We start from the raw sequence: 115,343 nt of genomic DNA, 5'->3' as shown, positions 1-115,343 counted from the left end.
TTAGCAAATATCCAATTATAGCAGAGGCAGCTAGCCGGACAGCACTGGCTGATGGCATTTCTATAATTTGCCCTTTGGCTTGGTAATGCTCAACTAATTTGGCAAAGCGGCCGAAGGTTTTTTTTGCGATATGTTCCAAAAACTGTTCTCTCAGCTCTGGCTGAAACGGTATTTCCTGGACCAGTATTTTAAAGATGGCAAAATTATTTTTTAAAAACTTTTTTCGGTTTTCAATCATTGCCCGCAAAAAATCTTCGAATTTTTCAAAGTCGCGGTCCAGAACCTTATTCAAATCTTTAATAATAAAGGGGGCAAGAAGCTTAGCCATAACCGGAGTCACGATGGATATGAGCAGCTCTTTTTTTGTTTTATAATGGCGGAAAATCGTTCCTTCAGCTACTCCTGCTTTCTTGGCAATTTCACTAGTTGATGTAGCAGCAAAGCCTTTTTCTGAAAAGGATTCAATTGCGGCTATAATAATTTTCTTTTGCTTTTCCGTTAATTCCTCTTCCTCATTAAGAACCTGCTGGAGGATTAAATCTTCTTCAGTCATTTTTGCTCCTCTTTAACTCATTATATATTACGGTACTTTTTCAAAGCCGCTACGTTTAATACCATAAATAACACGGACAGGGCCAGTAAGACAAGCAAATCGATATATATATGGCTCCAGCCATATCCTCTGACCATTACCTCCCTCAATGCATTCGCACCGTAGTACAAGGGGGTAAGCGGACCAATCCAGCTCAGCCAATCCGATATCGTGTCGAGATCAAACAGCCCGGAAAAGAAAATTTGCGGCACGATAACGAGCGGAATAAACTGGATCATCTGCATTTCATTATTAGCAAAAGCCGACAGCAAAATTCCAAGTGTCAAAGCTGAGAGGGATAATAAAAGGTTAATCAGCAGGACAAGCAGAAAGGACCCTTTCATCATCATATCGAGAACGTAGATAGAGTACCAAGTGATAATTGCAGCCTGTATCATGGTAAAAACACCAAATCCAAGAACATAACCGGCAACAATTTCCCATCTTCTCAGAGGACTTGAAAGCAGCCTTTCCAGAGTGCCGCTTGTTCTTTCACGTAAAAAGGATACCCCTGCAATAAGAAAGACAAAGAAAAACGCAAAATAACCAAGTAAAACGGGTCCGAAATAATCGAACTGAGTCATGCTGTCAGAACCGTGCAGATAATGGACCTTAAAGTCACCTTGATTCCCTTTTTGCATGAGTGGTTTAAACGCTTTTTGTACAGCAGTCATCACTGCCTTGTTTTTGGAAGGGTCACTGCCTTCTAGGGTTATACCTGGAACCTGTTTATCGAATAAAAGGTAGCCATCAAGCTTTCTGTCCTTTAAATCCTCGTTTGCTAGTTTACTATTTTCATATTTTGTAATTTTTGCATCTTTAAAGTCTAATTGATTTATTATAAGTTCTGGAACTTTTACTAGGCCGATTTTAGGATGATAATCTTTTCCGTTAAAAACCAGATTCAGCATAGTGAGAATAAGGATGGGAGCCACAATCATCATAGCCATTGTTCTTTTATCGCGGAAAAACTGGCGAAGGATCCTGATGGTTAAAGCACGTACACGCATAATCAGGCACCTCCGTATACAAGGAACGCATCTTCAATTGTCCCTGAGTTTGTATTTTCCTTTAATTCTTCCGGTGAGCCAACGGCAATTAATTTTCCGTTACGGACCATTCCCAGACGGTCACACTTTTCAGCTTCGTCCATGACATGGGTAGTGACAATAATTGTCGTTCCTTTCTTCTTTAAATCATAAAAGCCATCCCAAATACTTTTTCTCAAAACTGGGTCAATTCCTACGGTAGGTTCATCCAGAATAAGAAGCTCCGGTTCATGGAGAAGTGCAGCTGCGAGTGAAAGTCGCCTTTTCATCCCCCCGGAGTAGTTGGAAACAAGCTTGTTCAGGTCATCTGAAAGCTGTACCATCTCCATAACCATTTCCATTCTCTTTTTACGATTGGGTCCTTTCAAACCATATAGGGCTGCAAAAAATTCAAGGTTCTCCTTTGCAGAAAGTTCCCCGTACAAAGCATCTGCCTGGGACATATATCCGACTCGTTCCATCAAGCCAAGTGAAGGCATTTTCCCTCCCAGGACAAAATTTTCGCCCTTTGTAGGGGTATCCAGGCCAACAAGCTCTTTAACCAGAGTAGTCTTCCCCGCACCTGAAGGCCCAAGAAAACCAAAGATTTCACCACTGTGAATCTCAAGACTAATATTTTCTAATACCTGATTCTTTCCGAAAGACTTTGAAACATTTTTAATGGTGATAACCGGATTGTTCAACCTTTTCACCTCTTTTTGATAATAAAGTGAGTAATCACTCACTAATTAAATATATTATATGGTGGGGAATATATGACTGTAAAGTGAGTAATCACTCATTTTTTAAAAATAATATCTTTGTCTGTTGGTGTTTCGCGGAAAAAGTGGTGAAATTCGCGGATAAATTTTTATTTTAGCGGATAACTGTAACAAATCAGCGGAGAAATAGTAAAGCTTGGCGGAAAAGGAGCGGGAGTCGGCGGAAAATAGCAAAAACAGCCTGCTGGAGATCAGACTGTTTTTGCTATAAAATTTCAATATGAAGGGAATTTACCTGGGAGACAAGGAGATCTTCGTATTTTTGCTGGGCCAGGTATTCAATTTCCTGAGCACAGGCCTGCGGGTTTTCTTTTTTAACCTTTTCAGTAAGGTCTTTTTGCACTTTTTTAGCAAGGACCACCCATTTGAAGTTAGTGGAATTGAGAAACGCCTCTTTTTTTAATGAGAAGCAACTTCTTTTTTCCTTTTTCGTATTCCGCTATAATGAGGAAAAGAGATGCAAGGCAAGAGGAGTTTAAAATATGGCTGATTTTTACGGAAGTATCATAATTGAAAAACCGCTGGAGGAAGTTTTTGAGTATGCCAGCAGCATGGAGCACGCACCTAAATATATGCCTGCCGTGAACAGGATGGAAAGGCTGACCTGGGATGAGATTGGTGTTGGTTCGAAATTCAGGGAAACAAGATGGATCCGGGGAAAAGAAGTAGAGGCTGAGGTAGAAATAATTAAATTTGAGCCCAATCAATCCTTCAGTACAAAAACTAACAGTAACGGGCTTGTGACTATTTATGAATATAACTTTGATGAAATTGTGGAAGGAACACAGGTGCAGTTCAAGGCGTATGTCCAAACTAAAGGATTTATGATGAAGCTGACAAAAGGCCTGCTCGTTAAGATGCTCAGGGCAGAAGAAGACGGTCATCTTCGTAATTTAAAAGAGCTGCTTGAGGATCATCAATAAAGAAGAGTGCCCGGGACGGAGGAGGTTACCCATAAGGGTATTACGATCGAGTTTTCTTCAGAAAACATGATTGAGCGAGACATTTTGGGTATTTTAGCCTTTTTTAAAAAAAGAACCGTGCTTTTGAGCTTCAAAAAGTTAAATAAAAGGTGATCTAGCTTCTTTTATAAAGGAAATACCCTCTGCTGGCAGCACAAATGCAGGAGTTCAGACAAGGAATGCACGAATTTGGATTTGGAATGCACGAAATTGGACTGAAAATGCACGCTTTTAAGCTGCGAATGCACGACTTTTTGAAGGAATGCACAAGCCGATATGTACATGCACAAATAGCAAAACTTCCGCCTTCTACAGAAAGGGAAATGCCCAGCTTCTTTTAAAATAAAAAAATGGCTCTAGTCGCCTGCTATTATGCAGTCCCGGAGCCATTTTTTTTATTTGAATTTATACGTCCAGAAACGTTCGTTGTTGATCCAAGCCATAATTCTTGGATTTGTTTTTGTATCTTCCTCAGTAATGTCCGCAAACATTTGCTCCGTTTGCGAGCGGTGAGCTTTAATTACCGATATTTTGATATCTGCAACTGGGGCAATGTTGTTAATAATGTCTGCCTCTCCAAGCTCCTCAACACAATTATTTGAAAAAGCAACGCAGTGCAGCTTAGGACGGCTTTCAGCAGGCATTTTCTCAACTGCACGAATGACTGCAGCCCCTGTCGCCTCATGATCAGGATGTACAGAATAACCAGGATAAAAGGTAATAATAAGTGAAGGATTAAGCTCCTGGATCATGAAAGAAATCATATCCGTCATCTTGTCATCATCTTCAAATTCCACTGTTTTGTCACGTAATCCCATCATTCTTAAATCCTGGATTCCAAGGAGATCTGCTGCAGCCTGGAGTTCTTTTTTACGGATTTTTGGGAGATTTTCTCTATTTGTGAACGGGGGATTTCCCATATTGCGGCCCATCTCACCCAATGTCAGGCACGCGTATGTAACGGGAGTCCCATTTTTTATATGGGTAGCGATTGTGCCTGACACTCCAAATGCTTCATCATCGGGATGCGGGAACACAACCAGGACATGGCGTTCTTTTTCCATTGCTTTGTCTCCTTTCAAGGTATTGCCCATCATCATTCAAAAGGCGTATTACTTATTTCAAGGGCAACAGCCAGTTTCCCTTTGAAATCGTGGCCGGCCATAAGCAGGCGGTTTTGTTCATCAATTTCAAAATGGGTAATTCCTTCAGCATACACCCAGCCAAGCTCTATTTTTAATCCAACGCGATATGGCCCGTCTCCGGTGATTTTCCCTAATTCATATCGGACAAGTGCATTGCGTATATATGCACCGGATGAAAAGAAAGTTTCATCATTATGTGATGCATAAGCTCCATTAGTTGTTTCAAGATGGATATATACATCCTGATTTGCCCTTTGATTAATGGCTTCCTGGACTTTTTGCACGACAACTGGTTCCATCACTGACGCCTCCTTTCTGCGTTTCATTATCATCTTTTTCTGAATGTAAATATCATACTAAACCCTTGCCTAAAAAGCTAAAGCTCTGCTTAAGAGAAAAGCGGGAGGCGATTTCAAATGATGAAAGGCTTAGATTGATACATCCCTTGGAAACGGCTTTCTGACCCGCATCCTCGAAAAAGCTAAGCGAGACAAAAGCCGACGAAACTTTCTTGTCCTTTGAGCCTCCGCTCGGATTGAGATAAAGAAATCGCCCCTGGACACTGAAGCTAGACAGAGACAGCCGAAGCGCAAAGTGTTTCGATGTTGTGAGGAGTGGGATGGCCACTAGACGCAGGAGCTAGGCAAAGAAAAGCAAATGCCCGCTTTTTAATCGATAAATAAATCTCATACTCTTTTCTTATGCGTTCAGAATTTATGGATATAAATTCTGATTAGCTAAAAAAAGAAGAACCGAAGGATAATTCGTCCGGTTCCATCTTTAAGTAATATGTTCTTTATAAATAAAAATTATTTACCAGCACCAAATGTACGGTAAGCACCGTGCATGGTAGGTCCGACATATTCATTTAACCTGAAACCATGGCCGATTGCCGCTGTAATAAATTCTTTGGCAATATTTACGGCTTCATAGACATTTTTACCTTTGGCAAGCTCTGCAGTAATCGCTGAAGAGAAGGTACAGCCTGCTCCGTGTGTATAGGTTGTCTCAATTTTTTCAGACTGGTAAAGCTTGAATTCCTGTCCATCATATAAAAGGTCAACCGCTTTATCGTGGTTTAGCTTGCTGCCGCCTTTAATCATGACAAACTTTGCACCCAGCTCATGAATTCTTACTGCGGCTTCCTTCATATCATCTATTGTTTTAATTGGACCATTCTTTGCAAGCTGTCCGGCTTCAAATAGATTCGGAGTGACAACAGTGGCTCTTGGCAAAAGCAGTTCACGCATGGATTCAGCTGTTTCGGGATTTAATACTTCATCTTCCCCTTTACAAATCATAACAGGGTCAATGACAATATTCTTCAATTGGTTCTCGTCAATTTTTCTTGCAGCCAGCTCAATGATTTCTACGGTTCCAAGCATCCCGGTTTTCATTGCATCTATGCCTACGGAAAGAATCGTTTCCAGCTGCGCTTCTAACGTACTAACTTCAATAGGGAAAACATTATGGTGCCAATGATTTTTGGGGTCCATTGTTACGATTGTTGTTAATGCGGTCATTCCATAAACACCAAGCTCTTGGAAAGTTTTTAAATCAGCCTGGATGCCTGCTCCGCCGCTTGAATCAGATCCCGCAATCGTCAAAACCTTCTTCATTGTCATAATTCTTCTCCTCCTCAAATTCTCGATACCTCCCATTATAAAACATTTGATAAATAATAACAGTTTCGAAACCTTTTACTTTGTATAAAAATAGCCCGTTATTCCAACTAGGCTGAAAGTTTTTTAGTGAATTTGACAATTTAATGAACTAAAGCGGCTGAGAGGATAAAGGTGATAAAAATTACAGCGAAAATGGCATGCGCAAAGTACCATTAAACCATGTAGAAAAACAGTTAAAACATTAAAAATGGAAGCGTTTACAATATGGTTTTGCGTGTTTCCCTTATACCGAGCGTTTTTAAGGAAAAAATGTCACAAAATCTACAATAAATGACATCTCCCATTAAAACGCCCTTGCTGCTTGATAATCTACCTTTTAAAACCTCTCTGGAGGACTTTTGCTGTGAGATTTCTAACAGCTTGGATTATTTCGTGTTACTAAAATAAAGATAGAGGAATAAAGTCCTATCTTTAAAATTCCATTGAAAAGGAGGGAAAGAAAATGGAACGTAAGGGCTGTCCAGATGAATATCCCATCACTCTCATTCTAAATGGTTATGAAATTGCTGTTTTCCAGCTGACAAAATCCGACCTTGAAGATTGGACATACGGTTATCTTTTCTCGGAGGGTTTAATTGAAAGCGCTAACGATATAGAGGATATACAAATTAGCGAAGAAAGGGGAACTATCCAGGTTTCTTTGCTTTCTGATTTTGATGAAGAAAAAATGTTTTCAAAAAAGAAGCACTATACCTCGGGCTGCGGCAGGGGTGTTACCTTCTTTTCCATGACCGACGTAAAACAGTTTAACAGGATAAATTCAAATCGGCAGATCAATTTAAGCTATCTTCTAAAAAAGAGAAGTGAGTTTGCTCGAAATTCCCCAATGTATGTGGAAACCGGCGGAATCCATGGCGCCTGTATTATTCATGAAGATGGAAGCATTATGGTCCGGGAAGATATTGGCCGGCACAACGCCGTTGATAAAATTATCGGCTATGCACTCAGAAATAAGATGAATCCCGAAAGGCTGGTTTTATTAACCACCGGCAGGATTTCATATGAAATGATTTCAAAAGCAGCGAAATTTGGCTTTGCTATTATTGGATCCCGTACTGCCGCTACTCAGCAGGCCATCCAGCTTGCAAAGTTTTTAAACATTGAAGTAGTTGGCTATTTAAGGGGAAAAATGGCGTCGATTTATACTTCAGCCGGCAGAGTTGAAAATGACTTAAGAGAACCTGTCGTCCTGGTAGTAAATTGAAAGGGGGAATTCTAAACAAAGAACACTACTAAGCTTTTAAACATTGAAAAGTGTCCAGCTTAAGCATCTGCCTTTGGGGCCTTAAACAAAAATACGGCCTGGCGCAGCGTCTTATGACTGCCAGTTTATTGAAAGGGAAGGAGATTGGAAAATGGTTGAATTGAACCTGAGCCGCCGGCAATTTTTAAAACTGTCAGGCGCTACAGCGGCAACCCTTGCGATTGTTGAGCTTGGCTTTGACGATAAAAGAGCCTATGCAAAAACAAAAGAATTCAAGATTGCCAAAACCACTGTAACACCAACCATTTGCTGCTATTGCGGGGTTGGCTGCGGTATCCTCGTCCATACGAAAAAGAATGAGGTTGTCTATACGGAGGGGGATCCAGACAACCCAATTAACGAAGGAAAGCTTTGCAGCAAGGGAACTACATTAAGACAATTATATACCTCTGAAAAACGCCTGACTAAGCCATTGTACCGTGCACCAGGAAGCAGTAAGTGGGAAGAAAAAGATTGGGGCTGGATGCTCGACACCATCGCGAAACGTACCAAAGATACACGCGATGCTTCCTTTGTTGAAGTGGAGAATGGTATTACTGTTAATAAAACCGAGAAGATCGCAAGTCTCGGCGGTGCAGCACTTGATAATGAAGAAACCTATTTGCTCGCGAAATTGATGAGAGGGCTTGGTATAACCTATCTTGAGCATCAGGCACGAATATGACACAGTTCAACGGTTGCCGGTCTGGCACCTACATTCGGTCGTGGAGCAATGACCAATCATTGGAATGATCTGCAGCATACTGATTGTGCTTTGATTATTGGCGCAAATCCTGCGGAGAACCATCCAATTAGCTTTAGATGGTTAACAAAAGCAAAGGAAAATGGCGGAAAAATTGTTTCTGTTGACCCGCGTTTTACAAGAACATCAGCACAGGCTGACGTTTATGCCGCACTCCGTTCCGGTACGGATATCCCGTTCATCGGAGGAATGATCAATTATGCCATTCAAAATAATCTCATTCACAAAGAGTATGTTGTTAAATATACAAATGCTTCCTTTATCGTGAAGGAAGGCTATGACTTTAAAGATGGACTCTTCTCTGGATACGACCAAACAAAAAGAGCCTATGATAAAACCAAATGGGTAATTGAGACAACTGAAGACGGTAAACCAGTAAAAGATGAGACACTGGAAAATCCTCGCAGTGTGTTCCAATTAATGAAAAAGCATTATTCCCGTTATGATGTGGACACGGTTACAGCTGTTACAGGTACTCCGAAAGACGACTACTTAAAGGTTTGTGAAACCTTCTGTTCTACAGGAAAAGTAGGCAAGTCAGGTACCATTATGTATGCAATGGGAACAACCCAGCATACAGTTGGATCTCAAAACGTTCGTATTTACGCTATCCTGCAGCTGCTTTTAGGAAATATCGGACTTCCTGGCGGCGGAATCAACGCAATGCGCGGTGAATCCAACGTACAAGGCTCTACAGACTTTGGCTTATTATTTGATAACCTGACAGGCTATCTAGCTGCACCAAAAGCTACACTTCCTGAACATGTTACACTTAAAGGTTATCTTGAAAAAGAGACACCAAAAACAGGTTACTGGAGCAACAAACCAAAATTCGTAGTCAGCCTTCTGAAGTCATGGTATGGAAATAATGCCACTGCTGATAATGAATTTGGCTATCAGTTCCTGCCAAAAGGAAACAAGAACTATTCACATATCAACCTGTTTAATGCTATGTACAAGGGTGAGCTTGAAGGAGCCTTCATGTTTGGAACCAACCCTGTTGTTGGAGGCCCGAATGCGGGCAAGGAAAAAGAAGCGCTAGGCAATCTGAAATGGATGGTTGCAATCGATCTTTGGGAAACCGAAACTTCAGCTTTCTGGCAAACAGGAGCTGGCAGCGACCCTTCCAAGATAAATACCGAAGTATTCCTGCTTCCGGCATCAGCTTCTTTTGAAAAAGAAGGCAGTATTTCCAATAGCTCACGCTGGATGCAATACCGCTGGAAAGCTATTGATTCCAAGGGTGAGGCAAGACCTGACCTAGATATCATTCATGAATTAGCATTAAAGCTTAAAAAATTATATGCAAACAGCCCTAAATCAGCAGATAAACCGTTCCTGTTTCTTGATTGGAATTATGGAACAGGCGAAGTTCCTGATATTGATCTTGTCGCTAAGGAAATAAACGGCTATGACCTGAAAACAGGAAAATTACTGAAAACCTTTGGGGATTTAAAAGATGATGGAAGTACATCTAGCGGCAACTGGATTTATTCCGGTTTCTACCCTGAAGAAGGAAAGAACCTGTCAAAACGCCGTGATAATGTAGATACCGGAAATGCAAACTATCTGAACTGGTCCTTTGCATGGCCAGCCAACCGAAGAATCCTTTATAATCGTGCCTCCGCAGATCCAAGCGGTCAGCCATGGAGTAAGGAAAAAGCGGTTATCTGGTGGGATGCCGCCCAGAAGAAGTGGATTGGCAATGATGTTCCGGACTTTAAGGCTGTAACTGCACCAACAGAACCAGGTGGAACAGGAGCCTTTATGATGAATAAAGATGGAGTCGCACTATTATTCGCGCCGACTTTAAATGATGGTCCGTTCCCAGAGCATTACGAACCATTCGAGAGCCCGGTTCCCAATGTTTTCTCCAGTCAACAGCTTAATCCTGCTACTGTTATTATCGAGGGCGATTTTAATAAAAAAGGCGGAAAGGCCAAGTACCCAATTGTTGGTACAACTTACCGTGTAAGTGAGCATTGGCAATCCGGCTCCATGACAAGGAACCAAGAATGGCTTTCTGAGCTCGCCGGACACATGTTTGTTGAAATGAGTGAGGAATTCGCTAAAGAAAGAGGCATTAAAAATAAGGATAAAATCGTTGTCAGCTCAGCCCGTGGTGAAATTAAAGCCTATGCAATGGTGACGAAGCGCTTTAAGCCTTATAACGTAAATGGCAAAAAGGTTCATCAAATTGGTATGCCATGGCACTTTGGCTTTAAAGGATTTGCTACAGGAGATACGGCGAACCGCCTGACTCCGCATATAGGGGATGCCAACACAATGATTCCGGAATTTAAAGCATTCCTCTGTGATGTAAGGAGGGCTGACTGATGGCAGAGTTCGTTAAATATATCGATGTAACTAAATGTGATGGATGCCGCGCTTGTATGGTTGCTTGCAAGAACTGGAACGACCTTCCGGCTGAGCATACGGACTTCCTTGGCAGCGTTCAGTCGCATACAAAGACAACAGCTGATACATGGAATGTGCTTCAATACATTGAGCATGAAAACAGCAAAGGAGGTCTGGAGTATCTCTTCCGCCATTCTTCCTGTTTCCATTGTACTGACGCGGCCTGCCAAAAGGTTTGCCCTGAAAGTGCAATCAGCTATACAGATTTTGGCTCGGTTGTAATCGATCAGGATAAATGCGTCGGCTGCGGCTACTGTGTCCAGAACTGCCCGTTTGAGGTTATTTCTCTTAAAGAGTATAAAGACAAAAACGGCGAAACTTACCGGAAATCACATAAATGTACGATGTGTACAGATCGTCTTGAAGAAGGCCTGCAGCCTGCATGCGTGACAACATGTCACACCGGTGCAATGGAATTCGGCAAAAAGGATGAAATGATTCGTAAGGCTGAAAAGCGTGTCAGTGAAATTAGAGGCCGTTTCCCAAATACTATGGTTTATAATCCTCCAGGCGTGGGAGGCACACACACTGTTTATGTTCTAGCAGAAAGACCATCAGTTTACGGTCTTCCTGAAAATCCTAAGGTGCCGACTTCCGCAGTAGTATGGAAGGACTATGCACAGCCAATTGGAAAAATGATGCTTGGAGCAACAACTATGGCGGTTGTTGCGGGGTTTGTTTCCAATAAGCTTTTCAACAAAGGCGGACATGGGCATGGAGAAGAGGGAGGAGAAGATTATGAGTAGGAAAAAGCCAACAAAATATGTAAAACGTTTTTCAACTGCCTTTGTCATAGCTCATGCCGTTAATGCGTTCTCTTTCTTTGCACTGTATGTAACTGCTCTGCCAATGTACACCGAGTTTTTTGACTGGCTTTACCCTGTGTTGGGAGGGCCGGCAAACGCCCGCTTTCTTCACAGGATTTTTGCCGTAACGTTTGTAACGCCTACAATTATTTATCTGCTGTTTGACCGTAAAGGTTTCTTCTTTTGGATGAAGCAGCTCATTACTTGGAAGAAACGGGATATGGACTTCTTTACTGAATTTGTGAAGGAGTTTTTCGGGGCAAAAGCTAAGCCGCCAAAGCAGGGATTCTTTAATGCAGGAGAAAAAATTAACTCCATGATCCAAATCGTCACAGCGGTTTTAATCATTGGATCAGGTGTAACCATGTGGTTCCCTGAATACTTCCCACGTGAGCTTGTTCAGTTTGGCTATCTTCTTCACAATATTGGCTTCGGGCTGGCAATAGCGGTTGTTGTGGGCCATATCTATCTAAGTATTCTTCATCCCGGTTCAAGCCCTGCGTTCCGCGGCGTTATCAAGGGTGATGTTGACGTGGAATTCGTCAAAGCTCATTACCGCGATTGGTACGATGAATTGGTTCAGCAAGGTGTAATTGTTCCTGACGACAAAAAGAAACCAAAGGGAGCATAGAAAAGCATAAGCGCCCGGTAAGCCGAAGCTTCTGCCTGAGAAACATCATGCAAGTTTTACTACTTGATTCGCATCGTGCAGCTTTGCGTCGAGCTGAACAGCAACTTCGTAGAATAAGCTATGGCGCAAGAGCATAAGTCGATGTTGACTTATCGTAAGGAGGAGTGGGATGGACACTAGCTGCACCAGGTATCACCTATGGTCATACTTGATGCAAGATACTCTAGGGGGCTAATCCTTGATGAAAACTCGCCGGGCGCTGAAGCTAGACAATTATCAAAGCCTAAACTATTTATTTTATAAGTTGAATGAGCTGGAATTTATAGCTTTCCAATTGTTAATCCAATAACCGGAAGGGCTGTCTCTCGGGAGGCAGCTTTTCCTTTAAATGATTAAAATTCTATAATTTGCTCATTATCATTTTTTTATTAAGGCTCTTTTATAAAAGATTGCAGCAAATTGCAGAAACTGTGAGCAAAAATAGCGAGACTCCTCGGAAAGCGAGTCTATTTTTGTTTTTATAAATAACAAAGTTTTATGAAAAGCGCCTTGTTATTAAATACGAAAGAAGGTTTACTTTATGAAAATGTCAGTAGTTTCTAAGGAGTATCAGGAGTTAAACAAAGAAATTTTTGCACTTCAGGAAGGATGGAAATCGATGCTTGCGCCCGAGGCGGTTCAGGTTAAAATAGAATCAAACACCATTGTGTTGGGTATTCCTATGGTTTCCTTTATGTCTTTTGATTTAAATATTCCACTATATTTACAGTGGATAGAAGAATTACAAACTCTGTTGGTGAAAAACCAGGAAAATCTTGCAGGGAAGATGGGGTCCGTTAACGAAGTAATGAATGAGGAAATCACTTTAAGGTGGTTTGAGGAAGCAATTTCTGTTAATCAGCCGTACTTTGCAAGCTTTGCTTCAGAAAATGGGATCGACGAATGGATTCCGCAGTTCCTTGCTGAAACTGCCCTCAGGCCTTACCTTCAGCTTGCAGCTGAGAAAGCACAGCCTTATATTACTGCTAAAAAAGCAGGTTCGGGATGCCCTGTTTGCGGAGAACCGGCTAGATTCGCACAGCTCGAAGAGGAAGGCAAAAAGGTTGTTCATTGTCCGCGCTGTCTTGCACACTGGAACGAAAAGCGTCTAACCTGTTCCCATTGCGGAAACGAAAACCATGAGACAATAAACTTTATCACCATTGAAGGGGATGCAACGGGACAAATTCAAGTATGTGATGAGTGCCATGGCTATACAAAGGTGATTGATTCAAGGCAATTTATTGCAAAACAATCCCCTGCACTTCTAGATTTGAATACCCTTCATCTTGATTTTGTCGCCCAGGAAAATGAGTATTCTCCTGTCGGCGAAAAAAAACTTGCCAATTAAAGAAGGTGGCCTATGCAAGCAGGAGCAATTATTTTATCAGGCGGAAAGTCCAGCCGAATGGGGACAAATAAGGCCCTTTTGAAATTTGATGAAAAAACGAATATCCAAAGGATATATGAGGAATTGAAGAAGTTTACGGAGGATATTATCCTTGTAACCAATGATTCTGAAAGCTATGGTTTTTTAAAAATAAAAATGACTGCCGATCATTTTCCGGGCCAGGGCCCTCTTGCGGGTATCCACGCGGGCCTGCTGGCTTCCCCTTTTGAGGTAAATATTGTGGCAGCCTGTGATATGCCCTTTATTTCTTCAGAGGTTGCAAAAACCATGGCGGAAAGGCTGGGGGATTATGATGCTGCTATTCCCGTCATTAATGGAAAACAGCAGCCTCTGTTTGCGGCTTTTCGGAAAGGGATCATCCCCGATATCCAACAGTGCCTTGAAAATGATGAGCTTAGAATGAAGCATCTTTTTAATAGATTAAATGTCTGCTATCTGACCGAAAAGGACCTTCTTCTTGATGAGGATAGTCTTGAGCGTGTTTTCTTTAATATGAACCATCCAGAGGAATATGAAGAAGCCAAAAAGAAATTGAAAGAATAAAAGGACCTAATAGAACTATACCAACGAGTTCCGGCAAAGAGAGGGATTACGGCCATGCAATTTTTTAAAGTCAAAACGGTCGAGGAGACCATTGCGCTAATTGATGAAAAAGTAGAAAAGGCGGGCATTATGGAGATCCGTTCTCTTGAGGATGCTCTTCATTATGTTCTGGCGGAACCAGTAACAGCAGAAGAAAATGTGCCGGGATTTGACCGTTCCACCGTTGATGGTTATGCCGTAAAGGCTGCAGATACGTATGGTTCTTCTGAATCAATGCCTGGCTTTTTAACGATGACCGGTGAAGTCAGAATGGGCGAAAATGCTGAAGCACCTGTAGGCCATGGTGAAGCCATTTATGTTCCAACGGGTGGAATGATGCCTCCAGGCAGTGATAGCGTCATAATGATTGAGCATGTTGAGGAGATTGCAGGGCTATTAAATACCTACAGGCAGATAGCGCCAGGGGAAAACGTAATCCGCGCAGGTGAAGACATTAGGGAAGGTGAAATCCTTCTGGAAGAAGGCATAAGACTTCGCCCTCAGGAAATGGGCGCGCTGGCAGCAGTCGGAATATCGGATGTAAAGGTATATAGAAAACTCAAATTAGGTTACTTATCCTCTGGAGATGAAATCGTTCCATATCAGACTGAAAAACTTGAAATCGGACAAATTCGGGATATTAACTATTTAACCATTTCAGGGCTCGCTCGTGAATGGAATATGGATGTTATTTATGGTGGAATTGTCAGCGATCATTTCGAGGTTTTTTCAAAAAAAGCTAGAGAGCTATACGACCAGGTGGACTGCTTAATTCTTTCCGGCGGAAGTTCGGTAGGAGCAAAGGATTTTACAACTGAAGTCATTCAGTCGCTCGGAGACCCGGGAGTATTCGTTCATGGGATATCGATTAAGCCTGGAAAACCCACGATCTTGTCCATGGCAAATCGTAAACCTGTTATTGGTTTGCCTGGTCATCCTGCTTCGGCCATGATTATTTTTCGCTTATTCGGGGAGAGGGTTTTAAGAAGGCTTTCTGGGGAGCGGTATGAAAAGAAGCCTGAGCGTATTTTTGCAAAAATCACGAAAAACATCCCGTCTTCACCCGGACGTTCTGATTATATCAGGGTGAGACTTTTTGAGCGGGATGGAGAATGGTGGGCTGAGCCGATTATTGGGAAATCCGGGCTTATTACAACATTAGTAAAAAGCGACGGCATTGTAGAGATCGGTTCTGAAAAAGAAGGTATTTTACAGGGAGAATACGTCCCTGTTATTCCATCAAGATGAGGGGGATACAGCATGGACACTAAAAGATATAGACGCAAAATTTATTTGGAGGACAAGCCCCGTGAGGATGCGAAGAATGAACTGCTCCAGGCCTTCAACTTGCCTCGTAAATCAGAAATAATTACCGTTCCGGAGGCGCTTGGGCGCGTTACGTCTGAACCCATTTTCGCGAAAAGCTCCATGCCACATTACCATGCATCCGCCATGGATGGAATAGCCGTAAGGGCTGAGGATACCTACACTGCACATGAGCAAAACCCTTTGTTTTTACAGGAGGGCGAGCAATTTACTTATGTGGATACCGGAAATGCAATCCCAGGCCGCTTTAACGCTGTCATTATGATTGAGCATGTTAATGTAATGGATGAAAATACGATAGAGATTATCGAGCCTGCGACTCCATGGCAGCATATAAGGCCAATTGGTGAGGATGTTGTCCAGGAGGAAATGCTTTTTCCTCAGGGCCATATTTTGAGGCCAGCTGATCTTGGCGTCCTTCTGGCTTCGCAAATAAAAGCAGTGCCAGTTGTAAAAAAACCAATCGTTTCCATTATCCCTACAGGAAATGAACTGGTACAAGCGGATGAGGATTTATCATTAGGCCGAATTATCGAGTTTAATGGAACAGTTTTCTCTGGATTTATAAAGGAATGGGGCGGTGAGCCCGTCCTGCATCCTATTGTAAAAGATGAGCCTGAAAAAATTAGGGAAGCACTCGTAAATGCGGCGGAGGGTTCCGATATTGTGGTTATTAATGCCGGCTCCTCTGCTGGTTCAAAGGATTATACGGTCCACATTATTGGTGAGATAGGCACAGTATTTACACATGGGGTCGCGGCACGGCCTGGAAAACCAGTTATTTTGGGACAAATCAACGATAAGGTTATTGTTGGTGTGCCCGGATATCCAGTCTCCGCTTACCTTGCACTAGAATGGTTTGTAAGGCCTTTGATTTGTAAATACTTGCAGATACCAGAGCCCAAAAGGCAAAGGATTTCTGTAAAACTCGGACGCCGAATAGTGTCATTAATGGGTGCAGAAGACTTTGTCAGAATGAATATTGGCTATGTTAATGGAGAATTTGTGGCAAATCCGCTGACTAGGGCTGCAGGTGTTACGATGTCCTACGTGCGTGCCGACGGCTTATTGATTGTACCTCCCAATGTGGTTGGTTATGAGCAGGGGGAAATGGCAGAAGTAGAGCTTTTCAGGCCGCTTGAAGAAATTCAAAATGCTATTGTATTCAGTGGCAGCCATGATCTGACGATTGACCTGCTGTCATCCTTTATTAAACAAAAGCGCCATGATATGAAAATTGTTTCTTCTCATGTGGGAAGTATGGCGGGAATTATGGCTATTCGCAAAGGAGAAGCACATGTGGCCGGCATTCATTTGCTTGACCCGGAGACGAAGCAATATAATACTTCATATGTAAATAAATTGTTGGCAGGAATGGACGTCATTCTCTATCCTTTCCTAAAAAGGAAACAGGGCTGGATGATTCCGCAGGGAAATCCTCTGGAAATTGAAGGGGTTGCTGATCTAGTTAACCAGGACGCCCATTTCGTTAATCGTCAAAAAGGGGCAGGCACCAGAATTCTGTTTGATCTCCTCTTAAAAGAGGCAGGGCTTTCACCTGAGCAGGTCTCCGGTTACAGCAGGGAAATGTTTTCCCATCTGGCAGTGGCTGCTGAAGTAAAAGGGGATAATCGGGCAGCTGGACTGGGTATTTATCCTGCAGCCAAAGCAATGGGCTTATCATTTGTTCCCGTTGCCGATGAAGAGTATGATTTAGTCATGACTAAGGAATTTTATTTGAGTGAAAAGGGTAACGAGTTAATGGCTGCCATTCAATCGCCAGAATTCAGGAAGGCTGTAGAAAATATTGGCGGTTATGAAGTTGTTGAGAAGCCTGTGCTGAAAATTCCGCTGCAGGTATAATAAAGGGTGGGATTGTGTATGAACTTTGAAATTTCGAAAGAGCCAATCAATATCCAGTCCGTAATTGATAAGGTCATCCAGCGTGAAGCAGGAGCAATTACAACCTTTATCGGAACGGTAAGAGAATTGACATACGGAAAGAAAACATTATTTTTGGAATATCAGGCCTATGAGGCAATGGCCGTTAAAAAGCTTGAGCAAATTGGCCGTGAAATAGAAGAAAGATGGCCGGGGGCAAAGTCTGCGATTACCCATAGGGTAGGCCGGCTTGATATTACCGATGTTGCAGTGGTGATTGCCGTTTCCACTCCACACCGCGCTGATGCTTATGATGCTAACCGCCATGCAATTGAAAGAATAAAAGAGATTGTCCCTATCTGGAAAAAAGAGCATTGGGAAGACGGAGAAGAATGGATTGGCAACCAGAAGGAAACATTGGCTTACCCGGGCGGAAAGCCGGAGGGGAAGGATCTGAATGAATAAAATTATGTTTTTTGCTCATCTAAGGGATGCAGCAGGAGAATTTATTAATATGGAAGCTGCAGGAAAAACTGTTGCCCAATTAAAGGCTGAGGTAGCGGAAAAGTACAGCCTTCAAAATATAGAAACGGTCATGACAGCAATCAATGAAGAGTTTGCTGGAAACGAAGAGATTATCCAGGATGGCGATGTGATCGCCTTCATTCCTCCCGTCAGTGGGGGATGAAACGGTAAAGGAGGCGGAACAGCTTGATGGATAACCGCTATTCCAGACAGATTCTTTTTCCGGGCATCGGTAAAGAAGGGCAGGAAAAAATCAGATCGAAGCATGTGCTGATTATTGGTGCCGGGGCACTTGGATCTGGAAATGCTGAAGTTCTTGCCAGAGCCGGAACGGGAAAAATAACGATCATCGACAGAGACTATGTTGAAGCCAGCAATCTTCAGCGTCAGCAGCTTTACACGGAAGAGGATGTAGCTGAGAAACTTCCAAAGGCAGCAGCGGCGGAAAAGCGGTTAAAGGCGATTAACTCGGATGTTGAAGTAGCAGCCATCATTGGAGATGCAACCCCTGAATTTCTGGAGGAGCTAATCCAGGGTGTTGATCTGATTGTGGATGCCACCGATAATTTTGAAACAAGAATGGCAATGAATGACGTCTCGCAAAAATATAACGTTCCTTGGATTTACGGGGCTTGTGTGGGCAGTTACGGTATGAGTTTTACGATTATCCCAGGCAAAACGCCATGCCTTAACTGCTTATTGAGATCAATTCCTCTGCAGGGATTAACCTGTGATACCGGTGGAATAATAGGGCCAGCTGTCCAGATGGTGATTGCCCATCAAACTGCTGAGTCTTTGAAAATATTGGCGGAAGACTGGGAGGCTGTCCGGACAGCCTTTGTCAGCTTTGATTTATGGAGAAATGAATACTCAAGTATAAAAATGAGCCGGGCTAAATATGAGGGCTGTCTATCATGTGGGGAAAACCGGACGTATCCTTATCTTGAGGCTGAAAATATGATGAAGACTACTGTATTATGCGGCAGGGATACCGTTCAAATCAGGCCATCAGTTCAAGGAGAGATTCCATTAAAGGAGCTGGCTGGCCAGCTTTCTTCACTCGGTTACGAGGTGAAAGGAAACCCTTATTTGATATCAGTTGATCTGGCAGATAGCGGAGAGCGCATGGTTATTTTTAAAGATGGCCGAGCACTAGTCCATGGCACTAAAGATTTGATCCATGCAAAGTCTGTCTATCAGCGAATCATGGGCTAAGAAAAGCGGAGGCCCTGGAGCAGACAATTTAAAAGGTAGTACTTTATTTGCTTACCGATCAGTAAAAAACCCGTACCTTCATTGGGTACGGGTTTATTGCTTTAAATTTGGATAACTGTCCAGTGTTGAGCTGGATTGCTCTTTTCTATTCCTTGGCTGCAACTAGTACAAGGCGGCCGTTATCTAGCTCTTTTTCGTAAGTATCAGCTTCCTGCTGACTTAAGCCAAGGGCCTCAAATTGGGAACGAAGCTCGTCACCGCGCTTTTTAAACATATTTCCAATAGAATTCATTAATCCCTGATCACCGATGCCCATTTCAGCTGTTTGCAGTTCTTTAGTCAAATCCTCTTCACGTTTTTCGTAGTGGGCAAACAGATGGATATCGTCCTTCTGGTAGCCTGCAGCCTGCAGTGATTGAATCTTCTCAAGTGCGTGTACTCCATTTTCTACTACTTCTACTTTTGGCATAATAAATTCCTCCTTTAGATTGGTAGATAAGTATACGGAAGTTAAAGCGTTAGCTTCCCTTCGGACACTTTTTATATAACCTTTCTAGGGCTGAATAAACATTATGATTTAAAATATATAGCTTATTATTTGATGTAATCTAGTTGAAACGGGGAATAGAAAAATAGAAAGGAGAGGGTGCAATGAAAGAACAAATAGGAAATCAATGGGGTGACCTTCTGGCAGAGGAATTTGAAAAAGAATATTTTAAGCGTTTAATGGACTTTGTTGAAGAGGAATACGAAAATCGTACCGTGTATCCGGGCAGGGATGATATTTTTAATGCCCTAATGTTTACTGATTTTTCAGATGTTAAAGCCGTTATATTGGGCCAGGATCCATATCACGGGCCTAATCAGGCACACGGGTTAAGCTTTTCGGTAAAACCAGAGGTTGATATTCCTCCTTCTTTAAAAAATATCTATAAGGAATTAAGGAATGATACAGGATCACACATCCCTGACCATGGCTATTTGGTCAGCTGGGCAGAACAAGGCGTGATGCTTCTAAATACGGTCCTTACAGTCCGTGCCGGGGAAGCGAATTCTCATCGGGGAAAAGGGTGGGAAACCTTTACTGACAGAGTAATTTCTTTGTTAAATGAGCGGGAAGCGCCTGTAGTATTTATCCTCTGGGGAAAGCCTGCTCAAAGCAAGCTATCCATTATCGATACAAATAAACATTCGGTCATAAAGTCACCTCATCCAAGCCCATTGTCGGCGAGACGCGGCTTTTTTGGTAGCAAACCTTTTTCAAAAACAAATGACTTTTTACAACATCTGGGGCAGGAGCCTATCGATTGGTCGATTCCAAGTCTGTAAGTTCGAGAGAAAATGGGTTCACCATACCATTTGGTTGATGCCTTAGTCTGGATTCATGCTCAAAAGCTATGCCCTTTATTCGGTTGATAATATAACTGACGAAGCCTTCATTTTCCTGTCCGTTGTGCGATCAGAACTTTTGTGAAAAAATTTGATTTAGCCAGGAATTGACATGTTCCACGTGAAACCTGTCGAAAGCAGCAAGCTATCCTAAGAAGAGGATAGCTTTTGTTTTTCTATCATTATCATATTATAATCAGTAAAGAGTAAGTCCTGATGGAGGGAATTCATTTGAATATATCTTTTCAAAAGCTTTTGACAAAAATGGAGGAAGAACTGCGGGAAGCGAGAAAAAGCTCGAACGAAAGTGCTGTACGCGAAAAAATTTACTCTATTAAAATATTGTGCGAGCTGCTGCTCGAGCAGGAAAAGGGAAGCAGCCAGGGCGAGTACTCAGTTCCAGCTCCGCAGCCTATACTACAAATACAGCCCGCATTCTCTCAGCCTGTCCAAATTAATCAGCCGAAAAAATTGGATGAAGGCGATGCCAACGGAGATTCATTATTTGACTTTTAATTAGAAAAAAAGCATGGAAGAAGGGAAAAAAATGAAATTATTTATTATTATTGGAGCGATCAATGCCTTTTTAGCGGTTGCCTTAGGCGCATTTGGTGCACATGGCCTTGCTGATAAGCTGGAGCCGAAGTACCTAGATATCTGGAAAACAGGAGTTACCTATCAAATGTTTCATGCCACTGGCCTTATGATCGTGGCAATCCTTCTCGGAAGAATTCCTTCCAGCGCGTTATTTTCCTGGTCTGGGTGGCTGATGCTTATTGGAATCATCCTTTTTAGCGGAAGCCTGTATGCTTTGAGCCTGACAAAGGTTGGTATTCTTGGTGCTATAACTCCTCTTGGGGGAGTGGCATTCTTAGCAGCATGGATTCTAATGATTGTAGGTGCAGTAAAAAATTTATAAAAACAAAAAAGGAGCAAATTTTGCTCCTTTTTTTGTGTTGGTAAAGGAATTCATCTTGGCGGATATGTTCCTAGAGAAGGTCCGCCGCCAAATGGATATTCGTACTCCACTTCTTCATCGAAAGTGACATAATCCAGATGAACCATTGGAATGAGGTAACGCTGTCCGGTTTGAGGGTCACTTAAAATTAAATGATCACGCCCTGCAGCTTCGATAATTCCTTTGAAAATTTTAGCATTCCATTCCTTGTTGTTTTCAAAGGTAGTATAAACAGTAACAAGCTTTCCTTTGTTAAGCCTCAGTATATTTTCGATGTAGGACTGCTCAATCGGAAGCATTCCGGGAACCTGCTGTCCGGTGGGCATAGGACTTTTAACGTTGGCTACCATCCCATTCATGCCGCCCATTCCAGCCATGCCGCCCATTCCAGCCATGCTGCCTCCTTGAGGCATCATTGGCATACTCCCTGCCGCCTGGCCTTGGCCGCCATACGCAGCCTGTTGTCCGGCCCCAGTGTAGGGCTGATAAGTCTGCCCCTGGGTTTGTGGATTGTAATATGGATTCATTTTTCCCCCTCCTATAAATTCGCTTGAGCTTTTCAAGCAATTGATATTGGTGTTACAAGAAAGGCTTTTTATTTTTCACCTCGCTCTTTCGGTGTTTTCTTATTTGAAGCGATGGAAAAATAACAAAAGCAAGCAATTTTGCATAAGACTCACTGTTTCAATAATATGAAGGGGAGGAGGGAAATATGACAATCAGCATTAATAAGTGGGCTTTTTAAAAAGAAAAAACTCCCGGATATATCCGGGAGTCTGTCTATTATACGTGAAGGAAGTTTGGAATACGTTCCTCTGCAAGAAGATTTCCTACAAAGAAAGCACCGAATTCACCATAACGGGCGCTCACTTCATCAAAACGCATTTCATAAACTAATTTTTTGAACTGAAGAACTTCATCTGCGAAGAGAGTAACTCCCCATTCATAATCATCAAAGCCAACAGAGCCGGTAATGATTTGTTTTACAATGCCTGCATATTTGCGGCCAATCATTCCGTGGCTGCGCATCATAGCGCGACGGTCTTCCATAGGAAGCATGTACCAGTTATCATTGCCCTGGCGGCGTTTGTCCATTGGATAGAAGCAAACATGCTTTGATTTTGGAAGAGTCGGATAAAGACGTGTCAAAATTTGAGGATTCTGGTAAGGGTCCTCACCTGCAGGGAGATAGTTGCTAAGCTCTACTACAGATACATAGGAATGAGCCGGTATAGTAAATTCGGCAAATTTTGTTTTATTAAATTCTGTTTCAATTTCATTTAATTCTTCCATAGTAGGGCGAAGGATCATCATCATGAAATCTGCTTTTTGTCCTACGATAGTATATAAAGCATGGCTGCCTTCTTTTCTGTCCTGTACCGCATTCCACTTTTCAACAAGGCCAAGGTACTCGTGTATAGCGGCCTGGCGCTCATCGCTTGAAAGCATCTTCCAAGTAGTCCAGTCTACAGTTCGGAAATCATGCAGACAGTACCAGCCGTCCAGTGTTTGGGCTGCTTCACTCATCTAAATCACTCCTATTAAATTCTGCCATTTTACATTGATTACTATATCATAGTTTCTCCCACACATATATGAATAAAACGCTTTTCCTGGAAGAATTTCCGTTTAAAATAGTATGAAAGAGGTTATTTTGAAAAAAGATAAAGAGCGTGAAAGATCGAATTTTATACAGAATGTTTAGAATACAAAAATATTCACAGTTGAAAACGCTGTCTTCTTGTATTTTGAAAAAGGTAAAGTATGCTAAAAGTGTAGATAATGAAGGAGGAAAAGCAGTGAGCGATTTATTTGAAGGATTAAAGCATAGGATCACCGGAAACAATTTAAAAATTGTTTTTCCGGAGGGTATTGATGAGCGGATTTTAAAAGCAGCAGGCCGTCTGGCAGCAGAAAGGATCCTGACTCCTATTTTAATTGGTAATATTGAAGAGATTCAGACGAAAGCAGATAATCTTGGTGTTTCTCTTGATGCAGCCGAGATTTATGACCCGGCAAATTTTGCTATGATGGATGAACTGGTTGCTTCTTTTGTGGAGCGCAGAAAAGGAAAAGCAACCGAAGAGGATGCAAGACGCATTTTACTAGATGGCAACTATTTTGGCAATATGCTTGTTTATTTAAACAAAGCAGATGGCCTTGTCAGCGGTGCTGCTCATTCAACTGCTGATACTGTACGCCCTGCCCTGCAGATTATCAAAACAAAAGAGGGAATTAATAAAACTTCCGGCGTGTTTATTATGGTTCGTGAAGAAGAAAAGTATGTGTTTGCAGACTGTGCAATCAACATTGCTCCTGACAGCCAGGACCTTGCTGAAATTGCGATTGAAAGTGCAAAAACTGCCCAAATGTTTGATATTGAGCCAAGAGTGGCCATGCTAAGCTTCTCAACTAAGGGTTCTGCTAAATCACCTGAAACTGCAAAAGTGGCAGAAGCAGTTAGCGAAGCCCAGCGCCTGGATCCATTATTAATCCTTGATGGTGAATTCCAGTTTGACGCAGCATTTGTTCCTTCCGTTGCTGAGAAAAAAGCTCCTAATTCTGTCCTTCAAGGAAATGCCAATGTTTTTGTTTTCCCAAGCCTAGAGGCTGGCAACATTGGCTACAAAATTGCCCAGCGACTTGGTAACTTTGAAGCGGTTGGCCCGATTTTACAAGGTTTGAACCGCCCAGTAAACGACCTTTCACGCGGCTGCAATGAAGAAGATGTATACAAGCTATCATTGATCACTGCTGCGCAGGCTTTACAGCAATAATACGCCGCTATTTCTAAGAAGAGTTTCCTTTATGGAAGCTCTTTTTTCTAATTAAAATTTATATCCATAATTCTGAACTCATTAGCTTTTTCGAGAACCTGCTGTTTTGAGCGTGATAAGAAAAACGAGAGCATCAGCCTAAAGGAGTGGGCAAATAACGAGCTTTTCCAATGCCTCTGAGCTGGAGCCACGGACGGCGGCAGTTAAAATGCAGCTTTGGGATATGCTATAATAGACCAATGATATTGTGAAAAAAGGAGCAAGAAAAATGAATGAGGGGCTGAATTTGTTAGTCCAGCCACAATGGCGGATCATTGACCAGTCTGCTGCAGGGGTTCTTTTTAGCGCGCTGCAGTCCTTTGGGCTGGATGATACCTTATGTGCCTCTGTTGGCTCAGGAAACGCACCTGCCACTGCAAGAACTTGGGTTCACCACAACACAGTTGTTTTGGGGATTCAGGATACAAATCTGCCGTTTCTTCAAGAGGGTATAGATTTTCTGAAGGACCAAGGTTACCAGGCTATAGTCCGGAATTCAGGCGGACTGGCAGTAGTATTGGATGAGGGAGTCCTAAACATTTCGCTGATTTTTCCAGAGTCCGAAAAAGGAATAGATATTAACCGTGGCTATGATGCAATGTGGCTATTAATCCAACAGATGTTTTCTGATTTTAATAAAACAATAGAAGCAAAAGAAATTAGGGGATCCTATTGTCCTGGCAGCTATGATTTAAGTATTGGGGACAAAAAGTTTGCAGGAATTTCCCAAAGGAGACTTCGCAGAGGGGTTGCTGTTCAAATCTATCTCTGTGTAAATGGGGGCGGAAGCGCCAGGGCAGAAATGATCCGGCACTTTTATGATATCTCCAGGAGGAACTTGGAGACAAAGTTTTCCTATCCTGAAATTACTCCGGCAGTAATGGCTTCCCTTTCGGAATTGCTGTCTGTGGAAATAACGGTAAGCGATGTAATGCTTCGCCTTTTACAGCAACTTCAAAAGAATAGTGATTTTTTGTTCAATGGCCAATTAAACCCTTATGAACTTGAGCTTTATCCGGGGTATTACCAGCGAATCGTTGAACGGAATGAAAAAGTGGCCGGGGGATGAGCACCCTAGGACCAGCGCATAATGTTCAGGCAGAAACAGAAAATGAATGAAAAAAGCCATGAATCGAATTCGATTCACGGCTTCTTAATCGAGAATGCTGCTGCTTCGGTTTCCTCTCTAAAAATCTTTTTCTTTAAGTATTATTTCTATAACAAATATACCACTCTTGAATTTTAGAAAATTCAGCTTCAACGCCCAGCGAGTCTTTAGCTTAGGGTATCTTGCATCCACTAAGCCAACGTCGAAACGCTTTTCCACGAACGAGTATCTCTGTTGTGCTCATGTAATATTACTTAGTCGGTGCAGCTGCTGTTCAGCTCGTCGCAAAGCTGCAAGTTGCCGATTAAATCGGCGCGTAAACTATGGAAATCCGCTCGTAAGATCCGTAAAGTAGAAGTAATCGCGATGTCCAACAAGTAGTTGCTTCGCAAAAATTACGTTTACGCTTTTCCCTACTCTGCTACTTTTTCCAGGTTCCCGTTACGGTCCATTTTAAACTTAGTTGCAGGACGTTCTTCTTCTTCAAATAATACTAGTTTTCGCGCGCGATTCATGATTTTCATCAGTGTCTCATAGTCTTCCTGCATTGTAACTGTATTTTGTTCAAGCTCCTGAACCTTGCTGGATAGTTCTTCGGATTGCTTTCTAAGTTCATTGTTTTCACGTTTTAATCTTTCATTCTCAATTTTTAATGCATCGTTTTGATAGCTTGAATAGGTGTAGTTTTGCAGAAAAGTAATAACCGTTTCCATAGTCATTTCTTTTGGCGAAACGCTTGTATAAGAAGGAACCGAAATCGCTTTAGCTACAGGAATTTCTTTAGGGGTAAGCATCTCTTCTGCAGCCTCTAAAGACATTTCCATTGGGAAGACAGCATCCAGTTCTTCTTCTTCTCCTTCATCATGAACCTGTGGAACGTGCTCAATTACTGTTTCTGCCACATTAAGAGGGGGAGTGTAAAGCAATTTCTTTTTGCCGCCTTGTTCTTTTCCTAGAATTCTTTGTCTTTGCTTACGCTGCTTTTTTGCTAGCTGCAGTGCCTTTTCATAACGGTGCCGGACTACGGCATTCCAGCGGAATCCGCATGCTGCAGACGTTCGATTGAGCTTATCTCCTACCTCTTCAAATGCATTAAGCTGGGTGCTTCCTTCACGTACATGTCTTAATACTGTTTCTGCTAAAAGTAAATCATCTTCGTCTGTCCATGCGTCCTGGCGTATTTTCATAAACTTTCATCTCCCTTAATTATATACTGTTTAATATCGTCAGTTTTGTATCTGGCGAATGTAACCTTCTAGTTAAAGGATGGACAGTTTTTGGGAGCTTTATACCAAAATAGCAGAAAAATTTAACATTAAAAGTTTGCTATCTACTAAAGTGCTGTTAAAGTTTTCAGCTTGCATTCAAGATAGGGAAACTGTAAAATACAACACGGATAAAGGATTTTAAAATTTTATAGTGGTTATAATATAGGTATAAAAACTGATTCAAATAGATAATACCAGAAAGGATGGGAAAGGAATGTCGAATGAATTTCGTGTTTGCGATGATTGTCAGGCCGTAAACCTAAAGACATTAATCCCTCGCTTAAAAGAGATGGATCCTGATGCGAAAGTTGAGATTGGCTGCCAATCTTACTGCGGACCAGGCCGGAAAAAAACTTTTGCATTTGTAAATAATCGTCCATTAGCGGCTCTTACAGAAGAGGAATTAATGGAAAAAATCGATAAAAAAATAAACAAATAAAATCGCCTTAGATATTATTCTTTGGTGATTTTTTATTTTTTAGCCCTAGTTTCCCCCTGAATGTCGAAAATGGTCGAAATCCCCTGTGGAAATTTGCAGAAATTAGAGTGATTTGACATTAAAATGGGGATATAATAGAAATAAGCTATTTAGGAAGAGGGAATCCAATGGCATATTCGGCTGAAAAGCTTGAGGAAGAGAAGGTATTTAAAGACCCTGTTCATCGGTACATACATGTAAAGGATCGAGTGATTTGGGATTTAATCGGCACAAAGGAATTTCAGCGCCTTAGAAGAATCAGGCAGCTTGGAACAACGTTTTTGACATTTCATGGAGCGGAACACAGCCGTTTTAATCATTCTCTTGGAGTTTACGAGATTGTACGGCGAATAGTGGATGATGTGTTTGCAGGACGTCCCGAGTGGAAAGAGGAAGAGCGGTTATTAACCCTGTGTGCAGCCCTTCTGCATGATCTGGGACATGGCCCGTTTTCCCATTCATTTGAAAAGGTATTCGACCTAGACCATGAGGACTTTACCCAGGCGATTATCATGGGGGAGACAGAAGTAAACAAGGTCTTAACCAGGATCCATAAAAGTTTCCCTAAAAGGGTTGCTGAGGTTATTGCCAAGACATCGGATAATAAGCTGGTGATTAGTTTGATTTCCAGCCAGATTGATGCAGACAGAATGGATTATTTACAGCGTGATGCCTATTTTACAGGTGTCAGCTATGGACACTTTGATATGGAACGCATTTTGCGGGTCATGCGTCCGCAAAAGGATCAGGTAGTCATCAAAAAAAGCGGAATGCATGCCGTGGAAGATTATATTATGAGCCGGTATCAGATGTATTGGCAGGTTTATTTTCATCCGGTTTCCCGTGGCGCTGAGGTAATACTTTCAAAAATACTGCATCGGGCTAAGTACCTCTATAAGCAAAACTACAGCTTTAAACACCAGCCTCAGCATTTTTATTCCTTCTTTAATGACAAGGTAACACTTGAAGACTATTTAAAATTAGATGAATCCATTATTCTCTACTACTTTCAGATGTGGCAGGAAGAAGAGGATGAGATTTTAAGTGACCTTTGCAGCAGGTTTGTTAACCGTAATTTATTTAAATTTACAGAGTTCGATCCTGCAAAGGAATACAAAAAACTTGCCGAACTAAACACATTGTTCATAAAGGCAGGAATTGACCCGGAATACTATCTTGTCGTTGATTCATCCTCTGATCTGCCATATGACTTTTACAGGCCTGGAGAAGAAGGGGAACGGCTTCCAATCCATCTGCTTATGAAAAATGGCGAATTACGTGAGCTTTCAAGGGAATCGGAAGTGGTTGATGCCATCTCAGGGAAGAGAAGGACGGATCATAAGCTGTATTTTCCTGTTGATTTGCTTAAGGACGATTCTTCTAAAAAAAATATAAAGAAACAGATTTGTTCACTGTTGGATATATAGGGAATTAATTGAAGTAGGAGTTGACCATTTTGTTAAAAGACCATGCAAGGGTAATGCATGCTGTAATGGTTTCGGGTGAAATTATCGGCCGAAAGAAGCTGCAGAAAATGATTTATATAGCCAAGAAAATTTCGTTTCCTTTTCAAGAAAGATTTCAGTTTCACTTTTACGGACCATATTCTGAGGAATTAACACTGCGGATGGAAGAGCTTTGCAATATGGGCTTTGTGGCTGAGGTTCGGGAGAAAAAGGGCGGGTATTTTCAATATCGCTATACACTGACAGACTCGGGGAAAGAGTTTTTAAGTTTAAATACCATTGAAATGCCATTTCTGGAAGACTGCCTGACAGACATGAATTCGCAAAATGCCAGATTTTTAGAACTAGTATCAACGGTTTTATATTTTGATAATCTTTCAAAAGAAGAAGTAATGGATAAAGTATTTACTCTAAAAAGCAGCCAGCGCTATACTGAAGCTGAAATAGAAGAAGCGTATAACTATATAAATTGCTTAAAAGAAAAAGCTAAGCTCCAATAAGGGACTTAGCTTTTGTGTTAACATAAAGGATTAATCTCCATCCCGCTGCTGCCTGCGATAAGCCAACATTGATTCTTGTTTCGGCTTTTCTACTGATCACTTAACCTTTTTCCTGCCACGGCATAATGATTTTTGCTCATTTCTTCAATAAAAACTACTACTTTGTCCTGAGTTGCACCGGTTGTTTCCACAACAGCCTCAGTTACCTTCTCCACCAGGGCTTTCTTTTGTTCTTCAGTACGGCCTTCCAGCATTTTAACAGTTACGTATGGCATGCAATCTCCTCCTTTAAGGTATCTGTCTGTAGTTTTTCATAACAAGGCCAAAAGTGCAAGGACAGAAGCTGCGGAATTTAGGATTTTCATTTTGATTAGAAATTAATTATACTTAATTAAGCTATAATCAATATAATACATAAAGCTGAGACGGATATATGCCGATGCTTCAGCGTAATAATGAAAACGGAGAAGGAAAGGGAGGTTTTGAGTTGGGCAGTTTATTGGATCATCTTCCTTATTCACTTCATGAGATTCCATATGTGGCACTAACCCTGGTTATAGCTTTTACGGTACATGAGTTTTCACATGCCTTTGTTGCCTATAAATTTGGGGATCCTACTGCGAAAAAGCAGGGCAGACTAACATTAAATCCAGCCAGCCATCTTGATCCCTTTGGGACCCTGCTTATCTTTATTGCAGGTTTTGGCTGGGCAAGGCCTGTACCGGTGAACCGATTCTTTTTTAAAAAGCCAAGGCTTGCGGGAATCCTGGTCAGTGCTGCAGGGCCGGCTAGTAATCTTATCATGGTCTGTATCGCGTTTATTATCTGGTATGGCCTTATGCGAGCAGGAGCGGCGAGCAGCTTGCCATCATTTGTAAAGGAATTTCTTGATCTGTTTATTCAGTTAAACGTGGTTTTATTTATTTTTAATTTGCTGCCATTTCCCCCGCTTGATGGGTACAGAATAGTGGAAGACCTTGTGCCAAGCGATTGGCGTGCAAAGATGACACAGCTGGAATCATACGGGGCATTAATTTTTTTAATTCTTGTTGTTACACCGCTGGACCAATATACGATCCAGCCAATCTTCGGCGTTCTGCTGCCTATTTTAATGAATGGGCTTAATGACTTTTTCTATCAGCTGCTTTTATAGAGCTTTCGATAAATTTATGGGTTTTAGGAGGTATTCAAGATATGGAAGAGAATAAGAAAAAGCTTGCATTTAATATTATAAAAAATGATCCTCTTGATAAGCATAAAGGTTTTGGAAAAGGGGCGCTCAGCCTCGATAATGTATCACCAGTTATCCTTGATGTTGAAGCTGGTGAAGCGGCTATTGATGTGGGGGCCATGCATGCCCGAAGTGTTGTTGAAAAAGGAATTAAATTTCTTCCCTCAAAAGACGAGGTTCCAAATGGAAAACCGTATTGGCTTGTGTGGGTTACCATTGACCGAAATGAAGAAGGGCCTTATTATGCCGGAGTTACAGCCTGTGAGATGACTGTGGACAGGGAAATCCGCCGCGGGTATAAATCGCTGCCAGAGCATGTAAACCGCATGGATAAGTCAATTAAGCGCCATATTATCGTTGATCACATGGATGATAAATCAAAGAAAACTCTAGCAGATTTTCTTCGTCAGCATAATGAGATTTTATGGGAAAACTCTTCTGATGAGCTGAAACAAGGTCTAGCTGCTGAATAAGATTTGAAAATTTGTCGATTTTCCAAATAATTTGCGAAATTGGTGTGTTTAGCACTTGCCGATTTTCCATAAAAAAAGTAAACTAGTTTACAGCGTGGACACACGTAAAACTAGGACACAAAAAACCCCGGCAGAAATGCCGGGGTTTTTTGCTTTGAATACAGAAAAAGGGGTAACTCACTTTTATTGAGTCAACCTCTTTTAAACTTCTGCTAGCTTTTTCTTTCTTATCTAGCCCATCAATTTTAATCATTCCATTGGAAAATCCGTTTATACCATGGAGCTTTTGTATCCTTTGCTTTCTTTACCTTTGATTGTGAACGGTCCAGATGGTCAGTGCAGTATTCAGTAGGAGCGGTACCTGTCAAAAAGTATGTCTTGCGTTTAACAGGGCAATCCTTTGATGCGAGTTTTCCATTTGTCGGATCAATATAGACCCCAACTACACCCTCTTTAGGTGCTTTAAATTTCTTAACCGGCTTATCTGCTAAGGCATCCTCCATAAAATGTGCCCAGATTTTTTTTGCATAGGTTTTTTCAGCTGTAAGTTCAATTGGTTTCCCCTTATCGTAGCCCGCCCAAACGGCTGTAACGAGCTGAGGGGAATAACCTATCATCCAGCTGTCAGTTTCAGTTGAGCCCGACTTTCCAGCATACGGTCGTGTAAGAACATTGCTAATGGTACTCCCGGTAACACTTGCATAGCCGTTCAGCTTTTTATCAAAAATCCCTGTCAGCATTTGTGTCATAACAAAGGCGGTGGCAGGATTTAAAATTTGCAGACTTTCATGAGGCCTTTCGTAAATAACATTTCCGTTATAGTCCTCAACTCTTGTTATAAAAGAAGGCTTTACCTTTTTTCCTCCATTTGCAAGCATACTGTATGCATTGGCCATCTCGATTACACGTACGCCTGAGGTTCCAAGTGCAAGAGAGGGCACTTTGGACATTTTAGAACTGATGCCAAATTTCTTTGCGGTGTTGATTAAGGTTTGCTCGCCCAAAAACAGATGCGTTTTAACTGCGTAAATATTATCTGACAGTGCGAGGGCCTGTGCCATTGTAATATCACCATCGGCATACTTATTATTGAAATTATGCGGGGTGTAATTTCCCTGCCCGCTTTCGAAACGGAAAGTGGTAAATGCACTTCTCATCGTTGTAGAGGGAGTAAATCCCTGCTCCAAAGCCGAATAGTACAAAATTGGCTTTATTGTAGAGCCAGGCTGCCGAATGGCCTGTATTGCCCGGTTGAATGGGCTTTTTTCATAATCCCGTCCGCCAATAAGAGCCTTGACATCGCCATTTTTCGGATTCATGGCAATGAGGCTGGCCTGTATTTCTGAATTGCTTGCAATATAAGATTTAAATTGGTTTTCAGCTGCCTGCTGCTCATCCATATTAAGAGTTGTGTAAACCTTTAGTCCGCCAAGAGCAATGGTCCGTTCATCCAGATGGAGTTCTTTTCTTAGTTCATTTTTAACCGCATCCTGAAAATAAGGAGCTGTCCTTACAAGCTGCTGCGGCCTTTTACCGTTTAACATAACTGATTGTGAAGAAGCTGCTTTAATGTCACTTTTTTTAATATAGTGATTTTGCTCCATAGATTTCAGAACAACTATTTGCCGTTCTTTAGCATTTTTAGGTGATAGTAATGGTGAATAGATACCTGGGCCTTTTGGTATACCAGCAAGCATGGAGGCCTCAGAAAGGGATAATTGGGAAGCATTTTTGCCAAAATAATATTTGCTTGCAGCTTCAATTCCATAAACGTTATGCCCGTAATAAATAGTGTTAATATATCCCTCGAGTATTTCTTTTTTAGAATAGCTCATCTCAAGGCGGATCGTATAAAACGCTTCAAGAAGTTTTCTGGACCAGGTTTTATCATGCTCAAGAAAAAGATTTCTGGCGTATTGCTGGGTAATAGTACTCGCACCCTGAACCTTTGAGAAGGCGGCTACGTCTGCAACAGCAGCGCCGGCAATCCTTTTATAATCAAAACCATGGTGATGGAAAAAATTTTTATCCTCAACAGAAATGGTAGCATCTATTAAATAGGGAGAAACATCCTTAAGGGAAACCCAATAACGTTTTTGGCCGTTATTACTCTCGCCGATTAATGTCCCGTCGTCTGCAAAGTAAAGTGTGGACTGAGGTACAGCAAGAGGGGGTGCACCGAGCATTTTTGCGTAGCCCAGAATGCCCATTAAAAGGACGAGCAGTACTGAGAAGCCTATCAAACTGATAATGATGAAAGCACGAAGATACTTAATAGTTTTTCGAAAATTCTGGTCTGTCATAAGTTCCATATTCCGCTCACCTCACTGCATTTCATATTTGGCCAACCCGCTCTCCTGCTCAAAACCTTTTCTTAACAGTATGAAAAAAAAGGGAAGATTTTAAACATCCCTTCTATGAAAAAAGAATCTTTTTGTTTAAAAAAGTGAGATACGATAATAGACTTTCAGGAGAAACGAAATCTCCGAGTTTTCTTTACTTTTTTGCTAGATTCCTCTATACTTTTTCATGTTTGCATTTAAAGAGTTGGGGAAGTATAAAAAAGAAAGCATGCCTTTGCTGGGCGCCTACTTAAGAAGAAAATTAAAGCAAAATTTTAATATAAACCTGAAGGGATGATTAAAATGGGTATTTGGTTTACTGAGAAACAAACAGAGAACTTCGGCATCACAATGAAAGTGAATAAGACATTACATACAGAGCAGACAGAATTTCAAAAGCTTGACATGATTGAGACTGAAGAATGGGGCAACATGCTTCTTTTAGATGACATGGTTATGACATCTGTTAAGGATGAATTTGTATATCATGAAATGGTTGCACATATTCCTTTGTTCACTCATCCAAATCCTGAAAATATCCTTGTTGTTGGCGGCGGGGACGGCGGTGTTATTCGCGAAGTTCTTAAGCACCCAAGCGTTAAAAAAGCCACTCTTGTGGATATTGATGGAAAGGTAATCGAGTATTCTAAGAAATTCCTTCCTGAGATTGCAGGGAAATTGGATGATCCACGTGTAGATGTTCGCGTTGACGATGGCTTCATGCATATTGCAAAAAGCGAAAACGAATACGATGTTATTATGGTTGACTCTACAGAGCCAGTAGGACCAGCTGTTAATCTGTTTACAAAAGGTTTTTATGCTGGAATTTCTAAAGCTCTAAAAGAAGATGGCATTTTCGTTGCCCAGTCTGATAATCCATGGTTTAAGGCTGACCTTATCCGCAACGTTCAAAGAGACGTAAAAGAAATTTTCCCGATTACTCGCCTTTACACTGCTAATATCCCAACATACCCAAGCGGAATGTGGGCATTTACTTTGGGAAGCAAAAAGTACGATCCTCTTGAAGTAAGCGAAGACCGCTTCCATGAAATTGAAACAAAATACTACACAAAAGAATTGCACAAAGCTGCATTTGTTCTGCCTAAGTTTGTTGGCGATCTTTTAAAATAAGAAAAATACTAGAGCCGCCCCGTAAAAGGAGCGGCTCTGACAAATACATATGAGCGAGGGATTTAAAATGCGTTTTGATGAAGCATATTCCGGCAAGGTTTTTATAAAAAGCCATCCAAACTTCGAGGAAAGCCAGGCAGTATTGTATGGTATGCCAATGGACTGGACGGTAAGCTACAGGCCTGGTTCTCGTTTCGGCCCTAACCGTATCCGTGAAGTATCGATCGGGCTAGAAGAATATAGTGTCTATCTTGATCGTGAATTAGAAGATGTTAAATTTTACGATGCAGGAGATATTCCGCTTCCTTTTGGCAATCCGCAGAGAAGCATTGATATGATCGAGGACTTTGTCGGCAAGGTACTGGAAGCAGGGAAATTCCCCTTGGGAATGGGCGGAGAGCATCTAGTATCATGGCCTGTAATGAAAGCTGTCTATAAAAAGCACCCTGATCTAGCTGTTATCCATATGGACGCACATACAGATCTAAGAGAACAGTATGAAGGCGAGCCGCTTTCCCATTCAACCCCTATCCGCAAGGTAGCGGAGCTTATCGGACCAAAGAATGTTTATTCTTTTGGAATCCGCTCAGGCATGAAGGAAGAATTTGAATGGGCTAAGGAAGCAGGCATGCATATTTCAAAATTTGAAGTCCTTGAGCCATTAAAGGAAATCCTTCCGACACTGGCAGGACGCCCTGTCTACGTAACAATCGACATTGATGTTCTGGATCCTGCCCATGCTCCAGGAACAGGAACCGTTGATGCGGGAGGAATCACTTCAAAAGAGTTATTAGCCTCTATCCATGCAATCGCAAAATCGGATGTTAACGTAATCGGCGCAGATCTAGTAGAGGTTGCTCCCGTTTACGATCATTCCGAACAAACAGCCAACACAGCAAGCAAGCTTATCAGAGAAATGATCCTGGGCTGGATTAAATAAGAAAAGCGGAAGTGCACAAGAGCTAGACAAAGAAAAGCAAAATCAGTTCAGAATTTTAGCTGAATAAAAGAACCAAAGGTGCCTGGCCCCAGCCGGGCACTTTTTGAATTATTGAAAGCTAGACGTTATAATAGGGAAATAGCGTTTTTAATATTAATTTTAAAAAGAGGGCTGCCTTATAGCTCATAATTTACATTATAAACGGTTTGATTGAAGTGAAGGCTCACGGACTGCCCGCGGAAAGCAAGCGCCTGAAGCAAACTTAGAAAGTCATTTATATAAAATCAATAAAGTTAATTAGAAAAGGGAGTGCGCCATGTCTGTCCCTTCAGAAATGCCTGTAAAGGTACAGGTTAAAACGATTATACATAGCGGCAATAGCAAAGAAGAATACCAGCTGGAAGGTTCCGGGCGATATTTTATAAAAAATAATGCCTATTTTCTTCAATATGAAGAAATAATGGAAGACCAGAGGGTTAAGACCATCGTCAAGGTTGCCGGGAACGAAGCACTCATTTTAAGAAGCGGGCCATTAAAAATGCGGCTTCCATTTCGTCTCCATACAAAGCAGCAAGGCAGCTATGAGATTGCAGCCGGAACATTAGAAATTGAGACGAGGGCTAATAGAATTGACCACTCATTTAACCAAGACCTTCGCAAGGGAAGTGTAGAACTTCTTTATGACCTATCCGTGCAGGGCTCGAGAGCAGGCACTTATCATTTGGAAATTATTTTTGAGGAGGAAGAGCAGTGAATATCGTTGAGCAGGTCCAGAACAAAATGAAACAAGAAATTAAAGCTGCCGTTTTAAAAGCAAATCTTGCAGCAGAGGAACAAATCCCGGATGTTATCCTTGAAACTCCAAAGGAGAAATCCCATGGTGATTATTCAACCAACATGGCTATGCAGCTTGCCCGTGTTGCTAAAAAGGCACCAAGAGCCATAGCAGAAGAATTGGTGGCCAATATTGACCTCTCAAAGGCTTCCATTGAAAAAATTGATATCGCAGGGCCAGGCTTTATTAATTTTCACATGGATAACAGTTATCTGACAGATTTGATCCCAGCCATTCTTGATGCTGGCGAAAAATATGGAGAAACAAACGTCGGGAACAATCAAAAAATTCAGGTTGAGTTTGTATCAGCCAATCCAACTGGCGACCTTCACCTCGGACATGCCCGCGGGGCGGCAGTAGGCGACTCATTGTCCAATGTATTGGCAAAGGCAGGATACGATGTTTCCCGTGAATATTATATTAATGATGCAGGAAATCAAATCAATAACCTGGCATTATCTGTTGAAGCCCGTTATTTCCAGGCACTTGGCCTTGAAAAGGAAATGCCTCAAGACGGCTACCATGGCGAAGATATAATTGGTATCGGGAAAAAAATTGCTGATGAATTCGGCGATAAATATGTCAACGTTGATGATAAAGAGCGCTTTGACTTTTTCCGTGAATACGGATTGAAAATTGAAATGGCTAAGCTTAAGAAAGACCTTGAGGATTTCCGAGTGCCGTTTGATGTGTGGTTCTCCGAGACTTCTTTATATCACAATGGAAAAATTGAAGAGGCCCTAAAAGCGCTTCGGGATAACGGCCATATATTCGAGGAAGAAGGGGCAACCTGGCTTCGTACTACTCCATTTGGAGATGACAAGGACAGGGTTTTAATTAAGCAGGATGGATCCTTTACCTATTTGACACCTGATATTGCCTACCATAAGGATAAGCTGGAGCGTGGTTTTGAAAAGCTCATTAATATCTGGGGTGCCGACCACCATGGTTATATCCCTAGAATGAAAGCAGCTATCCAGGCCCTTGGCTATGACAAGGATGCTCTTGAGGTAGAAATTATTCAGCTGGTCCATTTATATAAAGATGGCGAGAAAATGAAGATGAGTAAGCGGACCGGTAAGGCCGTCACAATGCGGGATCTTGTGGATGAGGTCGGCCTCGATGCGGTCCGTTACTTCTTCGCTATGAGAAGCTCCGATACCCATATGGATTTTGATTTGGATTTAGCGGTATCTCAATCCAATGAAAATCCGGTTTATTACGCTCAATACGCTCATGCACGGATTTCCAGCATCCTCCGCCAAGGTGAAGAGCAGGGAATCGTGGCAGAGCATAATGCTAACTTCAGCCTGATTCAAGCTGAAAAAGAAATGGATGTATTGAAAATGCTGGGTGAATTTCCTATTGCAGTGGGAGAAGCTGCTTTAAAACGGATGCCGCACCGAATTTCCAACTATATTTTCGAGCTTGCTTCCGTTTTCCACAGCTTTTACAACGCGGAAAAGGTATTGGACAGTGAAAATCCTGAGCGTTCAAAGGCACGCCTTGGCTTAATAAAAGCCGTTCAGATTACTCTAAAAAATGCCCTTTCACTTATTGGTGTATCTGCACCCGAAAAAATGTAAATAGAAAAGCGGAAGCGCACGTTAAGCGCCGTAAGTGACTTGAAGAAAGGCTAAATTCGCCACATCCTGTGGCAATGCCTTTCTGACCTGCTTCCTCGAAAAAGCTAAAGCTTTTTCTTCGTGCGATGCAAAAGCTGCCGAAGTTTTCCTTGTCCTGCAGTCCTCCGCTTCGACTGTGATAAAGGAAAAAGAAATGCGGAAGTGTCTTGCCCAGGGGCGACAAGCATAAGACGAGCCGGCGAGAAGGTTGTTCTTTAACCTTCCGACGGATTGGCTTATGACCTCGAGTCCCTAGACACTAAAGCTGGACAGCACGAAGAGCTGAGCGATTCGATGTTGACTTATCGTAGGGAGGAGTGGGATGGACACTAGGCGCTGGGCGCTGAAGCTAGACAGTTAACAAAGTGGCCTAAATTTATAAATTTTATGGACAAAAAGGATTCCTCCAATCGGAATCCTTTTTTTGATGGGAAAATACTTTGAAAAATATTTTTAAGAATTTACGAGGTTTTGGATTTCAAAAGGAGAATTAAATAGGTGGGAAGTTGTATGAACAGAAAGAGGGATTTTCATGATTTCTATGCATCAGGAAAAGAAAGTTCCAATTCTCCCGGAAGGAGCATTTAACCTATCATTAATGAATGCGATTCAGGCTTATATGATTGTTGTTTGTCCAGAAGGCAGGGTGGTTGGATGGAACTCTTATTGCGAAGGGGAAACGGGTTATACATTAGAACAAATAAAAGGAAAATATTTCTGGGATGTTTTAATAGAGAAGGATAAAAGAGAATTCTTTAGCAAGATATTTACCGAAGAAAATCTTTCACAAATATCAGAGCAGTTTGAAAGCTGCTGGATTCTTAAAGATGGCGGCAAAAAGTATATTAAATGGGCCACTAGTTTTGTGCAGGGCAGTGATGGAAATATCCAATACATTGTCGGTACGGGGATTGATATTACGGATAAAGTTGAATTCCAGGAATCGCTGCAAAGAAGTGAAACCAAGTTCCGGTCTCTTGTGAGCTCCATGGAAGACCTTGTTTTTACTTATAACGCCGACGGCATCTTTTCCGGTGTTTTTGGCAAATGGTGCGAAACCAATAAGGTGCCTGTGAGTAATCTCTATGGAAAAAGGATTAATGACCTTAATTTGACTGAGGAGCAAAAAGGGATTCAGCAGAAGGCATTCAGAAAGGCACTTAATGGAGAAAAAGTGGTTTACCAATGGGAGTTAGCCATAAGGAGCAGTAAGGGTATATCTTGTTTCGAAACGGTTTTGTCCCCGATTATTTTGTCAGATGGATCGATTAATGAAATCGTAGGTGTTACCCGTGATATCACCTTAATGAAGAACAAGGAAACAAGGCTGAATAATCTGCTAAATGAAAATGAGGCCATCTTGAGTTCTACTGCTGATGGAATACTCGTGATTGATAATCAGAATATCATTACGTATGCCAATGACCGGGCAATCCATATGATTTCGGAACTGGATGATACGTTCATTGGCGGGACACTACACCAGGTTATAAACGGCATTTGCGTCAGTGAAGATGATTTTAAGACTCGTGAATTTCCGGATAACACAATAATTGAAAAGACTTGCTTTCTGAAAAATGGAAGAAAAGTTTATTTGGAACTGGTTAAGAATAGTATGAAAGAAGAAGATCGGTCCAACGGTTTTGTTATATCGATGCGAGATGTTACCTTTAAGAAAAAGGCGGAAGAAATTCAAAAACGTTATTACGAAGCCGTTTCAACAGGGATTATTGTTCAAAATGAAAAGGGGAAAATTATTTTTTCAAACCAGAATGCCTGTGAAATCTTAGGTTATCCTCTTGATCACATACAAACAGCACATCTTTATACCAAGGATTGGGATGCGATAGATGAAAACGGTATGCGAGTAAAACCAATGGATTTCCCATACTATATAGCTTTTTCTACAGGACGGCCAGTGAGAAAGGCCAACTTGGGTGTTTATAATCAGAAAAAAGGACAGTATCGCTGGCTTCTTATGGACTCCATTCCATTGTACCGGGATGATGATCCAAATCAGCCCATTGAATGTGTGATTACCACCTTTAGCGATATCACCGAACAGCGGGATTTTAACTTGAGGATGGTCAAAGCGGAAAAGCTGGCTGTCATTGGGCAGCTTGCTGCATCTGTTGCTCATGAAATTCGGAATCCTCTTACAAGCATAAACGGATTCCTAACCTTATTAAGGCCTCGTTTAAATACCAGGGAACATGCTTATCTGGATATTGTTTTTGAAGAGCTGGAAAGAATCAATCTTGTTACCAATGAATTTTTAACTCTCTCAAAACCACAGGATGGAAGAAAAGAGATCCTTTCTTTATTTGATGATATTTTAAAACCGGTTGCAATTACCATGTCGCCGCTTGCTAATTTAAATAATGTAACGATTCTTTGGGGAAATGAGGCAAAGTCTCAGGTACGAGGCGTGAAAAATCAGTTAAAACAGCTTTTTATTAATCTTATTAAAAATTCGATAGAAGCAATGTTGAAAGGGGGAGAAATTCGGATTGGATTTACAGAAACAGCCGGCAGCATAGTGGTGGCCATAGCTGATAATGGAAGCGGCATTCCCCCGGAAAGAATGAAGCATATTGGCGAGCCATTTTACTCGTTAAAAGAAAAAGGTACCGGGCTTGGGATAACCATATGCCAAAAAATAGTCCGAGAGCATGACGGAGATATGACCATTAAAAGCCAGCTGGGTGAAGGAACAACAGTAGAAATAAGCCTGCCAAAATAAAAATAAAGATTAAGATTAAGGGTGTCCCTGAAGAACTCTCATTTAGGTGGGGAAATTGGGGGCAGTATCGAGCTCTTGATAGAATACAAAAAGGTATCGTTAGAAAATAAAGTGCACTGGTTAAGCCGCAAAATCATTAAATAGAATCGATTTCCATATATTTATTGGATTGGCAGACTCTAAAAAATGCCCGGGAAGAATCCCCGGGCAGGGTCAATATTAATTTAGTTTCCACATAGAGTAGTTCAGGCCGAGTGCAAAGGCCACCCAACCCAAATAAGGCACAAACATTAAACCAGCAGCATGATCCTTCCGGTAAAATTGATAGGTGGTTAGCGTAATCATCGTAAATAACAAGGCGATTTCGATAAATGCTGCTCCCCTAAGTCCCCATTTGAAAAATAAAAATGACCAGAGGAAATTCAGCCCTAGCTGGATACTGTACGGAATCAAAGCCTTCTTCGTCTCCGCATCCTTTTTAGATAAAATGCGGTAACTGGCAATTCCCATTAATGTATAGAGGCCAGTCCAAACTGTCGGAAAGACCCAGGATGGAGGAGCGAAGGCCGGTTGTTCAAGGTCCTTATAAATCTCTTTTGCATTTCTGGTAGCGAAAATCCCGGCAAGCGTTCCACCTGCTACAGGTATTAGCACGTTCGCGGCAAGCCTGCACCATTGGATGCTTCCATTTACTTTTAGTAGATTCATGCTGCACCTCTGTCAGAAGCTATTTCACTTCGATTGCTGCACCTCTTATTCTTTTAAAGCCGCGAATACTGCTGACATCTTCGACGAGTTTTAAAAGGGCCTGATCCTTTGCTTTTGCTTCAATCATAATATCCATATCCTGCTTCAGCTCTTTAAGCCTCAGCAGAAGAGGCCGGGCAAACTCCAAATCCACAAAGTCCGCATGTGATCGAAAAGTATTTGCCGCCTTAGGGGAGGAGAGATGGATTTTTGGAACCAATGCACGATCCTCCCATGTTTTGAAGACATCAGGCAAAAGTGACTCCCAATTCCCGCTGCCTTGATTAGCCATATGATGATGGTAATCAAATACGAAAGGAATGCCCTCCTGCTGGCAGGCTGCCAGGGTTTCTTCCATATTGTAGGTTTTGTCATCATTTTCAAGCGTCATGATTCCTTTAATATGCACTGGCAGCTGTTTCAAATTTTCATAAAAACGCTTGATGGATACTTCCTTATCGCCATATGCCCCGCCAATATGAATGTTGATCACGCTTTGCTTCTCTACTCCCATCGCTTCAAGCATTTGATAATGGTACTCCATATCGATCACGGCATTTTTTGTAATTTCATCTTTAACTGAAGTAAATAAAGTGAATTGGTTTGGATGAAAGCTTACGCGGAGTCCGTACCGTTTAACCAGGAAACCGATTTCCTCCCAAAGCGATTTAAAAGGAGAGAGGAAATCCCAGCGAACCTCCGGATGCGTGGCCAGCGGGACAATGGAACTCGACATTCGATATACATCTATCTGATGGGCAATATTGTAGTAAAGCATTCTTCTCGTATTTTCGAGATTTACTTTTGTGACAGAAAGCAATTTGTCCATGCGTTCTTCTTTATCGAGCTGCTTGTACCTTGTAAAGGTAAGCGTTTTGGAAGGGGAAGCATCCCAAAGACTAATAGCAGTTGAAACATAACCAAAACGGATAATCATGCCAGCCCTCCTCTTGTTACACTGATTTTATAAAAAAAGAGAAATGGATCCAGCCAGGCTTTCCTTTAAGGACCTGTAAAAATTCGGACGATTGAGTTCACTCAAAGTCAGGGGGTTCGAGTCAAGAATATCTTGATGGATTACTTCCTTTACCCTTTCAATAAAATTGGAATCATATATCATGCAATTGATTTCTTTATTTAAAAAGATGCTTCTTCTGTCAAAGTTGGCGGTACCGATATCGCAAAAAGTATCATCAATAACAATTGTTTTGGCATGGTAGAATCCCTTTTTGTATTGAAAAATCTTTGCACCCAGTTTTAAAAGCTGGCGAAAATACCGGTAGGATGCTTCTCGGACAAGTATATGGTCGGTCTTCTGCGGAACCAATATAGTTATCGAAACACCTCGCCGTGCCGCATGAATAAGTTCATTAAAAACTTTACGGCTTGGTATAAAATAAGGAGTTCCTATGAGGATTGTTTTTTCTGCTTTTTGAATATTATTGATATAAAGTGTTTCCAGTGTGCCTGTTTCCGTTGGGATAAATTGATGGTGTATCTCGCCCCCTGAGGTTTTTGGGAAGTACTCGAGATTTGATAAAAGGTTAATCCCCGCATATTCCTTCCATTCCTGCAAAAACTCTTCCTGAAGTGCCGGCACTGATTCCCCGCTTATTTTTATATGGTAATCCCTCCATGGGCTAAGCTTTGGGTCCTCATCTATATATTCTTTCCCGACATTAAAGCCTCCCAGGTAACCCGTTTCGCCATCAATCACTGTTATTTTTTTATGATTTCGAACCTGCGAGGAATAAAAAAGGTAAGGGAGAGACGGCTTATTGCAAAAGGAAAATTGCACTCCAGCTTTTCTGAGATCCTTAATCATTTCTTTTTTTACCATAAAGCTTCCCAACCGGTCGAGAAGCAGCCTAACCTCAACCCCCTCACTGGCTTTCTTTTTTAAAATGGAAAAAAACTCCATGCTGATGTTGTCATTTTTCACAATGTAAAATAACACATGAATATGCTTTTTTGCATTTTTCAACTCTCCGAGATAATCCCTGAACAGTTCTTTTCCATGAGGGAAGAGGTCCATCCGCCCTTTAAGAATGGGGTATTCCTTTTGTTTTGCTAAGTTGTTTAAATTTTTTATTCGGCCCAGCCTAAAGTCTGCGATCAGCCAGGCAATTAGTAATAAAATGACTCCTATTATAAGCATGGCTGCCATGTAAACCGCTCCTTGGGTATTGAGTATGGGACTTTCCTGTTAGTTTTTCCTAATTTCTCTCGGGATATGAGCAGACAGCCTAAAGTAGTAATTTTTAAAAAGTTGTATCAAAAAGATTGACTGAATGCTCATTCATTATATAATGGAGTTAAGTGTATGTTCTGAAAATTTTTAACTTAAGGGGAGCTCTATAAGGTTTTTAACTGTCACGGCCGGGGTTTCTGAAACAAACTGGCAAGCAGGTAAGCAAGAAACGGGATGGGCAGACACAATTTTTTTTAGGGAAGGGGCATTTATATGAATGGTCTTTTATGGATTAATTTAATTGCATTTCTTGCTGTAACCGCTTACGCAATTAGCTTGTTTGTGTATGTGGTCAAAACAAGAATCCAGTACATCAAGCTTGGCAGAAAGGCTGAGTTTGATAATGACATCAAAGCAAGGCTGGGGAAGATTTGGGTCAATGTATTTGGCCAAAAGAAGCTTTTAAAGGACAAGAAAAGCGGTGCGATTCACGTCATGTTTTTCTATGGATTTATTCTTGTCCAGTTTGGTGCTATTGATTTTATCTGGAAGGGATTAAAGCCAGGCTCACATCTTCCTCTTGGCCCTTTGTATCCGGCATTTACATTCTTCCAGGAAATTGTCACTCTTGTCATTCTCGTTGCGGTGATATGGGCGTTTTACAGACGTTATGTTGAAAAATTAGTCCGTTTAAAAAGAAATTTCAAGTCCGGATTGGTTCTTATTTTTATCGGCGGCCTGATGTTGTCTGTCCTGCTAGGAAATGGTATGGGTATGATCTGGCATGGAGATAGCGCTTCCTGGTCAGAACCGGTTGCATCAGGTATTGCATCAGGGCTTTCCTTTATAGGAAAAACAGCAGCCACTAGTGTTTTTTATGTAGCATGGTGGCTTCATTTGATTTTCTTATTATCTTTCCTTGTTTATGTCCCTCAATCCAAGCATGCCCACTTGATTGCAGGCCCGGCTAATGTTTATTTCAGCCGCCTCAACAGGCCTGGAAAGCTGAAAAAAGTTGATTTTGAAGACGAGTCTCAGGAATCATTTGGTGTAGGGAAAATTGAGGATTTCAATCAGCTTCAAATGATTGATTTTTATGCATGCGTAGAATGCGGACGCTGTACGAATATGTGCCCGGCTACCGGAACAGGAAAAATGCTATCACCGATGGATATTATCGTTAAGCTTCGTGACCATTTAACTAATTATGGAGCAGCTGTAACCTCTAAACAGCCATGGGTTCCGACTTTTGCTTTTGCGAATACAAAAGGAAATCAGCTTGCTTTGTCAGGTGCCGGAAAAGGTGCTGAAGAGGCTGCAGCGGCAGTTGAATACAGTCCGAGCCTTATCGGAGATGTTATTACGGAAGAAGAGCTTTGGGCATGTACGACTTGCCGAAACTGTGAAGACCAATGTCCAGTAATGAACGAGCATGTTGATAAAATTATCGACCTTCGCCGTTATCTTGTTTTAACAGAAGGAAAGATGGACCCGGATGCCCAGCGTGCCATGACCAATATCGAGCGCCAGGGAAATCCATGGGGCTTAAACAGAAAGGAACGTGAAGACTGGCGCGAGCTGCGCGATGATGTTGCTGTTCCAACTGTAAAGGAAATGAATAAAGCTGGCGAAGAGTTTGAATATCTTTTCTGGGTTGGCTCCATGGGTTCATATGATAACCGCAGCCAAAAAATTGCCCTTTCTTTTGCAAAGCTTCTAAACGAGGCAGGAGTGAAATTCGCTATCCTTGGCAACAAAGAGAAGAACTCTGGAGATACGCCTCGCCGTTTGGGTAATGAATTCCTGTTCCAGGAGCTTGCAACGAAAAATATTGAAGAGTTTGAGAAAAACGAGGTCAAGAAAATCGTTACTATTGATCCGCATGCCTTCAATATTTTCAAAAATGAATATCCAGACTTCGGCTTAACTGCTGAGGTATATCATCATACAGAAATCCTTTATAAGCTGGTTAAGGAAGGAAAGCTTAAGCCGGCATATGCAGTCAATGAAACAATTACGTTCCATGATTCCTGCTATTTAGGACGATACAATGATGTGTATGATCCGCCAAGGGAAATTCTAAAGTCCATACAGGGTGTCAAACTCGTTGAAATGGAAAGAAACCGTGAAACAGGAATGTGCTGTGGCGCAGGAGGCGGCTTAATGTGGATGGAGGAAGAAACTGGCCACCGCATCAATGTTGCCAGAACGGAACAGGCATTGGCAGTTAATCCAACCGTGATCAGTTCCGGATGTCCATACTGTTTGACCATGCTGTCTGATGGTACAAAGGCTAAAGAAGTGGAAGACCAAGTTAGCACCTATGATGTGGCTGAACTGCTGGAGAAAGCTGTATTTGGAGACGTAAAACAGTTGGTTTCTTAATAAAATGTAACAAAAGCTGATTGTTGATTTTACACTATGTTAATTGGAGCATTGGTAGCGGAATCAACATTAAAGTTGAACAGGGTAACAAAAAACAAAACCTGTTTACAAGTAGCAGGGACTGAAGTTTGCGCTAATTCATAAAATTTTAGGGATTTTGTGTAAAGCATTTCGGTTCCTGCTATTTTTATTGTATGATATATTAAAACGCTTACATTTCCATTTAATTCATAAAACAGTGCCGGATTACCGAGCGAGCGTTCAGTCAATGGTGCTTGTCTGATAGAAAAATAGATTATAAGGAGAGGATTGCAATGGGCAGAACAGTTATTTTAAGCGGAGTAAGAACTCCATTTGGAAAGTTTGGAGGTGGGTTAAGCAGTTTTACTGCCTCTGAGCTTGGCGGTTTTGCGGTTAAGGAAGCAATCAATCGTGCAAATATACAGCCGGATGAAGTACAGGAAGTCATTCTTGGATGTGTGCTTCAGGGAGGGCAAGGACAGATTCCGTCCCGTCAGGCAGCACGGCATGCTGGCCTGCCTTGGGAGGTAAAAACAGAAACCATTAACAAGGTTTGTGCTTCCGGATTGCGCAGTGTAACACTGGCAGATCAGATTATTCGGGCAGGGGATGAAGAGGTTATTGTGGCTGGCGGCATGGAATCGATGAGCAATGCTCCGTATATCCTTCCGAAAGCCAGATGGGGCTTGCGAATGGGCTATTCATCTGTAAAGGATTCGATGGTCCATGACGGCTTAAGCTGCAGCTTTACAGGTGTTCATATGGGCACCTATGGGAATTCAACAGCAAAAGAAATGGAGCTTTCCCGTGAAGAGCAGGATAAATGGGCGTTCCGCAGCCATGAACGGGCGATTGCTGCAATTGAGAGCGGAAAATTTGCTGAAGAAATTATTCCTGTTTCAGTTCCACAGCGCAAGGGAGAGCCGGTACTGGTTGAATATGATGAGTCACCGCGTAAGGATACTTCAGCTGAGAAGCTTGCAAAGCTCGCTCCGGTATTTAATTCAGACGGAACCATTACGGCCGGAAACGCTCCAGGGGTAAACGACGGAGCAGGGGCACTAGTTTTGATGAGTGAAGAGCGTGCTGAGCGCGAGGGAAGAAAGGCAGAAGCCGTTATTCTCGCACATGCAGCGGTAGCTGTGGAGGCAAAGGATTTTCCGAGAACTCCAGGATTGGTTGTTAATGAGCTTCTCAAAAAAACAGGCCGGAAACTGGAAGAAATCGATTTGTTTGAAATTAATGAGGCGTTTGCAGCCGTAGCGCTGGCAAGCGGAAAAATTGCCAATATTGACCCTGAAAAGGTAAATGTAAACGGCGGTGCGGTTGCCCTCGGACATCCAATCGGAGCAAGCGGGGCGCGCATTATTATTACCTTGATGCACGAATTAAAGCGGCGTGGCGGCGGAATAGGCATTGCGGCCATCTGCAGCGGCGGAGGACAGGGCGACGCCATTTTGATTGAAGTACCAAAAACATAGATAAATCCAAGGGGCAGTTGCCCGTTATGTAAAGCAGGGACAGAGTATAAACAAAAGCGGAGGGAAAGAAATGAAGGTTGAAAAAGTAATGGTTATAGGCGCCGGGCAAATGGGGTCAGGTATTGCCCAGGTTTGTGCAATGGCAGGCTATCAAGTCCTGCTAAATGATTTAAAACCAGAATATACAGATCGCGGCTTCGGTGTAATCAATAAAAATTTATCACGCCAGGTGGAAAAAGGCCGGATGTCGGAAGATCAAAAGAAAGAGATTTTAAACCGCCTGACTGCTTCAACTGATTTCCAAGATGCAGGTAGAGTGGACCTGGTTATTGAAGCGGCTGTGGAAAACATGGAAGTGAAAACCAAAATCTTTGCCCAGCTGGATGAAATAGCTCCGGCTCATGCCATACTGGCCAGCAATACTTCCTCGCTTCCAATAACTGAAATTGCCGCTGCCACCAAACGCCCGGAAAAGGTAATTGGAATGCACTTTATGAATCCTGTACCAGTAATGAAGCTTGTGGAAATTATTCGCGGGCTGGCTACTTCAGATCAAGTGTATCAAACAATTGAGGATATGACGAGAACCCTTAGCAAGGTGCCAGTTGAAGTAAATGATTTCCCTGGATTTGTTTCAAATCGTGTACTTATGCCAATGATCAATGAAGCAATTTACACGCTTTATGAGGGAGTTGCTTCGAAGGAAGCGATTGATGAGGTAATGAAGCTCGGCATGAACCACCCAATGGGGCCGCTTACACTTGCTGATTTTATTGGGCTTGATACCTGTCTCTATATTATGGAAACCCTGCATGAAGGCTTTGGCGATGATAAATATCGTCCTTGCCCGTTATTAAGGAAATATGTAAAAGCAGGCTGGCTTGGCAAAAAAACAGGCCGTGGCTTTTATGTATATGAGTAAAGGAATCTTGAAGGACTGACTTCAAGGGGGGAAGAGATATGGAGCTGCGGTTTACAGAAGAACAGGAAATGATGAGAAAAATGGTTCGGGACTTTGCCAAGTCTGAAATTACCCCGTTCATAGAAAAAATGGAACAAGGGGAATTTCCCCGAAAAATCATAAAAAAAATGGGTGAACTAGGGCTGATGGGGATTCCCGTGCCTGAAAAGTATGGCGGCTCTGAAATGGACTTTATTTCATATATTATTGCGATACATGAATTGTCCAAGGTAAGTGCCACAGTTGGGGTCATCCTTTCTGTCCATACATCAGTTGGAACCTATCCGATCCTTTACTTTGGTACGGATGAACAAAAAAATAAATACCTTCCGAAATTAGCTTCGGGAGAATATCTGGGGGCATTCTGCCTGACTGAGCAAAGCGCCGGTTCAGATGCTGGAAGCTTAAAAACGAGAGCTGTAAAAAAAGGCAATGAATATGTCCTTAATGGTTCAAAGGTGTTTATCACCAATGGCGGAGAAGCGGATGTCTATATTGTATTTGCATCCACAAATCCTGAGGCTGGAAGCAAGGGCGTTTCCGCCTTTATCGTTGATAAAAACACACCAGGATTTGTTATTGGGAAAGACGAAAAGAAAATGGGCCTTCATGGTTCAAGAACGGTACAGCTTACCTTTGAAGATATGAGGGTTCCGGAAGAAAACCTCCTTGGCAAAGAAGGAGAAGGCTTTAAAATTGCTCTCGCAAATCTAGAGGTCGGAAGAATTGGCATAGCCACCCAAGCGCTGGGTATTGCGGAAGCTGCCCTGGAGGCTGCTGTGGATTATGCAAAAGAACGCCATCAATTTGGAAAGCCAATCGCAGCCCAGCAGGGATTAGGTTTTAAACTTGCCGATATGGCCACTAGTGTCGAAGCAGCAAAACTATTAATCTATCGGGCCGCTGATTTAAGGGCAAACGGCTTGAAATGCGGTTTTGAATCATCGATGGCAAAACTGTTTGCATCAAAAACAGCGGTAGAGGTTTCTACTGAGGCTATTCAGGTTTTTGGCGGATATGGATTTACGGAAGATTATCCGGTAGAACGCTACTTCCGAGACGCTAAAATAACCGAAATTTACGAAGGTACAAGTGAAATTCAAAGAATCGTTATTAGTAAGCATCTGTAAGTTTTAGTGATTATGCAGGATAAGCTAACGGGTAACAAAAGAGGCAGTATTGTGCCCCAAAATAAATTGGAAAAGGCAAATGGGGTAGCTAAAGCGGCACATAGTACCCCTAAATCGCTTTTAGTAGTAAAAGAAGCAGTCAAACCAACCTGATAGGCAAACTATTCTATTTCAAAAAATGTAGGGGGAAACAAACGTGAAATTTACATTATCAGAAGAGCATGAAATGATCCGGAAAATGGTACGCGATTTTGCGAAAAACGAAGTGGCTCCAACAGCAGCTGAAAGAGATGAAGAAGAGCGGTTTGACCGTGAAATCTTCGATAAAATGGCTGAGCTTGGTCTGACAGGTATTCCTTGGCCTGAGGAATACGGCGGCATCGGAAGCGATTATCTTGCATATTGCATTGCTGTAGAAGAGCTTTCAAGAGTTTGTGCTTCTACGGGTGTTACCTTATCTGCCCATACCTCTCTAGCTGGATGGCCGATTTTTAAATTTGGTTCTGAGGAGCAAAAACAAAAATACCTTCGTCCGATGGCAGAAGGTAAAAAAATCGGAGCTTATGGCCTTACTGAGCCAGGCAGCGGATCGGATGCTGGCGGAATGCGGACAACTGCCCGCCTTGACGGGGATCATTATGTATTGAATGGCTCGAAAATTTTCATTACAAACGGCGGAGTAGCCGATATTTATGTTGTTTTTGCTTTAACAGATCCTTCAAGCAAACAAAAGGGTACTACAGCATTTATTGTTGAAGCAGACTTCGCAGGCTTTTCTGTCGGCAAAAAGGAAAAGAAACTGGGCATTCGCTCATCGCCAACAACCGAAATTATTTTTGAAGACTGCCGGGTGCCAAAGGAAAATGTACTTGGTCAAGAAGGTGAAGGCTTCAAAATCGCTATGATGACTCTTGATGGCGGCCGTAATGGCATTGCTGCCCAGGCTGTAGGAATTGCACAGGGTGCGCTTGATGCGGCAGTTGATTATGCAAAGGAACGTGTCCAATTCGGAAAGCCGATTGCGGCTCAGCAGGGCATCGGCTTTAAATTGGCCGATATGGCAACCGCTGTAGAAGCTTCAAGACTGTTAACCTATCAGGCTGCATGGCTTGAAACTGAAGGTCTTTCATATGGAAAGGCGTCTGCGATGGCGAAATTAATGGCCGGGGATACCGCAATGAAGGTAACCACGGAAGCAGTTCAGGTTTTCGGCGGATACGGATATACAAAAGATTATCCAGTGGAACGCTTTATGCGTGATGCGAAAATTACTCAAATCTATGAAGGAACACAGGAAATTCAGCGCCTTGTCATTTCAAGAATGCTGACAAAATAATCAACGATTATGAGCAGACAGCTGCAGGATCTTGCCTCGGATAAAAAGGCTGCAAAAGCGGCGAGTGATGGTGGTGGAGAAAACTATTATGAAAAAAAGGGAAGTCCAGGCTTCCGTAAAGGATGAGCGCTTGGTAATCAAGAGGCGTAACCAAATGATAAAAGGGGCGGTTACTCTTTTTAAACAAAAGGGATTCCACCGGACAACCACGAGAGAAATTGCTAAGGCATCAGGGTTCAGCATCGGCACCCTCTATGAATATATCAGAACCAAGGAAGATGTTTTATATCTTGTCTGTGATAGCATTTATGACCAGGTTCGCGACAGGCTTCAGAAGGACCTGGACCATAACCGGGGAACCATCGAAAGCCTGAAGCTTGGAATTGCTTATTATTTTAAGATTGTCGATGAAATGCAGGATGAGGTCCTTGTCATGTACCAGGAAGCAAAGTCGCTCAGAAAGGACACGCTTCCTTATGTACTGAGAAAGGAAATTGAAATGGTAGCAATGTTTGAAAATCTGCTTTCCCGGTGTGTTCAAAACGGGGAGTTAATTTTATCTGAAAAGCAGGTAAAAATGATTGCCCATAATATTATTGTTCAGGGGCAAATGTGGGGATTCCGCCGCTGGGCACTACAAAAAGTATACTCACTTGAAGAATATATCGAATTGCAAACAGAGCTTCTTTGTAATGGACTTCAAAAGTAGCTCTGGGAGAACAAAGGGGTAAATAAAAATCGCAAGGGGGAGAAAATTTGACTACAGTGGAGATTTATAAACCGAAGAATCATGTTCGGTTTGTTACAGCTTCAAGCTTATTTGACGGTCACGATGCTTCGATTAATATAATGAGAAGAATTCTTCAATCAAGCGGGGCGGAAGTCATTCACCTCGGACACAATCGTTCTGTCGAAGAGGTTGTGAATGCCGCTGTTCAGGAGGATGTCCAGGGGATTGCCATTTCCTCTTACCAGGGCGGGCATGTTGAATATTTTAAATACATGTACGATCTTTTAAAGGAAAAGGGCGCTGAACATATCCGTATTTATGGCGGCGGAGGCGGAGTTATTATTCCAAAGGAGATTAAAGAGCTGCATGACTACGGAATCGCAAAAATCTTTTCTCCTGAAGACGGTCGTACTAAAGGCCTGCAAGGAATGATTAATCTCATGCTTGAGGAATGTGATTATTCACCATCTCCACCTCGGGATGCGGAGCAATGGGAGAAGCTTCAGTCGGGGGATGTAAATACTGTCGCCAGGCTAATAACAATTGCTGAGATTCAGGCTGACCTTGAAAAAGAAATGGCAGCAACAGCTGAAGAGGTAATTGAAAAAGTAAAAACACTTGTTCATTCCGTTCCAGTCGTGGGAATTACCGGTACAGGAGGAGCAGGGAAGAGCTCATTAACAGATGAACTGATCCGCCGCTTTATCAATGAGCTGCCGGAAAAGAAAGTAGCTATTTTATCAGTTGACCCTACAAAACAAAAAACAGGCGGTGCTCTTTTAGGGGACAGAATCCGCATGAATTCAATCTTCAATCCGCGTGTTTATATGCGAAGCCTTGCAACAAGGGGCTCTAAAAATGAATTGTCTCTGGCTATAAAGGATGCAGTTTCTGTTGTTAAGGCAGCTGGCTTTGATCTGGTCATTGTGGAAACAAGTGGAATTGGCCAGGGGGACGCAGAAATTACAGAAATTTGTGATGTTGCCCTTTATGTCATGACAAGTGAGTTTGGTGCACCATCACAGCTTGAAAAAATAGATATGATTGACTTTGCAGATCTGATTGTTATCAATAAATTTGAGCGTAAAGGTTCAGAGGATGCCAAGCGTCAGGTTCAAAAGCAATGCCAGCGCAGCCATATGCTTTTTGAAAAAGAAATGGATCAAATGCCTGTGTATGGAACAATAGCAAGCCAATTTAACGATCCTGGGACAAATGCTCTGTTTGCAGCGTTGATTGAAACTATCAATGAAAAAGCGGGAACAGTATGGACGACATCCTTTAATAAAAAAGCCATTGTTGAAAAACAAAATGTCATCATCCCTAATGACCGTCGCTACTATTTACGTGAGATTTCAGAAACGGTCCGCCGCTACCATCAGAAAGCTGAAGAGCAGGCAAGTATTGCCCGTAGGCTTTTCCAGGTGGAAGGTGCTCTCCAGGCTGTAAAGGAGCGAGATGGCGGAGAAGAAATTCTGTCATCACTTGAAAAAATAAAACAGGAAACTGAAGCTCAATTGACTCCAGAATCCAAAAAGGTACTTGAAAGCTGGGAGAAAACTAAATTGGCTTATTCTCAGGACCAATTTGTAACAAGAATTCGAGATAAGGAAATTATCACAGCCTTAAAATCAAAAAGCCTATCTGGCCTGGATATTCCAAAGATCGCACTTCCTAAATACAAGGATTATGGTGAAATTTTGCGCTGGGTATATCGCGAAAACGTTCCTGGATACTTCCCTTATACAGCAGGAGTGTTCCCGTTCAAGCGAGAAGGTGAGGATCCAAAACGCCAATTTGCAGGTGAAGGAACACCAGAGAGAACAAACCGCCGTTTCCATTATTTATCCAAGGATGATCCGGCTAAACGTCTGAGTACAGCGTTTGACTCCGTAACGCTTTACGGAGAGGATCCGGACTATCGTCCAGATATCTACGGAAAAGTAGGAGAGAGCGGGGTAAGCGTCTGCTCCCTTGAAGATATGAAAAAGCTCTATGATGGCTTTGATTTATGCCATCCATCAACTTCAGTTTCGATGACGATAAACGGTCCGGCTCCAATTATTCTTGCTATGTTTATGAATACAGCAGTTGAGCAGCAGGCTGCCATAGAAGAAAATAAGCTTGGCCGGAAACTGACGGAAGCAGAGTATGCAGAGGTTAGGGACTATACGCTCAAAACCGTACGTGGTACTGTTCAGGCTGATATTCTTAAAGAAGACCAGGGCCAAAACACCTGTATCTTCTCAACAGAGTTTGCTTTAAGAATGATGGGGGATATTCAGCAATACTTTATTGACCATCAGGTTCGAAACTATTACTCCGTTTCTATTTCTGGCTACCATATTGCAGAAGCAGGTGCTAATCCAATTTCGCAGCTGGCCTTTACACTCTCGAACGGCTTTACGTATGTAGAATATTATTTGAGCCGCGGTATGAATATTGATGACTTTGCACCGAATCTATCCTTCTTTTTCTCAAATGGCCTTGATCCTGAATATACCGTTATCGGCCGTGTTGCCCGACGAATCTGGGCAACTGTAATGAGGGACAAATACGGAGCAAATGAAAGAAGCCAAAAGTTAAAGTATCATATTCAAACATCGGGCCGCTCACTGCATGCCCAGGAAATTGATTTTAACGATATCCGGACAACATTGCAGGCATTAATGGCGCTGCATGACAATTGCAATTCTTTGCACACAAATGCCTATGATGAGGCTATTACAACTCCAACAGAAGAATCTGTACGCAGAGCTATGGCCATTCAAATGATTATTACAAAAGAGCATGGCTTAACCAAAAATGAAAATCCTCTCCAGGGGGCATTCATTATTGAAGAACTGACAGACTTAGTTGAAGAGGCTGTTCTTCAGGAATTTGAACGCCTAAACGATAGAGGAGGGGTATTGGGAGCAATGGAAACCCAATATCAGCGTGGAAAAATCCAGGATGAATCCATGTACTATGAAATGAAAAAGCATACCGGAGAGCTGCCGATCATTGGAGTTAACACTTACCTAAATCCTAATCCTCCTTCTGAAGAGGAAATGAATAATATGGAACTTGCCCGTGCTACAAAGGAAGAAAAAGAAATGCAAATTTCAAATTTAAGGGAGTTCCAGAACAAAAATAAAGACAATGCAAAACAGGCGCTTGCCCGTTTAAAAGAAACCGCGGTAAATGGGGGCAATATCTTTGCAGAACTCATGGAAACGGTTAAGGTCGCAAGCCTTGGACAAATTACACAAGCTTTATATGAAGTCGGAGGACAGTACCGCCGGAATATGTAAGAAAGTCGGAAGCAAGACGTAAAAATATTTTAAAGGCCGTGGGTAAAGTCTTCTTTGCCCGCTGCCTTTTATTAATTTTTGCTGAGAAAATACTTAAGAAGTGGATTTTTTCCCTGGATAGTCATAGTATGGACTTATACATAAACTCAGTGTCAGACAGGGTGCAAACGAATGAATATATTTTTTATAATCTTGTTACTATTAATTTTTGCCTGGCCTCTTTATTATCTTTACCAGCTGCAGTTGGGCGCGGTTTCTTTTTTGCTCCTTGCTATTTTCTTTGCTGTGATTACCTATAAAGAGGTTAAAAAATATAAAAATAAAAAATAAACAGCGGGCAATATTTGAAAAAATCTAGTAAAACACCAGATAGAACTAGCATAAACGGCAGGAATTTGTTTATAATGAAGAATATGCCTTTAGGAGAATCCTTCCTAAGTGACCGTAATTTATATATTTAATAGTGGCAAATAGAAAGGAAGTGCCCAAGTTGAGTCTGAAACAACTATACTCAAAAGAGCAGCTGCAGGAACTATCATTTGTGGAGATGGTTTTCCAGCTTTTAAAAGATGGAAAACAGCCAATTCCCTTTAATGAGATGATTGAAGAAATTAAACAAGCTTGTGGACTGACAAATCAGGAAGTCCGATCAAAAATTGCACAAATTTATACTGACTTAAATATAGATGGCCGTTTTCTGGCACTTGGCGATAACCGCTGGGGACTTCGTACGTGGTATCCGGTTGAACAATTTGAGGAAGAAATGGTTCCGGCTTCCAAGCCCAAGAAGAAAAAGGCTAAGAAGGTTGTCGACGAGGATGACATCGAAGATTTTGAAGATCTAGAGGAAGATTTGGAATACGATGACCTCGATGATTTTGCTGACGACGAAGATGATGTTATCGATGATGACGATGAAGAAGATGACGACCTATTTGAGGACATTGATGAAGTCGATGAAGTCGAAGCTGTTGATGAAGACATTGATGCAGACATTATTGAGGATGACGATGAGTATGCACTCGATGATGAGGATGATGAAGACGAAGAAGATGTCCTCGATAAAGAGGAAGATCGGTAATTGTCTTGACTTTTTATTGAACGGCTTGTAGAATCGTTTTTGGGCTCCTTAAAAAAGGACGATTTAATTTTTAGCTAATAAGCGCTCCCTTACATTTAGTAAGCGGAGTGCTTTTTTATTTTGGAACCGGAATGTTTTTGAAGTGTCCAAATTAAATCCGTTGATATGGACAACTGTATCATTTCATCACCCCAATTTCTGATGCTATGCGGCAGAATCCGCAGGAAAATATTTTTTTAAAACATTTACGAGATGTACAAACTGTATTTAAGGGGGAATTCAATTCATGACAAAGTATATTTTTGTGACAGGCGGCGTTGTTTCTTCGCTTGGAAAAGGTATTACTGCTGCTTCACTTGGCCGATTATTGAAGAACAGGGGCCTGACCGTTTTTATCCAAAAGTTTGACCCGTATATTAACGTAGACCCGGGAACGATGAGCCCTTACCAGCACGGTGAAGTTTACGTCACAGGAGACGGAGCTGAGACTGACCTAGACTTGGGACACTATGAGCGTTTTATCGATATTAATTTGACAAAAAACAGTAATGTAACTACTGGTAAAATTTACTCTACTGTTCTTAGAAAAGAGCGCCGTGGCGATTACCTTGGAGGAACCGTACAGGTTATTCCGCATATCACAAATGAGATTAAAGAACGGGTTTTCCGTGCAGGCAGCGAAACAAATGCGGATGTTGTTATCACGGAAATTGGCGGAACAGTTGGGGATATTGAATCATTGCCATTCCTAGAAGCAATTCGCCAAATCAAAAGCGATATTGGCCGTGACAATGTCATGTACATCCACTGTACTTTGATACCATACCTCAAAGTAGCAGGTGAAATGAAAACAAAGCCAACTCAGCACAGTGTAAAAGAACTCCGCAGCCTTGGTATTCAGCCAAATATCATTGTGGTCAGAACAGAAATGCCGATGACGCAAGATATGAAGGATAAAATTGCCCTTTTCTGTGATATTGACACAAAAGCGGTAATTGAAGCAGAGGATGCCGACACTCTTTATGCTGTTCCATTAGCACTTCAGGAACAAAACATGGACCAAATCGTTTGTGACCACCTTAAATTGGTTACAAAAGAAGCGGACATGTCTGACTGGACTGCATTATTGGAGAAGGTTCGCAATCTATCAAACAAAACAAAGATATCACTTGTAGGAAAATATGTAGAACTCCAGGACGCTTATTTATCTGTTGTTGAAGCTCTTCGCCATGCAGGCTATGCCTATGATGCCGATGTTGAAATTAATTGGGTAAATGCCAATGATGTTACAGCCGAAAATGTAAATGAACTTTTAGGCGACTCCGATGGTATTCTTGTACCTGGCGGATTTGGTGACCGTGGTATTGAAGGTAAGATTGAAGCTATCCGTTACGCACGTGAAACTAAAAAGCCGTTCCTAGGCATTTGCCTTGGCATGCAGCTGGCGACTGTCGAATTTGCACGTAATGTGCTTGGATTTAAAGATGCAAACTCTGCAGAAATTAACCCAGAGACTCAGCATCCGATCATTGACCTTCTTCCTGAACAAAAGGATATTGAAGATTTAGGTGGTACGCTTCGCTTAGGCTTATATCCTTGTAAGGTGCAGGAAGGAACGAAAGCATTTGAAGCATATGCCGATGAGGTTGTATATGAGCGCCATCGTCATCGTTATGAATTCAATAACCATTACCGCCAGGCAATGGAAGATGAAGGATTTGTATTCTCCGGGACAAGCCCTGATGGCCGATTAATCGAGATTATTGAGATAAAAGACCACCCTTGGTTTGTTGCTTCCCAATTCCATCCGGAATTTCTTTCTCGTCCAACTCGTCCGCAGCCGCTTTTCCGTGAATTTGTCGGAGCTGCACTTAATAAATAATAAGAAAAGCGCAAGCGCCCCTTCAGCGAAGCGACTACCTGAGTAAACTTCCTGTAACGGCTTCTCTGGATAGACGGCATGCAGCTTTGCGACGAGCTGAACATAAGCTTCTTTGAAAAAGCTGTGGCGCAGGAGCACTTGAGTTAGATTTTGACTTATCTTAGGGAGAAGCGGTATGGACACTAGCTGCATCAAGTATCACCGACGGTCATACTTGATGCAAGATATTCAAAGCAGCTTTTCAAGGTTGAAAACTCGCTGGGTGCTGAAGCTAGACAGTTTTAAAAGTCAAAAGTTAAACTTTGTAATTATCAGGTTAAAAAAGACCGGTACCTCATAAAGAGGCCGGTCTTTCTTTGGCTAACCAGAATTTATCTCCATAAATCTTGGACGCATAAGCAAAACTGGGGAAACGGCCAAAAGGGCACCGTAAATGTAATCTTATTCATACTCCGCCAATATTTCTTCAATAGTAAATTTAAGGCCATAAAAGGCAAATAGAGCAGCCATAGAGGAAGGAAAGCCAAATCGGTTGCCTTCTTCATCAGGCAAAAGTCCTTTCTTTAGGCCTAAATCAATATGGACATCGGCCGTTTCATTTAAATCTGAACTGTCAGGTTCACTTACAGCTGTTGAGACTGCAACAAAGGAGATTCCTTTTTCCTTCAAATCAAGTCCAAGATTTACAGCATCCTCATCATTTGAAAATCTTGAAAAAATTAAAACCCGGTCTTCAGGCTCCAGTATTCCATCTCTGTACCTTTGGAAAAATTCAAGCTTCTCTGAACCTTCAAGAGCCTCATATGTTACTGCCTGCATTTCCTTGCTTCCAAAAATATAAATAACTCCGTCTCCTGCTGGAGCCTGGGCAAGAAGTCTCCCGCCATCTTCAAAGGAGAATTCTTCTTTCTCCTGGATTCTTTTAAATAAACCTGTCAATTGGGTAGAAAACATTTTTAACATGGTGTACCTCCAACTTATTACTAAACTTACAGTTTTCTTATTGTCCAGTTGCGGCGCCCCTCTCTTGTGTCCATCCCAATCCGGCGCCTTCACTTTCTTTGTCTAGCTACAGTGTCTAGGGGCAAGACACTTGCGCATTTCCTATTATATTATTCGACTAAGAAAAAGTCGAAAAGTGGCAGGAGTTTCAGCGTAGGAAATAGAATCTATCTAGTGGATAGAAAAGAAAGTAAAAAAATGGGGAAAATGATACGGGGAGAGGCTGAAGTATGAGCGAAAAAGTTTTGATCGTTGATGACCAGTTTGGAATCAGAATTTTACTGAATGAAGTGTTTCAAAAAGAAGGCTACAAAACCTTTCAGGCTGCAAATGGTCTGCAAGCACTTGATATCGTAAAAAAACACGCACCAGATCTAGTCTTGCTCGATATGAAAATTCCCGGAATGGACGGCATTGAGATTTTAAAAAGGATGAAGGTAATTGATCCTGATATCCGAGTAATCATTATGACGGCCTATGGAGAACTGGACATGATTCAGGAAGCAAAGGATTTAGGTGCCATTACGCATTTTGCAAAGCCGTTTGATATTGATGATATTCGGGCCGCTGTAAGAAATAATTTGGCTGCTAAATCTGATACAAAATAGTTTCTTCGGCAGGAAACTGGGTATTAAAATAAGTGTGTGCGCTTTCATTATGACACTTTATAAAACTCCACCTGATTAATGGCAATTCCTTAGTCTTTTTGATATGATACTAATGAACTTGCAGAGGCCGTCCAACTTTTTGGAAATTTACATAAATATTCAGGTAATAGGAAATCCTTTACTTGGAATCTCTGTTCCTAAAAAGATGTCGACCTATATTAAGGAGGAATAAAAATGCCTTTAGTTTCTATGACCGAAATGCTTCAAAAAGCCAAAGCAGAAGGCTATGCTGTCGGACAATTCAATTTAAATAACCTTGAGTTTACTCAGGCAATCCTACAAGCTGCACAGGCAGAAAACTCTCCAGTAATTCTTGGAGTTTCTGAAGGTGCAGGACGTTACATGGGCGGCTTTAAAACTGTTGTTAAAATGGTTGAAGGTTTAATGGAAGATTATAAAGTAACTGTTCCTGTTGCCATTCACCTTGACCACGGTTCAAGCTTTGAAAAGTGTAAAGAAGCTATTGATGCAGGTTTTACATCTGTTATGATCGATGCTTCCCACCACCCATTTGAAGAAAACATTGAAATTACTTCTAAAGTAGTTGAGTATGCTCATTCAAAAGGTGTATCTGTTGAAGCTGAGCTTGGAACTGTCGGCGGACAGGAAGATGATGTTGTAGCTGACGGCGTTATCTATGCTGATCCAAAAGAATGTGAAGAGCTTGTTAAACGTACTGGCATCGATTGCCTTGCTCCAGCACTTGGTTCTGTACACGGACCTTACAAAGGTGAACCAAATCTTGGATTCAAAGAGATGGAGGAAATCGGAAATATCACTGGTCTTCCTCTAGTATTACACGGTGGTACTGGCATCCCAACAAAGGATATCCAAAAGTCCGTTTCTCTTGGAACTGCTAAAATCAACGTTAATACTGAAAACCAAATTGCTTCCGCTAAAGCCGTTCGCGAAGTTTTAGCAGCTAAACCAAACGAATACGATCCACGTAAATATTTGGGCCCAGCTCGTGATGCAATTAAAGAAACAGTTACCGGTAAAATGCGTGAGTTTGGTTCTGCCGGAAGAGCTTAAGAAACGCCAAAACATGAATATAGATAGTTCATGGGTGTTATGCAATATACTTTTACTTGAAACCGCCCCTTTATTAAGTGGCGGTTTCACTTCTTTATTAAAAGTAAGAAAATTTCGCTAAAAATGCTGCATCCATTCGCCATCCCCTTCATGTTACTGGCTGCCTTAAGAGGCAAGCTTGTTGCGACTAGTAAGAATGGGATTGTGTAATTATCCTTTGACTGACAAAGGAATTGCCGCATTCCTAAAAGACTGGAATTCCAGCTTGAATTCTTAATATTTTTTTAAAATAGGTCCTTGGATTCAAAAATGAAAAGAATAATAAAGTTTTTCTTTAAAAGATACATGAATTTTGTTTTTTCGTGTAAACTACTTAAATAGATACTGTCGAATTTTGGGATTCTGTATTACCAAAATATGGTATGGCCATTTATTTGAGTAGCAGGCGTAGTCCTTCCTTTAGAACGAAGCAAGTAAGCGCTGTCTCGTTTGGAAAGGTTTGGGAATACGATGGCAAATGGCATAGAAGGGAGTCGGAAATGGAAAAGCTTAAAATTGCAGGCGGTTATCCTCTTAAAGGAACTGTTAGAATCAGCGGAGCGAAAAATAGTGCGGTGGCGCTAATACCCGCGACAATATTGGCAGATTCGCCAGTAACGATAGAAGGATTGCCGGATATCTCGGACGTTGAAATTTTGAAGGACTTACTGGAGGAAATTGGAGGTACGGTCCGCTTATCTGAAAATGATATGACGGTAGACCCGTCGGCAATGATTTCTATGCCTCTTCCTAATGGTAAAGTAAAAAAACTTCGTGCTTCTTATTATTTAATGGGTGCTATGCTCGGACGTTTTAAAAAAGCCGTTATCGGTTTGCCAGGCGGATGCCACCTTGGACCAAGACCAATCGATCAGCATATTAAAGGTTTTGAGGCTCTCGGTGCTAGCATTACGAATGAGCAGGGAGCAATTTATCTCCGTGCGGATGAACTTCGCGGAGCAAGAATTTATCTGGATGTTGTAAGTGTTGGAGCAACTATAAATATCATGCTCGCTGCGGTTCGGGCAAAAGGACGGACTATTATTGAAAATGCAGCGAAAGAGCCAGAGATTATTGATGTTGCAACGCTTTTGACAAACATGGGTGCAAAAATAAAAGGTGCCGGCACTGATGTAATCAGAATTGATGGAGTTGAGAGCTTGCACGGCTGCCAGCATACCATCATTCCTGACCGGATTGAAGCTGGAACCTACATGATTTTGGGAGCGGCTGTTGGTCAAGGTGTATTAATTGATAATGTGATTCCTCACCACTTGGAGTCCCTTATTGCAAAAATGCGTGAAATGGGAGTCCAGGTTGAGACCGGGGATGACCAGGTCTTTATTGGTGGAGCACAAAATCTAAAGCCTGTTGATATTAAAACACTTGTATATCCGGGATTTCCTACTGATCTTCAGCAGCCGTTTACCGCTTTGCTGAACAAGGCATCTGGATCGAGCATGGTAACAGACACTATTTATAGTGCCCGTTTTAAACATATTGATGAATTAAGAAGAATGAATGCTAATATAAAAGTTGAGGGACGATCGGCCATTATTAATGGACCTGTACAGCTTCAAGGCGCAAAGGTGAAGGCAAGTGACCTTAGAGCAGGGGCTGCATTAGTGATTGCCGGCCTAATGGCTGAGGGCATTACTGAGGTAACCGGCGTCGAACATATCGACAGGGGCTACAGCAATATTGTAGAAAAATTAAATGGCCTGGGAGCCACCATCTGGCGCGAAGCTCTTACAAAAGAAGAAGTAGAACAAATGAAAAACACATAAGAAAAGCACGCTCCCGACATTAAGAAGAGTGGATTTATGGTTATTGCATAACTGTTTATATAAAAAGAGGAACTGTAACAGAGGAGAAATGGGGGACGAAGGTAATGGAGAGAAGTTTAACGATGGAGCTTGTCCGCGTAACAGAGGCTGCGGCGCTTAAATCTGCCCGCTGGATGGGCCGTGGTAAAAAGGATGAAGCAGACGATGCAGCTACATCAGCTATGCGGGATGTATTTGATACGATCCCAATGAAGGGTACTGTTGTGATCGGTGAAGGTGAAATGGATGAGGCCCCAATGCTTTATATCGGGGAAAAGCTAGGAACAGGGTATGGCCCCCGTCTGGATGTAGCCGTTGATCCTCTGGAAGGAACCAATATCGTTGCATCGGGCGGATGGAACGCGCTGGCTGTTCTGGCTGTTGCGGATAATGGAAACCTTCTGCATGCACCTGATATGTATATGGAAAAGATTGCGGTTGGACCTGAAGCAGTAGGCCAAGTCGATATTAATGCATCTGTATTGGATAATTTAAAAGCGGTAGCCAAAGCAAAAAACAAGGATATTGAAGATGTAGTGGCAACCGTTTTAAATCGTTCCCGCCATGAGCATATCATTGCCCAGCTTCGCGAAGCAGGAGCTAGAATTAAACTGATTAATGACGGTGATGTAGCCGGAGCAATTAATACTGCTTTTGATCAAACTGGCGTAGATATTTTATTTGGATCTGGCGGTGCCCCGGAAGGCGTATTGGCTGCCGTTGCACTGAAATGTCTGGGCGGTGAAATTTTAGGAAAACTTATTCCTCAAAATGATGCCGAAATCGAACGCTGCATTAAAATGGGTCTGGACGTAAACAAAGTGCTCCGGATGGAAGACCTGGTGCGTGGGGATGACGCCATCTTTGCCGCTACAGGTGTAACGGACGGAGAACTGTTAAAAGGTGTGCAATTCAAAGGCTCCTATGGTTCAACCCATTCAATTGTTATGAGAGCGAAATCGGGAACAGTCCGTTTTATTGATGGACAGCATAGCTTGAAAAAGAAACCGAACCTTGTGATTAAATAATTAAAATTAGGCGTGTTAAAGCATATTGTTGATTTTTGACTATGTTGATTGGAGCGGAAAGCGAGCGCCGTGAGCGAAAATTAACAGTCAAGTTTAACAAAGTCTAAAATTAAACAAACCCTTTTTCCCTGGGCCTTGACTGATTTGGGGGAAAGGGCTTGTTTTCCTTTTTAACACTAGTTTCGCATCCTTGTTTTCATCCATTAATAAATATTAGTTGATTATTTTTTAATAAAAAGGGTAAAATAGAAATTGTTTTATACTTCATAATCCTTTTCTTCTTTATACTTCAAAACAATCGTAAATCAGACTTTCCCAATCCTCCAACGTTTACTTTTCTAAAAAGAAGCTTAACTTTCATTCTTGAAGTCAATAACAGTTCATTCCCAAGAGGGGTTATTCTGTCTGTTGTCGGGGAAACGGAACAAAATTTTAAAGAGTGGTGTACAAATGGATATTACAATATCAAGTCTTGAAAATATGAAGCTGAAGGAACTGTACGAGCTTGCTCGTGAGTACAAGGTTTCTTACTACAGCAAATTAACGAAAAAGGAATTAATTTTTGCTATCTTAAAAAGCCGTGCCGAACAACAGGGCTATTTTTTCATGGAAGGCGTGCTGGAAATTATCCAGTCGGAAGGCTTTGGCTTCCTTCGCCCAATTAATTATTCACCAAGCTCGGAGGATATTTATATTTCTGCCTCCCAGATTCGCCGCTTTGACCTAAGGAATGGGGACAAAGTTTCAGGGAAGGTACGCCCTCCTAAGGAAAACGAACGTTATTATGGTCTGCTGCAGGTCGAAGCTGTAAACGGTGACGATCCTGAGTCTGCAAAGGAACGGGTTCATTTCCCTGCGTTAACAGCTTTATATCCAAACAGGCAAATGAAGCTTGAAACAACACCTAAGCATTTATCAACAAGAATTATGGACGTTGTTGCTCCGGTTGGTTTCGGACAGAGGGGTCTTATTGTGGCTCCGCCAAAAGCAGGTAAAACCATGCTGCTTAAGGAAATTGCCAACAGCATTACCACCAACCATCCTGAAGCAGAGCTTATTGTGCTGCTGATCGATGAAAGGCCGGAGGAGGTTACGGATATTGAACGTTCCGTCGCCGGAGATGTTGTCAGCTCGACGTTTGATGAGGTTCCTGAAAACCATATTAAAGTAGCGGAGCTTGTTCTTGACCGTGCGATGCGTCTGGTTGAACATAAACGCGATGTTGTTATATTAATGGACAGTATCACTCGTCTTGCACGTGCTTATAACCTGGTTATTCCTCCGAGCGGAAGGACTCTTTCAGGGGGTATAGATCCTGCAGCCTTTCACCGTCCAAAGCGTTTCTTTGGTGCGGCGAGAAATATTGAAGAAGGCGGCAGTCTGACAATCCTGGCAACAGCTCTTGTAGATACTGGATCCAGGATGGATGATGTTATTTATGAGGAATTTAAAGGGACAGGAAACATGGAACTTCACCTTGACCGCTCTCTTGCTGAACGCAGAATCTTCCCGGCGCTTGATATCCGCCGCTCTGGTACACGTAAAGAGGAGCTGCTTATTCCTAAGGACCATCTGGACAAACTGTGGGCAATCCGTAAGTCAATGTCTGACAGCCCGGATTTTGCTGAGCGCTTCCTAAAAAAATTAAGGCAGACAAAATCAAATGAGGAGTTTTTTGCTATTCTTGGCGAGGAAATGAAGGGCAGCCGTTCTACAGCCCGTCAACAGCAATAGTAAATAAATTCCAGGACTTTTATACTTAGTGGCTTGTTGCAAAAACTAGAATCACTTGCTATAATGATCATAGTGTGTTTTTAGCATATTAATGGTTGTTGAAAAGACAAGCATTAATTTATAACTCTGTTTCAGAATGACTCAGGGCAGAAGGAGATGAAAAGAATGAAAACAGGTATTCATCCAAATTATAAAACAGTAACGGTGACTTGCGCTTGCGGTAACACTTTTGAAACTGGATCCGTTAAAAACGAGATTCGTGTAGAAACTTGTTCCGAGTGTCACCCATTCTATACTGGTCGTCAAAAATTTGCTGAAGCTGGCGGACGTGTTGACCGCTTCAACAAGAAATACGGCCTTAAGTCACAACAAGAACAACAATAATAGCTGGCTCAAAACAGGCAAGAATCTTCATCGCTTGCCTGTTTTTTACTTTTAAAGAGTTTGCAGCATAATCGTCTTGGATAAATATTAAAGATTACATATATTTTTTTTGTCAAAAATAGAACATAAGTGGTGTTAGCAAGGAAGGAGAGGCCTGTTTTATGTATGTGATGAAACAAAGCGGATGGATTGAGGTTATTTGCGGCAGCATGTTTTCAGGTAAATCGGAGGAATTAATCCGCAGGGTTCGACGTGCACAATTTGCCAAACAAAAAATTGCTGTTTTTAAACCGAAAATTGATAATCGCTATAGTGAGGAATCAGTTGTTTCCCATAATGGCTCTTCTTTTATTGCCAGGCCTATTGCCCACTCTACAGAGATTCTGGTTCATATCGATGCTGAAGTGGATTTAATTGCAATTGATGAGGTTCAATTTTTCGATGATGAAATTGTACGTATAGTCCAGCAGCTTGCTGACAGCGGCTACCGCGTCATTTGTGCAGGTCTTGACCAGGATTTCCGGGGAGAGCCTTTTGGAAAAATGCCTGCGCTTATGGCTGTTGCTGAATTGGTAACAAAGCTGCAGGCTGTATGCTCTGTTTGTGGTTCACCTGCAAGCAGAACGCAGCGTCTGATTAACGGAAGCCCAGCTTCCTACCATGACCCTGTAATCCTGGTTGGAGCAGCAGAAGCTTATGAGCCACGCTGCCGCCATCACCATGAAGTACCTAAAACATCAAGCCATGGGCTTAAAGCAGAGGTCCTTAATAAATAATAATATTTATCTAAAACCGCAGCGGAAGAGCTGCGGTTTTTTTACTGGATAAAAAAGCATAAAGTTTTACCTTTTAAATTGTCTAGCTCCAGCGCCCAGACCCTCGGGGTCATAAGCCAAATCACTTCAGAAATCAGGACAAGGAACGCTTCGAAAGCATCCCCATCGCACGAAGGAAAAGCTTTAGCTTTTCCGAGGATGACTACGTGATTCGTCTTATGCCTGTTGGAGGCCCACAGGACAAGGGAAACTTCGGGAGCTTAAGCATCGCACGAAGAAAAAGCATTTGCTTTTTCGAGGATGTGGGTCAGGAAGGCGTTGCCACTGGACGTGGCGATTTTAGCCTTTCATCATCTAACCAGGGCGCTTGCGACTTTTTTTCTTAGAAATGCGGAAATAAAGTGGAAGAATTTTTCTGAGACACCTTTATAAAATAGGGGAACGATAGTATTAGAGGTGGTACAGATGAAAAAATTAATAATCTTAATCTTAATCGCCGTTCTTTATTTAGCTGGCTGTAATAATAATGCTAATGACAAAGCAGGCTATGATTTAAGGAAGGATAAAACTAATCCTCAATTTATGTCCAATCGGAATGACGGCAGGCAGCGAATGGGCGACCAGAATCCCAATTTCCTCAACCTGGAGGGTACAACAGAAAGAAGTGAAGTTAGCCCCAACGGTGGACCTGATGTAGATAAGGCCAGGCAAACAGTCGCCGCAACCAAAGAATTCAAGCCCGGTTCTGTCTGGATAAACGGAGACAGAATGTGGGTAACAGTTTATAAAAAGGGAATTCTCACTGATCAGGAAAGAATAGATGCAGAAGCACGGATTCATCGAAAGCTGACTAGAGCTTTACCCCGATATAATATAGAAGTTAGGGTTCGGGAAGACAGAAGATAACATGCTCCTATTACAGGGCATGTTTTTTTATTTTCTTCTCCTTTAATTGGTTTTGACGCTTCTTATCCCCTATACTATAATTAAAGTGGTATGGACTAAAAACTGAGGTGAGTAACTGTGTTCGATCGTCTTCAAGCAGTTGAAGATCGTTATGAAAGGCTGAATGAGCTTTTGAGCGATCCAGAAATAATAAATGATTCCAAGAAACTTCGTGAATATTCAAAGGAACAATCTAATATACAAGACACTGTAATGGCTTATCGCGAATATAAAGAAGCGAAACAACAATATCAGGAAGCAAAGGCTATGCTAGAGGATAAGCTTGATGCTGAAATGCGCGAAATGGTAAAAGAAGAGGTCAATGAATTAGAAGGACAAATTGAGGAATTGGAAAGCCGTTTGAAAATTCTTCTTATCCCTAAAGACCCTAATGATGATAAAAACGTTATATTTGAAATCAGAGGAGCAGCTGGCGGTGACGAAGCGGCCCTTTTTGCCGGAGATCTTTACCGGATGTACAGCCGTTTTGCTGAAGCTCAAGGCTGGAAAACAGAGGTTATTGACGCTAACCCAACTGGTCTTGGCGGATTTAAAGAGATTATTTTTATGATCAATGGGCAGGGAGCCTATTCAAAGCTTAAATTTGAAAACGGAGCCCATCGTGTTCAGCGTGTGCCTGAAACGGAATCAGGCGGACGAATCCATACTTCGACAGCTACAGTAGCATGCCTGCCGGAAGCAGAGGAAGTAGAAGTTGAAATCCATGATAAAGATATTAGATTTGATGCCTTTGCATCAAGTGGAGCTGGCGGACAAAGTGTTAATACAACCATGTCAGCTGTTCGTTTAACTCATATTCCTACCGGTATCGTCGTTTCCTGTCAGGATGAAAAATCTCAGCATAAAAACAAGGATAAGGCCATGAAGGTATTGCGTGCACGTGTCTATGACAAGTTTTTGCAGGAAGCTCAAGCGGAATATGATCAGGTTCGTAAATCAGCTGTAGGAACAGGGGACCGCTCTGAGCGGATTCGTACTTACAACTTCCCGCAAAATCGTGTGACCGACCACCGCATCGGGTTAACCATCCAAAAGCTTGACCAGATCCTTGAAGGAAAGCTTGATGAAGTTGTTGATGCTCTAATTGTTGCTGACCAATCTCAGCGTCTTGAGGATGCATCGAATGTCTAAGAAAGTGTTTGAAGCCCTCAAATGGGCTTCTTCTTTTTTAAATAGTGCCAATCGCGATGAGAATGCGGGAGAATTGCTGCTGAGGCACTTATCGGGTATGACAAGGTCCCGGCTTTTTGCCGAGCTGCGCACAGAACTTTCAGCTGATATCTATGAAAAGTTTGAGTTGGCAGTAATAGAACATGCAAATGGAATGCCAGTCCAATATATTATTGGTGAGGAAGATTTTTACGGGCGTTCTTTCAAGGTCAGCGAGGCAGTACTCATACCACGGCCTGAAACGGAGGAACTTGTCCAGGAAGCTTTACGGAGGGTTACAGCTAGACTTGGACACGGCACCGGCAAGCGAATGGTGGATGTCGGTACGGGGAGCGGTGCGATTGCCATAACCATGAAGCTGGAATGCACTGAGCTGGACGTCTCTGCCTCAGATATTGCAGATGATTCCTTGAGAGTGGCCAAAAATAATGCGGAACGGCTTGGAGCTGACGTGAAATTTGTCCAGGGAGATTTGCTTATTCCTTTTATTGAGGAAGGCATTTCCTTTGATTTAATCTTATCAAATCCTCCTTATATCCCTGTCAGTGATATGGCGGGCATGTCTGAGGTCGTTACAGAACATGAACCGCACCGTGCATTATTTGCCGGGGAGGACGGGCTTGATTTTTACAGAAGGTTCATGAAAGAACTTCCGCTGGTATTAAAGTCCCCGGCTATAGTCGGTTTTGAAATAGGTGCCGGACAGGGGACTGCGGTTAAAGAACTGCTTGAAAAAACATTCCCATCAGCGAATGTCGACATTCTATATGATATTAATGGCAAAGATCGAATGGTGTTTGCTGAAATAGGATTTTAATTTAAAGCCCCGGGAATATCGGGGCTTTTTCGCATTAGGGGAAATTCCAAACTATAAAAATCAACGAAAAATGGAATAGGGCCCTATATTTTTGACCCACAATTTGACCCCGTGTCCATTTGGGTTTGCAATCAATAGATCTCCATTGGTAGTTAAATCACTTTTTCTAATCCATGTTATCTTATTCGCAACTGGAAGGTATTGCGGCTGATAATCACCTTTTCCCTTTGGAGGAGATGTGATTTTTATTTGATTTAGTCCCGAGAGATCCAAAGCATATAAGGAAGGTTCCGGGCGTTTGGCAGGATCGTTTGACCACTCGCTCTCTTTTACCCGTGAGACAATGACCTGTGAGTCGTTAACCCAGGTAAAACCCAATTCAGCAAACTTGGTTGGAGTGAGAGTCGAGGTTTGATATGCGGGCAGCTCAGTCACCTTCATCTTTTTATTTTTAAAACCAAATACGATCCTTCCTCCTCCAGCAATATATCCTAAAAGGTTCCTATTATCAGCCCATTGTGGTCTGTCTAAATGTAAAATGATTTCATCCAATGGCTGAAATTCTTTTCCATTGGCCGAGATGACGCAAAGCATGTTGCTGTCCATGGACCAGGACGCGGTAGGGGATACTATAAAGGAAATCCACTTATGATCTGGTGAATAAGCAAATGAATCTGCATTAATTGCCAGGATGGTTACTTTTCCTTTTGTTATTTCCTTTGGAATGGTAAAAAACTCTTTCACATTTTTTGATAAACTGGTGATATTCTTATATCCTTCAGCAATGGAGATGGTATATAGAACTGGATTCGTCCAGCCAAGAGGGGTGAGGGAGGCGCTCGATGAGGCGATAAAGCCTTTTCCATCGGGCTGCCATTCATAGTCACTCACACCCAAGGCAATATTATAGAATGTTTTTAAGTCAGAAACATTTAAAACACCATCGCTTTGGAACGCTATGATATTTTCCTTTGGGGACCACTTTGGATTTTGGGCATTATAAAAAACTTTTTGATGCTTATTAGTTTTAAAATCATAAACCCATAACTCATATTGCGGTACAGCATCCAACCCCTTGGTTTCTTTTTGATAAAGGAGCATTTTTCCATCACGAGACCATTGAGGTGGAATAGGGTATTTGGATTTTTTTTTCGATAGTTTTATCTCTTTATTGTCTGCTTTAATCCATAAGTAGCCATCCCTTACAAAAGCAACTTTTATGGAAGGACTCCTTTGTTCAGCATGGCTGGTAATGGGAAAAATCAAAATAAGACTAAAAATGATAATAAACGATTTCCTCATTAAATCACCTCGCTATATTATTTTCTTTTAAAAGAAATTTTATAAATCCAAATTCATTTTTCTTATTTTCATAGTTTAAGAATCTGGCATTTTGTCCACAATGGGTTAGTGAAGGGACGGTGCGAGAGATGAGAAGCAGAACAATGGTTTGGGCATATTTATTAATTTTATCAATTGGAACTATATTGAGTTTATATATACCGAAAAATGAAGCAGTACAAGCAAAGGAAGAAATTGTAATACCTGGTGAAGCGATCAGGCTTAGAATTCTGGCTAATAGTGATATGGAATCTGACCAGGCTTTAAAACACCTGGTGAGAGATAAAGTAAATGAAAATATTACCCTTTGGGTGAAGGACCTTACATCAATAGATGAGGCAAGAACACTGATTCGTTCTAAACTTCCAGAAATCCAGAAGATCGCTGAGAATGTTGTGGAAGAACAGAAATCAGATCAAAAGGTAAAAGTGAATTTTGGAAAGGTTCAATTTCCAACGAAGCTTTACGGTGAGTTTTTATATCCAGCAGGAGAATATGAAGCCATTTTGATAACACTTGGCGAAGGTAAAGGAGCAAACTGGTGGTGCGTACTGTACCCGCCGCTATGCTTCCTTGATTTTTCAAGCGGAACAGCAGTCAGTGCAGGATTTTCAGATAAAAAGTCCGACAATGATAAAGAAGCAAAAGTAAACGAAGATACAAAAGAAGTAAAAGAAGAATCAAATACAGGAACTGAATTAAATGAAGAGCTAAAACACGAAGCCGAGGTAAAGGAAGAAACAGTTAAAACAGAAATCCAACAATCTGTTAACAAAGAAAAAGAGGAATCAAAAACAATAGTAAAGGCCGAGCCGGTAAAAATAGAGCAAAAGGAAGAAGCAGCAACTGAAAAAGCAATAGAACCAAATGCTAATGTGGAAGAGGTAAAACATGACAAATCAGAACAGGAAGAACTGCATGAGGTAAAGAAGGCTTCCGTCTATACAGCCGATGATGAAAAACCGGTCGAAGTGAAATTTTTTGTAGTAGAACTATGGGAGAGAATATTTAATTAAGAGAGTTGGCGGATTGCCAGCTCTCTTTTTCTGTCAATAAAGAGCCAAAGTACCCTTTTTTTATTAAAAATAAATTAAAAGATGAGAAGTGTCTACCATTTATTTTACAGCTGAGGGACAAGTCCATTACAAATCCCTTACAAGGGTTTTTTTTATGAGAAGCGGGATATATAAAGGGTGTAACGTCAAAAATCTTCTAAAGGAGTGGATCTTAAATGGCTAAAAAGGATAATAACAACGATAAGATGTCTCGTGAGGAAAGAGGACGTAAGGGCGGCGAAGCAACGAGCCGCAATCATGATCGTGAATTCTATCAGGAAATCGGCCGGAAAGGCGGAGAATCTACTGCTGAGAAACATGACAAGGATTTCTATCAGGAAATTGGCCGTAAAGGCGGAGAAACGACAGCTGAGACCCATGACAAGGAATTCTATCAGGAGATTGGCCGGAAAGGCGGAGAAGCCACCGCTGAAAACCATGATAAGGATTTCTATCAGGAAATCGGCCGTAAAGGTGGAGAATCCACTGCTGAGAACCACGACAAGGAATTCTATCAGGAAATCGGCCGTAAGGGCGGCGAGGCAACACGTGATAAGCATGGCGATGATTTCTATGAGGAAATCGGTGAAAAAGGCGGAGAAGCCAGAAATAGAAAAAAAGACTAAAATAGTCACTTGAATAATAGAAAGATCTTCCAAAGCCAGAGTAGCGAATCGTTGCTCTGGCTTTTTATATTTCAGAAATGAATGGTTCCTTCTTCCGGTTTTCCTGGTTCTACTTCTATCAAAAGTGCATATCAATGGAAGTAGAAAACTAAAATCGGGGTGAAAAAAATGCAGGCGGTTATTCGTTGTGCGGAGAAAGTGGACTTTAATAGAATAGTAGACTTTTTGGAAACAGCTGGTTTGGGAACGGAAGGGATTTCAACAGAGAAACTGCCCTACTTTCTGTTAATGGAAAATAGCATGGGTGAAATTAAAGGAATGATGGGTCTTGAGTCTTTTGGGGAATCAGGATTGTTACGGTCGTTAGTGATTACACCGGATATGGGCGAGAAGGACCTTATCTTTCTTTTTAAAGAAATGATGCTTCTTGCAAAAAAAAGAAGGGTATTTAACCTGTTCCTTGCCACGAATAAGAAGGGAGCATTGGACTTTTTTCATGTACTAGGATTCCGGGAAACGGAAAGAGAGAACCTTCCAGAAGAATTAGTTCACTCTCCACATATTAAACACATTTTAAATGTGGATAACTCAATATTTTTAAAATTTTCTTTTTAATTGTGGATATATCCACAAAGTTATCCACTGTTCTGAACACTTTATCCACATTTTGTGGATAAAACTTGTATTTACCATCACCATCTTTTATACTTTCAAGCGTACTTATTAAAAAAATGCCCGACTATAAGGGTTGAAAATATAATTTACGTTTGGAAAAAAGGTGGACTTTAGATGAAAACAATTCTTTTGTCAGTGGATAAGTCTGTGGATAATCTAATGGACAATCCACAGGTTGAAAAAGCGGCCTCATTGTTAGCGGAAAATGAAGTGGTTGCCATCCCGACTGAAACGGTTTATGGACTCGGAGGAAACGCTGAAAATGATGATGCTGTGCAAAAAATATTTAGTGCTAAAGGCAGGCCTTCAGACAATCCTCTCATTATTCATATAGCAGATAAATCGCAGTTAAATGGTTTTGTGGAGGAGATTCCTGAAAAAGCATCTATATTAATGGATAAATTTTGGCCAGGTCCGTTAACGATTATTTTTAAAAAGAAGCCAGGCGTTCTGTCTGAAAAGGCAACAGCAGGTCTGGACACAATTGCAGTCAGAATGCCGGATCACCCTGTAGCGCTGGCCATTTTAAAAAAATGCGGCCTTCCAATTGCAGCACCAAGTGCAAACAGCTCTGGCAAACCCAGCCCTACCACAGCTAAACACGTAAAGGATGACCTGGAAGGAAAAATTGCGGGAATAATCGATGGCGGCCCGACTGGTGTGGGAGTGGAATCCACGGTAGTCGATTGCACAGAACAAGTTCCAGTTATTTTGCGCCCAGGCGGGGTTACAAAGGAGCAGCTTGAAAAGGTTATTGGAGAGGTAGTTACAGATCCAGCACTTTTAAATGAAGCGGAGAAGCCGAAAGCGCCGGGCATGAAATACAAGCATTACGCGCCTGACGCCCCGATGTATTTGGTTAAAGGAAGCCAGAAATTTCTTCAGGAACTCGTTGATGAAAAAAGGAAAAAAGGCCTCCGTGTAGGGGTTTTAACTACTGAAGAACGGCAGGAGGACTACCAGGCAGATATCGTCCTTGCCTGTGGAAAAAGAGAATCTCTTCCGACAGTAGCCAGTGCGCTTTACGATACTCTACGTTCATTTAACGATGAACACATGGACATTATTTTCAGTGAAGTTTTTCCTGTTGAAGGGGTCGGCCAGGCAATCATGAACCGCCTCCTCAAGGCAGCCGGAAATAAAATCATATCAGAATAACGGGTGGGCCACACCTCCACAATAGGAGGGTGGTTCTTTCTTTTGGAAAAGATCTTAATCAATCATTTCTTAGGGGTAATCGATCATTTTGGGCAATTAATCAATCATTATGGGGGACATATCAATCATGAGAAGGATCATCATTATAGAAAAACCTTTACGGTGTTGAGCCCTATCAATCATTTCTAAGGAGTAATCGATCATTTCGGACAATTAATCAATCATTTTGGGGGACATATCAATCAAGTTAAGGATACAATCAATCATTTACTGTATTTATCTTTCTGGAACCATGATTTTGGCTATTTAAAAGGCCAGGCAAGGGGCCTGGCCATGGTAATTGAATTTTTTTCCTCGTAAGTTACCTTTTTTATAGAAAACCCCTATTGAGTTGGGGCCAATCAATCATGTCTTGTGGGAAATCAATCATTTTGAACAATTAATCAATCATTTTCGGGGACATATCAATCAAGTTAAGGATACTATCAATCATTTACGGAAAATTATCTTTCTGGAACCATGATTTTGGCTATTGAAAAGCCAGGCGAGGCCTGGCTCTGGTAATTGAATATATTTCCTCGTAAGTTACCTTTTTTATAGAAAAACCTTTACTGAGTTGGGGCCAATCAATCATTTCTCAGGATTAATCGATCATTTCGGACAATTAATCAATCATTTTCGGAGACATATCAATCAAGTTAAGGATTCAATCGATCATTCATCTATCTGGAACCCTGATTTAATCTAATTGAAAAGCCAGGCAGTAGCCTGGCTCTGGTAATTGATATAGAAAAACCTTTACGGGTTTGGGCCTAATCAATCATTTATTAGGAGTAATCGATCATATCGGACAATTAATCAATCATTTTGGGGGACATATCGATCAAGTTAAGGATTTAATCAATCATTTACGGCAAATTATCTTTCTGGAACCGTGATTTTGGCTATTGAAAAGCCAGGCGAGGCCTGGCTCTGGTAATTGAATCTATTTCCTCGTAAGTTACCTTTTTTATAGAAAAACCTTTACTTAGTTGGGGCTAATCAATCATTTCCCAGGCTTAATCGACCATTTGAACGATTAATCAATCATTTTCGGGGACATAGCAATCAAGTTAAGGATTCAATCAATCATTACTGCATTTTTTTCTGGAATTTTGGCTTCTGGATCTGCGGAGAATTTACCTCATTTATAGAAAAACCTTTATTGAGTTGGGCCTAATCAATCATTTTAAACCCTTAATCAATCATCTTCGGACACTTATCGATTAAGCCTGTCATCTCATGCTTTTTCCTAGAAACCTTATTCTAAAACGTTTAAGACGAGCATAAGCTGAAATAGCAAGTCCGAGGGACGGGGTGGTAGTGATGTCAGCAGTGCTTGGGGAATTGCTTACGCTATTGTTAATGGCGTTTGCGCTAGGAATGGATGCTTTTTCAGTAGGCCTCGGAATGGGAATGTACCAATTGAGGCTTAGGCAGATCTTTAAAATAGGCATAATGATTGGAATCTTTCATATTTGGATGCCGCTGGTTGGCATGATTGCCGGCAAGTTTTTATCGGAAACATTCGGGACTCTTGCTACATATTTAGGCGGCCTGCTGCTCATTATACTTGGGTTGCAGATGATTTGGTCCAGCTTGAAAAAAGATGAAGGAAGCGCGATTAAGCCAGAGGGCTTCGGCCTGCTTGTATTTGCGTTGAGTGTTAGTCTTGATAGCCTCTCGGTAGGGCTTTCACTTGGAATTTACGGAGCTAGAATGGTGATGACTATTCTTTGTTTCGGAATTGCTGCCACCGTTTTAACCTGGGCAGGCCTTTTGGCCGGAAGAAAGGTACAGGGATGGCTGGGTGCCTATAGTGAAGCGCTTGGCGGAAGTATATTGCTAGCGTTTGGTATCAAACTCCTTTTTCCATTTTGACCCGTTGTCTTAAAAAATGGTTTTAACACCCGAAGTGGGTGTTTTTTGTTTTAAAAAGGAAAAAATGGTTAAATTTTTATAAGGAGTATTGGAATACACAAAAAATGACTTATAATGTAAGAAAAGGAGGGCGCCAAATGCATCGCATATTGTTCGTGTGCACAGGTAATACATGCAGAAGCCCGATGGCAGAAGCCATCCTGAAGAGTAAAAATTTAAAGGATATAGAAGTGAAATCCGCCGGGGTCTTTGCCTCGAGTGGAAGTGGTCCATCCGCGAATGCAAGGAAGGCCTGGGAGGAAAATGCTATTCAGCATGACCATCAGTCAAAGCCTGTCACCAAAGAGCTTGTCGATTGGGCAACGCTTATTTTCACGATGACAGCCTCTCATAAGAATGCCCTTATTGGGAACTTTCCTAAAGCCGGGCGAAAGACGTTTACACTAAAGGAATTTGCCGGAGAAACCATGAACCATGATGTTAACGACCCATATGGCGGAAATCTTGATATCTACCGAACTACCTATAAAGAGTTAGAGAGTTTTATCGATCGTGTCATTGAAAAAATAAATAGACTATAAATCACCATCAGGGGGAGCAAAATGAAAGCAAAAAGGAAGTACAAGTTTGGGCTGAGGAAAAAGCTTGTTTTTTTTACAACAATACTCGCACTTATCACCTATTCAACCAGTGAAATTTTTATTTACTTCATTTATCCTTTTATATCAAACTATATCCAAGAAGGAATTTTCACTTTAGTAACCTTACTTCTTGGGGTAATTTGGTCCGGAATTCTAGCCTTTTTTGCTGCCCGGTTTATTATAAAGCCGCTTCAGAAGCTTGAGGCAGTCGCTCTAAAAGCAGCTGATGGTGATATCAGCCGGGATGTCGAACTTTCCAAGTCTGATGATGAGATCAGGTCCCTTGGAAATGCCTTTAACCTTATGCTTGAAAGTCTAAGAGAGATGGTTCATAAAATTGATGAGAACTTTATCGAGACCAATAAAAACGTGATACATATTTCGGACAGATCAGCTGCTGCCTCTCAACAGGCGGAAAGCATCTCAAGAACCATTAATGAAATCTCCATGGGAGCGGAGAATTCAGCTGCTTCCATTCAAACAACAGCCGAGTCTGTTGAGGAAGTTATTTTAATAGCGGAAGAGGTTCAGGAAAAAGCAAAAACAGCTGAAAATGTATCAAAGGAAATGGTTAAAGATCTCCAGGTTTCCAAGGAGGTTATTCAATCCCTTGTTTCCGGAATTGAGCTTCTGGCTCAGGACAACCGTGAGTCATTAACAACGGTGAAACATCTGGAGGAAAATGCAGCAAAGGTTGAACAAATCATTCAGCTGGTTGGCGATATTGCTTCCCAGACAAACCTTTTGGCTCTAAATGCATCAATTGAGGCTGCAAGGGCAGGTGACCATGGCAGAGGATTTGCTGTTGTCGCAGAGGAAGTCCGCAAGCTTGCAGATGAAAGCGCCAAAGCAGTTCAAGGAATATCGGAATTGATTAAAAGTATCCAGTCTGAGGTTCAAAATGTAGTAAAACAAATCTCAGGTCAGGTTGATACGGCCAATGCTGAAGCGAAAAAAGGAACTAGGACCAATGAAGTCATAGAAGAAATGACGGTAACGATTAACGATATGGCTGGCATGGTTCAGTCCATTACTGGACTGGTCGACCGCCAAATGGAGAGCATCCGCCATACGGCAACACAATCGCAGGAGGTAGCGGCGATTGCAGAGGAGACATCGGCAGGTGCGCAGGAAGTGGCTTCCGCTACAGTGGAACAGGCTCATGTGATTGAAGGAGTCGAACACCTTGCAGCTGACCTTACGGAACAGGCAGCAAAACTCAAGGAGACCATTACAAGGTTTAAACTATAATATGAAGCTCTCTCTAGGTCAGGAGGGGGCTTTTATTTTTCAAAAAATCAATAGCTTTATAATTTCGACTGAATGTGTCAAAATAAAAATGGAGTTTTAATTGAACGGTATTTTTAAGGAGGCAGGGAGTATGAAAGTAGCGCTGGCTTCAGATCACGGCGGAGTAAATATTAGAAAAGAAATTGCGGGATTATTAGAGGAACTGGGCATTGAATATAAAGATTTTGGCTGTGAATGCAGCACTTCGGTGGATTATCCGGATTATGCCCTTCCGGTAGCAGAAAAGGTTGCAAACGGTGAATTTGACCGGGGTATTTTAATTTGCGGTACAGGCATCGGTATGAGCATTGCGGCGAATAAAGTAAAAGGAATTCGCTGTGCGCTTGTTCATGATACGTTCAGCGCAAGAGCAACACGCCAGCATAACGACAGCAATATTCTTGCGATGGGTGAACGTGTAATTGGACCAGGACTGGCAAGAGAAATTGCAGAAGTTTGGTTGACAGAAGAATTTCAGGCAGGACGCCACTCAAACAGAATTGGAAAGATTTCTGAATACGAAAATCAGAATTTGTAAAGCTTATTTCTTGGCTAAATAGAGAAAAACAAGGTTATCCGCCTAAAAAGGACTTGGCGATTCTAAGTTTTTCTAATCCTACCCGGAAAAAATGGAGGGAATGCAAAGATGGCAGAGACTCTTGAACAATGGGAAAAAGAATTTGCTTCTGTTATAAGCCAATTTAAGGAGCAGGCAGATCTTAAGCCCGGAGCTTTATTAGTGGTTGGCTGCAGTACAAGTGAGGTTATAGGCGAGAAAATAGGCACAGCCGGGACCTTCGATGTAGCGGAAATGATTTTTCGCCAATTGAAAAAGCTTCAGGAGGAAACGGGTGTGGAGCTTGCTTTTCAATGCTGTGAGCATCTAAATCGTGCACTGGTAGTGGAAAGTCGTACAGCTGATACCCGGAATTTGGAGGCTGTTTCTGTAATCCCGGTTCGTAATGCTGGGGGAGCAATGGGAACCTTTGCGTACGAGCATATGGAAAACCCGTCGGTGGTAGAATTTTTGAAAGCTGAGGCGGGAATTGATATTGGCGACACCTTTATCGGGATGCACTTAAAGCATGTGGCCGTTCCGGTGCGTATTAAACAAAAGAGCGTCGGCGGTGCACATGTAACCTTAGCAAAAACAAGGCCAAAATTAATTGGCGGAGAGAGAGCCGTATACGAAAAAACAAATAGTAATCAAGCTTGCCACTAGGACTCCATCAATAGGGTCCTTTCTTTTTTGGGAGAAAGGATAGTTGTCCTTTCTTTTTTAGGCATGAACATGCTAAACTAAAATGGGAATTTTCTAAAGATTGTTTTTTAGCTAATCAGAATTAAAAATTCTGAACGTTTAAGTAAAACTAGGACATTCGCCATAATGCTTGTTCGAATGCCCGGTTTTTCTAATATAAAAGAACTGAGGGGGATAAACCATGAAACATTTGGCACAGCAGGATCCACAGCTTTTTGAGGCAATGCAGCAGGAATTGGGCCGTCAGCGCACAAAAATTGAATTGATTGCATCAGAGAACTTTGTAAGTGAAGCTGTAATGGAAGCACAAGGCTCTGTTCTTACAAATAAATATGCAGAAGGATATCCGGGCAGACGTTACTACGGCGGCTGCGAATATGTTGATATAGCTGAAAATATTGCACGCGATCGCGCTAAGCAAATATTTGGTGCGGAACACGTAAATGTTCAGCCGCACTCAGGTGCTCAGGCAAACATGGCCGTTTATTTTACAATTCTGGAGCACGGCGATACTGTGCTGGGCATGAATTTATCCCATGGCGGACATCTTACACACGGAAGTCCTGTTAACTTCAGTGGTGTTCAATATAATTTCGTTGAATATGGCGTGGATGAAAATACACACAGAATTAATTATGACGACGTTTTGGAAAAAGCCCGTCAGCATAAGCCAAAGCTCATTGTTGCTGGAGCAAGTGCCTATCCTCGTGAAATTGATTTTAAAAAGTTCCGTGAAATCGCTGATGAGGTAGGAGCTTACTTTATGGTTGATATGGCGCATATTGCTGGCCTTGTTGCAGCAGACTTGCACCCAAGCCCAGTTCCTTATGCTGATTTTGTTACAACCACAACTCATAAAACATTACGCGGACCTCGCGGAGGAATGATCCTCTGCAAGGAAGAATGGGCTAAAAAGATCGATAAATCCATCTTCCCTGGCATCCAGGGCGGACCACTTATGCATGTCATTGCAGCAAAAGCAGTAGCTTTTGGTGAAACTCTTCAGGACAGCTTCAAGGAATATTCCAAGCAGATTATCGAAAATGCTAAGCGTCTTGCTGAGGGTCTGCAAAAAGAAGGCTTGAAACTTGTATCAGGCGGAACGGATAACCACCTACTTCTTATTGACCTTCGTTCACTTGGCTTAACAGGTAAGGTTGCGGAAAAAGTTCTTGATGATATCGGCATTACAGTAAATAAAAATACCATTCCTTTTGATCCTGAAAGTCCATTTGTGACTAGCGGAATCCGAATCGGAACTGCAGCGGTTACGACCCGCGGGTTTGGCCTGGAGGATATGGATGAAGTTGCTTCTATCATTTCCCTGGCTCTTAAAAACCATGAAAATGAAGAAACTCTTGCTGAAGCAGGTAAGCGCGTTGAAGCTTTGACAGGTAAATTTACCCTTTATCCAGAACTATAATTACCTTTTAACCGGCCATATCATTGGGCCGGTTTTTTCTTTTTGAATTGCGTGTCGAAGGATTGGTGTTTTTTTAATTTATCATAGTTGCCCAATGAAATATTTTTCTGTAAAATTAGACGAAGTGTGAAAAGGCAAAGTTTGCGACATGATTTGCTTATTTTTGCAGAACTTAAATAGAAAAGCGTAAGCGACCCGTTAAGCGGTGTAAGGGATATGAAGAAAGGCTAAATTCGCCACGTCCTGTGGCAACGCCTTTCTGACCTGCTTCCTGCAGGCCTCCGTTTCGACTGATATAAAGGAAACACGAAGAGCAAAGCGATTCGTTGTTGACTTATCGTAGGGAGAAGTGGGTTGGCCTCTAGATGCACCAAGTATCACCTAACGGTCATACTTGATGCAAGATATTCAAATAGACTTTTCGAAGTTGAAAACTCGCTGGGCGCTGGAGCTAGACATTAATTAAAAGTTCCAAAAGAAAATTTAAAAAGGGGCGATAGCTGTGGCAAAGGTTTACGTATTTGATCATCCACTGATTCAGCATAAACTAACTTACATAAGAGACAAAAGCACAGGAACGAAAGAGTTCCGTGAACTGGTTGATGAAGTAGCAACATTGATGGCTTTTGAAATTACAAGGGATATGCCTCTTGAAGAGATTGAAATTGAAACACCTGTAAGCCTTACTAAATCAAAGGTTCTTTCTGGTAAAAAAATTGGTATTATTCCAATCCTGCGTGCAGGGATCGGAATGGTAGATGGAATACTTAAATTGATTCCGGCAGCAAAAGTGGGCCATATCGGTCTATATCGTGACCCTGAAACCTTAATGCCCGTTGAATATTATGTAAAACTTCCAAGCGATGTGGAAGAAAGAGACTTCATCGTTGTTGATCCAATGCTTGCTACAGGCGGTTCAGCAATAGAAGCCATTAACTCCCTGAAAAAGCGCGGAGGAAAAAACATTAAATTCATGTGCCTGATTGCAGCCCCAGAAGGTGTTGAGGCAGTTAAAAATGCTCACCCTGACGTGGACATTTATATTGCTGCTCTTGATGAAAAGCTGAATGACCATGGATACATTGTACCTGGCCTTGGAGACGCAGGGGACAGATTGTTTGGAACTAAATAATAAGAGAAAAAGCCAGCCGAGTCGGCTGGCTTTTTGTATACTTTCCTTTTTAATGAAAACCCTATAAATGCGGAAAAGAGTGGGAATTTCGCGGAATAGTCCGCAAATTCGGCGGATAAGTATGGGATTTTCGCGGAAAAGAGACCAAAATTGGCGGAAAAGATGAAATTCTAAAAAGGGGTAGGGATCACAATGAAATTTCTTGCTGCCGCTTTAGCGGTTTTCCTCATTTTACCAGGTACAGCAATGGCAATTGGAAGACCGCTTGTGGTTCCTCCTGTTCCCTATGAAAAGGAACAAATTGCTATTGTGCTTTTAAAGGAGCCTAAAACAGAATCCCAGATTAAAGCGCTGCTCTCCTCTTATCCTGGACTCCAGCTTCGTCATATTTTCTCTGAGGCGCTTTATGGTTTTTCTGTTAAAGGGGATGCTGAGACTATTGGCAAACTCTCCTTCAAAGAGGACATTATGAAGATTTCACCTGCCTATTCCTATCAGGCTGATATGGAGGAAAACATAAAGATGATAGGGGGAGAAGCGGTACGCGGTTATTTTGATAAGCTTGACAGGCGTCTTACGGGGAAAGGAATTACAGTTGGAGTAATCGATACAGGCCTTGATTATACACATCCGGACCTCAGGAATAACTACTCAGGAGGCCATGATTTGGTAGACGGTGATGCCGACCCAATGGAAACAAAGGTTCAGCAGGGTCTCCCGACTATTCACGGAACCCATGTTGCGGGGATTATTGCTGCCAATGGAAAAATAAAGGGCGTGGCTCCGGAAGCAAAGATTATTGCCTACAGGGCGCTGGGCCCGGGTGGATCTGGAACAACAGAACAAATTCTTTCTGCAATTGAACAGGCTATTAAGGATAAGGTGGATGTCCTAAATCTATCATTAGGAAACGAGATAAATGGTCCGGACCTTCCCATCAGTCTTGCTCTTAACAAAGCTGTCGATAAGGGAATTGTCGCAGTAGCAGCCTCTGGAAATTCAGGGCCCAATGTGTGGTCGGTTGGTTCACCTGGCACAGCTTCAAAAGCCATTTCAGTAGGGGCTTCAACACCTATAATGAATATTCCTTTCTTATTAATAGAAGGAACTAGTGAAAAAATCCGTTTGGAACCTATGGCGGGTTCAGGTCAGTGGGATACCAGCAGATCAATGGAGCTGACTGTAGCCGGAATGGGGAAAAAAGTAGAGCTATCAGATGCAAAAAATAAATTTGTCCTGATAAAAAGGGGCTCTACTACCTTTACGAAAAAGGCCAAAAATGCACAGAATGCAGGCGCCAAAGGTGTAGTAATTTATAATAATACGAATGGAAGTTTTATCGGGAATTTAGAAGAAGCGCTTCATATTCCCGTTGTCTCTGTCAGTAAAAAGACGGGAGAATTTTTAAAAAAACAGATAGAATTAGGAAATAATTCGATACGGATAAGTATGGAAGAGGAACAGGACAGGCTTGCAGCATTTAGCTCGCGGGGTCCTGTTACGGGTACTTGGGAAATTAAGCCGGACGTTGTTGCCCCCGGAGTAGCCATTAACAGTACGATTCCCGGGGGCTACATGGCACTTCAAGGCACAAGCATGGCAGCCCCTCATGTTGCCGGGGCTTGCGCACTAATCCGTCAGGCGCATCCTGATTGGTCACCGCTCGAAGTAAAAGCAGCCCTGATGAACACAGCCAAGCCTATCTCCAAAGGAATCCAAAAGCCCTACCGAACTTATGAACAGGGGGCTGGAAGAGTGCAAATCCTGGAGGCTGTTCAGGCTGCCTCACTCGTGCTGCCAGCATCGCTCCACTTTGGAAAGTTTGGGACATCAGGCCTGAGTGACCAGAGCGAAGCGGTTTTAACCATTGAAAATAAAAGCTTAAAGACCAGAACATATTCTTTTCGGATGCCTGAAGCGGAGGAAGGATTAGATTGGCAGCTTCCTCTATCATTCACGCTTAATCCTGGCGAAAGCCGGAGAGTGAAAGTAGGGCTCAGGGTAGATGAAATATTATCGCGGAAAAAGATTTATGACGGCCGGCTTGAATTGGAAGATGGAACAAACGTAATAGGAATTCCCTATTTGTATGTGGTTGAGGAGCCTGGGTATCCAAGGGTTATGGGGTTTGATTTGACGCAGGGAGATAAACCGGGAACCTTCAGGTATGAGGTTTATTTACCTGGCGGGGCGGATGAATTTGGCATCGCACTTTTTAATCCGGAAGACTATCGCTTTGTTGGATTCCTAGATATAAGCCGGAATTTGAAGAGGGGGATGATTCAAAAGGAGATTGCTGCTGAGATGATTCCTGAAGAGGGAAGATATCTTGCAAAGGTCTTTGCAAAAAAGGCAAATCAGGAAGATTATATTGAAACGGAATTAATCTTTCCGGAAAAAGAAGAAATTGGCAGGAATTGAAATAATTCCTGTCTCTTTTTTCGCTAATTTATTAACTATAGGAATACCTTGTTTGGTATAATGAGTTTGTGAAGAAATTCACTCCAAATGCATTGACATTGACTAGGGGCTATTGTATGCTTACAAAGGGCATAAAATGGTAGGGTTTTCACCATTTTCATTCTAATATTCGACACGTGAATATGTTGGAAAACTCTCAATTATTTTCTAGTTGCCTTTTTCACATTCTCTAAATGAGAGGATGCGATGTTATGCGTCGAAATGACCGCCATCCGTTACAAGCAATGGCTCTCATGTCAGCTATTGTCTCTCAATTAGTCGGATCCATTCTGATAGGAATTTTCCTAGGAAGATGGCTGGATCGGCATTGGGACACAGAGCCGCTTTTCTTAATTATCGGATTGTTGCTGGGTTTAGCCGCTGGCACATATTCAATGCTCCTTTCAATCCGCCATTTCTATTCAGGAGAATAAACCACCATGCCAGATTTTAGACAAATGTACAAAAAGCAACAGAGAATGGTGTTTTTTTTGTTGTCTGCATATGTTTTAGGCTGGGGCTTTACTTCTTATAAATCTATTTTTTTGGGTTTAATCCTCGGAACTTGCTTCAGTTTTCTAAATCTCTGGTTATTAGTAAGAAAAACAGAAAGCTTTGATAAAGCTGTTTCAGAGGGGAAAAAAGTCCGCTCGTTAGGATCGCTTTCAAGAATGGCGACAGCGGGAATTGCCGTAATAATCGCATTAAGATATCCGGGGGATTTTAATATTCCTGCTCTAGTTTTGGGACTAATGACATCATATATTGTCATTATGATAGATTATTTTCTTCAATCTTTACATAAATAACACAGGAAGCGAGGTGAGATTTTATGCATCACGAAGCACCCATAGTGAAATTTATGGGCCTTTACTTCAATTTGGCAAACATCCTAATGATCACGATTGCCAGTGCAATTGTCTTTCTTATAGCAGTTCTTGCTACACGAAAGCTGGCGTTAAAGCCAACTGGCATGCAAAACTTCTTTGAATGGGTCTTAGACTTTGTTCGCGGAATCATCAATTCTACGATGGATTGGAAGGAAGGCGGGAGATTCCATATTCTTGGAATTACGCTTTTAATGTATATTTTTGTATCAAATATGCTTGGCCTGCCATTTTCAATCGTTTATGATGAAAAGCTTTGGTGGAAATCACCAACGGCTGATCCAATTATCACATTGACGCTTGCTGTTATGGTTGTGGGTCTTTCCCATTACTACGGCATTAAGCTGCAGGGTGGCAAAGGATATGCAAAAGGGTTTTTCAGCCCGATGGGATTCTTATTCCCGCTTAAAGTAATCGAGGAGTTTGCTAATACGCTTACTCTTGGCCTGCGGCTATACGGTAACATTTATGCAGGTGAATTGCTTCTTACTCTACTTGCAGGAGGCCTGGCGCACACAAGTATTATTGGCATGATAGCAGCAGTGCCATTAACAATGGTCTGGCAGGGATTCTCAATCTTTGTTGGCTCAATCCAGGCATACATTTTCACAATGTTAACGATGGTTTATATGTCACATAAAGTGAGCCATGACCATTAATATATACCTGTTCATTTTATGAGCAAAACAAAAAAAATTATTTATACATTTCCAGGGAGGAACAAAAAAATGAATCTTATAGCAGCAGCAATTGCAATTGGTTTAGCAGCAGTAGGCGCAGGTATTGGTAACGGTCTTATCGTTGGCCGTACAGTAGAAGGTATTGCACGTCAGCCTGAAGCACGTGGTTTACTTCAAACTACAATGTTCATCGGGGTTGCGTTAGTTGAAGCACTTCCGATCATCGGCGTAGTTATCGCGTTCATGGTTCTTAATCGATAATTTTATCGAAGAATACTAATGGCGGAGAGGAGAAATCAAACCTTCGCCATTCATTTATGTCTTAAGTAAATGATGTTGTGTGGGACAAACCATAAACTTAGTTTTCGTAAGTGAACGACTCTTGAAAGGAGTGAATCGAGCGTGTTAACAGACAGCTTAGTATTGGGTGCTGCAGAACATGCGCAGTTAAATACTGGGGATATCTTTTTCCAGCTTATTGTGTTCATTATTTTGCTTGCACTTCTGAAAAAATTCGCGTGGGGCCCATTAATGGGTATCATGAAACAGCGTGAAGAACTAATCTCCAGTGAAATTACGGCTGCTGAAAATAGCCGTTTAGAAGCTACAAAGCTTTTAGAAGAACAAAGAAATCTTTTAAAAGAAGCGCGCACTGATGCACAGCATCTAATGGAAAACGCCAGAAAGCAAGGCGATGTACAGCGTGATGAAATCATTTCAGCAGCGCGTACCGAAGCTGAACGTATTAAAGAAGCTGCAAAGCTTGAAATCGAACAGCAAAAGGAACAGGCAGTAGCCGCCATTCGCGAACAAGTGGCTTCCTTGTCAGTATTGATTGCATCTAAAGTGATTGAAAAAGAACTTAGTGCAGAAGACCAGGATAAGCTTATTAACGAATATATTCAAGAGGCAGGAGAAGAGCGATGAGCAACTCCATGGTAGCGAAGCGCTATGCGTTGGCTCTTTTCCAAATTGCGAAAGAACAGCAGCTTCTTGATAGTATGGAAGAAGAACTTCGTGTAGTTAAAGAAGTTTTAAACAGCAGCTCTGAACTAAATGCAGTTTTAAAATCCCCAAAACTTTCAAATGAAGAGAAAAAAGGGATTTTAAAAGGCGCATTCGCATCAACAAGCCCATATGTTCAAAACACTTTAATGATTTTGATTGACCGCCACCGCGAAGATCAAATCACTGAAGTGGTTGATGGATTTATTGAGCTTGCCAATGATGAAAGAGGAATTGCGGAAGCCAAGGTATACAGCGTACGTCCGTTAACGGATGAAGAACGCGCTGCTATATCTCAGACTTTTGCTGAGAAAATCGGCAAACAATGGCTCCGAATTGAGAATATAGTAGATACAAATCTTTTGGGCGGAATTAAACTCCGCATTGGCAACAGAATTTATGACGGCAGCCTGCGCGGCAAGCTGGATCGTCTTGAACGTAAATTGTTAAGCTAAGATTCGAAGATAGGGGTGAAACTCATGAGCATCAAAGCTGAAGAAATTAGTGCGCTGATAAAACAGCAAATCGTAAACTATCAGTCGGAAATTCAAGTGAGTGATGTAGGTACTGTTATCCAGATCGGTGACGGTATCGCTCGTGCTCATGGCCTCGACAATGTCATGGCTGGAGAACTTGTTGAATTTTCAAACGGCGTTATGGGTATGGCACAAAACCTTGAAGAAAACAACGTCGGTATCATCATTCTTGGACCATATACAGAGATTCGCGAAGGTGACGAAGTTCGCCGTACAGGACGCATCATGGAAGTTCCTGTTGGTGAAGAACTAATCGGACGCGTAGTTAACCCATTAGGGCAGCCAATCGATGGCGCAGGTCCAATCAATACTACTAAAACTCGTCCTATTGAAGCTGTAGCTCCAGGTGTAATGGATCGTAAATCCGTTCACGAGCCACTTCAAACAGGTATCAAAGCGATTGACGCTCTTGTTCCAATCGGACGCGGACAGCGTGAGTTAATCATCGGTGACCGTCAGACTGGTAAAACATCTGTAGCAATCGATACAATCCTTAACCAAAAAGGCCAAGACATGGTATGTATCTATGTTGCAATCGGCCAAAAAGAGTCTACTGTACGTAATGCGGTAGAAACTCTTCGTAAGTACGGTGCATTGGATTACACTATTGTTGTATCTGCATCTGCTTCCCAGCCTGCTCCATTATTATTCCTTGCTCCTTATGCAGGTGTAACAATGGGTGAAGAATTCATGTACAATGGCAAGCATGTTCTTGTAGTATATGATGACCTTTCAAAGCAAGCTTCAGCATATCGTGAACTTTCCTTGCTGCTTCGCCGTCCTCCAGGCCGTGAAGCTTATCCAGGGGATGTATTCTACCTGCACAGCCGTTTATTAGAGCGTGCTGCAAAATTGAGCGACGCTAAAGGCGCTGGTTCAATCACAGCATTGCCATTTATTGAAACACAAGCTGGGGACGTTTCTGCGTATATCCCAACAAACGTTATTTCCATCACTGATGGCCAAATCTTCTTGCAGTCTGACCTTTTCTTCTCCGGTGTACGTCCGGCGATCAACGCTGGTCTTTCTGTATCACGTGTAGGTGGATCTGCGCAAATTAAAGCGATGAAAAAGGTATCAGGTACACTGCGTCTTGACCTTGCATCTTTCCGTGAACTAGAAGCATTTGCTCAGTTTGGATCTGACCTTGATAAAGCAACTCAAGCTAAACTTGCTCGTGGAGCGCGTACAGTTGAAGTACTTAAACAGGACCTTCACAAGCCGCTTTCTGTTCAGAAGCAAGTAGCAATCCTTTATGCATTAACACGCGGATTCCTTGATGATATTCCAGTTCAGGATATCCAGCGTTTTGAATCTGAATTCCATTCCTGGTTAGACCACAACCGCAAAGAATTGTTAGACCATATCGCAACTACGAAGGAACTTCCTTCCGATGATGATATGTCTACTGCAATCAACGACTTCAAAAAGACGTTTGCAGTTTCCGAATAGAAAAGCGGAAGCGCCTTGCTAAGACCCGACAAGCGCTGGAGTGCCTGTAGGTGAAGTCCTGACTTCATCGGAAGGACCGAAGCGACCTCGAGGGTCTAGGCGCTGTAGCTAGACATTGATATGACTAGTCTGATGACAAACTTTGAAAAGGGTGGTGAGAACCTGTGGCATCATTACGCGATATAAAATCCAAGATCACATCGACAAAAAAGACGAGCCAGATTACGAAAGCGATGGAGATGGTTTCTGCAGCTAAATGGAATCGTGGAGTAATGAATGCGAAAGCATTTGTTCCTTACATGGAAAAAATCCAGGAAGTTACAGCAGCAATCGCAATGGGCAGCAAAGGGATTGCCCATCCTATGCTTCAATCCCGTCAAGTCAAAAAAACCGGCTATTTAGTGATCACGTCTGACCGCGGACTAGCTGGGGCTTACAATAGTAACGTCCTTCGCCGTGTCTTCCAGACAATACAAGAACGCCATAAATCGAATGATGAATTTGCGATTATCGCAATCGGAAGAGTTGGCCGTGACTTTTTTTCCAAGCGCGGAATGAACGTTGTACAAGAAATTATCGGCGTTTCGGATCAGCCTTCTTTCAATGACATCAAGGAAATAGCCAGCAACACTGTTGGTATGTTTGCTGATGGAACATTCGATGAATTGTATATGTACTATACACACTATAGCAGCGCTATCACACAAGATGTAACGGAGAAGAAGCTTCTTCCTTTCTCGGATATTTCAACAACTAAGAAACTTACTTCTTATGAGTTTGAACCGTCTGCAGAAGAAATCTTGGAAGTTCTCCTTCCTCAATATGCAGAAAGCCTTATTTATGGAGCTTTGCTTGACAGTAAGGCAAGTGAACACGCTGCACGTATGACCGCAATGAAGAATGCAACGGATAACGCTAAGGAATTAATCAATTCCTACAGCTTAATTTATAACCGTGCTCGTCAGGCGGCAATTACACAGGAAATTACCGAAATTGTAGGCGGAGCAGCCGCCTTAGAATAGTATTTTTTTGAAAGGACAGGGTAATGAATCCATTTCCCTGCTCCTTCATGCTTCAAAAGAGTACGTTAGGAGGGAAAATGATGAACAAAGGACGCGTTCTTCAGGTTATGGGTCCGGTTGTTGACGTGAAATTCGAAAGCGGACAGCTTCCTGAGATCTATAACGCTTTAACAATCAGCACGCAAGCGGGTAGTGAGTCAGGAGTCGACATCAATTTAACTCTTGAAGTAGCCCTTCATTTAGGTGATGATACAGTTCGTACCATTGCGATGGCTTCAACTGACGGTTTAACACGTGGCTTGGAAGTGCTTGACACTGGTGCCCCAATTTCTGTACCGGTTGGTGACGTAACTCTAGGCCGTGTATTCAATGTATTGGGTCAAACAATTGACCTTGATGCACCTATCGAGGCTGGTGCTCGCCGTGATTCTATTCACCGTGAAGCTCCATCATTCGAACAGCTTTCTACTGAGGTAGAAATTCTTGAAACTGGAATTAAAGTAGTAGACCTTCTTGCTCCATATATTAAAGGTGGTAAAATTGGTCTATTCGGTGGTGCCGGTGTAGGTAAAACCGTTTTAATCCAGGAATTGATCAATAACATCGCTCAAGAGCACAGCGGTATCTCCGTATTCGCAGGTGTAGGTGAGCGTACTCGTGAAGGTAACGACCTTTATCATGAAATGACTGATTCAGGCGTTATCCGTCAAACAGCAATGGTATTCGGACAAATGAACGAGCCTCCAGGTGCGCGTATGCGTGTTGCTCTGACAGGTTTGACAATGGCTGAATATTTCCGTGATGAGCAAGGACAGGACGTTCTTTTCTTCATGGATAACATCTTCCGTTTCACACAAGCAGGTTCTGAGGTTTCCGCCCTTTTAGGCCGTATGCCTTCTGCTGTTGGTTACCAGCCAACACTTGCTACTGAAATGGGTAAATTACAGGAGCGTATCACATCTACTAACGTAGGTTCTGTTACTTCCATCCAGGCGATTTATGTACCAGCCGATGACTATACGGATCCGGCTCCTGCTACAACATTCGCTCACTTGGATGCAACGACTAATCTTGAGCGTAAGCTTTCTGAAATGGGTATCTACCCTGCGGTGGATCCACTTGCTTCGACTTCTCGTGCATTGTCACCTGAAATTGTTGGCGAAGAGCACTATTCAGTAGCCCGCCAGGTACAGCAAACTTTACAGCGTTACAGAGAATTACAGGATATCATTGCGATCCTCGGTATGGACGAACTTTCTGATGATGATAAGTTAGTTGTACACCGTGCTCGCCGTGTTCAGTTCTTCCTTTCTCAAAACTTCCACGTTGCTGAACAGTTCACTGGCCAGCCTGGATCATATGTACCTGTTAAGGAAACTGTTAAAGGATTTAAAGAAATTCTTGAAGGTAAGTATGATCACCTTCCAGAAGATGCTTTCCGTCTTGTTGGACGTATTGAAGATGTGGTTGAAGCCGGCAAACGCATGGGTGTAGAGGCTTAAAACCTGCCAGGAGGGTAAAAAATGAAGACGATGAAAGTCAGTGTTGTTACTCCCGATGGCTCGGTGTATGAATCAGATGTAGAAATGGTCATTGCCAAAGCTCAAAGTGGTGAGCTTGGTATTTTGCCAGGACACATTGCTATGGTTGCACCTCTGCAGATCAGTGCTGTCCGCCTGAAAAAGGGTGGAAAAGATGAAGATTTAATCGCAGTCAGCGGTGGTCTTTTAGAAGTCCGTCCAGAGCAGGTAACAATTTTAGCTCAGGCAGCCGAGCTGTCTACTGAAATTGATATTGACCGTGCAATCCGTGCTAAAGAGCGTGCGGAGCAGCGTCTGCATGCACAGCGCCAGGACGAGGTCGACTTCAGACGTGCCGAAATGGCTTTGCAGCGTGCCATCAACCGTCTTTCTGTTACAGGAAGAGGATAATAAAAATAATAATATGAGCGAAGGTCCTTAAAGGACCTTCGCTTTTTTTTATGGGAGAAAGAGAAAAGTCCTCGAGATTCTGTTCCAAGGACAAATCTTTGTATGAGAGGAATAGAAATGTCCCCGAGAAGGTGTTTCAAGGACAAATCTTTGTATAAGAGGAAGAGAAGTGTCCTCGAGAAGGTGTTTCAAGGATAAATCTCTGTATGAAGGTAAGAGGAATGTCCTCGTGAGGCTGCTTCAAGAAACGAGGCGGGATAAAACTAGTTGGTACAGCGATCTAACAGGTTGTAGCCTGATTTTATATAAATATTTAAGGAAGTTTAAACTTGAAAAATATCATTATTACATAGCCTGTCAGAAGCTTGACTTTTTAGCTAATCAGGTTTTATATCTATAAATTCTGAACGCATAAACAGCAAAACTAGGGCATACGCCAAAAGGACTTGGCGTATGCTAGTTTTACTAATATATAGACGAATATTCGCGGTGGCCTGTCCTCTTATTTTTTCCAATAGAAGGAAAATGGAATATTCATCATCCTCTTTCACTAAGATAGTAAGGCGAGCCCTGTGCAATTGAAAAATAGATTGGAAAGTTCATAGCCAAATGAAAAAATTTTAACAATGTTGACAAACCTCACTGACAAGGTCAATTGTTTGTAATTAAATGGGAGTAAGGAAGTATGCATTCCGAATTACTCATACCTTATTCGAAAGGGATTACCTACCGGTTGTTCACTGATTTAAAACAGGTGTTAAACCTAGGAAAACAGCGCTAAAAAAGCTTTCGAATGTGTCAGAGGGCTTGTCGACACACCCATAATACAATGGTATAATGAATTCGGTTACATGTTTCATTAATATGAAAATTTACAACATTGGAGGAGGGATAGACATGGAACTTCTTAATGTATATCAGAATAGTTATCTGATAGTTTTTGTGTTTCTGTGTCTTGGGGTATTGCTGCCGGTGGTGGCATTATTTTTGGGTAAGCTTTTACGTCCGCACAAACCAAGTGACGAGAAGTATACCACATATGAAAGCGGTATTGATCCTTTTCACGATTCCCGTGTACAGTTCAATGTCCGTTATTATATTTTTGCCTTGATGTTCGTTATTTTTGATGTAGAAACAGTGTTTTTATATCCATGGGCTGTGGCCTATAATAAACTGGGCATTTTTGCGTTAATAGAGATGTTGATTTTCGTATTAATGCTAGTCCTAGGACTTGCATACGCATGGAAAAAGAAGGTGCTAAAATGGACTTAAAATTGGATGGTATCTCTCCTCAGGAAATGGAAGAACTTCAAAGAAGTGTATTTGTAACAACGCTGGAGCAAATTAAGGCATGGGCAAGGAGTAATTCCATTTACCCGCTGACATTTGGTCTGGCTTGTTGTGCGATTGAAATGATGGGTGTAGGATCATCCCACTACGACTTGGACCGCTTTGGTTCATTTTTCAGGACCTCTCCCCGCCAGTCTGACTGCATGATCGTTTCCGGTACTGTAACAAAAAAAATGGCTCCTATTCTGCGTCGTTTATATGACCAAATGCCAGAACCAAAATGGGTAATTGCCATGGGTTCATGTGCAACCGCAGGAGGTCCTTATGTAAAATCATACTCGGTGGTAAAAGGGGTCGACCAAATCGTACCAGTCGATGTATATATTCCGGGCTGCCCTCCAAACCCAGCTGCTTTAATATACGGAATTAACAAGTTAAGGGAAAAGATTCGTTATGAAGCGAAGACTGGGAAGAAGGTGATCTAACCTATGAGCGAAAAGGATCTGGACCAATTAAAGAAGGAAGCGGCTGAAAAGGCAAAAGCTGCAGCCCTCGCAAAAAGACAGGCGAAACTCACAGGTGAATCCGCGCCGCAGCAAGATTCAAAACCGGCAGATAAACCTGAAGTAAAAGCACCAGCAAACGATGATGACGACCTTGCTAAAAGGAAGGCCGCCGCAGCAGCGAAAGCGAAAGCAGCTGCACTAGCCAAAAGGGCAAGGGAGCAAGGCGAAGCCGCTCCACCAGTGGAGGCACCAGCAGCCGATGCCGGCGATGATGATCTTGCTAAAAAGAAAGCCGCCGCCGCAGCGAAGGCAAAAGCCGCTGCACTTGCAAAAAAAGCAAGAGAACAGGGCGAAGAGGCTCCACCGGTTGAAGCAGGCGGAGATGATGATCTTGCTAAAAGGAAAGCCGCAGCAGCAGCAAAGGCGAAAGCAGCGGCACTTGCAAAAATGAAGGCACAGGAAGCTGGCGGTTCAGCAGCAGCAGATGGTGATGATGCAAAAGCAAAAGCAGTGGCAGCCGCAAAAGCAAAGGCTGCAGCAGCAGCGAAGGCAAAAGCCGCCGCTCTAGCCAAGCAAGGCGGAAGTGATGCTCCAGCAGGCGGAGATGATGAAAAGGCTAAAGCTATTGCAGCAGCCAAAGCAAAAGCAGCCGCGGCAGCAAAAGCTAAGGCCGCAGCAGCAGGCAAGGCAGGCGCAGAGGAAGCACCGGCAGCACCGGCAGCACCGGCAGCTCCTTCACCAAATCAGCCATATCTTGATAAGTATGTAAAAGTAATCGAAGAGAACCTAGGTCCGGACGTTTTAGAAGATTACTATATTAATAAACTTTCAAAGGATGTTCCTACCCTTGTTGTAAAACGTGATACATATTTTAAACTAGCTCAGTTTTTGAAATATAATGAGCGCCTAGGGTTTGATTATCTATCTGAACTTCACGGAACCGACTTTGAAACCCATATGGAAGTATATGTACATTTATTCTCATATAAAAATCGTCAGTCTGTTGCCCTAAAAGTAAAGATTGACCGTGAGAAGCCATCAATCGACTCACTGCAGCCGGTCTGGGCGGGGGCAAACTGGCCAGAATGTGAAGCATATGATTTGCTGGGTATCCAGTTTACCGGGCATCCAAATCTGCACAGAATCCTGCTTGGCGAAGATTGGGTTGGCCATCCACTGCGTAAAGATTATGAGCAGTATGATGTGGAGGTGTAACCAATGTTACGGACAGAAGAAATGCTATTAAATGTTGGACCGCAGCACCCTAGTACACACGGGGTTTTCCGGCTTGTAATAAAAATTGACGGTGAAATTATCAAAGAAGCAAAGCCAGTCATTGGGTATTTGCACCGGGGAACTGAAAAGCTGGCGGAAAATCTGCAATATACACAAATCATTCCTTATACAGACAGACTTGATTACCTTTCGGCTATGACAAACAATTACGTGCTCTGCCATGCAGTTGAAACGATGATGGGAACTCAAATTCCAGAGCGTGCTGAATATCTGCGGGTACTTGCTATGGAATTGGGGCGAGTCGCAAGCCATCTTGTCTGGTGGGGAACCTTTTTGCTGGATATTGGTGCAGTCAGCCCATTCCTGTATGCATTCCGTGAACGTGAAATGATTATCAATATGCTGAATGAATTATCTGGTGCGCGCCTGACCTTTAACTATATGAGAGTAGGCGGAGTTAAATGGGATGCTCCGGAAGGCTGGATTGAGAAAGTAAGAGACTTTGTCCCTTATATGCGCGAACAGCTTGAAGGATATCATTACCTTGTTTCAGGAAATGAAATCTTTATAAATCGTGTTAAAGGGGTCGGAAGGTATACAAAGGAAGATGCCTTGAATTACTCCCTTAGCGGTGTTAACCTACGATCAACAGGAGTGAAATGGGATCTTCGAAAAGATGAACCATATTCAATCTATAACCGATTCAACTTTGATGTTCCTGTTCATGATGGCGGGGACGCATGGGCACGTTACCAATTACGTCTTGCTGAAATTGAAGAGTCACTGAAAATAATTGAGCAGGCTGTTGAACAATTCCCTGCCGAAGGTGAAATTCTGGCTAAGGTTCCAAAAATCATCAAGGCGCCAAAAGGTGAAGCATTTGTAAGGATAGAGTCCCCACGAGGTGAAATCGGCTGCTATATAGCAAGTGACGGCAAAAAAGAGCCTTACCGACTGAAATTCAGGAGGCCTTCTTTCTACAATCTTCAAATTCTCCCTAAACTTTTAAAGGGTGAAAATATTGCAAACCTTATTGCTATTTTAGGGGCAATTGACATTGTCCTTGGGGAGGTTGACGGCTAATGATTGAAGATTTACTCCAATCAAACCCCGGATGGGCCAACTTCGGAATCTTTTTCCTTCTCGGAGCCGTCCTGCTGCTGGTTGTATTGGGATTTGTTACTTACGGAATTCTTGCTGAACGGAAAGTTATGGGTTACATGCAGCTCCGCCACGGACCTAACCAGGTCGGAGGCCGCTGGGGACTTTTACAAACGGTTGCTGACGTTCTGAAGCTTTTATTAAAAGAAGATATCATTCCAAAGCTTGCCGACAGGCCGCTGTTTATTCTTGCTCCAGTGATTGCGTTTGCACCATCTTTTATGGTACTGGCAACCATTCCGTTTACTGACAAATTTCAATTTGCCGACATCGGCATCGGCCTTCTGTATTATATTGCTGTATCTGGTCTGACAACGATAGGAGTTGTTGCCGGGGGATGGGCATCAAACAATAAATATGCCCTGCTCGGCGGTATGCGTGCAGCAGCACAGATGATTTCATATGAAATCCCGTTAGTAATGTCTGTTTTAGGTATTATCCTATTATCAGGCAGTTTAAACCTAAATGATATTGTCGAGGCTCAAAAGCATGGCTGGTATATCCTTCTTCAGCCGGTTGCATTTATCATCTTCATGATTGCATCTGTTGCAGAATTAAACCGTACGCCATTCGACCTTCCTGAGGCTGAAAATGAACTGGTTGCCGGCTATCACGTTGAGTATTCAGGCTTCCGCTGGGCATTTTTTATGCTCGCTGAATATGTATACTTGTTCGCGATGTCTGCACTTATCACGGTCATATTCCTTGGAGGGTGGCTGCCGCCGCTTTCGATTTTAGGATTTATTCCTGGTGCAGTCTGGTTTTCGTTGAAATTTACATTAGTTCTATTTATTTATATTTGGTTCCGGGTAGCTTTCCCGCGTTTCCGGGCTGATAAACTCATGGAGTTTGGATGGAAAGTGCTATTGCCGATTGCTTTAGCAAACATCTTCCTAACTGCTTTGATTAAAACATTATTTTTCTCATAAAAGGCATTGCCTGAAAAAACTCATCTTTTACAAAGGGGTGAAAATACATGCTGGGATTGGCAAAAGGCTTGAAATATACCCTTAAACAATTAACAAGGGAAAAAGTCACCTACGATTATCCGAATAAACCTCTACCGCTGCCTGACAGATTCCGTGGAATTCAAAAGTTCTATCCGGAAAAGTGCATCGTCTGCAATCAGTGCATGAATATTTGTCCAACGGAGTGTATTGATTTGGTCGGTAAAAAACATCCCGATCCAACCAAAAAGGGCAAAATTATCGATACGTATGATATCAATTTTGAAATTTGTATTCTTTGCGACCTATGTACAGAGGTTTGCCCAACTGAGGCCATCATCATGACCAATAATTTTGAGCTGGCAGAATACAGCAGAGACCGGTTATTCAAAAACCTTGAATGGCTGGATGAAAATGACGAAAACGTACGGAGTGTGAATAAGCCATGACGTTTTCAGGTGAATTTATTGCATTTATGCTACTAGCTTTAGCTGCAGTCATTGGCGGCGTGCTTTTACTGAATCTTACGAATGTGGTTCATATGATTATTGCATTGGTATTTACCTTTGTAAGCATCGCTGGCATCTACATTCTGCTCTCAGCAGAATTCATTGCTGGTGCACAGATTCTGATTTACTCAGGTGCGATTACCATTATCATGCTTTTCGGCATCATGCTGACAAAGCATAACGATACAAGCGAAGGTAAACCCAGTCTCTGGAGGAGGCTGTTCCTGCTGTTGGGTGTTCTGGGATTTGCTTTTGCCGTGTACATCGGAATCTATAATCTTGATCTTGCACCGCAGACAAACCATCTGCATGAAAACAACACTTTGCAAATCGGTAAGGCCTTGTATTCCAAGCATATCATCCCTTTTGAGCTAACATCTGTGTTATTGCTTGTTGCCCTTGTCGGTTCTATTATTCTTGCAAAAAAAGACGAGAAGGGGGGCGAATAAGGAATGAGTTCAATTCCTGCCTCAGCTTTTCTGGCGCTTGCCCTAATTCTTTTTTGCATCGGTTTATACGGAGCTCTGTCAAAAAGAAATACGGTTATTGTTCTGATATCTATAGAGCTAATGCTTAATGCAGTGAATATTAATCTGGTAACCTTCAGCAAATACGGAATCAAGCCTTCAATTACTGGCCAAATCTTTGCGCTTTTCGCCATTACCGTGGCCGCAGCGGAAGCAGCAGTAGGGCTTGCAATCCTAATTGCCCTTTACCGCAACCGTAAAACAGTAAATATTGATGAAATGGATACAATGAAACATTAACTTGAAAATCTGCAATTCTTATAAAATTGGCGGCTAAGCTGCCGAAAGTTTTACACCTGTTGCCACGCGGAAAATATTCGCCTGGCTAAGAATACCCGGCGGCTGCCGAGCCTAAAGCGGCGGCAGAACCGCAGAGGCACTTACTACGCTCAAAACGGCACACCCTGTGCCCTTCGCCTGACTAGGACGTTATGTCCGTCGAGCGTTCAGTGTTTATCATGAGATAAACTTTGATGAGCGAAAAAAAGGGGATAGTGATAATGATGGAAACTGCATGGATCATACCGCTTTTCCCGCTATTATCGTTTTTGATCCTTCTTCTATTTGGCAGACGGCTGAAAGAGGCCAGCGCATTCGTAGGTATCCTGCTTACACTTGCATCTCTGGTCTATTCAATCCTTGTTTTATTCGAGCGTTTCACAGCGCCGACATACAAGAGCGAAGCTGCATGGCTTAATATAGGAGATCTTCATTTAACGGCGGGCTTTGAAGTAAATCAATTAAATGCTTTGATGCTGGTTATCGTATCGCTTGTCAGCTGTCTGGTACATACATACTCTAAAGGTTATATGCACGGCGATGAGCGTATTCCAGTATTTTATGCATATCTTGGGCTGTTTACATTTGCCATGCAAGGGCTGGTTTTATCACCCAACCTGCTGCAAACGTACATCTTCTGGGAATTAGTCGGTGTGGGTTCCTTCCTGCTGATCGGATTCTATTTTTACAAGGAAGAAGCAAAGGCTGCAGCCAAAAAAGCATTTATTATGACAAGGATCGGAGACGTGGGTCTCCTGATCGGTATGATTCTATTATTCTGGCAAACAAACAGCTTTGAATATGATGAAATTTTTAAAGCGGTAAGAGAAGGAGCCATATCGCAAGGCTGGATTACACTTACAGCACTTCTTATATTTGTAGGAGCAGTCGGTAAATCCGGTCAGTTCCCACTTCATACATGGCTTCCTGATGCGATGGAAGGTCCGACACCAGTATCTGCATTGATCCACGCAGCCACAATGGTAGCGGCAGGTGTATATCTGGTAGCGGCGCTCTTCCCTCTGTTTGCAGCCAGCAAAACTGCCCTGCTGACGATTGCCATCATTGGAGCATTCACAGCTATTTTTGCAGCCAGCATTGGCCTTGTACAAACAGATATTAAGAGAGTACTTGCCTACTCAACCGTCAGCCAGCTCGGATACATGATGCTTGCACTAGGCTCTGCAGGTTATGTTGCAGGCGTGTTCCACTTGATGACACACGCATTCTTCAAAGCTTTGCTGTTCCTGGCAGCAGGAAGTGTGATCCATGCTGTTCATACACAAAACATTGAAGAGATGGGCGGACTATGGAAAAAGCTTCGTCTGACAGGCCCATTATTCCTGATTGGAACCCTGGCCATCAGCGGTGTTCCGCTGCTTTCCGGATTCTTCAGTAAGGATGAAATACTAGCAGCAGCCTGGGAGGGCGGACATCCTATATTGTTCCTGCTCGCGGTGATTGCAGCATTCTTTACTGCATTTTATATGTTCAGATTGTTCTTCATGGTCTTTACAGGTGAAGCACGCAGTGAAATGAAACATGTTCATGAATCTCCTGGCGTGATGACACTCCCGATGATCGTTCTTGGCGTTCTTGCCGTTATTTCTGGTTATGTAAATACACCTTGGTTCGGAACCTTCCTTGGGGATTGGCTCACAAAAGGCAATGATTCACTTGGACACAGCCATGTCGAAGGACCAGGCTGGATTATGATTGTAGCAACATTAGTATCTCTTGCAGGTATCTTCCTTGCCTGGCTCATTTACGGAAAGAAATCCTTGTCACGCGATTGGCTTTCCGGTAGAGGAGGAGCCTTGCATACCATTCTTTACAATAAATACTATATTGATGAGTTTTACCAGCTGACCATTGTTAGCCTGACAAAAGGCATGAGCTACTTCCTGCGTTTTATCGATTTATTCCTTGTTGAAGGTATTGTCAAAGGTGTAGCAGGCTTTGTACAAGGTCTCGGCAAAACGGGATCAAAGGTGCAGAACGGGCAGGTACAAACCTACGGTGCCATGGCATTCGTCGGACTTGCAGTTCTTGTGGTTATCTTTGCGCTGACTGGGGGTTACTTAAAATGAGTTTATCTTCTGTGCTGTCAATTCTGGTATTCTCCCCTTTACTCGGCGTTACAGTTCTGGCTTTTATGAAAAACACGCAGGAGAAAGCCATCAAAATTGTTGGACTTCTTGCAACACTCCCTGCACTTCTTCTAGCATTGGCTTGCTATTTTCATTATCAGGCCGGCAAGGACCTGGGAGACTTTTCAGTAAAAGCAAACTGGATCAACTTCGTTGGCGACAAAAAGTATTTCCATGTTGCTTATGAGCTTGGTTTAAATGGGCTTTCACTGATTATGGTTGTATTAACAGCAATCATTGCCACCTTGGCAGCAGTTGCTTCCATGCATATTAAAAAAGAGTGGAAAGGTTATTTCATGCTTTTCCTCCTGTTAGAAACAGGGATGCTTGGGGTCTTTACATCCTTAAATTTGATCCTGTTCTTTATTTTCTTTGAAGTAACGCTTGTTCCAATGTTCTTCCTAATCGGAAAATGGGGTTATTTTGAAAAAGAAAAGGCCGCCTTTAGCTTTTTAATCTATAACGGATTGGGCTCAGCCATTCTGCTGATTGTAATCATGGTCCTTTTTGCAAAAACAGGAACATCAAATATACATGATCTGCAGCAGATTGTTAACGCTGCAAAAAGTCCGCTTTCCGGCTCGGTAAAAATGGGGCTACTGATTGCTCTTTTAATAGCATTCGGTGTAAAGCTTCCAATATTTCCGTTGCATAGCTGGATGCTTCGAGTGCACGTTCAGGCACCGCCATCTATTGTTATGATTCACTCAGGTATTCTCTTGAAAATCGGTGCATTCGGTTTAATCCGTTTCGCTATGGGAATCTTTCCTGAACAATTTAAAGATGTAGCAGGCGTGCTCGCTTTTCTCGGAGTAATAAACCTACTATACGGGGCATTTCTTGCCTTTATCCAAAAGGACTTCAAAATGGTTCTTGCCTATTCGTCCATTTCCCATATGGGGATTGTTCTTATCGGAATTGGTGCATTAAATGCAACAGGTATTCAAGGAGCCATCTTCCAAGTCGTATCACACGGATTAATTTCCGCTTTGCTTTTCTTCCTGGTAGGGGTATTTTACGAGCGTACAGATACCTCGCTTATTGAAAACCTTGGCGGCCTTGCAAAGGGCATGCCGCTGGCCGCAGGGTTCCTGCTTGCCGGTGCAATGGCATCACTTGGCCTGCCAGGTATGTCCGGCTTTGTCAGTGAATTTATGGCATTCCTTGGCCTGTTCAAAGATATGCCAGTTCTTGCTGCAGTCGGAACGATCGGAATTATCATGACTGCCGCCTACCTGCTGCGTGCCGTACTAGGCATGACATTCGGCCAGGCACACCGGGAGTTTGCCGGGACCATGGATTTAAAAGGAGCAGAGTTTGTTCCTGTTCTTACACTAATGTTTTTAATCGTATTGATCGGCGTTTACCCAAGTGTTCTGAGTTCACCACTTAAGACAGCGCTAGAAACGATCATGCTTGGGTTGGGAGGGTGATGAAGGATGAGTCTTGAGACATTGCAATCATTTCAGTGGGGAATCATGGCACCAGAGTTCATCATCTTGGCTGTTGCAGCACTTCTTTCGTTATTGGATTTATTCATGCCCGACAAAATGGATCGGAAAGTATTCGGATATGTTGGTATAGCAGCGATTGTAGCAGCTATAGCAGCACTTGCGGGAATGATAGACCATCCTGTTGCTTCCATTTTGGATGATACATTCCGCCTCGATGCTTTTTCAAAAGTATTTAAATTTATCCTGCTTGGCGGTTCGGCACTTGTCCTCCTTTTGGCGGTCAGCTATGAACCAAAAGAAGGAATGGAAGAATCACGGGGAGAGTTTTACTACCTGTTTTTAACTGCTTTACTTGGCGCTATGATGATGGCCTCAAGCGGTGATTTAATTACCTTGTTTGTAGGACTTGAACTGTTGTCCATTTCTTCCTATATTCTTGCGGGAATCAAGAAACGCAATATTAAATCTAATGAATCTGCGATGAAATATGTCATAAACGGCGGAATTTCAACAGCTATCACATTGTTCGGAATGAGCTATGTATATGGCTTAACTGGCACGACTAATCTAAAGGGGATTGCCGGGCAGCTTGCTTCTCTGGGAAATCCACAATATGCGTACCTGCTTGGACTGGCATTCCTTATGATTTTCATCGGTCTCGCCTTTAAGCTTGCGGCAGCCCCGTTCCATATGTGGGCACCGGATGTTTACCAGGGAGCACCAACACCTGTCACAGCATTCCTTAGTGTGGTCTCAAAGTCAGCAGGCTTTATCCTAATAACGCGTGTACTGCTGTCCATTTTCGGAGTAACTCCGTCAAACGGACCAGGCTCGATACCAATTCTTCTGCATATGCAGGATTATATCTCCTTCATAGCAGGAGCAACGATGATTATTGGAAACGTCATTGCCTTAAGGCAAACGAATATCAAGCGGCTTTTTGCATATTCAAGCATAGCGCACGCAGGTTATATCCTCGTCGCGTTTGCTTCACTAAGCTTTGTCATGTTTGATGCCATCTGGTTTTACCTGCTTGCCTATCTTTTCATGAACCTTGGTGCCTTCGCGGTCATTCAGTTGGTTTCTGAAAAAGAAGGCTCCGAAGAGATCAGCCAGTTTGCCGGACTATATAAACGTTCACCATGGCTGGCAGCTGCAATGGGAATTTTAATTCTGTCCCTTGCTGGTTTTCCGGGTACGGCCGGCTTTATTGGAAAGGTGAATATCTTTATAGGAGCCTTTACAGGAGACAATCCTCATTACGTTTTGGCGTCCATTATGATTGCGACAACAGTAGTATCTTATTTCTACTATTTCGGGATACTGACTCAAATTTTCTTCCGACCTGCAGCAAAGGAAACCAAATTCAATATTCCAACGGGAATTTTGATTGTATTAACCATTTGCGTGGCAGCAACCGTTATTTTGGGTATTTTGCCAAATACAGCGCTGGACTTTATGCATAACCACACCAACCAGTTTACTGATTTCTTACAGTAGGCCTTAAGCTTCGGGGGAGGCAGAAAGTCTCACGGTAAATAAAGGGACAATTTCCAAGAGAAGAGAGCAAATTTGCTTTCTTCTCTTTATTTTTGAGTAAAAATAAATAATTCCAATTTTTAGGTGAAAACATTCGAGAAAAAGGGCTCAATATGGTAAGATGGAACTTGGTAAAAAAGGAGGTGCAAGCTTGGTCGATTTAGGACAGCAGGCATTATTAAGCATTATTTCACATTTAATTTTTATTGCTTTGTCCTGGTGGGCTCTTCAGGCAATTCATCTCGATAAATTACTTCGCGCCAATCATGTATTCCAGGCAAGAGTGCTGTATATATTATTGGCAATTATGATTGGATCATCGGTCAGCAACTTCTTCCTGGATTATCTGCAGTGGTCGAAACAGCTGCCGTACATTTTCCAATTGGTAAATATTTAGGTACTTTTGCGGGTTTCCAATTCCCATCTTTTTCTGTAAAATTTAAAGTTGTTATAAAAAATAGAGATTCGATATTGGAGCTTTGCAAAGCTTGTATTCTTACACTGAAGACATAGGGCATTTATGCTCAGCCTTTAACAAGATTCCTTGTTTGACAATAAGTGTCGAAGGTTGGCATACATAGGTAAAGTGTCAAAAAGTGACGATAATTCCCAAGTATGCTCCTTCCCCTAATGGCAACAATGTTACTAAGGGGGAGGAATTATAGATGAATAGGAAAATAAAAGTTTTTTTTATAATGTTTGCCATCATTGGTTTTATTATTTTACAAGTTGGGAATAGAACGACTGTAGCCAATGAGGGGCTTGACTTACTTAAATTGGCTTCCGTTTTGCAAAGCGAAAATATTTTACTCGACGAATGGTCTTTGAATGCAAGGGAACATTTGGTAAACCTGAAAACCCAAAAGGAGATACAGGCCTACACAGACGATTTTCGACAAAAGTTTCCGGATTGGAAGTGGTCCACCCCATCTTCATCCCGGCAAAAATGGGAGATCACCGCTGTTTCCCCAAGTCATCAAAATCGTAAAGAATCTCTTCAACTTATGGCAACCCTCACAAAACAAAAGGCAGATGCGTATATTATATATCGTACGACTGGAACTGCCTGGAATTCGTCAACTGAGTCTTTTTTCACAGGTGGAAAATTTGAAGATAGACTAAGCGACATATTTCGTGAAAAACCTGCAATTTTTTCTTGTATAAAGGGCGTTTACGGTGATAAGATGGTTAAGGCTTTACCTAATAAAGTAAAAAATGTCCTTTCAGCTTTTAACGCAAAAGAAGTAGAAGCGTTAAAGGAAGACTCATTTATGTCAGTAACTGGATTTTCGCCAATGTTTGCCAACTCCATTGATGGTAAAAATGGAAGTTTTAATTTACAAGTCGCTGTGCGGTCTGAAGGATTGGGCGCTAAGAATACGATTGTAATTGGCACACCAATCATAACGGTTGAATATTAATATAGAGAAATTGGACGCGGAGGGGAATACTCTTGGAAAAGATCATCGTCCGCGGCGGTCAAAGGTTAAATGGAACAGTTAAAGTTGAAGGTGCAAAAAACTCTGTTCTGCCTGTACTCGCTGCAACATTATTAGCAAGTGATGGAAAAAGTGTAATACATGATGTACCGACTCTCTCCGATGTATATACGATCAATGAAGTATTAAGGAACCTAAACGCAGAAGTGGTTTTTGAAAATAATACAGTAATTGTTGATGCATCCAGAGAGTTAAATGAAGAAGCGCCATTCGAATACGTTCGAAAAATGCGTGCTTCGGTACTTGTTATGGGATCATTATTGGCACGCAATGGGCGAGCTCGTGTTGCTTTGCCTGGCGGCTGTGCAATTGGATCCCGCCCGATTGATCAGCACCTTAAAGGCTTTGAAGCAATGGGTGCAAAAGTGAAGGTCGGCAATGGATTTATTGAAGCAGAGGTTGAGGGCCGCTTGAAGGGCGCCAAGATCTACCTAGACTTCCCAAGCGTAGGAGCTACTGAAAATATAATGATGGCTGCTGCCCTTGCTGAGGGTACAACAGTCATTGAAAACGTTGCAAAAGAACCTGAAATTGTTGATCTAGCCAACCTTTTGAATAAAATGGGAGGAAAGGTAAAAGGAGCCGGAACAGGCACACTTCGCATTGAAGGCGTAAAAGTATTATTCGGTACAGAACACGCAATTATTCCTGATCGTATTGAAGCTGGAACCTTCATGGTTGCAGCTGCGCTTACTCGCGGAAATGTGCTTGTGAAAGGTGCTGTGCCAGAACATCTTTCTTCTTTAATCGCAAAAATGCAGGAAATGGGTGTTATCATTCAGGAAGAAGCTGATGGTATCCGAGTAATTGGACCAGAAAAAATGAAGGCTGTTGATATTAAAACAATGCCTCATCCAGGCTTCCCAACTGATATGCAATCCCAAATGATGGCTTTACTGCTTCGTGCAGAAGGCACCAGCATGATTACAGAAACAGTTTTTGAAAATCGCTTTATGCATGTGGAAGAATTCCGCCGCATGAATGCTGATATTAAAATTGAGGGCCGTTCTGTTATATTAAATGGTATGAGCAACCTTCAAGGAGCAGAAGTAGCTGCAACGGATTTACGTGCAGCAGCTGCGTTGATTTTGACAGGTTTAGTTGCAGAAGGATATACACGTGTAACAGAGCTTAAGCATCTGGATCGTGGATATGTTGATTTCCATAAAAAACTTCATGCACTTGGTGCAGATGTTGAGCGCGTTAACGACGAGCAGGAAATCACTGTTGAAAACGAAAGCTTTATTGCTGACATGAACGCTTAGAATCAAATAGATGAAGAAGACCGAAGAACCTAGCTGTCAGATGTCTGACACTTTGGAGCTTCGGTTTTTTCTTTATTGGAGGAGATTTTCTGTAGTCATAAATGCTTGTCCCGTGCCATATGTTTAAAAAGAAGCGGTGCTGCCGCCGTTTTACTTTTCATATGGGGGTATTCAACTTGAAAAAATTCAAACCACTATTTGTCCTAGCAGCTCTTATTTTTGCGATTACCCTGATCGTTCCGGCGATTATGGTTGCACCTTTTATGGAAGGCAAGGCAAACGGCAAACTGGGAGAAGAGCTGAACAGGAATAAGGAAAAGAAGGAGGTCGTTCCTTCTGAGGATTCCGCCGCAGAGGTGGCTGTCTATCGCACAGCAAAAAAGAGGATTGAGACACTCCCATTAGATCAGTATCTCGAGGGCGTTGTTGCGGCAGAAATGCCGGCAGACTTTGAGATTGAAGCTTTAAAAGCACAGGCCCTGACTGCGAGAACCTATATTGTAAAGCAAATGCTGAGTAAAGATAGTCTCGGTCTCCCAAAAGGAGCACAAGTGACGGATACTGAAATACATCAGGTATATAAAAGTGATGATGAATTAAAGCGAGCCTGGGGAATGGACTACAGCTGGAAAAAGAAGAAAGTCCATGAGGCGGTTCAGGCAACAAGCGGTGAAATTTTGACTTATCAAAACCAGGCAATTACAGCGACCTTTTTCTCAACCAGCAATGGTTATACCGAAAACTCAGAGGATTACTGGTCCAATTCCTTCCCCTATTTACGCAGCGTTGCTAGTCCCTGGGATAAAAAATCTCCAAAATATAAAAGCAGTAAGGTTATTGCTTTAGGTGACTTTCAAAAACTGCTCGGTGTTAGGCTTAAGAGCGGTAATACAATTGGAAAGATCGTTGAACGGACTGCGGGTAAACGTGTAGGGAAGGTAGACTTTAATGGAAAAGTCCTTACCGGCAAGGAAATCCGAGAAAAACTGGCTCTGCGTTCCTCTGACTTTACATGGGAGAAAAAAGGAGACAACATAATAATTACTACGCGGGGCTATGGGCATGGAGTTGGGATGAGTCAATACGGTGCCAACGGAATGGCAGCAGAAGGCAAAACCTGTGAGGATATCGTGAAGCATTACTACCAGGGTGTCGAAATCTCCTCTGCAAAAAGTATGCTCGCCTTGATTACCGCGAAAAAATAAAATGCCAGGCCCAAGGGGTCTGGCATTTCTAATGGGAGCTTATAGCGAAATAATCGATATGTCTGCCAAAATGATTGATTAAAGGATCAAAATGAGTGATTAATCTTGAAAAGTGATTGATAAATTGTGTTTTCCTAAAAAAGAGGTAACTTTCTTTTAATCGGGGAAAAGATGGAATTACCAGAGCCAGGCGTCCGCCTGGCTTTTCAGCTGGCTAAGAATGTCCACGATATGGTATTTTCCTAAGAATGATTGAAAGAATTAGCAACTTAATCGATATGTCTGCCAAAATGATTGATTAAAGGATCAAAACGAGTGATTAATCTTGAAAAGTGATTGATAAATTGGGTTTTCCTAAAAAAGCTTTTAATCGGGGAAAAGGAGAAATTACCAGATCCAGGCGTCCGCCTGGCTTTTCAGCTGACCAAGATCGTCCACGAAATGGTATTTCCCTCAGAATGATTGATAGAATTCGCAACTTAATCGATATGTCTGCCAAAATGAGTGATTAATGTTTCAAAATGAGTGATTAATGTTTCAAAATGAGTGATTAATCTTGAAAACTGATTGATAAATTGTGTTTTCCTAAAAAAAGAGGTAATTTGCTTTTAATCGGGGAAAAGGCGAAATTACCTGAGTCAGGCGTCCGCCTGGCTTTTCAGCTGACCAAGATCGTCCACGAAATGGTATTTCCCTCAGAATGATTGATAGAATTTTCAACTTAATCGATATGTCCCCCAAAATGATGAATTAGGTGCTCGAAATGATCGATATTACTCTCAAGATGATTGATAAAACCTTAAAACAATCAAATTTGACACAAAATTTACATAGGTCTTGGAAGAGAACGGCAGGTTTTATTAATAGAAAGTAGAAAAAAGATATATAAATAAGGGGTGATGCACATTTGGAGATGAATAAATTTGAAAGGCCACTAAGAAATCGGAAGTTGAATGTCTTAATAAATAGACTGGACATCCATTTCCCGGCCTACCAAGCCATATGGGAGGAGTTCCAAAGAAGAGAGGCTGGTTACAGAGGAGAGAAGTCAGTTAATTATTACTTGAAAGGTTTATCTTCTGGTAATCACTTTATTTTCCATGGACTGAGACTTGGAATTAACGATGTGTTTTTTCAAATAGACAAGCTGATTGTAACTTCGAGATGTATTTTTGCAATTGAAGTAAAGAATCGGGCCGGAGAGCTACATTTTGACAAGAGTTTCAATCAACTAATTGTAAAAAATAATGACAAGGTAGAACGGCGAAAAAATCCAGTTTTGCAGGTTCAGTGGCAAAGCGAGCAACTGAAGTACTGGCTTGAGAAACATCATTTTCCAAACGTACCTATTGAGTTTCTTTTTGTGAATGCTAATGATAAAGCTATCTTAAGTGCAGATCCTGGGTATGAAATTGTTTTCCGACGGTCCTGTAACAGTGATTGTATGCTACAGAAAGTTAACCAATTCTCAAGGATTTATAAGGAAGAAAGTTTATCTCCAAAAGATATCCGCAAGCTCTCCCGACAGTTGCTTAACCGGCATACCCCTCTTGATCAAAACCTTCTGGAAGAATTCCATATCCCCTTCAATAAAATTAAAACTGGCGCTATGTGCCCAAACTGTGGAACAATCCCCATGAGTTATAAACATAAAATTTGGACGTGTGCAAATTGTGGCTTCAAATCCAGCAATGCATATCTCACCATATTGGAAGACTACTTTTTACTCATAAAAAAATCTATTAATAATGCTGAATTTAAAAAATTCGCCAATTTACTTTCTTATCAAGTTGCGTATAGGTTTTTAGCTTCAGCAGATTTGGCTTCTGAAGGTAAGTGCCGAGGCCGAACCTACCATCCTAAATAAAAGCTGATGCCCAATTAGGCAATGACTCTAGCTTTAAAGTGTTCCACAGCTGAATGACTGGACATGTGCTAGATCATCGAGAGAGGGGATTGGCGGGCTCTGCGAATGCCATTTTTAAACCCCATAATAAATATTTTCTCTCCCCATGCATATAAATTAAACTTTTGTCGAAAAATAATCAGAAAAAATTTTTTTGCCGAATGTATATAATTCTAGCGATCTGTTCAGACTGATTGCTGAGGTGATGAAAATGAGAGAGGAAGAAAAAAGATCTTCTCAAGGCTCTAGTTACAAACGCTTTTTCAAAAAGCGGTGGGTATTCCCAGCAATCTATATTGCAAGTGCAGCAATTATCCTGACGGTGGTCCTATGGTACCAAAACAGTAGCAGTGCGACAGACAAATACGGTTACAAAGCAAACGATATTGCCGGCAAAAACAATAATCATCCGGCAGTAGAAGTTAGCCGGGCACTCGAAAATTTCGTAATGCCAGTAAGTAAATCTGTAGCCCCTGTTATCGAGAAAAAGTTCTACGACTTTAAAGGCAAAGAAGCAGATCAGGAAGCAGCATTAGTCTATTACGACAATAAGTATGTTCCTAACTCTGGTATCGATGTAAAGTCGAAAGATGGTAAATCATTTGACGTTGTTGCGGCTCTAAGCGGTACTGTTACAAAAGTAGAGGAAGATACACTACTTGGCAATGTGATTGAGTTGGAGCATGACAAAGGTATTGTAACTCAATATCAATCTGTTAAAGACATGAAGGTTAAGGTTGGCGACCAGGTTGAACAGGGACAAGTCCTTGCAAGTGCCGGTCAAAGCTTGTTTAATGAAAAAGCAGGCGTACATGTTCATTTTGAAATCCGCAAAGACGGTGTTGCTGTAAACCCAGAAACTTATCTGGACAAGCCACTGAGTGCATTAGAGGCTGATAATGGTACACCAGCTGCATCAGATGATGGAGTACAAGGCCATGACAGCAAACTTGATGACCAAAGCAGCACTCCTGATGAAAAAGGTACAACTGAAGACCAAACAAAAGATTCCAAGGATCAAAACACTGATTCTAAATCTAAAGATGCTACTGACACAAAGCCTAAAGATTCCAGTGATAGCAAGTCAAAGGATTCAACAGACACTAAGTCAAAGGAAAAATCCAGCGACAGTAAGTCTGATAAAAAATCTGATGACAGCAAAACTCCTTCAGAGGAATCTTCCAAAGACAGCTCTAACTCATAATAAAATTTCGGACAGCAGGAGAAATCCTGCTGTCTTTTGTTTGGATTTTCCTTTTATTGGTCCCTCAAATTTCATTATGCTAAAATAGAAGAAAAAGGGGGAAGATTGATGAAAAAATGGAGTCTAATAATTATGGCGGCCATGTTTTTTTTGATAACTGCCGGATGTACGAAGGAACCCTTGCCACAGGATCGGTTTGCTAGCTATATCGATTCGTGGAATAAAAAGGACTTTGATAAGATGTATGGATTTTTATCAAAGGATGCGAAAAAATCTATTAACAAAAAGGATTTTGTCGGCCGTTATCAAAAGATATATGAAGACCTACAGATTAAGGATTTAAAGGTTCAATACAAAAAGCCGAAGAAGGATGATCAGCCTAAGGGCGAAAATGTGAGTTATTCCTATACGGCAAAAATGAACAGTGTGGCGGGGCCAATTGATTTTACCCAGAAAGCCCAGCTAAAAAAAGAGGACAAGAACTGGTATGTTGATTGGGATACTACACAGATTTTCCCTCAGCTAAAAGAAGGAAATAAAATCGGTCTTTCTTCAACTCCTCCTAAGCGCGGCTCGATTGCTGACCGTAATGGGAAAATGCTTGCGGTTAATGGAGAAGCCTATGAGGTGGGAATTGTTCCTGAGAAAATGGGAGATCAGAAGGAACAGATCATCGCACAATTATCCAAGCTCGTGGACATGACTCCAGACCAGATCAATAAGGCAATCACCGCAACCTGGGTTAAACCTGAATACTTTGTACCCCTCAAAAAGGTGGCAAAGGATGACCAGGCACGAATTCAGGAGCTAATCAAGCTTGAGCCAGTCCAGACAAAGAAAGTCGAAGCGAGGGTCTACCCCTATAAGGATGCTGCCGCACAGCTAATTGGCTATGTCGGGGGAGTTACAGCTGAGGATATTGAGAAGTTAAAGGATAAAGGCTACGAAGCCGGCGATGTGATTGGCAAGAGAGGTCTTGAGCAGGTTTATGAAGACCAGCTTAGAGGCCAGAGTGGTGTTAAAATTACGATTAAGAAAAAAGATGGCAGCCAGGAAGTACTGGCTGAAAAACCAGTTCAAGACGGAAAAGAAGTACAGCTGACAATTGATGCAGATCTTCAGTTGAATATTTTTGGCAAAATGGCTGGTAAAGCAGGTGCAGCCTCAGCTATGAATCCAATCACAGGTGAAGTGCTTGCGCTTGTAAGCTCACCTTCCTTTGACCCGAATCCACTTGCTCTAGGAGCTTCACAGGCTCAGTGGAAGGCGCTCGAGGACAATCCACAAAAACCGTTGATTACACGCTTTAAGCAGGGATATGCGCCAGGTTCCACCTTAAAGCCTGTAACGGCAGGCATTGCGCTTACCAATAATGCGATTAATCCAACAGAGGGTGTCAATATTTCCGGCAAGCAGTGGCAGAAGGATAAATCATGGGGCGGCTATTTCGTTACACGCGTACATGAGGCAAACCCAGTTAATCTCGAAACAGCACTTATTCAGTCTGACAATATTTATTTTGCACAGACAGCGTTAAATCTTGGAAAAGATAAGTTCATTGATGGCTTGAAAAAGTTCAGTTTTGAAACGGAGTCAGATTTTCCATTCCCGCTCGAGACTCCTAAAACAGGGGAAATGACAAGCGAAATTTCTTTGGCCGATTCCGGCTACGGACAAGGCCAGATCCAAACAAATATGGTTCATTTAATGGATTCTTATACTCCTTTCGTGAATAACGGAAATATGATTAAACCGGTCATTCTTATGTCCGACCAGAAAAAGCAGGTGTTGAAGGAGCAGGTTATTTCACCACAGGCAGTTGGTACCATCGCTCCAATCTTGAGAAAGATAGTTGGAGATCCCGCAGGAACAGCTCACCGTGCTGACATTCCAGGATACCCACTCTCAGGCAAGACTGGAACTGCGGAGTTAAAGAAAAAGCAGGGTGAAAAAGGAACAGAAAATGGTTTCTTCGTAGCCTACAATACAGATCATCCTAGCCTGCTGGTGGCGATGCTGGTTGAAGGCGTTCAGTACAGTGGAGGCTCACAGGTGCCCGTTAAATTGGTTAGATCCGTTTATGAGGAAGCAAGAAACAAATAATACAAAGATAATCCCTGGTCTAAATTGGCCGGGGATTTTTCTTCTAAAGAATATTTAACAGACAAGGGACAAATACTTTAATTGTTTTTAAAAGAAAAGGAGGCTTTAAAATTGGACGCAAAAAGAGCACAGCAAATTTGTGATTCATCAGATACGACAAATGTGATGTACAACGGATCAAGCATTTATATCGAACATGTTGATCAGGATAAAGGGATGGCCACCATTCATCCTCTTGATAATCCTACTCAAAAACAAAGTGTTTCTGTCGATAGCCTGAAAGAGCAATGACCAAAGCACCACTTCTAAGTGGTGTTTTTTCTTTTGTCGTTTTTCCGCAGTGTTTGACAAATTTCTCGGGAAATAAATTGAAAATCGACAAAAAATTTCATCAATATTGAGACCCTCCATTTTCTTCAGCATCAGCAAATACGTCCAATTTTCAAAAAACTTCTCATATACCTTGTCCTGATTGCGTTTTTCGTGCATATATCCTTAAACAGGCTAATACAATGTTACAAACCTATCAACGAGAGTGTTTGAGGTGAAGAGTCGTTTGAATGCAACGGGTATTTAGCCGGGGACATGATTAATCCTTGTATATTGAGAAAGCATTGCTTTCTGCCGCATGAGGGATTATGCGGAAGCAGAATTTCGTCGGAGTGATAAGCGGGTCTCATTTCACACTTCTCACATCCAATTTGGGGAGGGCGAGTGGTGTGCACGATTACATCAGAGAGAGAACTATCAAGATTGGAAAGTATATCGTGGAGACGAGAAAAACGGTTCGCGTCATAGCGAAGGAGTTTGGCGTATCCAAAAGTACAGTCCATAAAGATTTAACTGAAAGGCTTCCAGAGATCAATCCAGACCTTGCCAATGAAGTAAAAGAAATTTTAGATTACCATAAATCCATACGCCATCTGCGCGGCGGAGAGGCTACAAAAATGAAATACCAGAAAGAAGAAAGAGAAGGTGAACCTGTTAAGTAATAAAAATTTAGTTAAGAAGAAGCGGCTTAGTTAAAGGATATACTAATCCTGCTGAATCAGCAGACCATAGGGCTAAGCCGCCAAATAAAATACTCCTCAAAAATCCCCTTGCTTTACTCATCATTAATCCTCCTTTTTTACTACAATAAATACCAAAAAAAAGCATATTTTTTCTCAAAAGGTATTGAATTTGAAATCATTGTGATAAAATAGAAAATTAGGGAAAGTAAAAGGAATCGTTCCAAGGAGGAAAGAATAAAGAATGTTTGCTAGAGATATTGGGATTGATTTGGGAACGGCTAACGTGCTGATTCATGTTAAAGGCCGTGGAATCGTATTGAATGAACCTTCTGTTGTAGCAATTGATAAAAATACTAACAAAGTCTTAGCGGTTGGTGAAGAAGCTCGCCGTATGGTAGGCCGGACACCTGGAAATATTGTGGCCATCCGCCCATTAAAAGATGGAGTTATTGCAGACTTTGATGTGACGGAAGCAATGCTGAAGCATTTTATTAATAAATTGAATGTTAAAGGATTTCTTTCTAAGCCACGCATTTTGATTTGCTGCCCAACGAATATTACAAGCGTTGAGCAAAAAGCGATAAGGGAAGCTGCAGAAAAAAGCGGCGGCAAAAAGGTTTATCTTGAAGAAGAACCTAAAGTAGCCGCAATCGGTGCGGGAATGGATATCTTCCAGCCTTATGGTAATATGGTTGTGGATATCGGCGGAGGAACAACAGATGTTGCGGTTTTATCTATGGGTGATATCGTTACCTCTTCCTCGATTAAAATGGCTGGAGATAAGTTTGATAATGAAATTCTTAACTATATCAAACGTGAGTACAAGCTATTGATAGGTGAGCGTACAGCTGAAAATATTAAAATCAATATCGGTACTGTTTTTCAAGGATCCCGTTCGGAGGAAATGGAAATTCGCGGCCGTGATATGGTAAGCGGACTTCCGCGTACTATTAGTGTTAACTCTGAAGAAGTTGAACAGGCTTTGAGAGAGTCAGTAGCAGTTATTGTACAGGCTGCAAAGAGTGTTCTTGAACGCACTCCGCCTGAATTGTCAGCCGATATTATTGACCGCGGTGTTATCCTGACTGGAGGCGGCGCATTGCTGCACGGGATTGATACATTATTGGCAGAAGAACTAAAGGTTCCAGTCCTTGTAGCAGAAAATCCAATGGATTGTGTTGCAATTGGAACAGGCATCATGCTCGATAATATTGATCGAATTGCCAAAAGAAAATTAAGCTAATGATGAGACCTGGCGGAATCCGTCAGGTTTTTTATTTTTCGCTCATTGTAAACCTTAATTAGTACATGGAAATATACAATATGTGCAGGAACACCAAATAAGGCTATTAAAGAGGTTGTAATGAATACCCTCGCTGCTAGTAGAACAGAAAATTAATTCAGCTAGGAAACCGGCTGCAGAATACGTCACTACATTATTAAAATAAGACCACTTCTTTATATTTAAGAAGTTGCATACTTTTTCAATGAGAAAAGAAAAACCAGTACTGAAAACTAGAAGTAGTGGAAATGCCAAAGGGATACAATCCAAAATACTGGACCCAATATTATGAAACTAATTAAAACCGTAGATATTACAGCACCATAAATCTTATTTATAAGCATGTTATCCCTCTATTTAAGTTAATTCACAAGTTTTCGACAGGTTTTTTCTGGAAATTCCTTTTTTCTGCAAAAAACTAATGTTTATTTAGGAATTATTTTTTATAATAGAGAGTAAGTGGTATGAACGGAAATATATTCCGCCCATTTATTAGTGGATAATGAGGTGTAAAAGGATGTTTAAAGGATTCTATACCGTTGCTTCCGGTATGCTGGCGCAGCAGCGCAGGACAGAAATGCTTTCAAATAACATGGCAAATGCCAATACTCCCGGATATAAAGCCGATCAATCTTCAATGAGAGCATTCCCGGAAATGCTATTGGAACGTTTTGGGCAAAAAGAGGTTCCAGTTAGTAATGGTTTTTCAGTACCGGAAAATCAAACAGTTGGACCTCTGAATACCGGTGTCTATAT

Annotated in this window: 111 protein-coding genes and 1 pseudogene (2 of these 112 only partly in view); 94 read left to right on the top strand and 18 right to left on the bottom strand. The window is 42.0% G+C overall.

Annotation, left to right across the window (positions count from 1 at the left end; all coding sequences use genetic code 11):
- The 4 genes from G8761_RS06000 to G8761_RS05985 form a co-directional block, all read right to left on the bottom strand.
- Positions 1 to 553, bottom strand: the 5' portion of a protein-coding gene (locus G8761_RS06000; RefSeq protein WP_166024646.1) for a TetR/AcrR family transcriptional regulator. The gene continues 98 nt to the left of window position 1, outside the view; the window shows 553 of its 651 coding nt (coding positions 1-553); its start codon is at positions 551 to 553; the stop codon falls past the left edge of the window.
- 20 nt (positions 554 to 573) lie between these two features.
- On the bottom strand, positions 574 to 1,602 hold the full coding sequence (locus G8761_RS05995) for an ABC transporter permease (RefSeq protein WP_166024644.1): 1,029 nt from the start codon (positions 1,600 to 1,602) through the stop codon (positions 574 to 576).
- Between the two features lie 2 nt (positions 1,603 to 1,604).
- Positions 1,605 to 2,324, bottom strand: a complete 720-nt coding sequence (locus G8761_RS05990) for an ABC transporter ATP-binding protein (protein WP_166024642.1) — start codon at positions 2,322 to 2,324, stop codon at positions 1,605 to 1,607.
- Between the two features lie 283 nt (positions 2,325 to 2,607).
- Positions 2,608 to 2,745: a hypothetical protein gene (locus G8761_RS05985; protein WP_166024640.1), complete on the bottom strand. Its 138-nt coding sequence runs from the start codon at positions 2,743 to 2,745 to the stop codon at positions 2,608 to 2,610.
- A gap of 139 nt (positions 2,746 to 2,884) precedes the next feature.
- Between G8761_RS05985 and G8761_RS05980 the strand changes: the two genes are divergently transcribed.
- Both G8761_RS05980 and G8761_RS05975 read left to right on the top strand, forming a co-directional pair.
- Entirely contained in the window at positions 2,885 to 3,325 is a 441-nt protein-coding gene (locus G8761_RS05980; protein ID WP_166024638.1) for an SRPBCC family protein, read from the top strand.
- A gap of 218 nt (positions 3,326 to 3,543) precedes the next feature.
- Positions 3,544 to 3,705, top strand: a complete 162-nt coding sequence (locus G8761_RS05975; protein ID WP_166024636.1) for a hypothetical protein — start codon at positions 3,544 to 3,546, stop codon at positions 3,703 to 3,705.
- 54 nt (positions 3,706 to 3,759) lie between these two features.
- Here G8761_RS05975 and bshB2 read toward each other — a convergent pair whose 3' ends face one another.
- The 3 genes from bshB2 to pdxK all read right to left on the bottom strand — a co-directional run bounded on the left by bshB2 (position 3,760) and on the right by pdxK (position 6,134).
- A complete protein-coding gene (gene bshB2, locus G8761_RS05970) occupies positions 3,760 to 4,428 on the bottom strand; it encodes a bacillithiol biosynthesis deacetylase BshB2 (protein WP_166024634.1) in 669 nt (222 codons plus the stop codon).
- Between the two features lie 32 nt (positions 4,429 to 4,460).
- Positions 4,461 to 4,808 carry a YojF family protein gene (locus G8761_RS05965; RefSeq protein WP_166024632.1) on the bottom strand — a complete coding sequence of 116 codons (348 nt, stop codon included), beginning with the start codon at positions 4,806 to 4,808 and terminating at the stop codon, positions 4,461 to 4,463.
- 510 nt (positions 4,809 to 5,318) lie between these two features.
- On the bottom strand, positions 5,319 to 6,134 hold the full coding sequence (gene pdxK, locus G8761_RS05960) for a pyridoxine/pyridoxal/pyridoxamine kinase (RefSeq protein ID WP_166024629.1): 816 nt from the start codon (positions 6,132 to 6,134) through the stop codon (positions 5,319 to 5,321).
- 502 nt (positions 6,135 to 6,636) lie between these two features.
- On the opposite strand from pdxK, the gene fdhD reads away from it, so the two are divergent.
- From fdhD to G8761_RS05905, 12 genes and pseudogenes are all read left to right on the top strand, one after another.
- Complete coding sequence (gene fdhD, locus G8761_RS05955; protein WP_166024627.1) at positions 6,637 to 7,398, top strand: formate dehydrogenase accessory sulfurtransferase FdhD; 762 nt, start codon at positions 6,637 to 6,639, stop codon at positions 7,396 to 7,398.
- Positions 7,399 to 7,549: 151 nt separating this feature from the next.
- On the top strand, positions 7,550 to 8,122 hold the full coding sequence (locus G8761_RS28245; protein WP_207789106.1) for a twin-arginine translocation signal domain-containing protein: 573 nt from the start codon (positions 7,550 to 7,552) through the stop codon (positions 8,120 to 8,122).
- A 12-nt stretch (positions 8,123 to 8,134) separates the two neighbouring features.
- Positions 8,135 to 10,537 (top strand): annotated as a pseudogene (gene fdnG, locus G8761_RS05950) (formate dehydrogenase-N subunit alpha); the annotation flags it as partial.
- Positions 10,537 to 11,364, top strand: a complete 828-nt coding sequence (locus tag G8761_RS05945; protein WP_166024625.1) for a 4Fe-4S dicluster domain-containing protein — start codon at positions 10,537 to 10,539, stop codon at positions 11,362 to 11,364. The pseudogene fdnG and the gene G8761_RS05945, both read left to right, overlap by 1 nt.
- Positions 11,357 to 12,055, top strand: a complete 699-nt coding sequence (locus G8761_RS05940; protein WP_166024623.1) for a formate dehydrogenase subunit gamma — start codon at positions 11,357 to 11,359, stop codon at positions 12,053 to 12,055. The genes G8761_RS05945 and G8761_RS05940 overlap by 8 nt, the downstream gene beginning before the upstream one ends.
- A gap of 580 nt (positions 12,056 to 12,635) precedes the next feature.
- Entirely contained in the window at positions 12,636 to 13,445 is an 810-nt protein-coding gene (locus tag G8761_RS05935) for a formate dehydrogenase accessory protein FdhE (RefSeq protein WP_166024621.1), read from the top strand.
- Positions 13,446 to 13,457: 12 nt separating this feature from the next.
- Positions 13,458 to 14,048, top strand: coding sequence for a molybdenum cofactor guanylyltransferase (gene mobA / locus G8761_RS05930; protein WP_166024619.1), 591 nt, complete (start codon positions 13,458 to 13,460; stop codon positions 14,046 to 14,048).
- A 54-nt stretch (positions 14,049 to 14,102) separates the two neighbouring features.
- The gene (locus G8761_RS05925) at positions 14,103 to 15,335 is read left to right on the top strand and encodes a molybdopterin molybdotransferase MoeA (RefSeq protein ID WP_166024617.1); all 1,233 of its coding nucleotides are present in this window, start codon (positions 14,103 to 14,105) and stop codon (positions 15,333 to 15,335) included.
- Between the two features lie 12 nt (positions 15,336 to 15,347).
- A complete protein-coding gene (locus G8761_RS05920; protein WP_166024615.1) occupies positions 15,348 to 17,276 on the top strand; it encodes a molybdopterin biosynthesis protein in 1,929 nt (642 codons plus the stop codon).
- Between the two features lie 18 nt (positions 17,277 to 17,294).
- Positions 17,295 to 17,759 (top strand): molybdenum cofactor biosynthesis protein MoaE, encoded by a 465-nt coding sequence (locus G8761_RS05915; RefSeq protein WP_166024613.1) that lies wholly within the window; start codon positions 17,295 to 17,297, stop codon positions 17,757 to 17,759.
- Complete coding sequence (gene moaD, locus G8761_RS05910) at positions 17,752 to 17,982, top strand: molybdopterin converting factor subunit 1 (RefSeq protein ID WP_166024611.1); 231 nt, start codon at positions 17,752 to 17,754, stop codon at positions 17,980 to 17,982. The genes G8761_RS05915 and moaD overlap by 8 nt, the downstream gene beginning before the upstream one ends.
- A 26-nt stretch (positions 17,983 to 18,008) precedes the next feature.
- Positions 18,009 to 19,034 carry a thiazole biosynthesis adenylyltransferase ThiF gene (locus tag G8761_RS05905; protein WP_166024609.1) on the top strand — a complete coding sequence of 342 codons (1,026 nt, stop codon included), beginning with the start codon at positions 18,009 to 18,011 and terminating at the stop codon, positions 19,032 to 19,034.
- A 145-nt stretch (positions 19,035 to 19,179) separates the two neighbouring features.
- On the opposite strand, the gene G8761_RS05900 is transcribed toward G8761_RS05905, so the two are convergent.
- A complete protein-coding gene (locus tag G8761_RS05900; protein ID WP_166024607.1) occupies positions 19,180 to 19,503 on the bottom strand; it encodes a YflT domain-containing protein in 324 nt (107 codons plus the stop codon).
- A 182-nt stretch (positions 19,504 to 19,685) separates the two neighbouring features.
- On the opposite strand from G8761_RS05900, the gene G8761_RS05895 reads away from it, so the two are divergent.
- The 3 genes from G8761_RS05895 to G8761_RS05885 all read left to right on the top strand — a co-directional run bounded on the left by G8761_RS05895 (position 19,686) and on the right by G8761_RS05885 (position 21,342).
- Positions 19,686 to 20,363, top strand: coding sequence for a uracil-DNA glycosylase (locus G8761_RS05895; protein ID WP_166024605.1), 678 nt, complete (start codon positions 19,686 to 19,688; stop codon positions 20,361 to 20,363).
- 291 nt (positions 20,364 to 20,654) lie between these two features.
- Positions 20,655 to 20,939 (top strand): YwdI family protein, encoded by a 285-nt coding sequence (locus G8761_RS05890; protein WP_166024603.1) that lies wholly within the window; start codon positions 20,655 to 20,657, stop codon positions 20,937 to 20,939.
- 31 nt (positions 20,940 to 20,970) lie between these two features.
- Positions 20,971 to 21,342 carry a DUF423 domain-containing protein gene (locus tag G8761_RS05885; RefSeq protein ID WP_166024601.1) on the top strand — a complete coding sequence of 124 codons (372 nt, stop codon included), beginning with the start codon at positions 20,971 to 20,973 and terminating at the stop codon, positions 21,340 to 21,342.
- Between the two features lie 50 nt (positions 21,343 to 21,392).
- Here the strand turns inward: G8761_RS05885 and gerQ are convergent, their stop codons facing one another.
- The gene (gene gerQ / locus G8761_RS05880) at positions 21,393 to 21,908 is read right to left on the bottom strand and encodes a spore coat protein GerQ (RefSeq protein WP_243449903.1); all 516 of its coding nucleotides are present in this window, start codon (positions 21,906 to 21,908) and stop codon (positions 21,393 to 21,395) included.
- Between the two features lie 256 nt (positions 21,909 to 22,164).
- Positions 22,165 to 22,908 (bottom strand): hydrogen peroxide-dependent heme synthase, encoded by a 744-nt coding sequence (hemQ, locus tag G8761_RS05875; RefSeq protein ID WP_166024599.1) that lies wholly within the window; start codon positions 22,906 to 22,908, stop codon positions 22,165 to 22,167.
- Between the two features lie 272 nt (positions 22,909 to 23,180).
- Between hemQ and pta the strand changes: the two genes are divergently transcribed.
- Together pta and lipL are read left to right on the top strand one after the other, a co-directional pair.
- A complete protein-coding gene (gene pta, locus G8761_RS05870) occupies positions 23,181 to 24,158 on the top strand; it encodes a phosphate acetyltransferase (protein ID WP_166024597.1) in 978 nt (325 codons plus the stop codon).
- A gap of 268 nt (positions 24,159 to 24,426) precedes the next feature.
- Positions 24,427 to 25,266, top strand: coding sequence for an octanoyl-[GcvH]:protein N-octanoyltransferase (gene lipL, locus G8761_RS05865; RefSeq protein ID WP_166024595.1), 840 nt, complete (start codon positions 24,427 to 24,429; stop codon positions 25,264 to 25,266).
- Between the two features lie 452 nt (positions 25,267 to 25,718).
- Here the strand turns inward: lipL and G8761_RS05860 are convergent, their stop codons facing one another.
- Positions 25,719 to 26,492, bottom strand: coding sequence for an RsfA family transcriptional regulator (locus G8761_RS05860; protein ID WP_166024594.1), 774 nt, complete (start codon positions 26,490 to 26,492; stop codon positions 25,719 to 25,721).
- Between the two features lie 295 nt (positions 26,493 to 26,787).
- On the opposite strand from G8761_RS05860, the gene G8761_RS05855 reads away from it, so the two are divergent.
- The 3 genes from G8761_RS05855 to G8761_RS05845 all read left to right on the top strand — a co-directional run bounded on the left by G8761_RS05855 (position 26,788) and on the right by G8761_RS05845 (position 29,017).
- On the top strand, positions 26,788 to 27,012 hold the full coding sequence (locus G8761_RS05855) for a YuzB family protein (RefSeq protein WP_166024592.1): 225 nt from the start codon (positions 26,788 to 26,790) through the stop codon (positions 27,010 to 27,012).
- Between the two features lie 167 nt (positions 27,013 to 27,179).
- Positions 27,180 to 28,478 carry an HD domain-containing protein gene (locus tag G8761_RS05850; protein WP_166024590.1) on the top strand — a complete coding sequence of 433 codons (1,299 nt, stop codon included), beginning with the start codon at positions 27,180 to 27,182 and terminating at the stop codon, positions 28,476 to 28,478.
- Between the two features lie 29 nt (positions 28,479 to 28,507).
- Positions 28,508 to 29,017, top strand: a complete 510-nt coding sequence (locus tag G8761_RS05845) for a YwgA family protein (protein WP_166024588.1) — start codon at positions 28,508 to 28,510, stop codon at positions 29,015 to 29,017.
- Between the two features lie 89 nt (positions 29,018 to 29,106).
- Here G8761_RS05845 and G8761_RS05840 read toward each other — a convergent pair whose 3' ends face one another.
- The gene (locus G8761_RS05840; protein WP_027323513.1) at positions 29,107 to 29,292 is read right to left on the bottom strand and encodes a 2-hydroxymuconate tautomerase; all 186 of its coding nucleotides are present in this window, start codon (positions 29,290 to 29,292) and stop codon (positions 29,107 to 29,109) included.
- Between the two features lie 224 nt (positions 29,293 to 29,516).
- On the opposite strand from G8761_RS05840, the gene G8761_RS05835 reads away from it, so the two are divergent.
- Complete coding sequence (locus G8761_RS05835; RefSeq protein WP_243449924.1) at positions 29,517 to 30,170, top strand: site-2 protease family protein; 654 nt, start codon at positions 29,517 to 29,519, stop codon at positions 30,168 to 30,170.
- Positions 30,171 to 30,211: 41 nt separating this feature from the next.
- Positions 30,212 to 30,721 carry a YwhD family protein gene (locus tag G8761_RS05830; RefSeq protein ID WP_166024584.1) on the top strand — a complete coding sequence of 170 codons (510 nt, stop codon included), beginning with the start codon at positions 30,212 to 30,214 and terminating at the stop codon, positions 30,719 to 30,721.
- Positions 30,722 to 30,966: 245 nt separating this feature from the next.
- Here G8761_RS05830 and G8761_RS05825 read toward each other — a convergent pair whose 3' ends face one another.
- On the bottom strand, positions 30,967 to 33,033 hold the full coding sequence (locus G8761_RS05825; protein WP_166024582.1) for a transglycosylase domain-containing protein: 2,067 nt from the start codon (positions 33,031 to 33,033) through the stop codon (positions 30,967 to 30,969).
- Positions 33,034 to 33,366: 333 nt separating this feature from the next.
- Here G8761_RS05825 and speE point away from each other — a divergent pair, with 333 nt between their 5' ends.
- From speE to G8761_RS05800, 5 genes are all read left to right on the top strand, one after another.
- Positions 33,367 to 34,194, top strand: coding sequence for a spermidine synthase (speE, locus tag G8761_RS05820; RefSeq protein WP_166024581.1), 828 nt, complete (start codon positions 33,367 to 33,369; stop codon positions 34,192 to 34,194).
- Between the two features lie 67 nt (positions 34,195 to 34,261).
- Complete coding sequence (speB, locus tag G8761_RS05815) at positions 34,262 to 35,134, top strand: agmatinase (RefSeq protein ID WP_166024579.1); 873 nt, start codon at positions 34,262 to 34,264, stop codon at positions 35,132 to 35,134.
- Positions 35,135 to 35,450: 316 nt separating this feature from the next.
- Positions 35,451 to 35,888: a YwiB family protein gene (locus G8761_RS05810; RefSeq protein WP_243449902.1), complete on the top strand. Its 438-nt coding sequence runs from the start codon at positions 35,451 to 35,453 to the stop codon at positions 35,886 to 35,888.
- Complete coding sequence (gene argS, locus G8761_RS05805) at positions 35,885 to 37,555, top strand: arginine--tRNA ligase (protein WP_166024577.1); 1,671 nt, start codon at positions 35,885 to 35,887, stop codon at positions 37,553 to 37,555. Before G8761_RS05810 ends, argS begins: the two co-directional genes overlap by 4 nt.
- A 571-nt stretch (positions 37,556 to 38,126) precedes the next feature.
- A complete protein-coding gene (locus tag G8761_RS05800; protein ID WP_166024575.1) occupies positions 38,127 to 40,337 on the top strand; it encodes a PAS domain-containing protein in 2,211 nt (736 codons plus the stop codon).
- 219 nt (positions 40,338 to 40,556) lie between these two features.
- On the opposite strand, the gene G8761_RS05795 is transcribed toward G8761_RS05800, so the two are convergent.
- Genes G8761_RS05795 through cls form a run of 3 tightly spaced genes read right to left on the bottom strand, consistent with a single transcriptional unit; the run spans position 40,557 to position 43,251 of the window.
- Entirely contained in the window at positions 40,557 to 41,045 is a 489-nt protein-coding gene (locus tag G8761_RS05795; protein ID WP_166024573.1) for a TspO/MBR family protein, read from the bottom strand.
- A 19-nt stretch (positions 41,046 to 41,064) separates the two neighbouring features.
- Positions 41,065 to 42,021 (bottom strand): UV DNA damage repair endonuclease UvsE, encoded by a 957-nt coding sequence (gene uvsE / locus G8761_RS05790; RefSeq protein ID WP_166024571.1) that lies wholly within the window; start codon positions 42,019 to 42,021, stop codon positions 41,065 to 41,067.
- A gap of 27 nt (positions 42,022 to 42,048) precedes the next feature.
- Positions 42,049 to 43,251, bottom strand: a complete 1,203-nt coding sequence (gene cls / locus G8761_RS05785) for a cardiolipin synthase (protein ID WP_166024569.1) — start codon at positions 43,249 to 43,251, stop codon at positions 42,049 to 42,051.
- A gap of 297 nt (positions 43,252 to 43,548) precedes the next feature.
- Here cls and G8761_RS05780 point away from each other — a divergent pair, with 297 nt between their 5' ends.
- The 9 genes from G8761_RS05780 to G8761_RS05740 all read left to right on the top strand — a co-directional run bounded on the left by G8761_RS05780 (position 43,549) and on the right by G8761_RS05740 (position 57,575).
- A complete protein-coding gene (locus G8761_RS05780) occupies positions 43,549 to 45,660 on the top strand; it encodes a (Fe-S)-binding protein (protein ID WP_166024567.1) in 2,112 nt (703 codons plus the stop codon).
- Positions 45,661 to 45,974: 314 nt separating this feature from the next.
- A complete protein-coding gene (locus G8761_RS05775; RefSeq protein WP_166024565.1) occupies positions 45,975 to 47,162 on the top strand; it encodes an acetyl-CoA C-acetyltransferase in 1,188 nt (395 codons plus the stop codon).
- 70 nt (positions 47,163 to 47,232) lie between these two features.
- On the top strand, positions 47,233 to 48,084 hold the full coding sequence (locus G8761_RS05770; RefSeq protein ID WP_166024564.1) for a 3-hydroxybutyryl-CoA dehydrogenase: 852 nt from the start codon (positions 47,233 to 47,235) through the stop codon (positions 48,082 to 48,084).
- Positions 48,085 to 48,122: 38 nt separating this feature from the next.
- Complete coding sequence (locus G8761_RS05765; protein WP_166024562.1) at positions 48,123 to 49,253, top strand: acyl-CoA dehydrogenase; 1,131 nt, start codon at positions 48,123 to 48,125, stop codon at positions 49,251 to 49,253.
- Positions 49,254 to 49,449: 196 nt separating this feature from the next.
- On the top strand, positions 49,450 to 50,589 hold the full coding sequence (locus G8761_RS05760) for an acyl-CoA dehydrogenase family protein (RefSeq protein WP_166024560.1): 1,140 nt from the start codon (positions 49,450 to 49,452) through the stop codon (positions 50,587 to 50,589).
- 88 nt (positions 50,590 to 50,677) lie between these two features.
- On the top strand, positions 50,678 to 51,298 hold the full coding sequence (locus G8761_RS05755; protein ID WP_166024558.1) for a TetR/AcrR family transcriptional regulator: 621 nt from the start codon (positions 50,678 to 50,680) through the stop codon (positions 51,296 to 51,298).
- Between the two features lie 47 nt (positions 51,299 to 51,345).
- Entirely contained in the window at positions 51,346 to 54,612 is a 3,267-nt protein-coding gene (gene icmF, locus G8761_RS05750) for a fused isobutyryl-CoA mutase/GTPase IcmF (protein ID WP_166024556.1), read from the top strand.
- Positions 54,613 to 55,102: 490 nt separating this feature from the next.
- Positions 55,103 to 55,693, top strand: a complete 591-nt coding sequence (gene rpoE, locus G8761_RS05745; RefSeq protein ID WP_166024554.1) for a DNA-directed RNA polymerase subunit delta — start codon at positions 55,103 to 55,105, stop codon at positions 55,691 to 55,693.
- A gap of 286 nt (positions 55,694 to 55,979) precedes the next feature.
- Positions 55,980 to 57,575 (top strand): CTP synthase, encoded by a 1,596-nt coding sequence (locus tag G8761_RS05740; protein ID WP_166024552.1) that lies wholly within the window; start codon positions 55,980 to 55,982, stop codon positions 57,573 to 57,575.
- A gap of 441 nt (positions 57,576 to 58,016) precedes the next feature.
- On the opposite strand, the gene G8761_RS05735 is transcribed toward G8761_RS05740, so the two are convergent.
- Entirely contained in the window at positions 58,017 to 58,538 is a 522-nt protein-coding gene (locus G8761_RS05735) for a DUF2529 domain-containing protein (RefSeq protein ID WP_166024549.1), read from the bottom strand.
- Positions 58,539 to 58,807: 269 nt separating this feature from the next.
- Between G8761_RS05735 and G8761_RS05730 the strand changes: the two genes are divergently transcribed.
- From G8761_RS05730 to prmC, 11 genes are all read left to right on the top strand, one after another.
- Positions 58,808 to 59,185 (top strand): response regulator, encoded by a 378-nt coding sequence (locus G8761_RS05730; protein WP_166024547.1) that lies wholly within the window; start codon positions 58,808 to 58,810, stop codon positions 59,183 to 59,185.
- Between the two features lie 234 nt (positions 59,186 to 59,419).
- Complete coding sequence (locus G8761_RS05725; RefSeq protein ID WP_166024544.1) at positions 59,420 to 60,277, top strand: class II fructose-bisphosphate aldolase; 858 nt, start codon at positions 59,420 to 59,422, stop codon at positions 60,275 to 60,277.
- Between the two features lie 539 nt (positions 60,278 to 60,816).
- Positions 60,817 to 62,103, top strand: coding sequence for a UDP-N-acetylglucosamine 1-carboxyvinyltransferase (locus tag G8761_RS05715; protein WP_166024542.1), 1,287 nt, complete (start codon positions 60,817 to 60,819; stop codon positions 62,101 to 62,103).
- Positions 62,104 to 62,207: 104 nt separating this feature from the next.
- Positions 62,208 to 63,170 (top strand): class II fructose-bisphosphatase, encoded by a 963-nt coding sequence (gene glpX, locus G8761_RS05710; protein ID WP_166024540.1) that lies wholly within the window; start codon positions 62,208 to 62,210, stop codon positions 63,168 to 63,170.
- 450 nt (positions 63,171 to 63,620) lie between these two features.
- The gene (rho, locus tag G8761_RS05705; protein ID WP_166024537.1) at positions 63,621 to 64,904 is read left to right on the top strand and encodes a transcription termination factor Rho; all 1,284 of its coding nucleotides are present in this window, start codon (positions 63,621 to 63,623) and stop codon (positions 64,902 to 64,904) included.
- A gap of 165 nt (positions 64,905 to 65,069) precedes the next feature.
- On the top strand, positions 65,070 to 65,288 hold the full coding sequence (gene rpmE, locus G8761_RS05700; RefSeq protein WP_166024535.1) for a 50S ribosomal protein L31: 219 nt from the start codon (positions 65,070 to 65,072) through the stop codon (positions 65,286 to 65,288).
- 161 nt (positions 65,289 to 65,449) lie between these two features.
- Positions 65,450 to 66,064 (top strand): thymidine kinase, encoded by a 615-nt coding sequence (locus G8761_RS05695; protein WP_166024533.1) that lies wholly within the window; start codon positions 65,450 to 65,452, stop codon positions 66,062 to 66,064.
- Positions 66,065 to 66,270: 206 nt separating this feature from the next.
- Complete coding sequence (locus G8761_RS26805) at positions 66,271 to 66,450, top strand: hypothetical protein (protein WP_207789105.1); 180 nt, start codon at positions 66,271 to 66,273, stop codon at positions 66,448 to 66,450.
- Between the two features lie 79 nt (positions 66,451 to 66,529).
- Positions 66,530 to 66,970: a lipoprotein gene (locus G8761_RS05690; protein ID WP_166024531.1), complete on the top strand. Its 441-nt coding sequence runs from the start codon at positions 66,530 to 66,532 to the stop codon at positions 66,968 to 66,970.
- A gap of 117 nt (positions 66,971 to 67,087) precedes the next feature.
- Entirely contained in the window at positions 67,088 to 68,161 is a 1,074-nt protein-coding gene (prfA, locus tag G8761_RS05685) for a peptide chain release factor 1 (RefSeq protein WP_166024529.1), read from the top strand.
- Entirely contained in the window at positions 68,154 to 69,017 is an 864-nt protein-coding gene (prmC, locus tag G8761_RS05680) for a peptide chain release factor N(5)-glutamine methyltransferase (protein ID WP_166024528.1), read from the top strand. Before prfA ends, prmC begins: the two co-directional genes overlap by 8 nt.
- 60 nt (positions 69,018 to 69,077) lie before the next feature.
- Here the strand turns inward: prmC and G8761_RS05675 are convergent, their stop codons facing one another.
- Positions 69,078 to 70,319, bottom strand: a complete 1,242-nt coding sequence (locus tag G8761_RS05675) for a TolB family protein (RefSeq protein ID WP_166024526.1) — start codon at positions 70,317 to 70,319, stop codon at positions 69,078 to 69,080.
- Positions 70,320 to 70,447: 128 nt separating this feature from the next.
- On the opposite strand from G8761_RS05675, the gene spoIIR reads away from it, so the two are divergent.
- From spoIIR to G8761_RS05450, 45 genes are all read left to right on the top strand, one after another.
- Positions 70,448 to 71,374, top strand: coding sequence for a stage II sporulation protein R (gene spoIIR, locus G8761_RS05670; protein ID WP_166024524.1), 927 nt, complete (start codon positions 70,448 to 70,450; stop codon positions 71,372 to 71,374).
- Positions 71,375 to 71,589: 215 nt separating this feature from the next.
- Positions 71,590 to 72,039, top strand: coding sequence for a KGG domain-containing protein (locus G8761_RS05665; protein WP_166024522.1), 450 nt, complete (start codon positions 71,590 to 71,592; stop codon positions 72,037 to 72,039).
- Positions 72,040 to 72,207: 168 nt separating this feature from the next.
- Complete coding sequence (locus tag G8761_RS05660) at positions 72,208 to 72,654, top strand: GNAT family N-acetyltransferase (RefSeq protein ID WP_166024520.1); 447 nt, start codon at positions 72,208 to 72,210, stop codon at positions 72,652 to 72,654.
- Between the two features lie 174 nt (positions 72,655 to 72,828).
- Positions 72,829 to 73,872: an L-threonylcarbamoyladenylate synthase gene (locus tag G8761_RS05655; protein ID WP_166024518.1), complete on the top strand. Its 1,044-nt coding sequence runs from the start codon at positions 72,829 to 72,831 to the stop codon at positions 73,870 to 73,872.
- A gap of 42 nt (positions 73,873 to 73,914) precedes the next feature.
- Positions 73,915 to 74,061, top strand: a complete 147-nt coding sequence (locus G8761_RS05650; RefSeq protein ID WP_166024516.1) for a hypothetical protein — start codon at positions 73,915 to 73,917, stop codon at positions 74,059 to 74,061.
- A gap of 1,176 nt (positions 74,062 to 75,237) precedes the next feature.
- On the top strand, positions 75,238 to 75,792 hold the full coding sequence (locus G8761_RS05645) for a manganese efflux pump MntP (RefSeq protein ID WP_166024514.1): 555 nt from the start codon (positions 75,238 to 75,240) through the stop codon (positions 75,790 to 75,792).
- Positions 75,793 to 75,929: 137 nt separating this feature from the next.
- Positions 75,930 to 76,373 carry a low molecular weight protein arginine phosphatase gene (locus G8761_RS05640; RefSeq protein WP_166024512.1) on the top strand — a complete coding sequence of 148 codons (444 nt, stop codon included), beginning with the start codon at positions 75,930 to 75,932 and terminating at the stop codon, positions 76,371 to 76,373.
- Between the two features lie 21 nt (positions 76,374 to 76,394).
- Positions 76,395 to 77,684 (top strand): methyl-accepting chemotaxis protein, encoded by a 1,290-nt coding sequence (locus tag G8761_RS05635; RefSeq protein WP_166024510.1) that lies wholly within the window; start codon positions 76,395 to 76,397, stop codon positions 77,682 to 77,684.
- Between the two features lie 130 nt (positions 77,685 to 77,814).
- Positions 77,815 to 78,261 carry a ribose 5-phosphate isomerase B gene (gene rpiB / locus G8761_RS05630; RefSeq protein WP_027323475.1) on the top strand — a complete coding sequence of 149 codons (447 nt, stop codon included), beginning with the start codon at positions 77,815 to 77,817 and terminating at the stop codon, positions 78,259 to 78,261.
- A 108-nt stretch (positions 78,262 to 78,369) separates the two neighbouring features.
- On the top strand, positions 78,370 to 78,945 hold the full coding sequence (locus G8761_RS05625) for a TIGR01440 family protein (protein ID WP_166024508.1): 576 nt from the start codon (positions 78,370 to 78,372) through the stop codon (positions 78,943 to 78,945).
- Between the two features lie 220 nt (positions 78,946 to 79,165).
- Positions 79,166 to 80,407 (top strand): serine hydroxymethyltransferase, encoded by a 1,242-nt coding sequence (gene glyA, locus G8761_RS05620; protein ID WP_166024506.1) that lies wholly within the window; start codon positions 79,166 to 79,168, stop codon positions 80,405 to 80,407.
- Positions 80,408 to 80,909: 502 nt separating this feature from the next.
- Positions 80,910 to 81,539 (top strand): uracil phosphoribosyltransferase, encoded by a 630-nt coding sequence (gene upp, locus G8761_RS05615; RefSeq protein ID WP_166024504.1) that lies wholly within the window; start codon positions 80,910 to 80,912, stop codon positions 81,537 to 81,539.
- A gap of 192 nt (positions 81,540 to 81,731) precedes the next feature.
- Positions 81,732 to 83,960, top strand: coding sequence for a S8 family serine peptidase (locus G8761_RS05610; RefSeq protein ID WP_166024502.1), 2,229 nt, complete (start codon positions 81,732 to 81,734; stop codon positions 83,958 to 83,960).
- A gap of 251 nt (positions 83,961 to 84,211) precedes the next feature.
- Positions 84,212 to 84,433, top strand: a complete 222-nt coding sequence (locus G8761_RS05605) for an AtpZ/AtpI family protein (protein ID WP_166024500.1) — start codon at positions 84,212 to 84,214, stop codon at positions 84,431 to 84,433.
- A 6-nt stretch (positions 84,434 to 84,439) separates the two neighbouring features.
- Entirely contained in the window at positions 84,440 to 84,808 is a 369-nt protein-coding gene (locus G8761_RS05600; protein WP_166024498.1) for an ATP synthase subunit I, read from the top strand.
- 23 nt (positions 84,809 to 84,831) lie between these two features.
- Complete coding sequence (gene atpB, locus G8761_RS05595; RefSeq protein WP_166024496.1) at positions 84,832 to 85,545, top strand: F0F1 ATP synthase subunit A; 714 nt, start codon at positions 84,832 to 84,834, stop codon at positions 85,543 to 85,545.
- Positions 85,546 to 85,614: 69 nt separating this feature from the next.
- Entirely contained in the window at positions 85,615 to 85,827 is a 213-nt protein-coding gene (gene atpE / locus G8761_RS05590; protein WP_027323467.1) for a F0F1 ATP synthase subunit C, read from the top strand.
- 141 nt (positions 85,828 to 85,968) lie between these two features.
- On the top strand, positions 85,969 to 86,493 hold the full coding sequence (gene atpF, locus G8761_RS05585) for a F0F1 ATP synthase subunit B (protein ID WP_166024494.1): 525 nt from the start codon (positions 85,969 to 85,971) through the stop codon (positions 86,491 to 86,493).
- Entirely contained in the window at positions 86,490 to 87,026 is a 537-nt protein-coding gene (locus tag G8761_RS05580; RefSeq protein WP_166024492.1) for a F0F1 ATP synthase subunit delta, read from the top strand. Before atpF ends, G8761_RS05580 begins: the two co-directional genes overlap by 4 nt.
- Before the next feature lie 24 nt (positions 87,027 to 87,050).
- Positions 87,051 to 88,559, top strand: a complete 1,509-nt coding sequence (gene atpA / locus G8761_RS05575; RefSeq protein WP_166024490.1) for a F0F1 ATP synthase subunit alpha — start codon at positions 87,051 to 87,053, stop codon at positions 88,557 to 88,559.
- A 164-nt stretch (positions 88,560 to 88,723) separates the two neighbouring features.
- Entirely contained in the window at positions 88,724 to 89,581 is an 858-nt protein-coding gene (gene atpG / locus G8761_RS05570; RefSeq protein WP_166024488.1) for an ATP synthase F1 subunit gamma, read from the top strand.
- Positions 89,582 to 89,661: 80 nt separating this feature from the next.
- Complete coding sequence (atpD, locus tag G8761_RS05565) at positions 89,662 to 91,083, top strand: F0F1 ATP synthase subunit beta (RefSeq protein ID WP_166024867.1); 1,422 nt, start codon at positions 89,662 to 89,664, stop codon at positions 91,081 to 91,083.
- Positions 91,084 to 91,104: 21 nt separating this feature from the next.
- Positions 91,105 to 91,512, top strand: a complete 408-nt coding sequence (locus G8761_RS05560; RefSeq protein WP_166024486.1) for a F0F1 ATP synthase subunit epsilon — start codon at positions 91,105 to 91,107, stop codon at positions 91,510 to 91,512.
- 897 nt (positions 91,513 to 92,409) lie between these two features.
- Positions 92,410 to 92,784 carry an NADH-quinone oxidoreductase subunit A gene (locus G8761_RS05555; RefSeq protein WP_166024484.1) on the top strand — a complete coding sequence of 125 codons (375 nt, stop codon included), beginning with the start codon at positions 92,410 to 92,412 and terminating at the stop codon, positions 92,782 to 92,784.
- Positions 92,775 to 93,287, top strand: coding sequence for a NuoB/complex I 20 kDa subunit family protein (locus tag G8761_RS05550; RefSeq protein ID WP_027323459.1), 513 nt, complete (start codon positions 92,775 to 92,777; stop codon positions 93,285 to 93,287). Before G8761_RS05555 ends, G8761_RS05550 begins: the two co-directional genes overlap by 10 nt.
- A gap of 3 nt (positions 93,288 to 93,290) precedes the next feature.
- Positions 93,291 to 94,523, top strand: coding sequence for an NADH-quinone oxidoreductase subunit C (locus G8761_RS05545; RefSeq protein ID WP_166024482.1), 1,233 nt, complete (start codon positions 93,291 to 93,293; stop codon positions 94,521 to 94,523).
- A 3-nt stretch (positions 94,524 to 94,526) separates the two neighbouring features.
- Positions 94,527 to 95,627: an NADH-quinone oxidoreductase subunit D gene (locus G8761_RS05540; RefSeq protein WP_166024480.1), complete on the top strand. Its 1,101-nt coding sequence runs from the start codon at positions 94,527 to 94,529 to the stop codon at positions 95,625 to 95,627.
- The gene (gene nuoH, locus G8761_RS05535) at positions 95,627 to 96,634 is read left to right on the top strand and encodes an NADH-quinone oxidoreductase subunit NuoH (RefSeq protein WP_166024478.1); all 1,008 of its coding nucleotides are present in this window, start codon (positions 95,627 to 95,629) and stop codon (positions 96,632 to 96,634) included. Before G8761_RS05540 ends, nuoH begins: the two co-directional genes overlap by 1 nt.
- A 47-nt stretch (positions 96,635 to 96,681) precedes the next feature.
- Positions 96,682 to 97,101, top strand: coding sequence for an NADH-quinone oxidoreductase subunit NuoI (gene nuoI, locus G8761_RS05530; protein ID WP_027323455.1), 420 nt, complete (start codon positions 96,682 to 96,684; stop codon positions 97,099 to 97,101).
- Positions 97,098 to 97,610: an NADH-quinone oxidoreductase subunit J gene (locus G8761_RS05525; RefSeq protein ID WP_166024476.1), complete on the top strand. Its 513-nt coding sequence runs from the start codon at positions 97,098 to 97,100 to the stop codon at positions 97,608 to 97,610. Before nuoI ends, G8761_RS05525 begins: the two co-directional genes overlap by 4 nt.
- A 3-nt stretch (positions 97,611 to 97,613) precedes the next feature.
- Positions 97,614 to 97,928, top strand: coding sequence for an NADH-quinone oxidoreductase subunit NuoK (gene nuoK, locus G8761_RS05520; protein ID WP_027323453.1), 315 nt, complete (start codon positions 97,614 to 97,616; stop codon positions 97,926 to 97,928).
- A gap of 260 nt (positions 97,929 to 98,188) precedes the next feature.
- Positions 98,189 to 100,057, top strand: coding sequence for an NADH-quinone oxidoreductase subunit L (gene nuoL, locus G8761_RS05515; protein ID WP_166024474.1), 1,869 nt, complete (start codon positions 98,189 to 98,191; stop codon positions 100,055 to 100,057).
- Positions 100,054 to 101,550: an NADH-quinone oxidoreductase subunit M gene (locus G8761_RS05510; RefSeq protein ID WP_166024472.1), complete on the top strand. Its 1,497-nt coding sequence runs from the start codon at positions 100,054 to 100,056 to the stop codon at positions 101,548 to 101,550. The genes nuoL and G8761_RS05510 overlap by 4 nt, the downstream gene beginning before the upstream one ends.
- Positions 101,551 to 101,556: 6 nt before the next feature.
- Positions 101,557 to 103,071: an NADH-quinone oxidoreductase subunit NuoN gene (gene nuoN / locus G8761_RS05505; RefSeq protein WP_166024470.1), complete on the top strand. Its 1,515-nt coding sequence runs from the start codon at positions 101,557 to 101,559 to the stop codon at positions 103,069 to 103,071.
- Positions 103,072 to 103,261: 190 nt separating this feature from the next.
- Positions 103,262 to 103,507, top strand: a complete 246-nt coding sequence (locus G8761_RS05500) for a DUF1146 family protein (RefSeq protein WP_243449901.1) — start codon at positions 103,262 to 103,264, stop codon at positions 103,505 to 103,507.
- A gap of 268 nt (positions 103,508 to 103,775) precedes the next feature.
- Complete coding sequence (locus G8761_RS05495) at positions 103,776 to 104,531, top strand: YwmB family TATA-box binding protein (protein WP_166024466.1); 756 nt, start codon at positions 103,776 to 103,778, stop codon at positions 104,529 to 104,531.
- A 32-nt stretch (positions 104,532 to 104,563) separates the two neighbouring features.
- Positions 104,564 to 105,874, top strand: a complete 1,311-nt coding sequence (gene murA / locus G8761_RS05490) for a UDP-N-acetylglucosamine 1-carboxyvinyltransferase (RefSeq protein ID WP_166024463.1) — start codon at positions 104,564 to 104,566, stop codon at positions 105,872 to 105,874.
- Between the two features lie 176 nt (positions 105,875 to 106,050).
- Complete coding sequence (gene spoIID, locus G8761_RS05485; protein ID WP_166024461.1) at positions 106,051 to 107,079, top strand: stage II sporulation protein D; 1,029 nt, start codon at positions 106,051 to 106,053, stop codon at positions 107,077 to 107,079.
- A gap of 913 nt (positions 107,080 to 107,992) precedes the next feature.
- Positions 107,993 to 108,946 (top strand): nuclease-related domain-containing protein, encoded by a 954-nt coding sequence (locus tag G8761_RS05480; protein WP_275940685.1) that lies wholly within the window; start codon positions 107,993 to 107,995, stop codon positions 108,944 to 108,946.
- A 250-nt stretch (positions 108,947 to 109,196) separates the two neighbouring features.
- Positions 109,197 to 110,189, top strand: a complete 993-nt coding sequence (locus G8761_RS05475; protein ID WP_166024457.1) for a stage II sporulation protein SpoIIQ — start codon at positions 109,197 to 109,199, stop codon at positions 110,187 to 110,189.
- Positions 110,190 to 110,297: 108 nt separating this feature from the next.
- Positions 110,298 to 112,292, top strand: coding sequence for a penicillin-binding transpeptidase domain-containing protein (locus G8761_RS05470; RefSeq protein ID WP_166024455.1), 1,995 nt, complete (start codon positions 110,298 to 110,300; stop codon positions 112,290 to 112,292).
- Positions 112,293 to 112,403: 111 nt separating this feature from the next.
- Complete coding sequence (locus G8761_RS05465; protein WP_166024453.1) at positions 112,404 to 112,583, top strand: small acid-soluble spore protein H; 180 nt, start codon at positions 112,404 to 112,406, stop codon at positions 112,581 to 112,583.
- Between the two features lie 428 nt (positions 112,584 to 113,011).
- The gene (gene spoIIID / locus G8761_RS05460; protein ID WP_027323440.1) at positions 113,012 to 113,284 is read left to right on the top strand and encodes a sporulation transcriptional regulator SpoIIID; all 273 of its coding nucleotides are present in this window, start codon (positions 113,012 to 113,014) and stop codon (positions 113,282 to 113,284) included.
- Positions 113,285 to 113,546: 262 nt separating this feature from the next.
- Positions 113,547 to 114,548: a rod shape-determining protein gene (gene mreB, locus G8761_RS05455; protein ID WP_166024451.1), complete on the top strand. Its 1,002-nt coding sequence runs from the start codon at positions 113,547 to 113,549 to the stop codon at positions 114,546 to 114,548.
- Between the two features lie 556 nt (positions 114,549 to 115,104).
- Positions 115,105 to 115,343, top strand: partial view of a flagellar hook-basal body protein gene (locus tag G8761_RS05450; protein WP_166024449.1) — the start only. Its footprint extends 595 nt past the window's final position; 239 of the gene's 834 nt are visible here — the first part of the coding sequence; the start codon lies at positions 115,105 to 115,107; its stop codon lies beyond the right edge, outside the window.

Source organism: Neobacillus terrae (genome assembly GCF_011393025.1).
Taxonomy (GTDB): Bacteria; Bacillota; Bacilli; order Bacillales; family Cytobacillaceae; genus Neobacillus_A; species Neobacillus_A terrae.
Note: the sequence above shows the minus strand (reverse complement) of the source record. Positions and strands in the feature narration are given on the sequence as shown.

Coding starts and splice junctions, on each gene's coding strand:
- G8761_RS05995 (WP_166024644.1), bottom strand. CDS start 1,602: ATGCGTGTACGTGCTTTAACCATCAGGATCCTTCGCCAGTTTTTCCGC.
- G8761_RS05980 (WP_166024638.1), top strand. CDS start 2,885: ATGGCTGATTTTTACGGAAGTATCATAATTGAAAAACCGCTGGAGGAA.
- G8761_RS05975 (WP_166024636.1), top strand. CDS start 3,544: ATGCACGAATTTGGATTTGGAATGCACGAAATTGGACTGAAAATGCAC.
- bshB2 (WP_166024634.1), bottom strand. CDS start 4,428: ATGGAAAAAGAACGCCATGTCCTGGTTGTGTTCCCGCATCCCGATGAT.
- G8761_RS05965 (WP_166024632.1), bottom strand. CDS start 4,808: ATGGAACCAGTTGTCGTGCAAAAAGTCCAGGAAGCCATTAATCAAAGG.
- pdxK (WP_166024629.1), bottom strand. CDS start 6,134: ATGACAATGAAGAAGGTTTTGACGATTGCGGGATCTGATTCAAGCGGC.
- fdhD (WP_166024627.1), top strand. CDS start 6,637: ATGGAACGTAAGGGCTGTCCAGATGAATATCCCATCACTCTCATTCTA.
- G8761_RS28245 (WP_207789106.1), top strand. CDS start 7,550: ATGGTTGAATTGAACCTGAGCCGCCGGCAATTTTTAAAACTGTCAGGC.
- G8761_RS05945 (WP_166024625.1), top strand. CDS start 10,537: ATGGCAGAGTTCGTTAAATATATCGATGTAACTAAATGTGATGGATGC.
- G8761_RS05940 (WP_166024623.1), top strand. CDS start 11,357: ATGAGTAGGAAAAAGCCAACAAAATATGTAAAACGTTTTTCAACTGCC.
- G8761_RS05935 (WP_166024621.1), top strand. CDS start 12,636: ATGAAAATGTCAGTAGTTTCTAAGGAGTATCAGGAGTTAAACAAAGAA.
- mobA (WP_166024619.1), top strand. CDS start 13,458: ATGCAAGCAGGAGCAATTATTTTATCAGGCGGAAAGTCCAGCCGAATG.
- G8761_RS05925 (WP_166024617.1), top strand. CDS start 14,103: ATGCAATTTTTTAAAGTCAAAACGGTCGAGGAGACCATTGCGCTAATT.
- G8761_RS05920 (WP_166024615.1), top strand. CDS start 15,348: ATGGACACTAAAAGATATAGACGCAAAATTTATTTGGAGGACAAGCCC.
- G8761_RS05915 (WP_166024613.1), top strand. CDS start 17,295: ATGAACTTTGAAATTTCGAAAGAGCCAATCAATATCCAGTCCGTAATT.
- moaD (WP_166024611.1), top strand. CDS start 17,752: ATGAATAAAATTATGTTTTTTGCTCATCTAAGGGATGCAGCAGGAGAA.
- G8761_RS05905 (WP_166024609.1), top strand. CDS start 18,009: ATGGATAACCGCTATTCCAGACAGATTCTTTTTCCGGGCATCGGTAAA.
- G8761_RS05900 (WP_166024607.1), bottom strand. CDS start 19,503: ATGCCAAAAGTAGAAGTAGTAGAAAATGGAGTACACGCACTTGAGAAG.
- G8761_RS05895 (WP_166024605.1), top strand. CDS start 19,686: ATGAAAGAACAAATAGGAAATCAATGGGGTGACCTTCTGGCAGAGGAA.
- G8761_RS05885 (WP_166024601.1), top strand. CDS start 20,971: ATGAAATTATTTATTATTATTGGAGCGATCAATGCCTTTTTAGCGGTT.
- gerQ (WP_243449903.1), bottom strand. CDS start 21,908: ATGAATCCATATTACAATCCACAAACCCAGGGGCAGACTTATCAGCCC.
- hemQ (WP_166024599.1), bottom strand. CDS start 22,908: ATGAGTGAAGCAGCCCAAACACTGGACGGCTGGTACTGTCTGCATGAT.
- lipL (WP_166024595.1), top strand. CDS start 24,427: ATGAATGAGGGGCTGAATTTGTTAGTCCAGCCACAATGGCGGATCATT.
- G8761_RS05860 (WP_166024594.1), bottom strand. CDS start 26,492: ATGAAAATACGCCAGGACGCATGGACAGACGAAGATGATTTACTTTTA.
- G8761_RS05855 (WP_166024592.1), top strand. CDS start 26,788: ATGTCGAATGAATTTCGTGTTTGCGATGATTGTCAGGCCGTAAACCTA.
- G8761_RS05850 (WP_166024590.1), top strand. CDS start 27,180: ATGGCATATTCGGCTGAAAAGCTTGAGGAAGAGAAGGTATTTAAAGAC.
- G8761_RS05840 (WP_027323513.1), bottom strand. CDS start 29,292: ATGCCATACGTAACTGTTAAAATGCTGGAAGGCCGTACTGAAGAACAA.
- G8761_RS05830 (WP_166024584.1), top strand. CDS start 30,212: ATGGAAGAGAATAAGAAAAAGCTTGCATTTAATATTATAAAAAATGAT.
- G8761_RS05825 (WP_166024582.1), bottom strand. CDS start 33,033: ATGGAACTTATGACAGACCAGAATTTTCGAAAAACTATTAAGTATCTT.
- speE (WP_166024581.1), top strand. CDS start 33,367: ATGGGTATTTGGTTTACTGAGAAACAAACAGAGAACTTCGGCATCACA.
- speB (WP_166024579.1), top strand. CDS start 34,262: ATGCGTTTTGATGAAGCATATTCCGGCAAGGTTTTTATAAAAAGCCAT.
- G8761_RS05810 (WP_243449902.1), top strand. CDS start 35,451: ATGTCTGTCCCTTCAGAAATGCCTGTAAAGGTACAGGTTAAAACGATT.
- G8761_RS05800 (WP_166024575.1), top strand. CDS start 38,127: ATGATTTCTATGCATCAGGAAAAGAAAGTTCCAATTCTCCCGGAAGGA.
- G8761_RS05795 (WP_166024573.1), bottom strand. CDS start 41,045: ATGAATCTACTAAAAGTAAATGGAAGCATCCAATGGTGCAGGCTTGCC.
- uvsE (WP_166024571.1), bottom strand. CDS start 42,021: ATGATTATCCGTTTTGGTTATGTTTCAACTGCTATTAGTCTTTGGGAT.
- cls (WP_166024569.1), bottom strand. CDS start 43,251: ATGGCAGCCATGCTTATAATAGGAGTCATTTTATTACTAATTGCCTGG.
- G8761_RS05780 (WP_166024567.1), top strand. CDS start 43,549: ATGAATGGTCTTTTATGGATTAATTTAATTGCATTTCTTGCTGTAACC.
- G8761_RS05775 (WP_166024565.1), top strand. CDS start 45,975: ATGGGCAGAACAGTTATTTTAAGCGGAGTAAGAACTCCATTTGGAAAG.
- G8761_RS05770 (WP_166024564.1), top strand. CDS start 47,233: ATGAAGGTTGAAAAAGTAATGGTTATAGGCGCCGGGCAAATGGGGTCA.
- G8761_RS05765 (WP_166024562.1), top strand. CDS start 48,123: ATGGAGCTGCGGTTTACAGAAGAACAGGAAATGATGAGAAAAATGGTT.
- G8761_RS05755 (WP_166024558.1), top strand. CDS start 50,678: ATGAAAAAAAGGGAAGTCCAGGCTTCCGTAAAGGATGAGCGCTTGGTA.
- G8761_RS05740 (WP_166024552.1), top strand. CDS start 55,980: ATGACAAAGTATATTTTTGTGACAGGCGGCGTTGTTTCTTCGCTTGGA.
- G8761_RS05735 (WP_166024549.1), bottom strand. CDS start 58,538: ATGTTAAAAATGTTTTCTACCCAATTGACAGGTTTATTTAAAAGAATC.
- G8761_RS05730 (WP_166024547.1), top strand. CDS start 58,808: ATGAGCGAAAAAGTTTTGATCGTTGATGACCAGTTTGGAATCAGAATT.
- G8761_RS05725 (WP_166024544.1), top strand. CDS start 59,420: ATGCCTTTAGTTTCTATGACCGAAATGCTTCAAAAAGCCAAAGCAGAA.
- G8761_RS05715 (WP_166024542.1), top strand. CDS start 60,817: ATGGAAAAGCTTAAAATTGCAGGCGGTTATCCTCTTAAAGGAACTGTT.
- glpX (WP_166024540.1), top strand. CDS start 62,208: ATGGAGAGAAGTTTAACGATGGAGCTTGTCCGCGTAACAGAGGCTGCG.
- rho (WP_166024537.1), top strand. CDS start 63,621: ATGGATATTACAATATCAAGTCTTGAAAATATGAAGCTGAAGGAACTG.
- rpmE (WP_166024535.1), top strand. CDS start 65,070: ATGAAAACAGGTATTCATCCAAATTATAAAACAGTAACGGTGACTTGC.
- G8761_RS05695 (WP_166024533.1), top strand. CDS start 65,450: ATGTATGTGATGAAACAAAGCGGATGGATTGAGGTTATTTGCGGCAGC.
- G8761_RS05690 (WP_166024531.1), top strand. CDS start 66,530: ATGAAAAAATTAATAATCTTAATCTTAATCGCCGTTCTTTATTTAGCT.
- prmC (WP_166024528.1), top strand. CDS start 68,154: ATGTCTAAGAAAGTGTTTGAAGCCCTCAAATGGGCTTCTTCTTTTTTA.
- G8761_RS05675 (WP_166024526.1), bottom strand. CDS start 70,319: ATGAGGAAATCGTTTATTATCATTTTTAGTCTTATTTTGATTTTTCCC.
- spoIIR (WP_166024524.1), top strand. CDS start 70,448: ATGAGAAGCAGAACAATGGTTTGGGCATATTTATTAATTTTATCAATT.
- G8761_RS05665 (WP_166024522.1), top strand. CDS start 71,590: ATGGCTAAAAAGGATAATAACAACGATAAGATGTCTCGTGAGGAAAGA.
- G8761_RS05660 (WP_166024520.1), top strand. CDS start 72,208: ATGCAGGCGGTTATTCGTTGTGCGGAGAAAGTGGACTTTAATAGAATA.
- G8761_RS05655 (WP_166024518.1), top strand. CDS start 72,829: ATGAAAACAATTCTTTTGTCAGTGGATAAGTCTGTGGATAATCTAATG.
- G8761_RS05645 (WP_166024514.1), top strand. CDS start 75,238: ATGTCAGCAGTGCTTGGGGAATTGCTTACGCTATTGTTAATGGCGTTT.
- G8761_RS05640 (WP_166024512.1), top strand. CDS start 75,930: ATGCATCGCATATTGTTCGTGTGCACAGGTAATACATGCAGAAGCCCG.
- G8761_RS05635 (WP_166024510.1), top strand. CDS start 76,395: ATGAAAGCAAAAAGGAAGTACAAGTTTGGGCTGAGGAAAAAGCTTGTT.
- rpiB (WP_027323475.1), top strand. CDS start 77,815: ATGAAAGTAGCGCTGGCTTCAGATCACGGCGGAGTAAATATTAGAAAA.
- G8761_RS05625 (WP_166024508.1), top strand. CDS start 78,370: ATGGCAGAGACTCTTGAACAATGGGAAAAAGAATTTGCTTCTGTTATA.
- glyA (WP_166024506.1), top strand. CDS start 79,166: ATGAAACATTTGGCACAGCAGGATCCACAGCTTTTTGAGGCAATGCAG.
- G8761_RS05610 (WP_166024502.1), top strand. CDS start 81,732: ATGAAATTTCTTGCTGCCGCTTTAGCGGTTTTCCTCATTTTACCAGGT.
- G8761_RS05605 (WP_166024500.1), top strand. CDS start 84,212: ATGCGTCGAAATGACCGCCATCCGTTACAAGCAATGGCTCTCATGTCA.
- G8761_RS05600 (WP_166024498.1), top strand. CDS start 84,440: ATGCCAGATTTTAGACAAATGTACAAAAAGCAACAGAGAATGGTGTTT.
- atpB (WP_166024496.1), top strand. CDS start 84,832: ATGCATCACGAAGCACCCATAGTGAAATTTATGGGCCTTTACTTCAAT.
- atpE (WP_027323467.1), top strand. CDS start 85,615: ATGAATCTTATAGCAGCAGCAATTGCAATTGGTTTAGCAGCAGTAGGC.
- G8761_RS05580 (WP_166024492.1), top strand. CDS start 86,490: ATGAGCAACTCCATGGTAGCGAAGCGCTATGCGTTGGCTCTTTTCCAA.
- atpA (WP_166024490.1), top strand. CDS start 87,051: ATGAGCATCAAAGCTGAAGAAATTAGTGCGCTGATAAAACAGCAAATC.
- atpD (WP_166024867.1), top strand. CDS start 89,662: ATGAACAAAGGACGCGTTCTTCAGGTTATGGGTCCGGTTGTTGACGTG.
- G8761_RS05560 (WP_166024486.1), top strand. CDS start 91,105: ATGAAGACGATGAAAGTCAGTGTTGTTACTCCCGATGGCTCGGTGTAT.
- G8761_RS05555 (WP_166024484.1), top strand. CDS start 92,410: ATGGAACTTCTTAATGTATATCAGAATAGTTATCTGATAGTTTTTGTG.
- G8761_RS05550 (WP_027323459.1), top strand. CDS start 92,775: ATGGACTTAAAATTGGATGGTATCTCTCCTCAGGAAATGGAAGAACTT.
- G8761_RS05545 (WP_166024482.1), top strand. CDS start 93,291: ATGAGCGAAAAGGATCTGGACCAATTAAAGAAGGAAGCGGCTGAAAAG.
- G8761_RS05540 (WP_166024480.1), top strand. CDS start 94,527: ATGTTACGGACAGAAGAAATGCTATTAAATGTTGGACCGCAGCACCCT.
- nuoH (WP_166024478.1), top strand. CDS start 95,627: ATGATTGAAGATTTACTCCAATCAAACCCCGGATGGGCCAACTTCGGA.
- nuoI (WP_027323455.1), top strand. CDS start 96,682: ATGCTGGGATTGGCAAAAGGCTTGAAATATACCCTTAAACAATTAACA.
- G8761_RS05525 (WP_166024476.1), top strand. CDS start 97,098: ATGACGTTTTCAGGTGAATTTATTGCATTTATGCTACTAGCTTTAGCT.
- nuoK (WP_027323453.1), top strand. CDS start 97,614: ATGAGTTCAATTCCTGCCTCAGCTTTTCTGGCGCTTGCCCTAATTCTT.
- nuoL (WP_166024474.1), top strand. CDS start 98,189: ATGATGGAAACTGCATGGATCATACCGCTTTTCCCGCTATTATCGTTT.
- G8761_RS05510 (WP_166024472.1), top strand. CDS start 100,054: ATGAGTTTATCTTCTGTGCTGTCAATTCTGGTATTCTCCCCTTTACTC.
- nuoN (WP_166024470.1), top strand. CDS start 101,557: ATGAGTCTTGAGACATTGCAATCATTTCAGTGGGGAATCATGGCACCA.
- G8761_RS05495 (WP_166024466.1), top strand. CDS start 103,776: ATGAATAGGAAAATAAAAGTTTTTTTTATAATGTTTGCCATCATTGGT.
- G8761_RS05480 (WP_275940685.1), top strand. CDS start 107,993: ATGAATAAATTTGAAAGGCCACTAAGAAATCGGAAGTTGAATGTCTTA.
- G8761_RS05475 (WP_166024457.1), top strand. CDS start 109,197: ATGAGAGAGGAAGAAAAAAGATCTTCTCAAGGCTCTAGTTACAAACGC.
- G8761_RS05470 (WP_166024455.1), top strand. CDS start 110,298: ATGAAAAAATGGAGTCTAATAATTATGGCGGCCATGTTTTTTTTGATA.
- mreB (WP_166024451.1), top strand. CDS start 113,547: ATGTTTGCTAGAGATATTGGGATTGATTTGGGAACGGCTAACGTGCTG.